At 57.3% G+C, this 97,903-nt stretch carries 80 protein-coding genes, 1 tRNA gene and 1 riboswitch; of the genes, 35 read left to right on the top strand and 46 right to left on the bottom strand.

Annotated features, from left to right (window positions below):
* Nucleotides 1–1,660 (top strand): diguanylate cyclase (locus Q1A00_RS00405; RefSeq protein WP_299754727.1); only part of this gene is annotated, 1,660 nt, incomplete at its 5' end.
* On the opposite strand, the gene Q1A00_RS00400 is transcribed toward Q1A00_RS00405, so the two are convergent.
* The 3 genes from Q1A00_RS00400 to phoU form a co-directional block, all read right to left on the bottom strand.
* Nucleotides 1,634–3,409 carry a choice-of-anchor Q domain-containing protein gene (locus Q1A00_RS00400; protein WP_299754724.1) on the bottom strand — a complete coding sequence of 592 codons (1,776 nt, stop codon included), beginning with the start codon at nucleotides 3,407–3,409 and terminating at the stop codon, nucleotides 1,634–1,636. The two genes, Q1A00_RS00405 and Q1A00_RS00400, sit on opposite strands and share 27 nt — an antisense overlap.
* Nucleotides 3,410–3,643: 234 nt before the next feature.
* Entirely contained in the window at nucleotides 3,644–7,237 is a 3,594-nt protein-coding gene (metH, locus tag Q1A00_RS00395; RefSeq protein ID WP_298403663.1) for a methionine synthase, read from the bottom strand.
* Between the two features lie 271 nt (nucleotides 7,238–7,508).
* Nucleotides 7,509–8,168, bottom strand: a complete 660-nt coding sequence (phoU, locus tag Q1A00_RS00390; protein ID WP_298403666.1) for a phosphate signaling complex protein PhoU — start codon at nucleotides 8,166–8,168, stop codon at nucleotides 7,509–7,511.
* A gap of 418 nt (nucleotides 8,169–8,586) precedes the next feature.
* On the opposite strand from phoU, the gene Q1A00_RS00385 reads away from it, so the two are divergent.
* From Q1A00_RS00385 to Q1A00_RS00340, 10 genes are all read left to right on the top strand, one after another.
* Nucleotides 8,587–9,300, top strand: coding sequence for a cysteine hydrolase family protein (locus Q1A00_RS00385; RefSeq protein WP_298403669.1), 714 nt, complete (start codon nucleotides 8,587–8,589; stop codon nucleotides 9,298–9,300).
* Nucleotides 9,301–9,377: 77 nt separating this feature from the next.
* Nucleotides 9,378–10,877: a GAF domain-containing protein gene (locus tag Q1A00_RS00380; RefSeq protein WP_298403672.1), complete on the top strand. Its 1,500-nt coding sequence runs from the start codon at nucleotides 9,378–9,380 to the stop codon at nucleotides 10,875–10,877.
* Nucleotides 10,878–10,911: 34 nt separating this feature from the next.
* Nucleotides 10,912–12,183: a pitrilysin family protein gene (locus tag Q1A00_RS00375; RefSeq protein ID WP_298403675.1), complete on the top strand. Its 1,272-nt coding sequence runs from the start codon at nucleotides 10,912–10,914 to the stop codon at nucleotides 12,181–12,183.
* A 9-nt stretch (nucleotides 12,184–12,192) separates the two neighbouring features.
* Nucleotides 12,193–13,224: an FAD-dependent oxidoreductase gene (locus tag Q1A00_RS00370; RefSeq protein WP_298403677.1), complete on the top strand. Its 1,032-nt coding sequence runs from the start codon at nucleotides 12,193–12,195 to the stop codon at nucleotides 13,222–13,224.
* A 370-nt stretch (nucleotides 13,225–13,594) separates the two neighbouring features.
* A complete protein-coding gene (locus Q1A00_RS00365) occupies nucleotides 13,595–14,662 on the top strand; it encodes a dipeptidase (RefSeq protein WP_366144849.1) in 1,068 nt (355 codons plus the stop codon).
* Nucleotides 14,663–14,672: 10 nt separating this feature from the next.
* Nucleotides 14,673–15,962 carry an ArgE/DapE family deacylase gene (locus Q1A00_RS00360; protein WP_298403683.1) on the top strand — a complete coding sequence of 430 codons (1,290 nt, stop codon included), beginning with the start codon at nucleotides 14,673–14,675 and terminating at the stop codon, nucleotides 15,960–15,962.
* 4 nt (nucleotides 15,963–15,966) lie between these two features.
* On the top strand, nucleotides 15,967–17,685 hold the full coding sequence (locus Q1A00_RS00355; RefSeq protein WP_298403685.1) for a formate--tetrahydrofolate ligase: 1,719 nt from the start codon (nucleotides 15,967–15,969) through the stop codon (nucleotides 17,683–17,685).
* A gap of 109 nt (nucleotides 17,686–17,794) precedes the next feature.
* On the top strand, nucleotides 17,795–18,304 hold the full coding sequence (locus Q1A00_RS00350; RefSeq protein ID WP_298483224.1) for a hypothetical protein: 510 nt from the start codon (nucleotides 17,795–17,797) through the stop codon (nucleotides 18,302–18,304).
* 743 nt (nucleotides 18,305–19,047) lie between these two features.
* Complete coding sequence (locus Q1A00_RS00345) at nucleotides 19,048–22,095, top strand: S8 family serine peptidase (RefSeq protein ID WP_299754717.1); 3,048 nt, start codon at nucleotides 19,048–19,050, stop codon at nucleotides 22,093–22,095.
* Nucleotides 22,096–22,170: 75 nt separating this feature from the next.
* Entirely contained in the window at nucleotides 22,171–22,878 is a 708-nt protein-coding gene (locus tag Q1A00_RS00340) for a hypothetical protein (protein ID WP_298401374.1), read from the top strand.
* A gap of 111 nt (nucleotides 22,879–22,989) precedes the next feature.
* On the opposite strand, the gene Q1A00_RS00335 is transcribed toward Q1A00_RS00340, so the two are convergent.
* The 3 genes from Q1A00_RS00335 to dnaN all read right to left on the bottom strand — a co-directional run bounded on the left by Q1A00_RS00335 (nucleotide 22,990) and on the right by dnaN (nucleotide 26,957).
* On the bottom strand, nucleotides 22,990–25,026 hold the full coding sequence (locus Q1A00_RS00335; protein ID WP_298401372.1) for a hypothetical protein: 2,037 nt from the start codon (nucleotides 25,024–25,026) through the stop codon (nucleotides 22,990–22,992).
* 69 nt (nucleotides 25,027–25,095) lie between these two features.
* Nucleotides 25,096–25,785, bottom strand: coding sequence for a response regulator transcription factor (locus Q1A00_RS00330; RefSeq protein ID WP_298401370.1), 690 nt, complete (start codon nucleotides 25,783–25,785; stop codon nucleotides 25,096–25,098).
* A 35-nt stretch (nucleotides 25,786–25,820) separates the two neighbouring features.
* Nucleotides 25,821–26,957 carry a DNA polymerase III subunit beta gene (gene dnaN / locus Q1A00_RS00325; protein WP_299754713.1) on the bottom strand — a complete coding sequence of 379 codons (1,137 nt, stop codon included), beginning with the start codon at nucleotides 26,955–26,957 and terminating at the stop codon, nucleotides 25,821–25,823.
* A 257-nt stretch (nucleotides 26,958–27,214) separates the two neighbouring features.
* On the opposite strand from dnaN, the gene Q1A00_RS00320 reads away from it, so the two are divergent.
* The 3 genes from Q1A00_RS00320 to Q1A00_RS00310 all read left to right on the top strand — a co-directional run bounded on the left by Q1A00_RS00320 (nucleotide 27,215) and on the right by Q1A00_RS00310 (nucleotide 29,789).
* Complete coding sequence (locus tag Q1A00_RS00320) at nucleotides 27,215–28,039, top strand: 6-carboxytetrahydropterin synthase (protein WP_298401366.1); 825 nt, start codon at nucleotides 27,215–27,217, stop codon at nucleotides 28,037–28,039.
* Nucleotides 28,040–28,119: 80 nt separating this feature from the next.
* Nucleotides 28,120–28,803 (top strand): GTP cyclohydrolase I FolE, encoded by a 684-nt coding sequence (gene folE / locus Q1A00_RS00315; protein ID WP_298401364.1) that lies wholly within the window; start codon nucleotides 28,120–28,122, stop codon nucleotides 28,801–28,803.
* Nucleotides 28,804–29,093: 290 nt separating this feature from the next.
* On the top strand, nucleotides 29,094–29,789 hold the full coding sequence (locus tag Q1A00_RS00310; RefSeq protein WP_298401362.1) for an SDR family NAD(P)-dependent oxidoreductase: 696 nt from the start codon (nucleotides 29,094–29,096) through the stop codon (nucleotides 29,787–29,789).
* Nucleotides 29,790–29,906: 117 nt separating this feature from the next.
* Here the strand turns inward: Q1A00_RS00310 and Q1A00_RS00305 are convergent, their stop codons facing one another.
* From Q1A00_RS00305 to Q1A00_RS00225, 17 genes are all read right to left on the bottom strand, one after another.
* Nucleotides 29,907–31,568, bottom strand: coding sequence for a CHAT domain-containing protein (locus Q1A00_RS00305; protein WP_298490268.1), 1,662 nt, complete (start codon nucleotides 31,566–31,568; stop codon nucleotides 29,907–29,909).
* Nucleotides 31,569–31,591: 23 nt separating this feature from the next.
* Nucleotides 31,592–31,951 (bottom strand): hypothetical protein, encoded by a 360-nt coding sequence (locus Q1A00_RS00300; RefSeq protein ID WP_298401358.1) that lies wholly within the window; start codon nucleotides 31,949–31,951, stop codon nucleotides 31,592–31,594.
* Nucleotides 31,948–32,259, bottom strand: coding sequence for a helix-turn-helix transcriptional regulator (locus Q1A00_RS00295; protein WP_298401355.1), 312 nt, complete (start codon nucleotides 32,257–32,259; stop codon nucleotides 31,948–31,950). Before Q1A00_RS00295 ends, Q1A00_RS00300 begins: the two co-directional genes overlap by 4 nt.
* Before the next feature lie 279 nt (nucleotides 32,260–32,538).
* Nucleotides 32,539–33,561 carry a Gfo/Idh/MocA family oxidoreductase gene (locus Q1A00_RS00290; RefSeq protein WP_298401353.1) on the bottom strand — a complete coding sequence of 341 codons (1,023 nt, stop codon included), beginning with the start codon at nucleotides 33,559–33,561 and terminating at the stop codon, nucleotides 32,539–32,541.
* 204 nt (nucleotides 33,562–33,765) lie between these two features.
* Entirely contained in the window at nucleotides 33,766–34,920 is a 1,155-nt protein-coding gene (moeB, locus tag Q1A00_RS00285) for a molybdopterin-synthase adenylyltransferase MoeB (RefSeq protein WP_366144848.1), read from the bottom strand.
* A complete protein-coding gene (locus Q1A00_RS00280) occupies nucleotides 34,917–35,201 on the bottom strand; it encodes a MoaD/ThiS family protein (RefSeq protein ID WP_298401351.1) in 285 nt (94 codons plus the stop codon). The genes moeB and Q1A00_RS00280 overlap by 4 nt, the downstream gene beginning before the upstream one ends.
* Nucleotides 35,202–35,248: 47 nt before the next feature.
* Nucleotides 35,249–35,725: a M67 family metallopeptidase gene (locus tag Q1A00_RS00275; protein ID WP_298401349.1), complete on the bottom strand. Its 477-nt coding sequence runs from the start codon at nucleotides 35,723–35,725 to the stop codon at nucleotides 35,249–35,251.
* A 202-nt stretch (nucleotides 35,726–35,927) separates the two neighbouring features.
* Nucleotides 35,928–36,854, bottom strand: a complete 927-nt coding sequence (locus tag Q1A00_RS00270; RefSeq protein WP_298401348.1) for a PLP-dependent cysteine synthase family protein — start codon at nucleotides 36,852–36,854, stop codon at nucleotides 35,928–35,930.
* A 158-nt stretch (nucleotides 36,855–37,012) separates the two neighbouring features.
* The gene (locus Q1A00_RS00265) at nucleotides 37,013–37,399 is read right to left on the bottom strand and encodes an iron-sulfur cluster assembly scaffold protein (RefSeq protein ID WP_298401346.1); all 387 of its coding nucleotides are present in this window, start codon (nucleotides 37,397–37,399) and stop codon (nucleotides 37,013–37,015) included.
* 94 nt (nucleotides 37,400–37,493) lie between these two features.
* Nucleotides 37,494–38,345 (bottom strand): sulfurtransferase, encoded by an 852-nt coding sequence (locus Q1A00_RS00260; protein WP_298401344.1) that lies wholly within the window; start codon nucleotides 38,343–38,345, stop codon nucleotides 37,494–37,496.
* A 74-nt stretch (nucleotides 38,346–38,419) separates the two neighbouring features.
* Nucleotides 38,420–38,734: a non-heme iron oxygenase ferredoxin subunit gene (locus Q1A00_RS00255; protein WP_298401342.1), complete on the bottom strand. Its 315-nt coding sequence runs from the start codon at nucleotides 38,732–38,734 to the stop codon at nucleotides 38,420–38,422.
* Between the two features lie 125 nt (nucleotides 38,735–38,859).
* Nucleotides 38,860–40,275, bottom strand: coding sequence for a Fe-S cluster assembly protein SufB (sufB, locus tag Q1A00_RS00250; protein ID WP_298401341.1), 1,416 nt, complete (start codon nucleotides 40,273–40,275; stop codon nucleotides 38,860–38,862).
* A gap of 32 nt (nucleotides 40,276–40,307) precedes the next feature.
* Entirely contained in the window at nucleotides 40,308–40,700 is a 393-nt protein-coding gene (sufU, locus tag Q1A00_RS00245; RefSeq protein WP_298401339.1) for a Fe-S cluster assembly sulfur transfer protein SufU, read from the bottom strand.
* A gap of 19 nt (nucleotides 40,701–40,719) precedes the next feature.
* Nucleotides 40,720–41,958 carry a cysteine desulfurase gene (locus tag Q1A00_RS00240; RefSeq protein WP_299754703.1) on the bottom strand — a complete coding sequence of 413 codons (1,239 nt, stop codon included), beginning with the start codon at nucleotides 41,956–41,958 and terminating at the stop codon, nucleotides 40,720–40,722.
* Nucleotides 41,959–42,094: 136 nt separating this feature from the next.
* Nucleotides 42,095–43,309 (bottom strand): Fe-S cluster assembly protein SufD, encoded by a 1,215-nt coding sequence (sufD, locus tag Q1A00_RS00235; RefSeq protein ID WP_298401334.1) that lies wholly within the window; start codon nucleotides 43,307–43,309, stop codon nucleotides 42,095–42,097.
* An 11-nt stretch (nucleotides 43,310–43,320) separates the two neighbouring features.
* Nucleotides 43,321–44,100: a Fe-S cluster assembly ATPase SufC gene (gene sufC / locus Q1A00_RS00230; protein ID WP_298401332.1), complete on the bottom strand. Its 780-nt coding sequence runs from the start codon at nucleotides 44,098–44,100 to the stop codon at nucleotides 43,321–43,323.
* A 30-nt stretch (nucleotides 44,101–44,130) separates the two neighbouring features.
* Nucleotides 44,131–44,808 (bottom strand): crosslink repair DNA glycosylase YcaQ family protein, encoded by a 678-nt coding sequence (locus Q1A00_RS00225; protein ID WP_298401330.1) that lies wholly within the window; start codon nucleotides 44,806–44,808, stop codon nucleotides 44,131–44,133.
* Nucleotides 44,809–45,081: 273 nt separating this feature from the next.
* Between Q1A00_RS00225 and Q1A00_RS00220 the strand changes: the two genes are divergently transcribed.
* On the top strand, nucleotides 45,082–45,345 hold the full coding sequence (locus Q1A00_RS00220; RefSeq protein ID WP_298401328.1) for a hypothetical protein: 264 nt from the start codon (nucleotides 45,082–45,084) through the stop codon (nucleotides 45,343–45,345).
* A 336-nt stretch (nucleotides 45,346–45,681) separates the two neighbouring features.
* Here Q1A00_RS00220 and Q1A00_RS00215 read toward each other — a convergent pair whose 3' ends face one another.
* From Q1A00_RS00215 to Q1A00_RS00175, 9 genes are all read right to left on the bottom strand, one after another.
* Nucleotides 45,682–46,893, bottom strand: a complete 1,212-nt coding sequence (locus Q1A00_RS00215) for an AAA family ATPase (protein WP_298401326.1) — start codon at nucleotides 46,891–46,893, stop codon at nucleotides 45,682–45,684.
* Between the two features lie 200 nt (nucleotides 46,894–47,093).
* The gene (locus Q1A00_RS00210) at nucleotides 47,094–47,942 is read right to left on the bottom strand and encodes a hypothetical protein (RefSeq protein WP_298401325.1); all 849 of its coding nucleotides are present in this window, start codon (nucleotides 47,940–47,942) and stop codon (nucleotides 47,094–47,096) included.
* Nucleotides 47,935–48,669, bottom strand: a complete 735-nt coding sequence (locus Q1A00_RS00205) for a class I SAM-dependent methyltransferase (protein ID WP_298401324.1) — start codon at nucleotides 48,667–48,669, stop codon at nucleotides 47,935–47,937. The genes Q1A00_RS00210 and Q1A00_RS00205 overlap by 8 nt, the downstream gene beginning before the upstream one ends.
* A gap of 217 nt (nucleotides 48,670–48,886) precedes the next feature.
* Nucleotides 48,887–50,035 (bottom strand): glycosyltransferase family 4 protein, encoded by a 1,149-nt coding sequence (locus tag Q1A00_RS00200; RefSeq protein WP_298401322.1) that lies wholly within the window; start codon nucleotides 50,033–50,035, stop codon nucleotides 48,887–48,889.
* A 56-nt stretch (nucleotides 50,036–50,091) separates the two neighbouring features.
* Nucleotides 50,092–50,166, bottom strand: a tRNA-Cys gene (locus Q1A00_RS00195).
* Nucleotides 50,167–50,270: 104 nt separating this feature from the next.
* Nucleotides 50,271–50,774, bottom strand: coding sequence for a YbaK/EbsC family protein (locus tag Q1A00_RS00190; RefSeq protein WP_298401320.1), 504 nt, complete (start codon nucleotides 50,772–50,774; stop codon nucleotides 50,271–50,273).
* A gap of 12 nt (nucleotides 50,775–50,786) precedes the next feature.
* A complete protein-coding gene (locus Q1A00_RS00185) occupies nucleotides 50,787–51,815 on the bottom strand; it encodes an ATP-binding protein (RefSeq protein WP_298401318.1) in 1,029 nt (342 codons plus the stop codon).
* A 159-nt stretch (nucleotides 51,816–51,974) separates the two neighbouring features.
* On the bottom strand, nucleotides 51,975–53,111 hold the full coding sequence (locus Q1A00_RS00180) for a homoserine O-acetyltransferase (RefSeq protein WP_298401316.1): 1,137 nt from the start codon (nucleotides 53,109–53,111) through the stop codon (nucleotides 51,975–51,977).
* Between the two features lie 81 nt (nucleotides 53,112–53,192).
* A complete protein-coding gene (locus Q1A00_RS00175; protein ID WP_298401313.1) occupies nucleotides 53,193–54,488 on the bottom strand; it encodes a homocysteine synthase in 1,296 nt (431 codons plus the stop codon).
* 109 nt (nucleotides 54,489–54,597) lie between these two features.
* A riboswitch (SAM riboswitch) is annotated at nucleotides 54,598–54,709 on the bottom strand.
* A gap of 392 nt (nucleotides 54,710–55,101) precedes the next feature.
* On the opposite strand from Q1A00_RS00175, the gene Q1A00_RS00170 reads away from it, so the two are divergent.
* The 4 genes from Q1A00_RS00170 (at nucleotide 55,102) to Q1A00_RS00155 (ending at nucleotide 59,927) form a co-directional block, all read left to right on the top strand.
* Complete coding sequence (locus Q1A00_RS00170) at nucleotides 55,102–55,884, top strand: carbon monoxide dehydrogenase subunit G (protein WP_298401311.1); 783 nt, start codon at nucleotides 55,102–55,104, stop codon at nucleotides 55,882–55,884.
* A 226-nt stretch (nucleotides 55,885–56,110) separates the two neighbouring features.
* On the top strand, nucleotides 56,111–56,593 hold the full coding sequence (locus tag Q1A00_RS00165; protein WP_298401309.1) for a (2Fe-2S)-binding protein: 483 nt from the start codon (nucleotides 56,111–56,113) through the stop codon (nucleotides 56,591–56,593).
* 44 nt (nucleotides 56,594–56,637) lie between these two features.
* Nucleotides 56,638–59,001 (top strand): molybdopterin cofactor-binding domain-containing protein, encoded by a 2,364-nt coding sequence (locus Q1A00_RS00160; RefSeq protein WP_298401307.1) that lies wholly within the window; start codon nucleotides 56,638–56,640, stop codon nucleotides 58,999–59,001.
* A 65-nt stretch (nucleotides 59,002–59,066) separates the two neighbouring features.
* Nucleotides 59,067–59,927, top strand: coding sequence for a xanthine dehydrogenase family protein subunit M (locus tag Q1A00_RS00155; RefSeq protein WP_298401305.1), 861 nt, complete (start codon nucleotides 59,067–59,069; stop codon nucleotides 59,925–59,927).
* 273 nt (nucleotides 59,928–60,200) lie between these two features.
* On the opposite strand, the gene Q1A00_RS00150 is transcribed toward Q1A00_RS00155, so the two are convergent.
* A complete protein-coding gene (locus Q1A00_RS00150) occupies nucleotides 60,201–60,449 on the bottom strand; it encodes a hypothetical protein (RefSeq protein WP_298401303.1) in 249 nt (82 codons plus the stop codon).
* 184 nt (nucleotides 60,450–60,633) lie between these two features.
* Nucleotides 60,634–61,641, bottom strand: a complete 1,008-nt coding sequence (locus Q1A00_RS00145; protein ID WP_298401301.1) for a hypothetical protein — start codon at nucleotides 61,639–61,641, stop codon at nucleotides 60,634–60,636.
* A gap of 400 nt (nucleotides 61,642–62,041) precedes the next feature.
* Here Q1A00_RS00145 and phnD point away from each other — a divergent pair, with 400 nt between their 5' ends.
* From phnD to phnE (Q1A00_RS00125), 4 genes are all read left to right on the top strand, one after another.
* A complete protein-coding gene (gene phnD / locus Q1A00_RS00140) occupies nucleotides 62,042–63,058 on the top strand; it encodes a phosphate/phosphite/phosphonate ABC transporter substrate-binding protein (RefSeq protein ID WP_299754689.1) in 1,017 nt (338 codons plus the stop codon).
* Nucleotides 63,059–63,133: 75 nt separating this feature from the next.
* Nucleotides 63,134–63,931 carry a phosphonate ABC transporter ATP-binding protein gene (gene phnC, locus Q1A00_RS00135; RefSeq protein WP_298401298.1) on the top strand — a complete coding sequence of 266 codons (798 nt, stop codon included), beginning with the start codon at nucleotides 63,134–63,136 and terminating at the stop codon, nucleotides 63,929–63,931.
* Between the two features lie 13 nt (nucleotides 63,932–63,944).
* Nucleotides 63,945–64,757, top strand: a complete 813-nt coding sequence (gene phnE / locus Q1A00_RS00130; RefSeq protein ID WP_299754686.1) for a phosphonate ABC transporter, permease protein PhnE — start codon at nucleotides 63,945–63,947, stop codon at nucleotides 64,755–64,757.
* Entirely contained in the window at nucleotides 64,757–65,569 is an 813-nt protein-coding gene (phnE, locus tag Q1A00_RS00125; RefSeq protein WP_299754683.1) for a phosphonate ABC transporter, permease protein PhnE, read from the top strand. Before phnE (Q1A00_RS00130) ends, phnE (Q1A00_RS00125) begins: the two co-directional genes overlap by 1 nt.
* An 87-nt stretch (nucleotides 65,570–65,656) precedes the next feature.
* Here phnE (Q1A00_RS00125) and metG read toward each other — a convergent pair whose 3' ends face one another.
* On the bottom strand, nucleotides 65,657–67,459 hold the full coding sequence (gene metG / locus Q1A00_RS00120; protein ID WP_298401290.1) for a methionine--tRNA ligase: 1,803 nt from the start codon (nucleotides 67,457–67,459) through the stop codon (nucleotides 65,657–65,659).
* 331 nt (nucleotides 67,460–67,790) lie between these two features.
* Here metG and Q1A00_RS00115 point away from each other — a divergent pair, with 331 nt between their 5' ends.
* The 4 genes from Q1A00_RS00115 (at nucleotide 67,791) to Q1A00_RS00100 (ending at nucleotide 72,338) form a co-directional block, all read left to right on the top strand.
* A complete protein-coding gene (locus Q1A00_RS00115) occupies nucleotides 67,791–69,026 on the top strand; it encodes an SH3 domain-containing protein (protein ID WP_298401288.1) in 1,236 nt (411 codons plus the stop codon).
* Nucleotides 69,023–69,877, top strand: a complete 855-nt coding sequence (locus Q1A00_RS00110) for an exonuclease domain-containing protein (protein ID WP_298401285.1) — start codon at nucleotides 69,023–69,025, stop codon at nucleotides 69,875–69,877. The genes Q1A00_RS00115 and Q1A00_RS00110 overlap by 4 nt, the downstream gene beginning before the upstream one ends.
* A gap of 331 nt (nucleotides 69,878–70,208) precedes the next feature.
* Nucleotides 70,209–71,354, top strand: a complete 1,146-nt coding sequence (gene rpoD, locus Q1A00_RS00105; RefSeq protein WP_298401282.1) for an RNA polymerase sigma factor RpoD — start codon at nucleotides 70,209–70,211, stop codon at nucleotides 71,352–71,354.
* A gap of 81 nt (nucleotides 71,355–71,435) precedes the next feature.
* The gene (locus Q1A00_RS00100; RefSeq protein ID WP_298401278.1) at nucleotides 71,436–72,338 is read left to right on the top strand and encodes an EamA family transporter; all 903 of its coding nucleotides are present in this window, start codon (nucleotides 71,436–71,438) and stop codon (nucleotides 72,336–72,338) included.
* 67 nt (nucleotides 72,339–72,405) lie between these two features.
* On the opposite strand, the gene Q1A00_RS00095 is transcribed toward Q1A00_RS00100, so the two are convergent.
* The 8 genes from Q1A00_RS00095 to Q1A00_RS00060 form a co-directional block, all read right to left on the bottom strand.
* Nucleotides 72,406–73,203, bottom strand: a complete 798-nt coding sequence (locus Q1A00_RS00095; RefSeq protein ID WP_298401275.1) for a slipin family protein — start codon at nucleotides 73,201–73,203, stop codon at nucleotides 72,406–72,408.
* 53 nt (nucleotides 73,204–73,256) lie between these two features.
* Complete coding sequence (locus Q1A00_RS00090) at nucleotides 73,257–74,651, bottom strand: NfeD family protein (RefSeq protein WP_298401274.1); 1,395 nt, start codon at nucleotides 74,649–74,651, stop codon at nucleotides 73,257–73,259.
* An 83-nt stretch (nucleotides 74,652–74,734) separates the two neighbouring features.
* The gene (locus Q1A00_RS00085) at nucleotides 74,735–74,938 is read right to left on the bottom strand and encodes a DUF951 domain-containing protein (RefSeq protein ID WP_298401273.1); all 204 of its coding nucleotides are present in this window, start codon (nucleotides 74,936–74,938) and stop codon (nucleotides 74,735–74,737) included.
* Nucleotide 74,939: 1 nt separating this feature from the next.
* Nucleotides 74,940–76,136: a nucleoside triphosphate pyrophosphohydrolase gene (gene mazG, locus Q1A00_RS00080; RefSeq protein WP_299754675.1), complete on the bottom strand. Its 1,197-nt coding sequence runs from the start codon at nucleotides 76,134–76,136 to the stop codon at nucleotides 74,940–74,942.
* Nucleotides 76,133–77,041, bottom strand: a complete 909-nt coding sequence (locus Q1A00_RS00075) for a peptidylprolyl isomerase (protein WP_298401268.1) — start codon at nucleotides 77,039–77,041, stop codon at nucleotides 76,133–76,135. The genes mazG and Q1A00_RS00075 overlap by 4 nt, the downstream gene beginning before the upstream one ends.
* 116 nt (nucleotides 77,042–77,157) lie before the next feature.
* Entirely contained in the window at nucleotides 77,158–78,981 is a 1,824-nt protein-coding gene (gene lepA / locus Q1A00_RS00070) for a translation elongation factor 4 (protein ID WP_298401266.1), read from the bottom strand.
* Between the two features lie 88 nt (nucleotides 78,982–79,069).
* Nucleotides 79,070–80,008: a diguanylate cyclase gene (locus Q1A00_RS00065; protein ID WP_298482098.1), complete on the bottom strand. Its 939-nt coding sequence runs from the start codon at nucleotides 80,006–80,008 to the stop codon at nucleotides 79,070–79,072.
* A 61-nt stretch (nucleotides 80,009–80,069) separates the two neighbouring features.
* Nucleotides 80,070–82,928: a PAS domain S-box protein gene (locus Q1A00_RS00060; RefSeq protein ID WP_298401262.1), complete on the bottom strand. Its 2,859-nt coding sequence runs from the start codon at nucleotides 82,926–82,928 to the stop codon at nucleotides 80,070–80,072.
* 755 nt (nucleotides 82,929–83,683) lie between these two features.
* Here Q1A00_RS00060 and Q1A00_RS00055 point away from each other — a divergent pair.
* Entirely contained in the window at nucleotides 83,684–87,409 is a 3,726-nt protein-coding gene (locus Q1A00_RS00055; protein ID WP_298490260.1) for a right-handed parallel beta-helix repeat-containing protein, read from the top strand.
* A gap of 303 nt (nucleotides 87,410–87,712) precedes the next feature.
* Here Q1A00_RS00055 and Q1A00_RS00050 read toward each other — a convergent pair whose 3' ends face one another.
* A complete protein-coding gene (locus Q1A00_RS00050; RefSeq protein ID WP_299754669.1) occupies nucleotides 87,713–87,907 on the bottom strand; it encodes a hypothetical protein in 195 nt (64 codons plus the stop codon).
* Between the two features lie 147 nt (nucleotides 87,908–88,054).
* A complete protein-coding gene (locus Q1A00_RS00045; RefSeq protein WP_299754666.1) occupies nucleotides 88,055–89,278 on the bottom strand; it encodes an MFS transporter in 1,224 nt (407 codons plus the stop codon).
* Between the two features lie 205 nt (nucleotides 89,279–89,483).
* Here Q1A00_RS00045 and Q1A00_RS00040 point away from each other — a divergent pair, with 205 nt between their 5' ends.
* From Q1A00_RS00040 to Q1A00_RS00025, 4 genes are all read left to right on the top strand, one after another.
* A complete protein-coding gene (locus tag Q1A00_RS00040) occupies nucleotides 89,484–91,067 on the top strand; it encodes an acyl-CoA carboxylase subunit beta (protein ID WP_298401254.1) in 1,584 nt (527 codons plus the stop codon).
* 24 nt (nucleotides 91,068–91,091) lie between these two features.
* Complete coding sequence (locus Q1A00_RS00035; protein WP_298401251.1) at nucleotides 91,092–91,454, top strand: OadG family protein; 363 nt, start codon at nucleotides 91,092–91,094, stop codon at nucleotides 91,452–91,454.
* An 87-nt stretch (nucleotides 91,455–91,541) separates the two neighbouring features.
* Nucleotides 91,542–91,949 carry a biotin/lipoyl-containing protein gene (locus Q1A00_RS00030; RefSeq protein ID WP_298401249.1) on the top strand — a complete coding sequence of 136 codons (408 nt, stop codon included), beginning with the start codon at nucleotides 91,542–91,544 and terminating at the stop codon, nucleotides 91,947–91,949.
* Nucleotides 91,949–93,118: a sodium ion-translocating decarboxylase subunit beta gene (locus Q1A00_RS00025; protein WP_298401246.1), complete on the top strand. Its 1,170-nt coding sequence runs from the start codon at nucleotides 91,949–91,951 to the stop codon at nucleotides 93,116–93,118. The genes Q1A00_RS00030 and Q1A00_RS00025 overlap by 1 nt, the downstream gene beginning before the upstream one ends.
* Here the strand turns inward: Q1A00_RS00025 and Q1A00_RS00020 are convergent.
* Entirely contained in the window at nucleotides 93,105–94,004 is a 900-nt protein-coding gene (locus tag Q1A00_RS00020) for an NADH:flavin oxidoreductase (protein WP_299754661.1), read from the bottom strand. The genes Q1A00_RS00025 and Q1A00_RS00020 overlap by 14 nt on opposite strands.
* Nucleotides 94,005–94,158: 154 nt before the next feature.
* Here Q1A00_RS00020 and Q1A00_RS00015 point away from each other — a divergent pair, with 154 nt between their 5' ends.
* The 3 genes from Q1A00_RS00015 (at nucleotide 94,159) to Q1A00_RS00005 (ending at nucleotide 97,878) form a co-directional block, all read left to right on the top strand.
* On the top strand, nucleotides 94,159–95,289 hold the full coding sequence (locus Q1A00_RS00015) for a L,D-transpeptidase (protein WP_298401240.1): 1,131 nt from the start codon (nucleotides 94,159–94,161) through the stop codon (nucleotides 95,287–95,289).
* 187 nt (nucleotides 95,290–95,476) lie between these two features.
* Nucleotides 95,477–96,610 (top strand): hypothetical protein, encoded by a 1,134-nt coding sequence (locus Q1A00_RS00010; protein ID WP_298401237.1) that lies wholly within the window; start codon nucleotides 95,477–95,479, stop codon nucleotides 96,608–96,610.
* 104 nt (nucleotides 96,611–96,714) lie between these two features.
* Nucleotides 96,715–97,878, top strand: a complete 1,164-nt coding sequence (locus Q1A00_RS00005; RefSeq protein ID WP_298401232.1) for a response regulator — start codon at nucleotides 96,715–96,717, stop codon at nucleotides 97,876–97,878.
* Nucleotides 97,879–97,903 lie beyond the last annotated feature (25 nt).

Here is a 97,903-nt window from a genome sequence, read left to right as displayed (position 1 = left end):
AACCGGGTACCGCCGCGAGCAATTACTGAACCAACGGTTGCTTGATCTCTTTCCGCATTACCTGAATGATGGCACCTTCGCCGATTTACGCCGGTTGATCGAGACCGGCGTGCCAGTGCGCCGGACAACTACCATCCCCAAGCCGTCTGGTGAACAACGCTATGTCGAGGTGCATGCCGGCAAGCTCAATGACGGTTTTGTGGCTATTTGGCGTGATATTCACCACCATTATCAGCTTAATCATCGCATTCGCCAGCAGGCCGAATTGTTGGATCAGATCGCTGATGCAGTTATTGCCACCGATCTCAACTATGTCGTCGTGAGTTGGAATCGCGGCGCTGAACAGATCTACGGTTGGACAGAGGAAGAGGTGATCGGCAAGCGGCTGGAAACCTTCTTCGAGACTCGTTTCAGCGATACGACAAGCGATGAAGCATCCGCCATCTTACGCGAAACTGGCCACTGGGAGGGCGAAGTTGAGCAACGGCGCCGCGATGGCAAGTACATCCCCATTCACTCGATCGTGGTGTTAATCCGTGATGAGCAAGGCACACCAACCGGTATTGTCGCTGTCAACCGCGACATCAGCGAGCGACGCCATTTTGAGATGCTGTTGATGAAAACCAATCAGCGGCTTGAGGAAGCCATGATTGAAGCGCGCCGGCAAGCCGCTGAGATCCTGATGGTTAACGAATTGCACGACCTCTTGCAAGTCTGCCAAACCACCAATGAGGCTGCCGAAGTCATTGCCTTCAGCTTGCAACGGATCTTCCCACGCCAGAGCGGCTATCTGATGGTGCGGCAACCGGGGACGGCCAATCTGAACCTATTGGCCGCTTGGAGCGCCACTACAACTGCCCCAACTTCGATGAGCATTGACCAATGCTGGGCCTTGCGGCGTGGCTTGATCCACCGTACCTGCGCTGGTGAAGGTATGCGCTGCGCTCATATCCGTGCAGATCCTGACGATTGCACGTGTTGCGTCCCGCTCGTCGTGCAGGGAGAAATCTACGGCCTGCTCCACATTGCCGGCACTGAATTACCGCGCAGCGAGTTGATCGTGATGACCGGCGACACGCTGAAGTTGGCGCTCTCTAATCTGGAGTTACGGGCGACATTGCGCGAACAGGCAATCATTGATTCATTAACTGGCCTATACAACCGGCGCTATCTTGAGTCAAGCCTGCCGCGCGAACTTCACCGCGCGCAGCGCGAGCAAACGCCGCTCGCGGTGGCGATGATTGATATTGACCACTTCAAGCAATTCAACGACCAGTATGGCCACGACGCCGGCGATACCCTCTTGCGCGAATTAGCAATTATCTTTCGCGAGCATTTGCGCCAGAGTGATCTCGCTTGTCGCTATGGCGGCGAAGAGTTTGTTTTGATTCTGCCGGGTGTCAATCGCGCAACTGCCCAAACGCGCTTGCAACTTCTCCGAGAGACGGTGCAGCGGCGGCAGATCTCCTTTGCCGGTCGACTGCTTGGGCCGGTCACCATCTCGATCGGATTCGTGGTGTGTGAGTCAAATGACCAAAATGCGCATCTGATCATTCAACACGCCGACACAGCACTCTACGCAGCCAAACACAGTGGGCGCAATCAGGTGGTTGACTTTGCCGACTTACATCTCTTACCGTCTGACGAAGGGAACGAATAGTTTGACCGGTGCTTGTGTCACCTCCACGCTTAGGCCATTGCCAAACGCGCTGCATACGATTTCGCTACAAGCACGGAGACGAACGGTATAACGGCCCTGATCGAGCAGGATGCGGTTATCGGTAACTGGGAGCACCCATGTTGCGCCATCGTCGCGTCGCGCTTCAACTTCGTACCGCACTGCACCGGCCACCGGAGCGAACGACAACTGCACCAACGGCCCGCCGTTATGGCTGGCCAGTCCGATCAGCGTGGGTGGATCAAGCTGGCCAGCCGGCGCAGAGCCACCATACTCAAACGCACCGAGATCGCACGCGCCCACCCGCGCTGCACCCCGTTGATCGAGCGGCGGGCAATCAGCGCCCGCGTCAATCGCCGGACTACCAGCGAGAAGGGCAAGGGTCGGTAACGAGCCACCATGGTACGCTACGGCGGTTTCAAGCCGTGGATCTGTCTTAGTGATACCGCTTATGCAGGTGCGACCTTCAGGACTTTGCAGGTTACGGCTGCCGCGAAACGTACCGAAACACTGCATTGAGTCGTGGGAGCTACCGAGTTGATTACTGGCGATAATCACATTGCGCAACTCGACGTCAGCGCTATTACTGGACGTATTGTAGATACCGCCGCCGAGCCGGTCGGCGTAGTTGTGCGCAACAGTGACATTAATTAGGGTCGCTTGCCCACCGTTAAAATAGAGACCGCCGCCGTTGCCTTGATCGGCGGTTGGCGCATCAGCGCGATTGCCCACTACGGTGAGATTAGCGAGGATGGAGCGATTCCAGCCGGCATAGAAGGTCGTCTGCGCGATCAGAATCGCACCACCGTTATCTTCAGAACGGTTATTAACAAACGTCGAGTCGCGCAGCGTAAGAGGGCCATTGTGATGCATCAACGCGCCGCCGCTGGCTCGATTGTTACTGCTAAGGTAAACGACATTATCGGCGAAGAAGCTGCGCTCGATTTCAGAACGGTCGGGATGGTACAGGTACGAATAGACCGCACCGCCAAAATTACGCGCCTTGTTGCCGATAAAAATGCTATCACGGATCACAATCTGGCCGCCAACACCTGATTGGCCAGCGCCATCGTTGTAGATCGCACCGCCAAACCCGAAATTGGCCACCACACCGCCACGTGAACTATCGTTGTTACGGAAGGTCGAACGCAATACGGTGATCGGACAGCGCAGATTGTAGATGGCTCCGCCATTGATGCCGCGGTTGTTCTCAAAAAGGCTGTCTTCGATGTGAAGCTTACCAAAATGCATCGAGATAGCCCCGCCGCCTTCTTCATCAGTTCCAGCCGTGCTATCGTTGTTGCGGAAAATACTGTTGTAGATGAAGACCTGCGCGTTGAGGCCGGCGGAACGGATTGCGCCACCTTCGACGCTTCGCCCGTCAACCAACGTAAGATTACGGATAGTCAGAGTCGTGTCGTAGAGCCAAATAATGCGGGTGCGTCCGCCACCGCTCAGCGTCACCCGCCCGCCCTGCTGCGGGCCACCGCCGTCGATCTCAGTATTCTGGCGCACTTCCAATTGACTCGAGAGGGTAATCGTCACGGGTTGAGGACCACAGTTGAAGGTGACCCGTCCGCCATTGGCAACAGCGGCGCGGAGTGCAGCTTCGGTGCAACTCGCCGGCGTGCCGTTGCCAACTACACCGGCAGCACGAACCGGTGTTGCTGTCCAGAAGAGAAGGAGGCCGAGGAGGATCAGCCAGTGCACCGGAGATGATAGATTGTTCATTTTCTACCCTTGTGTAACGGTGCTGAGATGAAATTTCATTCATTTCGCAGGGTAGATGATTGGCTGGAGATGATCTACATGACTTTTGGGCTATATATGTAGATAGGACTAAAATGGGCGAGCAAAGTGAATAGATTGTCACATTGGGGATACCATAGGGGCACAGCCTGCTGGGCCCCTACGGTTGGATTGCTGCGGTGTACGAAATGGTTAAGGGCACAGCATACTAGGCCCCTACGGTGTGGATTGGGTGTCGGTTTCGGCGCGTTCGATGGTGCTGCCGATGCTGAAATACTTTGCTTCGGGATGATGCACCACGATCGCGGCGGTACTTTGTTCAGGCACGAGTTGGAAGGCTTCGGTTAACGTAACCCCAATCTCTTCACCGGGCAAAATCTGCCAGAGCTTGGCATGTTCGGCGAGATCGGGGCAGGCGGGGTAGCCCCACGAATACCGCTTACCCCGCCGTTCATCGAGGCCCAGCCCTTGCCGGATGATACGGTTAGTGTATTCGGCCAGCGCCTCGGCTAAACTGACGCCGAGGCCGTGAATGTAGTAGCTGCGGCTGTAGTCGCCGCGCCGTTGCAATTCATCAACCAGTTCATCAACCGCGCTACCCATCGTAACAATCTGGAACGCGGCGACATCATATTCACCGCTTTCGACGCTGCGGAAGTAGTCACTAATGCAGAGGCGCTCGCGGGCCGGCTGGCGCGGGAAGACAAAGCGAGTGAGTTCGCGCGAGCGGTTAGCCGGATCATAGACGATCAATTCTAGACCATCGCTCTGCACCGGAAAGTAGCCGTAGATCACTTTCGGCTGCAACCAGCCGTCACGCTCAGCCTCAGCCAGCAATTGGCGCACCTTCTGATCAAACTCGGCCCGCAGTTGCTCCCACTCAGCGCCTTTGGCATTCTTGGCCCCCCATTGCAGCCGGTAGAGACTGTTGCGATCAAGACATTCGAGGACATCGCTCAAGCGGATACGGCTAGTAGCCCGCCATCCCCAGAAAGGCGGCACCGGCACCGGCACATCGGTGCGCACCGCCGAACGCACACCGGCAGCAGTGGCCTGCGACGCTACACCGAGTTCATCCAAGGCCACCCGCCCGGTTACGCGCCGATGCAGCACATTCGCCGCTTCGCGGATCGTCTGCTCGATAAACTGCTCGCGGATAGCCGGATCGCTCAGCCGATCCATGGTCTCTAGCCCCTCAAAGGCATCTTTGCAGTAAAAGACGCCGGCGGGGTACGGTTCTTCCTCATCGACAAAGGTGATGCGCTGGCCGTATTGGCGATTGATCGCGGCACCGCCGACCAGCACCGGAATATTGAGTCCGCGCCGATACAACTCTTGCACACAGAGCGGCATCTGCTTGCTTGTACTGACCAGCAGCGCCGAGAGACCGATCGCATCGGCTTGCACTTCCAGCGCCTTCTCAATGATGGTATTAATCGGTACCTGCTTACCGAGATCGTAGACGGTGTAGCCGTTGTTGGAGAGGATGGTATTGACCAGATTCTTACCGATATCATGCACATCGCCGTACACCGTTGCCAGCACCACCTTCGCCTTGCTCGAACCTTCAATGCGGTCAAGGTAGTTTTCGAGCCGGGCGACCGCCTTCTTCATCGCTTCGGCGCTCTGCAAAACAAAGGGCAAGATCAGTTGGCCGGCGCCAAACAGATCGCCAACCTCTTTCATCGCCGGCAACAGCACGTTATTCAGCACCTCAATCGCCGCCCGACCCTGTGGCGACGCACCCTGTTCATCACGCGCCGCCGCCGCCGGATCGCTGAGGTGCAAGCCAAGCGCTTGCAAGCGCTCATCAACTGCTTGATCAATATCGTCCTCGATCCCCTCTTTCTTGCGGTGCAGAATTTTCCAATGCAACCGCTGATCGACCGTCATACCGGCAGTGGGGTCTTCGCGCTCGTTGTCGCTGCTGGCAGCATGCTGTTCAAAATAGGCGATAAAGCGGGCCAGCGCATCTTCGCGACGGGCAAAGATCAGGTCTTCGCACAGCTCGCGTTGTTCAGGATCGATTTCAGCATAAGGAGTCACGTGGGCCGGGTTAATAATCGCGGTATCAAGACCGGCGGCCACAGCGTGGTAGAGGAAGACCGAATTGAGCGCAGCGCGGGCATGCGGGGCCACACCAAAGCTGAGATTGCTCACGCCAAGCGTGGTAAAACAGCCGGGAATTCGTTGTTTGACGAGCCGAATTCCTTCGAGCGTCTCGATCGCCGAGCGGCGCAGCTCTTCTTGACCGGTCGTAATCGGGAAGGTCAACACATCGAAGACGAGCGCTTCGGCGGGCAAACCATACTCATCGCGGGCAATTTGGGCGATCCGCTCGGCGATGGCTACTTTGTGCTCGGCAGTGTGAGCCATGCCCTCCTCGTCGATGGTCATTGCAATCACTGCTGCACCGTAGCGCGCCGCCAACGGCAACACCTTATCAATCTTCGCGCCTCGTCCACCCTCAAGCGAGACCGAATTGATCAGAGCGCGACCGGGATAGATTGACAACGCCGCCTCAAGCACATCAGCTTCAGTTGTATCAATCACTAATGGCAACTCGATATTGAGGGTCAGCTTTTTGATCAGGCGCGTCATCTGCTCTTTTTCGTCAGTGCGCTCGGTCATCGCCACACAGACATCGAGCATATGCGCGCCGCTCTCGACCTGCTCGCGGGCCACTTCAAGCGCGCCATCGTAGTCGTCGCGCAGCAGCAGCCGCTTCACCTTCCGCGAACCGAGCGTATTCAACCGCTCGCCGATCATAGTGAGGGTAGCATCTTGGCGCAGCGCCGCGGCGCGAATGCCTGAACTGACGCTGGGAATATATTCCACCTGCCGCGGTTTGGGTCGAGGCACATCACCCAAGATCTGGCGCAAACGGGCAATATGAGCGGGGCGGGTACCACAACAGCCGCCAACGACCGAGACACCGTAATCGAGCACAAACTCGCTTAGCGTCTCGGCAAACGGCTCCGGCTCCATCGGATAAACTGTGCGTCCCTCCACCTCAAGCGGCAAGCCGGCGTTGGGGATGCACGAAATCGGCTTACGCGAATGGGCAGTCAGATACTCGATCGCCGCCCGCATATGTTCGGGGCCGGTGCCACAATTGAGACCGATCACATCAACCGGCATCGCTTCGAGGGTGGCGATCAGCGCGGGCACATCGGTACCCAGTAGCATACGCCCAGACAGATCGAGAAAGACCTGCGCCTGCACCGCAATATCGGGCCGGTTGAGATCGAGCTTAGCCCGGCGGATGCCGTCGAGCGCAGCCTTGACTTCAAGAATGTCAACACTCGTCTCAACCAACAACAGATCAACGCCACCCTCGATCAAGCCAATCGCTTGCTCGCGAAACATGTCTGACAACTCGGCAAAGGTAATATTGCTCAGCTCAGGATCATCTGACGAGGGCAGCTTGCCGGTCGGCCCCATCGAACCGGCGACGTAGCGCGGGCGGCCATCACGTTCGGCGAAGCGATCAGCGACCCGGCGCGCTAGCGCTGCGGCGGCACGGTTGATCTCAATCGTGCGATCACCCAATCCCCATTCGGCAAGACGGAGGCGAGTGCTTTGAAAGGTATTGGTCTCGATCACATCGCAACCGGCCTCGAGAAATGAGGTATGAATCGCTTCAATCACATCGGGACGGGTGATTACCAGATAATCGCGACAGCCAAAGGTTGCCTCGCCGCCGTAATCCTCGGCGGTCAGATCAAAGGTATCGATCGAGGTACCCATTGCGCCGTCGTAGATCAACACCCGTTCGGCTAGAGCTTGGAGATAGGTTGGTCGCGTCACATCCGCCTCGTCAGATCTTCTAGAAAGGGAACACCGCAGCGCGTTCCTAGCTAAAATATCCCATAAACAAGCGCCGGCAGCCTCTAGCAACAGCGCCGGCGCTGAGTCGTTTCACAACGTATACTATATCATAATAAGTGGTAAGCGCGCATAGAGCCGAGACACTCGCCAGGCGGAGAGATGGCTAGCACGGAACGATGGCGGGAGCAGCACAAGGTTTGTACCGGTAGGACGTATCATGATGTATCCCTGCCAGCCGCAGCGGATAGGCCTAGTTCAGCGTCGTCTGGCTACTTGTCACCAAATAGATCACCCGTTCGCCGATATTGGTGGCGCGATCGGCAGTGCGCTCGAGGGCATGCACCATATCCAGCAGATCGATCGCCGCTTCAAACCGGTCAGGGTCTTGACGGGCATCGGCGATGATCAGGGCGCGCAAGGCATCTTCTAGCTCATCCACTCGCTCATCGTGAGTGGTCAGTGAACGAGCCAATTCGGCATCTTGGCGCAAAAACGCTTCGAGGCTGGTATTAACCATCTGCAACGCCAGTTGGGCCATCTCGTGAATCTGGGGCGGCGGCGCGACAAAAGCTACACGGCGCGACGCGCGCCGCACCCGCTTGGCAATGCTGTTGGCATAATCGCCAATCCGCTCCAACTCGCCGGCAATTGCTGTCACCACGCTGGTCAAACGCAGGTCAGACGCCACTACCGGCTGCTGGGTAGCCAATACGTGGATCACACTCTCTTCCAATGTCCGCCACGCTTCATCGATCTGCTGATCATCGTGAATAATCTGCGCCGCAGCAACGGTATCCCATGTTTCAAGGCAATGAATAGCGCGTAACAATTGCTGCTCGACCATACTGAACATTCGCAGCAGATCTTCACGCAAGGCGCTGATCTGGCGAATATAGCGTTCGCGCACCATGTCTATTCCTCCTCGCCTAAGCTGAATCAGCGTACCATCTCTCGGCTGCCAAACCCATACCGCGGCGCTGTCGATCTGATTTTGCGCACAGTAAGAGCCAATCCCATTATACTTGAAACTTCATTGGAATTGGTGAAGAATCTGCCGCATTGGAGCGTTATCACTTTATTATCAGACAACTCGCCAATACATCATCAGGATAGGTTATTTGACTTGTATCAAGGTAGAAAACAAATAGCATAGCGTTAGAACATCAGCGGCTCGCTCAAGATTGCCAGACGGACGATTGCTGTGATACACCATCCCGTCAGCCCATGATTGCGATGAAGCACAGGCTGCCCAGCCGATCTTCGCTTGACGCACACGCCAGTTCGTGGTAAAATAGTGTCAGTTTTACACCAAAGAAAGGAGGCCAGTGATGCCCGCAATCCACGATTTGGCTACGCGCAGCGCACCATTTCTGACCTATCTCGAGCAGTGGTATAACACCTTGCCGGAAGTTGATCTCGCGACGATCATTGGCGATGCGCCGGAACGGGTTGCACTCTGTTCGATCGACATGATCAACGGCTTCTGCAAAGAGGGGCCGCTGGCCGGGCCACGAGTCGGCGCGCTAGTCGAGCCAGTGGTCATGCTGTTCAACCGCGCCTACGAGCTAGGGGTGCGCGCTTTTGTGTTAACCCAAGACACCCACGATCCGGCGACGCCAGAGTTCGCCGCCTACCCGCCGCACTGTGTAGCCGGCACTGCCGAAAGCCAGACGATTCGCGAGCTGGCTGAGTTGCCATTTGCCAATCAGATTGTGGTGATTGAAAAGAACTCGCTCAGCTCGCACCTTGGCACCCGCTTCGGCGCATGGCTGGCCGAGCATCCACAGCTCGACACCTTTGTGCTGGTTGGCGATTGCACCGATCTATGCGTCTACACCGCCGCAATGCATCTGCGGCTCGAAGCCAACGCTTTCAATCTCAAACGGCGGGTCATTGTAGCCGCCAACGCGGTTGACACCTTCGACACCCCGGTGACAGTGGCACGCGAGCTTGGCATCTATGCCCACGACGGCGATTTGCACCACGTCTTGTTCTTGCACCACATGGCGCAAAACGGGGTTGAAGTGGCGAATATCCGCTAACCATCGTCCGGCGGCATCTCTGGCTAGTATCGTGGTATACTAGATCCTTGATCGCCGCAATACTGCCGGGAATGACTATGCCGGACACCGAAGATCTTGCTGCTCTGACTGTCGCCGAACTGGTGGCGCACGTGCGCGAGTTGCGCAGCGCCAACGCCCAACTGCGCCGCCAGTTGCACCCCGCCGGCCCGCCTTTGGCCGTCCACGCGATAGCTGAGGAACTGATCCGGCAAACATCGTTGTTGGCGCGGCTAGGGATCGAGTTTCGCGACGACCTCGAACCGATGGCGCTAGCGCAGCAGGCGTTACAGTCGGTCACGATCAATCTACCCGCCGATGAAGCGACTGTCGTGCTGCTTGGCCCCGATCAGCAACCGGCCTATGCGCTGACGGCGGCGCTTGGCGCGCCACGGCTGTTGCCGCCTGAACGGGCCGCCGAACTGATCACGCAGGGCAGTGCCGGTTGGGCCTTGCGCCACGGCAGCAGTGTGGTCTTGCTCGATCTCGCCAACGATATTCGTCGCTTCCAGCTCCGCGAATTGCAGGCCGGCGGCAGTCTGATCGCGACGCCGATCCGGCAATCAACGGCAACGATCGGGGTGCTGATCGTCTATCGGCTCGCCACTCACGCCTTTAGTAGCAGTGATCTGATCTTGATCGAGAGCGTGGCCACCCAGCTCGGCGTCGCCATTGGCGCGGCGCGGCTCCATCAGCAAAGCCGCCTCCGCCAACAACATATTTTGACCTTGCTCAACTTCGGCCAGACGTTTACGGCCAGCCATACCTTGGGCGATGTGGCGGCGCAGTGCCATACCATCGCGACCGAAACCTTTGCTGCTCGTTGGGGCTTGCTCTTCGTGCGCCCCTCGCCCCAGAGCCAACCGGCTTGGATCGCACCTACCAACCTCTCGCTTGAAGCGCCGGTCGCCGCTGCTGGCGGCGCAGCCCAATTGACGGCTGATAGCCAGAGCGTGGTGACGATGGCGCTCACCGACGAGCTGACCTGCATTGCCCTGCCTTTGATCCACGACGGCGCATCGATCGGCGGGTTGGCGCTCGGTTATGTCGGCCCGCAAGCCACTTCATCCGGCCTTGATTGGAACCTGTTGGAATTGTTTGCCCGCCAGACCGCGACGGTCTGCGCCACGTTACAACTCGTCGCCCGCTTACGCGAACAGACACAGCTCCTCGAAGAGCTGATTGCCGAACGCACGAATCAACTGCAACGCTCACGTGATTTGTTGCGGGTCGTGTTTGATAGTCTCCCCGAAGGCGTGGCCTTGCTCGACGAGAGCGAACGGCTCGCTGCTGCTAATACCGTCTTCGCCAATCAAATCATTGGCCGCCATCCCCGTGAGTTAGTCGGCAAGACCTACGCCCATCTGCTGCGCATGATCGAACGCGCAGCGCCAACCTCGATTGAACTGCTGCCTGACCCGCGAGCCGGACGGCAACGGCTACGCATCCGACAGATGTTCCCTGACGGCGCGCGCAGTTATGTGATCGAACGGATGGACATTCCAGCATCGCATGGTCAGCCGGCCTCGCGCTTAGAGTTCTGGCGGCGCGAACTGTAGTTGTTTCCGTTGTCTAGCACCTTAGAATCATACGATGCCATACTTACACACAACCCGCAATGGAATTCGCATCTTGATCGAAGAGTTGCCGCACACCCATTCGGTGGCGATCGGTTGTTTCATTGATATTGGCGCTCGCTATGAGCCGGCAGAAGTGGCCGGCGCTGCTCATTTTATCGAGCATATGCTCTTTAAAGGCGCCGGCGCGTACCCGACAGCCCATGCTATTTCGCTGGCGATTGAGGGGGTCGGTGGCTATCTTAACGCCTCAACCGGTTATGAAACGACCGTCTTCTACGCTAAAGTTGCTGCGATCCATTTCGATCGCGCATTGCACGTGTTAAGCGAGATGCTGCAACGCCCGCTGTTTGACGCAACTGAATTGGAAAAAGAGCGGCGGGTGATTATCGAAGAGATTCGCGGGATTCAAGACAACCCCACCGAAGTCGTACATGTGTTGTTGCAGCAGACGATGTGGGGCGATCACCCATTTGGGCGTGACATCGCTGGCAACATTGCCACCGTGAGCGCCATATCGCGCACCGAGCTGTTGCACTTTTTCCGGCGAGGCTACCATGCCGGCAATCTGGTGGTGTCGGTCGCCGGCAAGATCAGCGCCGACCAAGCGATCCCTGCAATCGAGCGCGCCTTTGCTGATCTGCCTACCGGCCAGCGTCCCGTCGCAGTTGCGGCGCCGGCGTTGCCGCGAGAACAACGGCTGAGCCTCTTGCCACGCGATATTGAGCAGGGCAATGTCTGTCTTGGTCTGCCCGGCGTCTCATACCACGACCCCGACCGGCGAGCAGTGCAGGCGCTTGATGCCCTGCTCGGCGGCGGTATGTCGTCGCGCCTGTTCCAGACCATCCGCGAAGAGCACGGTCTCAGTTACAATATCGGCTCGTACCATAACGAGTTTGCCGATACCGGCATGTGGGTGATCTACGCCGGGGTGGAACCGGAGGCCTTACGCGATGCGGTGGCGATGACGCGCCAGATTGTACGCGATTTGGCCGAGTACGGCCCGACGACGCAAGAACTGGCAACGGTGAAAGAGCAACTGAAAGGCAGTTTGCTGCTCTCGTTGGAAGACACATGGTCGGTAGCGTCACGTAACGCCGCCAGCTTGCTTCGCCACCAGACAGTGCAACCAGTTGAGCAGATCGTGGCCGAGATAGATGCGCTCACCCTTGCCGACTTGCAGCGCGCTGCGCACCGCTTGTTGGGAGATCAGCAACAGTGGCTGGCGGTAGTTGGCCCGTATGATGACGATGATCGGGCCGATTTGCAAGCCCTGCTCGAAGAATGAGGCTGGTTGATGAAAACGGTTGCTGTTGTTGGTGCTGGGATGGCCGGGTTGGCCGCCGCTTGCGCACTGCAAGCCGCTGGCATCGCCACGGTGGTGTTTGAAAAGAGTCGCGGTGTGGGCGGGCGCGCCGCCACCCGCCGCATTGGCGATTGTTGTTTCGACCACGGCGCGCAATATGTGAAAGCGCCTTCGGCTGCTCTGCAAGACCTCATTGCCGCCACCGGCGATGCGGTGCAAATCCAGCGCCCGGTATGGACGTTTACCGCCGCCAACCAGATCGGCCCCGGCGATCTTGCGTATGGAAATGAGCAAAAGTGGACGTGGCCCGCCGGTATCACGCGCTTGGCTAAGTATCTCGCCAACGGCCTCGATGTGCGGCTAGAGACCACCGTTGCGAGCATGTATGCCACCGGCGACCGCTACCGTCTCACTGCTGCTGATGGAAGCGATCTGGGCCGCTTTGACGCCGTGCTGCTCACTGGACCCGCCCCGCAGAGTGCTGCGATCCTCGCCGCCGGCGATCTCGCGCCGGCGAGCGCCGCCCTGATCGCAGCGCTCCATTCCGTCCAATACCGCCGCTCGATCAGTATCACTGCCGCCTTCCCCCACCGCCCTAACGTGCCTTGGTATGCGCTGGTCAATATCGATCGCCAACACCCAATCAGTTGGCTGGCTTGCGAACACGATAAGCCGGGCCGGGCTCCAGATGAGGTCGGCTTGTTGATCGCGCAGATGAGCGACGGGTGGGCAACCACCCACTGGGACACGTTGCAGAAAGGGACCTTCGCCCCCGCCGATCCGTTACCGCCGCCAATCAACGAGGCGTTGGCGGCGATCCGGGTTCTCGCCGGCGACTTAGGTGCGCCGCTGTGGATCAATGTACAACGCTGGCGCTACGCTTTGCCAGACACCGCTACCCCGTTGACGACAATGGATCGGATTGTTGTGGCGGGTGATATGGTAGCCGGGCAGGGTCGAGTGCATCTAGCCATCGAAGAGGGCTGGCGCGCTGCTGATCAGATTCGGGGGTGGTTGGAGTAGGTGAAATCTCGTCATTGAAGGGGGCGAAGCTCTCGTAGCAATCTCCCGCGCAGGCGCGAACGAACGCTGGACGCTTGCGTGCAAAAGCGGGGGGCTTCGCTGCCCACCGGCGGCGCACCCTAACCGGTGGGGAACACACGATGCGTAAAAGATGTCCCTCCTGCGGTCGCGGGAGATTGCTCCCACTCCACCGACGGTGCGGCTGTAGCGACCGATCCCTCCCGCGATCGCGGGAGATCGCTGCAGGGGCGGGTCAACTAGCTCCGCTGGCTGACCTCATCCCCCCGCAATGACTTACGAGGCGCATTGACGTCTGTTCCCCAACTCTTTCTCTCTGTAAGCGAGATGAGGAAACATCAAGGAAAACATGATGACAACCTCTGTGTGGCCACCAGTCTTTGACGGGCACAACGATGTGGTGCTCGACCTGTATCGGCCTGAACCGGGTAAAGAGCGTGACTTCTTTACTGCCAGCCCGCACGGCCATCTTGATCTGCCCCGCGCCCGCGCCGGCGGGTTTGGCGGCGGGTTCTTTGCAATCTACGTGCCGCCGCCGCCTGCTCCCAAACCGCAGGCTACACCACTGCCCGAACCACCCTACCACCTGCCGTTGCCGCCGGCGCTCGATCACGGTTATGCCCTGCGCACGACCTTAGCGATGGCGGCGCGCTTGTTTCGCGTCGAAGCCGAATCGCAAGGCCAGTTGCGCGTCTGCCGCACGGCTGGCGAGATTGCCGATTGTCTCGCCAACAATGTCATTGCTGCCATCTTTCACATCGAAGGCGCTGAGGCGATCGGCCCCGATCTCGATGAGCTTGAGGTGCTCTACCAAGCTGGCCTACGCTCGCTTGGCCCGGTCTGGAGCCGGCCTAATATCTTTGGCTACGGCGTACCGTTCGCCTTTCCCGCCTCGCCCGATATTGGCCCCGGCCTAACCGAGGCTGGCAAGGCGTTGGTGAAAGCGTGCAACCGACTGCGCATCATGATCGATCTTTCGCACCTCAACGAAGCCGGCTTTTGGGATGTGGCCCGCCTGAGCGACGCGCCGCTCGTGGCGACCCACTCCAACGCGCATGCGATCTGCCCGAGCAGCCGCAATCTGACCAACCAGCAGCTCGCGGCGATCCGCGAATCGGGTGGGATGGTCGGGCTGAACTTCGCCGTCACCTTCTTACGCCCCGACGGGCAGCGCGATGCCAATATGCCGCTGGCGGTGATGGTGCAGCATATCCAGTATTTGGTCGAACGATTGGGCATTGATCACGTCGGTTTCGGCTCTGACTTTGATGGCGCACTGATGCCGGCAGCCATCGGCGATGTGGGCGGTCTGCCCCGCCTCTTGCAGGCGCTGGCCGAGGCCGGGTTTACGCCAGCCGAACTGCGCAAGCTGGCTTACGAGAATTGGCTGCGCGTTCTGCGTTTGACGTGGGGAGGATAAACAAACTAGTATGCGCGACCTTCATCCAACCGAGCAACGAGTGCTCGCTGCCATCGACGACGCTGGCTTGCTAGAGGCGCTGACCGCGCTGGTCGGCATCCCTAGCCTTGACGGTACTGCCGCCGAAAACGAAGCGCAGGAATACGTCGCTGCGCTGCTGGCCAGACAAGGGATGGCCGTCGATCGCTGGGAGATCGATTTGCCGCAGTTGTACGCGCACCCCGCCTGTAGTTGGGAAGTGCCGCGCGAGCAGGCATTGGGGGTGGTGGGGACGCTTGGCGATGACCGCGGTGGGCGCAGCCTGATCTTTAACGGGCATGTTGATGTGGTGCCAGCCGGCGATCATCGCCGCTGGGGCAGCGACCCGTGGCAAGCGACCATCATCGATGGGCGAGTCTATGGGCGCGGCACGCTAGATATGAAAGGCGGCTTGTGCTGCGCCATCTTTGCCGCGCGCGCGATTGCCGCCGCTGGGGTACGCCTACGCGGACGGTTGTTGATCCAGAGTGTGATCGGCGAAGAAGACGGCGGCTTGGGCACCTTGGCAGCCATTATGCGCGGCCATACCGCCGATGCCGCGATCGTCGCCGAACCAACCGAACTCAAAGTCGCGCCGGCCCAAGCCGGCGCGCACAACTTCCGCCTGACCGTCTATGGCGCGGCGGCCCACGGCTGCGTGCGCGAAGAGGGGGTAAGCGCGATCGAGAAGTTTGCGCCGCTCCACCAAGCCCTCCTCGACCTCGAACGCCGCCGCAACGAACGGCTGCGGGCCGCCGACCCTAGCGGTCTGTTTGCCCGCTACCGTACCCCCAATGCGATCTGCATTGGGATCGTGCGGGCCGGCGAGTGGGCTTCATCCGAAGCCGAACAGCTCGTGGCTGAAGGCCGCTACGGGATTGGGATCGGTGAAGACCCCGCCGCCGCTCGCGCCGAACTTGAGCAGACGATTGCCGCTGCTGCTACTCAAGACCCGTGGCTGCGCGATCATCCGCCAACGCTGGAATGGTGGGGCGGACGGTTTGATCCGGCCAGCACCCCGCTCGACGCGCCGATTGTGCAGACCTTGGCGGGCTGCGATCAGGCCGTGCGCGGCGCGCCGCCCGTCTTCGAAGGTATGACCTACGGCGCCGATATGCGGCTACTGGTGAATGTCGCCGGCATCCCCACCGTCTTGTACGGGCCGGGTGATGTGCGCGACGCGCACCGGCCCAACGAATCGGTCACCATTGCCGATTTGCAAGCTGCAACCCGCGTCTTTGCCCTCACTGCGCTCCGTTTTTGCGGATACGACGAGGAATAACCTTATGAAAACCAGTCTCCAAATCGCTGCCGAAGCCCGGCTCGAACCGATCGGCGTTATTGCCGAACGGCTCGGTTTGCCCACGGAGTATCTCGAACCGTATGGCCGCTACCGCGGCAAGATTGATCTCGCCTTTCTCGATGACTATGCTGATCGCCCGCGCGGCCGTTACATTCTGGTCAGTGCCATTACTCCAACTCCGCTTGGCGAAGGCAAAACCACCACCTCAATCGGGCTAGCGATGGCACTCAACCGGATCGGCAAGCGAGCCGCCGTGACTCTGCGCCAATCGTCGCTAGGGCCCGTATTTGGCATCAAAGGCGGCGGCGCCGGTGGCGGCTACAGCCAGATCGTGCCGCTGGCCGAAAGCATTTTGCACCTCAACGGCGACATTCACGCCGTCTCACAAGCCCACAACCAACTGGCAGCGCTCGTGGATAACAGTTGGTACCACGGCAACCCGCTCGACATCGATTCCGACCGGATCGAGATCAGGCGAGTCGTTGATGTGAATGACCGCTTCTTACGGCAGATCATGATCGGGTTAGGCGGCAAGCAGAACGGCTTTCCGCGCCAAACCGGTTTTGACATTAGCGTTGCCAGTGAGCTGATGGCAATCTTGGCGATGGTCAACGGTGCCGGTGCTAAAGCGGCGCTGCGTGATCTGCGCACTCGGATCGGACGTATGGTAGTTGCCTTTCGCCGCGACGGCACACCTGTCACTGCCGAAGATGTTAAAGGCGCTGGCGCAGCGACCGTGTTGATGCGTGAGGCGCTCAAGCCCAACCTGATGCAAACCATCGAGAACACCCCGGCACTGATCCACGCCGGCCCGTTTGCTAACATCGCGCAGGGTAACTCCTCGATTCTGGCCGATCTGGTTGCGCTGCGCTGCACCGAGTATGTTGTCACTGAAGCCGGGTTTGGCGCTGACATCGGGGCCGAAAAGTTCTTCCATCTCAAATGTCGCGCAAGCGGTCTCTGGCCCGATGCAGCAATCGTAGTAGCGACCATCCGTGCTCTCAAAGCGCACAGCGGCAAATATGAGATTGTGGCGGGCAAGCCACTGCCGGAAGCGTTGCTGCAAGAAAATCCCGACGACGTATTGGCCGGCGGGGCCAACTTGCGCCGCCAGATCACCAACATTGCCCAGTTTGGGGTACCGGTGATTGTGGCCCTCAATGCCTACCCCGAAGACACCCCAGCAGAGATCGAAGCCGTGGCCCAGATTGCCGCTGCCGCCGGCGCTGCCGGCATGGCGGTGAGCAACGTCTACGCCGAAGGTGGAGCCGGCGGCGTCGAACTGGCCCGGCTGGTGGCGCAGGTGGCCGAACGGCCCGGCCCACGCGAACCGAAATTTCTCTATCCGCTGGAGATGCCGTTGGCCGAGAAGATTGCAGTGATCGCCCACCGCGTCTACGGCGCTGCCAGTATCGAGCTGAGCGAGACCGCTGCCGCGCAACTAGACGCTTTTGCGACCGCTGGTTTCGGCGACTTACCAATCTGCATGGCCAAAACCCATCTCAGTCTCAGCCACGACCCAAAATTACGCGGCGCGCCGGCAGGCTTCACCTTCCCCATCCGCGAAGTGCGAATCAGCGCCGGGGCCGGTTTCATCTTACCCATTGCCGGCACGACGGTGACCATGCCGGGCTTGGGCGCGCATCCGGCAGCCCACCAGATTGATATTGATGTAGAAGGGAATATCGTTGGATTGTTTTAGCGTCGCCACCGTGCCCGTCAGATTTGTGGCGGGCACGGTATGTTAACGGTAATGCGTGCGCGATACAATATGAGAAACGTCGTAACAAACCGTCACCACCAACACTTTTATGATTGTCTCCCATCCCCGCCGCACCATCATCTCACGCCACGAACAATTTCACCTCGCCCAACAAGCGTTGCGCCGGCTCGACCGCGGCACAGGTCTGATCGCGCTTGGCGCCAGTCTCATTGTTGGCGCAATCGCGGCGTTGATCTGGCTGCAACCGCACCTCGCTCCTATTCCGGCCAGCATCGCGATCAACCTGATGACGATTGGCATTGGCGCAGCTTGCCTCATTGCCGGCTGGCGCCGGTACAGCTTTCACCGCCAACTACGGGCCGCAACCGCCATCACCGACGCCCCCATGATCGATTGCTGGATCGAAAACGCCTTTGAGGGCGAGCCGGGAGTGATCGCGTGGGAATTGGTCACCAGCCAGCCTGACGGTACAGAAGTACGGTTGCGGCAAGCACAATTGATTGATCCATCATTGGTGACCGTTTTTCAACGTGCCGCTACCGTTCCGGTGCGCTACGTACCGGCGAACCCTACGGTATCGGCCTTGATCATCGAATAACGACGACACGCGGCCCTAAAAATCCCGAATATCCCACGTCACTTAGATCATAGGCGGTATCTGAGCTACCGCGCCCTTTGCCCGAAGATGCTTGGGCTGCCGAATATCCTTCACCACCTAGATCGCAGGCAGTCGCGGAGCTGCCGCGCACCGCAACGGATCACTAGAACCTGTTATGCACTTCGGAGATCAACGTGGGATGCGTTCAGCATGACACACCAACCCTATCCACGCGGCGTGAGCCTTCATCGCTCTCTACCTGACCTTTATAACTGAAGACGCCCCGCAGCGCGACCACTCGCTGCGTGAGGTTGTGAATGGATGGCGTTGGAGCGTCCACACGGGCGTAGCGACGTTGCAATGCAACGTCGCTCCAACGCGCATGCTGCCCACCGATCTGCCGCCGTGGCCCACCGTCTCTATTGAGGGCCGAGGTCGTTACGACGCTTCGACAGGCCCAGCGTACCGCGCTCGTCCATGAATGGCGCGCGTTCGCCGGTTGGCACGCGATGAGGAGCGGTTGCCAAAACCCTTGGCCGGAGTGCATGTGCTGGCCAGTGCGATCCTCATACGGAAGCGGTTTATTCCCGTTACGGTCAAACGTACATAGCAGGCTCTAGTGGTTGTGCGAGCGTAAGCGCCGGTGCAATGACAAAACTGCAACCCTTGCAGGAGGACGAGTATGCTATGATGTATTAGCAACTGTTGCTTAATATGTCACATCATAATCATCATCACCGCCTATGAAGCGCCGATTGCTGCTGATCCTGCTGATCATTACGAGCCTTGCCAACTTGCTGGCGCTTACCCCTCCTGCACCGGTGCGTGCCGACCCGGTCACCCTTAGCGCCACACCTACCAGCCTTGCCGCTACCGTCGAACTCGGTAGTACTCTCACCCTTGATCTGACGATTACAAACAACGGCACTAATCCGATTACGCCGCTACTCTACGCTGGCTTTCCACCACCGATTGCCCCAGCTCGGATGGCTGCACTGCCATCGCTCCCTGTGCCCTTACCGCAACAGAAAGAACGGGTCGATCCCGACTTACAAGCAGAACTTAACCGCGGCCCCACCCGCTTTCTCGTCTTCTTTGCCGACCGGCCTGATCTTGGCCCGGCCTTGTTGATGCACGACTGGACAGCACGCGGCGAGTATGTCTATCGCACACTTACTGAACATGCCGAACGTAGCCAGCGCGCAGTGCGGGCGATGCTTGATGCGGCTGGCGTGCGTTACACACCGCTCTGGATCGTAAATGCCTTATTGGTTGAAGGAGATGCCGCACTCGCTGATGCGCTCGCCGCTCATGCGGACGTTGCGATGCTCACTGCCGATCACACGTTGCAGATGACGCCACCGGCAGAAACAACAACGACCGTTTCGTGCTACGCAACCACAAACAACGTGTGCTGGAATATCGCCCAAATCGGCGCCGATCGAGTCTGGCGTGAATTCGGTGTCACCGGGGCCGGAATTACAGTAGCGAACATTGATAGCGGTGTGGCGTACACGCATACGGCGCTGATTGACCAATACCGCGGCAACCTTGGCGGTAGTGGATTTGACCACAACTACAACTGGTTTGATTCGGTTGGTAATCAACTAGCACCGGTTGCCTCAGGCAGTCACGGTACCCACGTGATGGGAACAATGGTCGCCAATCCATCCGACCAACCGGCAATGGGGGTTGCACCGGGAGCAAGGTGGATTGCAGCACGGGCGTGCAGCATGAGTTCGTGCAATAGTAGTGACATCATCGCTGCTGCCCAATGGATGCTGGCGCCGACCGACCTGAACGGCAACAATCCGCGGCCGAGTATGCGACCCCACATCTTGAATAACTCGTGGTCATTCGGCAGCGGCGGCAATACGGTATACATCGGCTATACAGCCGCGTGGCGCGCAGCCGGGATATTTGTAGTTTTTGCCGCAGGTAATATAGATAGTAATTACTACGGTTGCAGTTCTATTGCTTCGCCCGGTGATTACGCCGATGTCGTTGCGGTGGGAGCAACCGATCGCAACGACCGTGTGACAGTCTTTAGCCGGATTGGGCCGACAACTGATGGCCGGGTGAAGCCTGATCTGGTTGCACCGGGTGCTCAAATCACATCGACCGTAGCAACCAGTGGTTATTCTAGCATGTCAGGTACCTCAATGGCTGCGCCGCACGTTGCCGGGGCAGTGGCCTTGCTCTGGTCGGCAAACCCGCAGTTGATTGGCAATTACGATGCGACCTACACCCTCCTCACTGCAAATGCTTTGCCAATAACGAATGACCCCAATTACATGGGAACGACACACGCCGCTTGCCGCCCCGACACTGTCCCGAACAATATCTACGGTCATGGACGACTTGACGCTTTTGCTGCTGTCGCCGCAGCGCGGGTGAACATACCTTGGCTCGTGCTGTCTGATACGACACCGGCTAGTCTTGCCAGTAGTGGTGATGTAACCATCCCTATTACGCTCGATGCGCGCAAGGTGGCTGGGCCGGGTATCTATACAGCACGGATATTGATCTACGCCAACAATCTTACCGATCCGCCATTAGCAATTCCGGTGACGATGATTGTACCGGCACGACCAAGCCATGCTACCATCAGCGGCACAATTACTGATAGCGAAACCGGTCAGCCGTTGTCCGGCACCGTGACCACTGCCTTCGGCGCCATGGTCAGAGCAAATGCAACCGGCGCCTATAGCCTCGTCGTGCCCGGCGGCGTGGCTCAGACTCTCACCGCTGCTACTAGCGGCTTCACCACCCAAAGCCAAAGTGTTACCCCGCCTACCGGTGGTTCAGTCACGCTCAACTTTAGCCTTAATCCGCTCCGGCCAAAACTGACGGTGCTGAACGATCTGGTGACAGCAACGGTTGATTTCAATCAAACCGTGACCGTTGACCTACCGTTGCGCAACGATGGCAATGTTCCACTCAGTTATACGTTACGCATCGATAACGAACCGTATGGCGTGTGGCGGAGTGATGAACCTGATGGACCGACTGGCGGATGGATCGATCCGCCAGCGAGTAGGCAGATACTGAGTCTCTTTGATGACAACAATAGCAACGCGATTGATATCGGCTTTGATTTCTCCTTCGACGGTCAGTTCCATCGTTTTATGTACGTGGGAGCCAACGGCATTCTCGCCTTTGCTCCATTTAGCAGTGTTAGCACTCCGTTTAACCCATCGTGTCTACCGCTCGCTGAAACCAACGCACCGGCAATTACCCCGCTCCACGTTGATTTTGACAGCAGTGCCGGCGGCGAGATTAGCGTTGCTCGGGTGAGTGCCGGTACATTGGTGACATGGGATAATGTACCACTATACGGCACGACACGCAGATTGAGCGTACAAGCGTTGCTCCAGCCAAACGGTGTCATTCGCTTCCATTACCGCGATGTTGCTGACGTGATTACCGATGACATGGGAGTTATTGGCCTCCAATTCACTGATAGCTTCCAAACCATCGCCTGCGATTTTGATGCTAATAGCTACCCTCCGCTTGATCTGAGCAATGACCTCGTGATTGAGTTACGTCCGCAGCTTAATCCACAAGCGTGGCTGAGTATCGCAAGCGAGGGCAGTGCGCAGATTGCTGCCGGTGCTTCAGCTACCGCTCACCTTGATGCACGGTGGATCGGGCCTCTCAACGCAACACAACAAGCGCGGGTAAAAATCATGAGCAATGATCCGCGTCAACCGATCACAACCACCCGTATCCAGCTCACCGAAGGCATGCCGGCGCCGTATCAAGTGATCATCGTGATGATCTATCGCTAACGATGCAACGTTTTGGCGGTGGCGTTCGTCTGTTCTGTTGTCAATGCAATTTGGTAAAGAGGACAGAACATCTGTATGGAACGCCACCGCAACGATATATTCGCACCAATCGACGTTGATCACGTGCTTGAACGCATCGCTGGCGGCAACGAGACGGATGTCTACCGCAGTGACGATCATCGATTCGTAGTTAAACTCAAAGGTGAACTAGGCAGCCGCAATGTAGCATCTATGTTGGCCGACGCTCGCCGTATGCAACGCACGGCGGGGCGGTTTGCCGCCTGCCTTGGCCCACGCCACGCTATCCCAACCTCTTTCGTGCTTAGCCGGGATAGCGCGGGGTTTGTACATGCGTTAGCGATCCAACCGTATCTCGCCGATGCGCGCGTCTTGGCTAGTATTGACTGGAGATCAATGGACGCGGTTCAGCGCCGACGAATCGGGCGCGACCTCCGCCACATCATTGCCCAAGCGGTGAGCTGCCTCTTCCGTACCGGCCACCTGCCCGATCTGTACGGCCGAGTCAGCGCCAGCGCCGCCGAACGCCAGCGCCGCAAGCAGTTGCGCTATCTACCTGAACGGATCTGGAGTTTTCTAGTCAAACGCACTATCCTGCATTCGCAGAATCTGATGCTTACCGCTGAGCAGCCGCCACGCCTCGTCCTGATCGATTACGACGAGGTGAGGCAGAGTCCGCTCTACCGGGCGATCTATTTTTTGACGAGGCTGATGTTGTTTGGGCGCGACCTAATCGTGATCTGGTGGCGATTGGAACGAAGATAAGGCAGAGCAGCCCCGGCTGCTTTACCAGCGCTGCTCTGCTAATGGTCAAAACAAATCGCAAGCCAAGATTTTGTCACTTTTGCGACGTTTCGCAGCCATTTCCAACCATCATTAACGCACCTCGCGCACACCCCGCGCCAGATCGAGCAGCGCCGCCCGCCCGCCATCGCCCAGATCCCAGACCCACAGCGTCGTAGGTGAGCGCTGATTATGGGCCTGCGGGCCGCGCGGCCCAGCGCCAGCTTGCGCAAGCGCAGCATAGATAAGCTGCTGTTGGCGCACCGTTACCGGACCAATCCCACCTAAACTCTGGCCAGTTGCCAACAACTCGCTGCGCTGCAAGCCGCGCCAGCGGTAGAGCTGGTAATCTTGCAGCAGATCACTTGCGCACAAGGTCGTGAGGTAGAGCAAACGCCCCTCGCTATCCCAACCAAGCGGGCGCGTCCAGAACGGCCCTTCGCGCACCGGCTGCGGCGGCAATGCTTCAAGCGTGGCGGTAGGAATGGCTATAGCCGTTGACGTTGCCGTAGGCGGTTGCGGCGTCACCGTGCCGGTGGGCGTAACCGTCGGGGTAGCAGTAGGAGTCGCGGTTGGAGTTCGCGTTGGCGTAGCCGTCGCCGGCGGCAACGTCACCCGCTGCTCGCCGATCCGTTCGACCAACTGGCCAGCGCTATCGAGAACAAGCAGGTCAGCGCCGAAATCATCGGCGCGCAGCGCCTCGACAGCGACATACTCGCCAGAAGGGCTGGCAATCAGCGCGCCAAACCCGCGGTAGCGCACGACCAGCCGGGCATCAGTCAACAAATCAGCACCCACATCGCGCACTTCACCACTCGGTAAGCGCAAGAAGAGTGAGCTACGACCATCAGGCGCCTCGGCGCGGTAGATCAAGCGGTTGCCACTCAACCACTGCGGCGCAAACCGGCTCCACTCATCGAGCGCCGTCTCAACTCGCACCGGCTCGCCGCCGGCAACAGGAACCGTATAGATGGCCCACTGGGTCGGAATCGCACCTGTTTCATCAACTGCAAATGCCACCGCTAAACCATCGGGACTAAAGACCGGCTCGGCGCAACTGACGCCAACCTGAGCCAGCAGACGAGCCTCACCGCCAGCCAGCGGCAACAGCCATAGGGTGGAGGGAACCGCTAACGCTGCATCTGCCGGATCAAGGCCCGGCTCAGCGCGACAGAAGGCAAGATAATCACCCCGCGGGCTCACCGCCAGATACGTCTCCGTCTCAGTGGAATCGGTCAAGTTGATAGCGCCGGCCAGCCGGCGTTGCATCCCTTCGCCGGCGGATGCTACGCCCGTATCAAGCGACCAAATATCGCCATCAAAGAGGAAATAGATCGGCTCTAGTTCGCGAGGTGGAGATCCATCCGGCACCCGTAGCGGATCGCTTGCGATCCCAAATGTGGCCGAACGAGCCACTGCCACCGATAAACGATTCGGTGCCAGCGTCACCCGAAACGGAACCGGCTCAGCCAGCGGCAACAGGATCGTTGCACCGGTATTGGCCTGTGGATCAACCAGCACCAGCGCCTGCGAAAGGGTCCGAGTGCCGGTGAAGGCGATCGTCTGGGCCGTAACTGAGGCAGCAAACCGGTCATCGCGAATCCAGCCGGACAGATCGATCTGCAAGGCATACGGCGCGTTGAGAGCCGCGGTCGCCGGCACAATCCGGGCATCAGCCAAGGAAAGACAACGCACCGCAGCCCCGATTGGCGGCGAATCGGGACTCAACTCAAAGAGGAGATCAAGCTGTTCAAAGGCAGGATTCCCACTCACCCGCACCTCTTGCAATACTGCCGAGAACTGGCTGGCTGGCAAACCGGCTACTTGCGTACAGTAGCTAAACCCAGCCAGCGCCGGATTGGGTGTCGGTGTCGGGGGCAAGGGGGTTGCCGTCGGTGTCGCCGTGGCGGTTGGCGTCGGCGACGGGCCACTGGTTGGAGTAACGGTTGGAGTGGCGGTCGCCGTCGCGGTAGCGGTCGCCGTTGCAGTAGGCGACGGCGTACCGGCTACAATCGTCTCAATGTTCGAAATCCGCTCCTCTTCGCCAACAGGAATCAGATCGCATCCGGCCAATAGAACGCCCAGCAACACTAGCAACAGGCAGGGGCGAGCAAAACGGAAACGCCTCACAAACGTCTCCTGTGTTGCACCCGGCCAATAACCGGATACAACGCTGACAAAGAAACCCAGCATCGGGTCTTACGAGCCATTGGGCAGCACGACTTTGATCCAGCCGCGCCGCATGGCATAGACAACCGCTTGCGTGCGATCATTGACAGCCAGTTTACGCAGGATCGATGAAATATGGTTTTTGACCGTCTGATTGCTAATATCGAGTTGGGTGGCAATTTCGCGATTCGTGCGGCCAGCGGCGACCAGCTCGAGCACCTCAAGCTCGCGCGCCGACAGCGGCGAGAAGACGGTCTGCGTATCATCATCGCCAACCATCTGGCGAAACACCGCTAGCACCGTCGCCGCTACCTCAGGCGACGACAACACCAGATCGTTAATCGGATACTCGCCGCGCCGCACTTGTCGGAGTGTCGCTAGCAAATCAGGGAATTCGATACTCGGCGGTACAAATGCCGACACACCAGCCCGGATTGCCTTCACCACGGCTGAACCATCATTGACCGGCCCAAATAAAATCACGGCAACGTGAGGATGACTCCGCTTGATCGCCCGCGCCACTTCCAGCCCATGGACACCGGGCAGATCGATGTCCATCAACACGAGATCAGGATCGACTTGATCGACCATTTGGATCGCCTGTTGGCCATTGCCGGCTTCACCTACCACCTTAAAATCAGGTGTTGCCGATAACGCAAGGCGCAAACCGTCGCGAAACAGCGACACAGTATGCACAATGATCAGCGTCGTCACACTCACAGCCAACTCCTCGACCACTGAAGCAGATTGTAACGCTACCGCATACTCATCGGCATCACGATATGAATATAGCCATCTTGCCCCACCGGCTTAAACACCGCCGGGCTTTGCGAACTCTGCATCTCGAAGGCGATCTGGTTCGAGCCAACCGCCGCAATCGCATCGGCCAAAAACTTCACATTGAGCGCGATCACGCCGCCTTCACCAGTCACGCTGCCGTCAAGCTCACTGGTATTATCGCCCAATTCGGCGGAATTGGCGCTCAGGATAACCTTGCCCGGCCCAAACTCGCCAGCCGGTTCGATCTTTAGCTTCACCACGTTCTGGCTAGCGCCGGCAAAGAATGACGCCAACTTCACCGCTTTGGCCAATTCGTTACTATCAAGCACGGTGCGCGTCAAGTATTGCTGCGGGATGATTCGCTCGAAATCGGGGAACCTCCCTTCAATTAAACGTGACACCACCTCAATATTTTCAGTATGGAACAGGACATGGCTACCACCCGGTGTATAGACCATCGCCACCTCAGCTTCAATATCGCTGATAATGCGGGCCAGTTCGGCGAGGGTGCGCGCCGGGATGAGACAATCAACAGCGTGAGCCATCGGCTCGGCCACGTGAATCGCGCGCATCGCCAAGCGGAAGCCATCGGCAGCGACTAGCGTGATCTGTTGGTCGCGGGTGCGCACCAGCACGCCGGTCAAAATCGGACGTGACTCATCAGAAGCAGCGGCAAACGCCACCTGCTCAATCGCCGCGCGCCATACTTCCGCCGGTAAGCTCACCAACGACGCGCGCACGCTCACCGTCGGCAGCGATGGAAACTCGTCAGCATCAACCCCTTTGATATTGCTGACAAAGCGCCCGCACTCGACGCGCAGCGTTTGTGTCTTCACATCAAGCATCAACGTCACTTTATCGTTTGGTAGGCCTCCCACAACGTCTGCCAACAACTTCGCCGGCACTGCTACCGCACCGTCTTGCAACACATGCGCGCCAATCCAGCGGTTAATGCCAACCTCAAGGTTAGTGGCAGTCAATTTCAAACGGCTTTCATCGGTCGAAAGCAATACATTCGCCAGCACCGGCAACGTCGAGCTTTTACCTGCGACGGCATGGCTCACCGCGGCCAGACCGCGCTTGAGATCATCCTGCATGCATGTGAGCTTCATTATCGCTCCTTAGAAGAGACCAGCACAACTGCGACGCTTATGCGCCGCCCACAATCCGGGTGTGGCGCATTATAGCATATCGCGTTCGCTTGTGGCAGCGCAAGCCGCGATCGGCCACCGGTACTGTGCAAAGGTTGTGCGTTTTTACCACGAACATCTTGACTTTTTTCAGAGCCATGGTACCGTTCTATAGGGAAGAGATTTTAGACCGCGATGGTTGACACAGCGATGGTCAACATTCGGAAGGGATTACTGTTATGGTTATTGCCACTCGTCGCTTTGAATTTTCAGCCGCTCACCGCTACTGGCGCGACGACTGGAGCGCTGCCGAGAACGAGCGCGTCTTTGGCCCGTACACCAGCCCGTATGGTCACGGCCACAATTATACCCTCGATGTTAGCATCACCGGCCAGCTCGACGAACGAACTGGCATGGTTATGAATATGACCGAACTTAAGGCAATCGTTAACGAGGTGCTGGAAGAGTTCGATCACAAGCATCTCAATTTCGATACGCCGTATTTTCGCGATCAGGTGCCGACGACCGAAAACTTCATCCGGGTGCTTTGGCGACTGATTGCCGCTCGCTTGCCGACCCATGCCCGGCTGGCACATCTGCGCCTCTACGAACAGCCCGATTTGTGGGCTGATTATGATGGGGTGGGCGAAACGCAATTCTCGCGCTTGTACACGTTTGCTTCCGCTCACCGGCTGCATGCGCCGGCTCTCAATGATGAAGAGAACCGTGAAATTTACGGCAAGTGCAACAATCCCAATGGGCACGGCCATAACTACACGCTCGAAGTGACCGTGCAAGGTGAGATTGACCCAGCCACCGGCATGCTGGTTGATATGGCATGGCTCGATCAAACGGTACATTCGGTGATCGACCCGCTGCACCTGCACCACCTCGACAACGAGATTGCCGCCTTCGCCAACCGGCCATCAACCGCTGAGAACATCATCATCTATCTCTGGAACGAACTCGCGCCGAGACTAGAAGGTCGCCTCGCCCTCTTGCGGCTGTGGGAGACGCGCAAGAATATCTTTAGCTACGCTGGTCCGACACTGGTTCAGGCCTGATGGTCTGTCTGCCTCATACAAGATTTCGCTCGGAAGCGCAACGGGTGGGCTTCTTATCACTGCAACGGAGAAACTTTCTTATGTCAAGTAATAGTAATGGCTATCATCCAGTCCACGATCACGATATTGACGAAGAGCATTACGGCAGCTTAATTATTCCGGGTCGCGGCAAACTTGAGGGCATGTCGTTCACCTCTGACCCACGGATCGAAGAAGCGGTACGTACTATCCTCAGCGCGATCGGTGAAATCCCTGACCGCGAGGGCTTGCAAAAGACGCCGTCGCGCGTAGCCAAGATGTACGCCGAACTGACCGCCGGTTATCATATTGATCCCAAGGCGTTAATTAACGACGCTATTTTCAGCGTTGCGTATGACGAGATGGTGATTGTGACGAATATCGATTATTACAGCCTGTGTGAACATCATATGCTGCCGTTCTTCGGCCAAGTACACGTTGCTTACATTCCAAATGGCAAAGTGGTGGGACTGAGCAAGATCCCGCGCATTGTCGAGATGTTTGCCCGTCGCTTGCAAGTGCAAGAGCGAATGACGGTGCAGATTGCCGATCTGATTAATGAGGCGCTCGAACCGGCGGGAGTGGCGGTGGTTGCTGAAGGGGTGCATATGTGCGGGGTGATGCGCGGCGTTAAAAAGGCGAATGCGCGCATGGTCACTTCGGCGATGCGCGGCGCCTTCCGCGAAGACCCGAAGACGCGGGCCGAGTTTATGGCCCACATTGACCGCAACCGGCAAGAGCGATAGGACAGGCACTGTCGAGTCGGACGGCTGTCCGGCTCCGTAAAGGGCGCAGAGGTTCAAACGCAAAGGCGCGAAGGGCGCAAAGAGCGCAACGGGAATTAATAATTTGTCGATTTTTGCCTGACTCGTCCTTGGATCTGGGCGCGTGGAGCGTTCCAGCACCTCCCCCCAGTGGGGGTGTGGGGGGAGGTTGGGAGGGGCCAAACGAGCAGAATCCTTCGCTGACAGGCTGCCGTGATCGAAGTGTTACGCCTTTGCGTTTGAACATTGCGTCTATTTAGAAGAAGAGAACTATGCGATCAATCCTGATTACCGGTGCATCACGCGGGATTGGCGCCGCCACTGCGCTGGCGTTGGCCCAACCCAACACCCGATTAACCCTCGCCGCGCGTAACCGGGAGGCACTTGAGGCAGTAGCGGCGCAAGCCATTGCCGCCGGCGCGGAATGCGTTGTTGCGCCATGCGATGTCACCGACCCAGAACAGGTTGCCGCGACGGTCGCGCTCGCTGCCGGCAATGGCCGGCTCGATGTGGCGGTGCATAGCGTCGGCGGGGCGCTGGTGGCGCCGCTTGAGGCAATCAGCTTCGCCGAGTGGGAAGAACACTTGCGGGTGCAGTTGACGAGCCTTTTTCTGGTGGCGCAGCAGGTCACTGCGCACATGGATCGCGGCGGCTTGCTGATCAATATTGCCTCAGTCGCCGCCCGCCAAGCCTTTCCGGGCTGGTCGGCGTATGTCGCCGCTAAGCACGGCGCGCTCGGCTTTGCCGCCGCTATCCGTGAAGAGCTGCGCCCGCGCGGGATCAGGGTCTGTTCGGTGTTGCCCGCCGCTACCGATACCGCGATCTGGGACGCTATCCCCGGCGAGTGGTCGCGGGCGAATATGTTGCAACCGGCTGATGTAGCTGCGACGATTGCAGCCATCGTTGCCTTGCCACCCTACGTGACAGTCGAGGATGTGACGATTGGGCATGTAGCCGGGCGGTTGTAAGAGCAGTTGGTATAACCGCGAAGCGATGCAAACAGCGCAACCTTAGGAACAATGTGGCCTCTTTGCGTCTCTTTGCGGCTATTCAATCAGCGCCATCGCCCCAAGCACCGATCACGCTTACGCCGCACTCACGTGGGTCACATCGCGGCTTAGCGAGCGCAGTCGTTCACGGATCTCGGCAAGGCCGTCGCTGAAGTGGGCCGTCACTTCGTGTTTACGGCGGACTGCCGCGATGACATCACCTTCCGCCACCAAGGCATTCATTGCGTCAAAGGCATCATTCAGTTGATTGAAGACAATGCGCAGCGTATCGATCAACCCGGCGCGCGTCGCAATGTGTTGTTGGAGCAGCGCATTGAGCTGCGCTTGCTCAGATGGCGCGAGCGCTCCCGCTAGTTGGTTCAACGCATTGCTCGCCACCTTGATGGTACGGCGCAACAACGCCTCTTCGTCGGCCCACGTTTCGCGGTCGTAAAGGTCTTTGAAATCGTTGTAGACGGTAGCGAATTCATCGCTGAAGCGGGCTGGATCGTTGGGCAACCGGCGCAAGCGGCTGCCATACTCGGCCAGCACGCTATAGCGCGTCTCCCATTCGCGTAACAGAGCTTCCAATTCGTCGATCAAGGACGTGCCCGCCGCTTGCCGCCGCGCGATGGTCAGCATCTGGCCAGCCGCCTCTGGCAGCGCCATTCCGGCTTGTAACGTCTGGTCGATTGGGAAGACAATAGCGGTGCAATCGACGGTGCGGCTCAACAGCGTTGCCGCGCCCCAGTCCCACCGTTCACTGACCATCGCCCGCGCCTCATTGAGGGCGAGATCAGCTTGGCCGTGGGCAAATAACCGCGCGAAGAAGTGCGCCATCAGTATGCGCGCAGTGGTCGCTTGCAGCCGTTCGCGCATCGCTAGCACCAGCGGCACGCCGGCTACAACCAACGCTTGCGCCAATGGGCCAAAGGAATCGAAGGCTGCGCGAGCGGCGCTCTCACAAGCAGCCAGCACAATCAATGGCGGCGGCGAAGCGAGCGTTGATACGGCTTTGACCAGTCGCGCCGTCGTCACTGGATCAACCTTGCCATCATCGCCTTCAAGGTAGAGCACCGCACCCGCCGGTGTCACCCGTCCATGGCAGAGCAGATACACCACATCAGCTTCCGCCCATGCCGCAGCAAGCGCGGCGAGCGTTGGCGATTGCGCGCCACTGATGAATGCGGTTACAGCGCATTCGGCGCGATCGAACAGTGATTGAGCGGCAGCTATATCAGCCTGATCCATCGGATCAAGCCCAAACGCCGGCAGGTTCGACGGCGAGGCGGCGCCAAACACGACCCGCAGCGGACGGCGGGCGGAGGGTTGCGGCCCGCCCCAGCGTTGCACAGGAATGAGGCGCGCAAACGGCGTATCGCCCAGCAACGCCAGCGGTTGCCACTGAGCGCCGACCGGTGCATAGAGCCGTTCCCATGCTATCTCGGACAATGCCGCTGGCGCCGGATCAAGATCGAGCCGCACACGTAGCAATTGCCCGCCAGCGCGCACAACCGCCAATGCTTCACCCACAAATTGGGCCAACGTTGGATCGGCCAAGAGACTCTGGCCTAATGCCAACCCATACGCATCAGGATCGGGGAGTGCCAGCAACGCGGTTTGATCGATCTGAGCTAACCCACCGACCCGCGGGCCATCAATGATCTCTAATTCAACGGCATACGCAGCCGGCGCTGCGCCGCCGCGCACCCGGATCAGCAATGTCTCTTGCGCGCCGCGCACACCAGTTAATAGCACGATGTTGCTCCGCTGCTTGGGGATTAGTGTGCCATACTGCCGGCTGCTGCCTCTTGCAGAGCCGTTAACGCATCAACCCCGCCTTGCCGGTAGGCCAGCCAAGGCATTGCCGGTTTCGGTTGCGCTTGCACTTCCGCCAGCGCCTGCTGCCACTGAGCCAGCTCCTCGGCCAGCGCTTGCGCCCACGTCGCCGGATCGGCGCTACGCAAACGGCGGCGCGCAGCCATTAACGCCGCCAACCGCCCTTCGTCATATTTAACACCGCCAGTCACGCGGCCATCGCGTTGCAACTGGCACCATGCCGCGCCGCCGGTGCTCGCCATGACTGCCTGTTCAGCAGCAGCTACCTGTCGTTCAAGGATTGCCATCAGCGATACAGTCATGACAATTGCTCCAGATATGCACGCAACCACGCGAGATTTTCAGGATTCACATAGTGACAGACCGCCGCGCCGTCATCGTAGGCATCGATCAGACCAGCCTCACGCAGCACACGCAAATGTTGGGAAATTGTTGACTGGGCGTGGGGACCATCATCGGGCATATGCAGGAGGATTTGATTGCCGATGCAGCCGGGATGACGCATCACGTAACGGAGAATTTGCACACGCGCAGGATGGCTGAGCGCCTTGCATAGCAGCGCCAAGCGCCGGTCGTCTTGCTCGAGGGCATGTTGGTACGCCGTGGCCATCGTTGGCCTCCTTTCCGCGTGTGCTTTACTGTACGACAGCGCAGGGGTATCTGTCAAGAGGATACATAGCCTCGCGTATGAATCGTTGCTGCAATTCGACCCATAAGTTGGCGTTCCAATAGTTGTTTTTTTCTTACCCCGCCGCCCGTTCAGCCGAGCAGTCTCCATATATTGAAAGACAAATTCTTTCCTCAATTCAGAAGCCAAAAAACGAAGGAGCGACTGACAAGCCGCTCCCTTCTCAGCTACAAGATCAACCGCATGAATTCCCCTCGTAGTTTACACCAACGCCCCCCGGATCGTATCGAGTACCTGCTGGATCGCCAACCCATCGGCAAACGTTGCCGCCGAAGCAATCGCTTCGCGCTGGCCAGCGAGCGCCGTCCGCAATGCGTGGCCGAGGTAGACCGTACCCTGCGGAAACTCACCATTCAATGTTGCCGGCAGCTCGACAGTATGCGGCGGGGTTACGTCGTGGAACGTGTCATCGCTACTGATGAACAACCTTCCACCACTGAAACGTAGGGTACCGGCACTGCCATAGACCGTCACCGAGAGCGGCTCATTCGTGCGCGCCACGACCATCGCCGTCAACGTTGCTACTGCACCACGGGCAAAACGCAGCGTCGCTGTAGTGTAGTCATCGCTCGTCACCGAGCGCAGAACGCCGGCAGCATCAGGCCGCTGCGTGATAAAGGTCTGCACCAATCCCTGCGCTTGCGTCACTTCATCAGCTAGGATGAAGCGCAACAGATCGATCTGATGTGAGCCAATCGCCCCCAACACGCCACCACCGGCAGCGCGATCGCTCCACCAATCCCACTGTCGTTGCGGATCAGCGCGCCCGCTTGCGATGAAGCGCACTTCAGCGGCACGCGCCTCACCAATATCGCCAGCCGCTAACCGCGCTCGCGCCGCCTGCACGGCTGGCAAGAAGCGCAGTTCGTGATCGATCAGGGCCAATTGGGCAGGGTGAGCCTGCGCCGCAGCCAGCATCGCCTCCGCCTCGGCGGCATTCAACGCGGTTGGCTTCTCACAGAGCACGTGCTTGCCGGCAGCCAATGCCGCTTCCGCCATTTCACGGTGCAAATATGGCGGCGTGACAATGCTCACCACCTGTACATCAGATCGCTCTAACACCTCGTGCCAATTGGCAGTTGCAAACGGAACTTCCAACTCGTGCGCGATCCGCGCGGTCTTGGCCGGATTACTACCGGCCAGCGCAGTCACCACCAACCCGGCAGCGCGAAACGCCGGCACTTGTACCCGCGCCCCCCAACCAGTGCCAATAATTCCGATCATAGTCTACTCCAATACCCTAAGGCGCAGAGCAAGCAAAGACGCAGAGGATAATCAAACGCAAAGGTGCAAAGCACGCAGAGGATAATCAAACGCAAAGGCGCAAAGCACGCAGAGGACGCAAAGCTATTGGATAGGGTCTGATAGGCGCACTTTTGCCCACCCCAAAACATCTTCGCGCCCTTGGCGCCTTTGCGACCTTGGCGTCTAATACTTCGGCAATGACGGATCGACCTCATCGGCCCAGCGCAGAATACCGCCAACGAGATTCTTGACTTTCCGAAAACCGACGCTCTTCAACAATTCGACTGCGCGGCCACTGCGCGCGCCACTGCGGCAGTAGACAACCATCTCGCGTGCCGAGTCAAGCTCGTTGATCCGTTCGGGCAACTGATCGATCGGGATCAACTTGTCGGTACCGGGAATTGAGGCAATCGCAACCTCATACGGGTTACGAACATCGAGCAAAAAGGGACGATCAGGCTGCTCTAGCCACTCGGCCAGTTCACGGGGTGTAATCTCAAATTGGTTCGACAACGTTGGCTCCTCTGGCACAAGACCACAAAACTGCTCATAGTCAATCAGCTCAGTGATTGTTGGCTGATCACCGCAGACCGGGCATGACGGGTTGCGGCGCAGCTTAAGCTCGCGGAAGCGCATCGCTAGCGCATCGTAGAGCAGCAACCGGCCAATCAACGGCTCGCCAATGCCTGTGAGCAATTTTATCACTTCTGTGGCCTGTATCGTACCAATGACGCCGGGCAATACTCCCAACACACCTCCCTCAGCGCAGCTTGGCACTAACCCCGGCGGCGGCGGCTCGGGGTAGAGACAGCGGTAACATGGCCCGCCATCGCGCGGCGAGAAGACCGTCGCTTGCCCTTCAAAGCGAAAGATACTACCGTAGACATTTGGCTTACCCAGCAGCACACAAGCGTCGTTGGTCAGATAACGAGTAGGGAAGTTATCAGTCCCATCAACGATTACGTCGTAGGGACGCATCAATTCCAGCGCATTTTGCGAGGTGATCCGGGTCTCATAGGTTGTAATTTCAATATATGGATTGAGATCGTGCAACCGGCGCTTGGCCGACTCGGTCTTGGCGATGCCAACGGTACTGGTGCCATGGACGATCTGGCGCTGAAGGTTCGAGGCGTCAACTACGTCAAAATCTACCAGCCCGATATGGCCGACCCCCGCCGCCGCTAAATAGAGCGCCAGCGGCGAACCCAGCCCGCCGGTGCCAATCAGCAGCACGCTGCCCTGTTTGAGCCGGCGCTGCCCGGCCATACCCACTTCGGGCATAATCAAGTGGCGCGAATACCGGGCAATCTCTTCGTTCGAGAGAGTCACCTCGCTCATGACCGTCCTCCCCCTGCGATGGCCGGAATAATACTCACCGTATCACCATCACGTAGCGGCGTGGCTTCCCCATCGAGGTAGCGAATGTCCTCATCACCAACATAAAGATTGACAAAGCTGCGCAGCCGGCCCTGATCATCGAGCAGATGGCGGCCCAGCGCCGGATACAGCTCAACAAGTCCGCGGATCAAGTTGCCGACGTCGCTGGCCTCAAGGCTGACGCTAGCATTGCCTGCCGCATACTGGCGCAGTGCCGTTGGGATCGTTACCGTTACTGCCATAGATGACGCTCCTTTATGTTCAAATCTATCGCCTGTTATGACATAGCTCATGCAGCCGGCGCGATCTGCACTTCTTCCGCAATAAAGCGTACCCCTTCATTCACCAACAGCCACGATGTCAGTTCAGCAGCCACGCCATTGCGAATCGCCTGAATCACAAATGAAAAGCCTGAACCACCAATTGCCTGCGCACCAATCCGGTCACGTTCCGACGGTATTGGATCGGCGTCAGGATGTGAGTGATAACAGCCGATAATCTCGTATCCGGCGGCGCGAGCAGCGCGTTCGGCGCGCAGATAATCGCGGGGGTCGAGATAGAACCGATCGCGCCGCGAGGTAGGATCATCGGTTGGTGCTAGTTGCACTTGCCCACTCCAGCGATTTTCGAGCGTCACCACCTGTAAAACCGTCTTCTGCTCGCCGTTGAGCGTTCCTACCAGCAAACCAACGCATTCGTCAGGATAGGTCGCTTCGGCATGGGCGACTATCGCCGCCACTGCCTTCGCCGGCAGTATCAGGGTCATAACCACCTTGCTCGTACTAGTTCAGAAAAAGAAGCCTAACGAAAGACCACATCGCGAGAGCGAAGACGCAGGAAACGCCAAGGGGAAACCGCAAAGTCACCAAGCGCACTGGGAATGCGAAGGGCAAGAAAAAGGGTGATAAGCATGCTCGTACCATCCAAATAACAGCTCTGCGTCCTTCACATACCTTGCGCCTTTGCGTTTAGATCCCAGCCCCTTCTGCAAACCCCGGCTCTTCCCAAAACCGTTCGCTAAGATAACGATTGGCGCTATCACACAGGATGGTCACCACCACCCCCTGCCCAGCTTCACGAGCCACTCGCGTTGCCGCGACCACATTGGCCGCCGCCGAGATACCGACTAACAAACCGGCCCGCCGCGCTAGCCAGCGCGCCATCGCAAACGCATCTTCGCTGCGCACTTCAAGGATAGCGTCAGCCTGTTCAGGCCGGTAGATCGCCGGCACAAACTTGGTAGAAGCCATGTGCTTCACGCCTTCGAGAGCATGGTACGGGCTATCAGGCTGCACGGCTATCAAGCGAATAGCCGGATTGTATTCGCGCAAACGCCGGCTGGTGCCCATAAAGGTGCCGCTGGTGCCCAATGCCGCCACAAAATGGGTGATGCGGCCATCAGTCTGTTGCCAGATCTCAGGCCCAGTCGTCTCGTAATGGGCTTGCGGGTTAGCCGGATTGCTGTACTGGTCGGGGTAGAAGTAACGATCAGGATGCTCGGCAACGAGCGCCCGAATCGTGGCAATCGCCGCATCCATACCCTCACCTGCATCGGTAAGGATGAGTTCAGCGCCGAGTGCGCGCAAAATCCGCCGCCGCTCTAGGCTAGCATTGGCCGGCATCGCGAGCGTCACTCCGTACCCCAACGCCGCGCCAATCGTAGCATACGCAATGCCGGTATTGCCACTCGTTGCATCGGCAATCCGCATCCCCGGACGCAACAGACCACGCCGCTCACCATCCCGAATCATCCAGAGCGCAGGCCGATCTTTTACCGAACCGCCGAGGTTGTACCATTCTGCCTTGCCGTACAGCTCTACTCCAGCAGGTAATTCAACCGCGCGGTGGAGCGGCAGCAGCGGCGTATGGCCGATCAGATCAAGGAGTTCTGTCATAAGGTTGGCTTGCTCTCACGTTCGCTGTTCGTGCATGGTGATGTGGACGTAATCCATCCGGCATTGTCTAGCGACGCCCTCGTTGTGAAGTGCGGCAGTTTCACTGCCGCATGCTATATATGATAGCCTTGCTTGCCGAATACCTCTGCGTGTAACCGTTACGTATCCGCCGGACGGTTAATCAGCCGGGCTACCGCCTTGAGCGCACTGAAGACCAGCGTTGCGCAGCGGGGCCGTGCTTGCATAATCTCAGCACCGACAATGTTCACCGCTGCCGCTTCCTCGAGCGCCAACAGATCGGCGAGCGTCGCCCCTTGCAATTGTTCCATCACAATCGAGGCCGTACCCATGCTGACACTACACCCTTGGCCGGTAAATTGCAGCGCCTCGAGGCGACCGTCCGGCGCAGCGCGTACATAGACGGTGAGCGTATCGCTGCACTCGGGCACACCAATGGTGTATGTCACCGCATCGGCCAGCTCGCCATAGTGGCGTGGCCGCCGGTAGTGGTCGAGTAGGCGATCAATGATGTCTACGTGAGTCATAGGCGTCAACGAATGCACGCATAAGGGAACGGATAAACGAGTGGTAACATGATAATTGCAACGAATTTATTCGTTCCCTTGCTCGTTGGCACCCCTACACGTTCTTCTCAATCGGCAGCCCGACGCTGTTCCCCCACTCCGTCCAGCTTCCATCGTAATTGCGCACGTTCGGGTAGCCGAGCAGGTAGGTCAATACAAACCACGTATGGCTGCTGCGCTCGCCGATCCGGCAGTAGGCGATCACCTCCTTGTCGGGGGTAATCCCTTGTGAGGCGTACAGCTCGCGCAGCTCATCAGGACTCTTGAAAGTGCTATCTTCGTTCACCGCCTTCGCCCACGGAATATTGACCGCAGTCGGGATGTGGCCGCCGCGCAGTGTGCCCTCTTGTGGATAGTCAGGCATGTGGGTGCGCTCACCGGTATACTCCTGCGGACTGCGCACATCAACCAGCGCTCCCTTGCGCTGGCGGACAAACTCCAGCACCTGATCGCGGAAAGCGCGGATGCGGGAGTCATCACGCGGCGGGGCAACGTAGTTGCCAAGCGGGTACGACGGCACCTCACGGGTGAGCGGGCGGCCTTCGGCAATCCATTTCGCCCGCCCGCCGTTCATGATCCGCACATCGTGGTGGCCGAACAGCTTGAAGACCCAGAACGCATACGTCGCCCACCAGTTGTGCTTGTCACCATAAAGTACGACGGTGGTGTCGTTACTGATGCCCTTAGCGCGCATGAGAGACGCAAACCGATCCGAGTCGAGATAATCGCGGATAACCGGATCATTCAAGTCCTGCACCCAGTCGATTTTGACAGCACCGGGAATGTGCCCGGTCTCGTACAATAGTAAATCCTCATCGCTCTCAACAATGCGAACATTAGGATCGTTTAGGTGATCGGCGACCCACTGGGTCTCGACCAGCGCTTCAGGATGGGCATAACCACTCATATCAACCTCCGCTTAGCCAGCAGCAGCTTCTTGATATTGCCATTGTAGTGCGTTTCGACATATTAGTCAAGTTCTTACTCTGAAAACTCAACAAATATCCGGCCATTGCGCACTTCACTACGATAGGTCGCCACCGGCATAAACGCTGGCAGCGTGCGCGGCTTGCCGGTACGCAGATCGAACAGCGAACCATGCATTGGACACTCAACACACAACTCATCAAGATCAACATCGCCTTCGCTCAACGAAGCTTCGTCGTGCGAACAGCGGTCATCGATCGCGTAGACTTCACCTTCCGCCACCCGAAAAACCGCAATCCGGCGGCCAGCAATCGTAAAAGCGCGCCCGCCCCCCACCGGTACCTCGTTGACATCGCACACATCAATCATGACTTGCTCCTCTATATACGGGCAGCGCGGCGTACTGACCCCCTCATCCTGCACCTACGCCGCCCAATAACAGAGCGCCCCCAACGCATGGGAGCGCTCGTATCCCTCGCATTCCACACCACGATTTAGCCGACCGAGCCTTCCATCTCAAGCTGGATCAGGCGGTTCAACTCGACCGCATACTCCATCGGCAGCTCGCGGGTGAACGGCTCCATGAAGCCAAGCACAATCATCGAGAGCGCGTCCGATTCGGAAATACCGCGACTCATCAGGTAGAAGAGCTGCTCGGCGCCGATGCGGCCAACGGTCGCCTCGTGGGCCAGCGTGCAGCGATCCTCTTCAATCTCGATGTACGGGATCGTATCCGAGGCCGACTTCTCGTCGAGGATCAGCGCGTCGCAGTTGACGTTGATCTTGGCGCCATACGCCCCCGGCGCGACTTTGGCCAGACCGCGGTAGGTGGTCTTGCCGCCGTCTTTGCTCACCGACTTGTTGGTGATGCGCGAGGTCGTTTCTGGCGCGAGATGCACCATCTTGGCGCCGGCATCTTGGTGCTGGCCGCGACCGGCATACGCTACCGAGAGCACCTCGCCGCGCGCTTTGCGGCCCATCAGGTAGACCGACGGGTACTTCATGGTCAGCTTCGAGCCAATATTGCCGTCCACCCACTCCATGCTGGCCTCTTCGTAAGCCACCGCCCGCTTGGTGACCAGATTGAAGATGTTGTTGGCCCAGTTCTGGATAGTGGTGTAGCGGAACTTGCCGCCTTTCTTGACAATCACCTCGACCACCGCCGAGTGAAGCGAGTTGGTGCTATAGATCGGCGCAGTGCAACCCTCGATGTAGTGGGCCTCGGCCCCTTCGTCAATGATGATCAGCGTGCGCTCGAACTGGCCCATGCGCTCGGCGTTGATGCGGAAGTAGGCTTGCAGCGGAATATCGACCTTGACCCCCTTCGGCACGTAAACGAACGAGCCACCCGACCAGACTGCGGTGTTGAGCGCGGCATACTTATTATCAGCCGCCGGCACGATAGTGCCGAAATACTCCTTGAAGAACTCAGGGTACTCCTTCAGCGCGGTGTCGGTATCGAGAAAGATCACGCCTTGCTTAGCCCACTCTTCGCGCAGCGAGTGGTAAACGACTTCCGACTCATATTGCGCGCCGACGCCGGCGAGGAACTTACGCTCGGCTTCGGGAATGCCCAGCCGCTCGAAGGTGTTCTTGATCTCCGGCGGCACCGCATCCCAGTCAGTCTGCGGGCGCTCGTTAGCGCGCACGAAGTAGTGAATGTCATCGTAATTCAGCTCGGCCAGTTCCGGATTGGCCCACGTGCCCACCAGCGGCGTCGGCTTCTTGTTGAAAATCTCGAGCGCGCGCAGCCGCCGCTTCAACATCCACTCCGGCTCGCCCTTCATGCCGGAAAGTTCGCGCACAATGCGCTCGTTCAAACCTTTGGGCGCTTTATAAACATAGCGCTCTTCCTGTCGGAAGCCATAGCGCGAGTAGTCAAATTGCAAGTTAACCGCTTCAGCGACCACTGTGCTTCTCCTTTACTAGATAATCGACGCCACTATATGTCTTCATCCTCCTGACCCACTCCATACAGACCAGCCTTAAGTGCTTTCAGCGAGAGAAGTGCGCACTTGAGCCGACTTGGATTGTGGGCCAGTGGTATACCGATAAGGTCAAGCAGATCATCCTTACTAAAGTGCTTCGCTTCCTCGACCGATTTGCCCTTAATTACCTCGGTAAGGAGCGAGGCGCTGGCTTGGCTAATTGCGCAGCCACGTCCGGTAAAACGGACATCGGTAATCACGTCGTCGGCGATAGCCAGTTCGAGCCGGATCTGATCACCGCAGAGCGGATTGCGCTCTTCGCGGACAACGGTTGGCACCGGCAGATGACCAAAGTTGCGCGGATGACGGGCATGTTCGAGGATTTGTTCACGGTAAATGTCTTCCATAACCGTATCTCGCTAAACCCTAGGCGAAAATCTGACGTGCTTTATGTAAACCAACAACCAAACGGTCAATCTCTTCGGGCAAATTGTAGAGATAGAAGCTAGCCCGCGTCGTCGCGAGTACCCCTAGCTCTCGATGCAGCGGCTGTGTACAGTGATGACCAGCCCGTACCGCCACTCCTTCTTGGTCAAGAATAGCCGCCACGTCGTGCGGATGTACCCCTTCAAGCGAGAAACTCACCGCACCACCGCGATCCGGCCCGGCTGGTGGGCCATAGACGGTCAGACCCGGCACCTCAGCCAATCGCTCCAGCGCATACGCCGTTAACTCCTGCTCGTGGTGATGGATGGCCGCCAACCCCACCTCTTGTAAATAATCAGCTGCTTCGCCGAGCGCAATCGCCTCGCCAATTGCTGGCGTTCCTGCCTCGAAGCGGGCCGGCACCGCAGCAAAGGTGCTGTGATCCAGCTCCACCAGATCGATCATTGAACCACCGCCGAGAAAGGGAGGCATTGCGTTAAGCAGCTCACGCCGCCCCCACAGCACACCAATGCCGGTCGGACCACACATCTTATGGCCACTGAACGCCAGAAAATCGACTCCAAGCGCCTGCACATCAATCGGCATATGGGGCACGCTTTGCGCCCCATCGAGCAACACCCGCGCACCGACTGCACGCGCTCGCGCTACGATCGGCTCGACCGGGTTGATCGTACCGAAGACGTTCGATTGATGGGTGAAGGCAACCATTTTCACTCGCTCATCGAGCAGGCGGTCGAGATCGTCAAGCACAAGCCGACCTTGACCGTCAAACGGCAGATAGATCAGTTCGGCACCGGTGCGCTGAGCCAACAACTGCCACGGCACAATGTTGGAATGGTGTTCCATCATCGTCAGCAGAATGCGATCGCCGGCCCGAACGTTAGCGCTGCCCCACGAATAGGCAACCAGATTGATCGCCTCGGTGGTGTTGCGCACAAAGATCACTTCACGCTGGCTCGGCGCATTGATCAAGCGGGCTAACTTGCCGCGTGCGCGCTCGTAGGCAAAGGTCGCTTCCTCGCTCAGGCGATAGACACCACGGTGAACGTTGGCATTGTAGCGTCGATAGTAATGCTCTAACGCCTCGATCACACGTTGCGGCTTCTGCGACGACGCTGCACTATCAAGAAAGGCGAGCGGTTTACCATGAACTTCTTGATGAAGAATGGGAAACTCACGCCGCAGCGCAATTACATCAAACTGTGATAATGTCGCCATAGCTATACCCTAATCTGATCGCCAATGAGTTTTTGGCGTCAGCTTTCAATGGCGAAGCGTGCTCTCACGCACTGCACAGCGAACTACGTGGTGCTTGCCTCAGAGCAGCGAACCACTCAAAGGCAAGCGCCACCGCTTAAATCTTGGCAGCGATCTCAGCCGTCAACTCTGCCCGTAGCTCCTCAAGTGGCACTGTTTCAAGCGCTGGCTCGAAGAAGCCCATCACAATCATCCGCTGCGCTTCTGCGCGTGGAATGCCGCGGGTCTGCATATAGAAGAGCTGCTCTTGATCGATGTCGCCGCTGGTCGAGGCATGCCCGCCCTTTAGCACATCATTCGTGCTAATCATGAGGCCGGGGATACTATCGTTACGCGCCTTCGGGCTAAGGTGAAGGGCGTGCTCTTCCAACCGTGTGCTCGTCGCCGCCGACTCGTGCTCGATTTTGATCATGCCATCGAACACGCTATACGCCGTATCGTTCACCACCGTCTTAAACTGCATGAAGCTCTCGCAATGGTGGCCAACGTGGCGCATCCACGGTGCAATCACTAGATGCTGGGTGTCAGCGGCAAAGGTCGCACCAAGCCAATTGAGACGTGAACCATTTCCTACTAAGGTCGTTTCAGCCTCAATATGCTGTACTTGCCCGCCAAGCTGGATCGAGGTCCATTCGAGATGAGCATCGCGGGCAAGGATCGCGCGCTGGCCGCCAATATGGTATACGCCGTTGCCCCAATGCTGAATACTTACGAACCGCACACTCGCACCATCACCGACAAAGATCTCGGTAATCGGGCCGGCAAACGATCCGGAGCGCACGTCAGGCGAGGTAAACTCCTCAATCAAGGTCACGCTGGCTTGCGGCTCAACGATCACCAGTGTACGCGGAAAGATCGCCACACCATCGGCAGCGAGGGTGTAGATCAAGCGCAGCGGCACCTCAATCGCCACACCTTTGGGCACATAGAGCAATGCCCCATCTTGCCAGAGCGCCGCCCGCAGCGCGCTAAATTTATGCTTCAACGGCTCAACCGCCGTATCAATGTATTTCTGGATCAGCACCTCGTGGGTGTGCAGCGCCGCCGCCAGCGTTGTAAAGACGACACCTTGCGCCGCCAGCGCCGGATCCCACTGGATCGCAGTCGCATGCACACCATCGGATGGCGCGATGGTGGTCGGATCGAGTTTACTGAGGTCGGTGCGACGCCATTCGGGCGGAGTCATCTGGGCAAACGCCGTCCAAGCTTCGCGCCGCCGTTCGGTCAGCCATATCGGCTCGCCGGCTGCTTGCGAGCGAGCCACGACCATCTCGGCGCTGATCTCGTTCAGGGTTGGCAATGTCGTTGTCATGCGCATCTCCCTTAAGCCGCACCGGTCAGCTCCTCGCGGAGCCAGTCGTAACCCCTCTCCTCCAGCTCAAGCGCCAATTCGGGGCCGCCCTCACGGACGATACGGCCCTCCATCATCACCGACACCACATCGGGCTTGATGTAGTTAAGCAGGCGCTGGTAGTGGGTAATCACCAACACACCCATATCGGGGCCGGCCAAGCGGTTGACGCCATTGGCCACAATTCGTAGCGCGTCAATGTCAAGGCCCGAATCGGTCTCATCGAGCACCGCCATCGATGGCTTGAGTAATAGCATCTGCAAAATTTCGAGCCGCTTCTTCTCGCCGCCGCTGAAACCGTCGTTCAAGTAACGACGGGCAAAGCTCTCGTCCATATCGAGGATATTGAGACCTTCGCGCAGCAATTTGCGGAACTCAGATGCCGGAATCGCCGTCTCCTTCGGGTCTTTGCCCTCTTCGGCGCGGTGCGCATTAATAGCCGAACGCAAAAAATTCGCCACCGTCACCCCCGGCACTGACACCGGGTACTGGAAGGCAAGGAAAACACCTAGCCGGCTGCGCTCATCTGGCTCCAGCTCCAGCAGATTGTGGCCCTTGTACCAAATCTCACCACCGGTCACTTCATACGAAGGATGGCCGGCAATGATATACGACAACGTGCTCTTACCGCTGCCGTTCGGGCCCATAATCGCGTGAATGGTGCCTTGCCGCACCGTCAAATTGACACCGCGCAGAATCTCTTTGTCACCGATCCGCGCATACAGATCTTTGATGATCAGATCGTTGCTCATGTGCTCCTCATTAAACAAAGCAGAATAAACCTAAACCTTAGCATCAGAGTCAGCAACCGATGGCGCTACCGTGAGCGGAATATCGTTTGGACGCAAGACAAAGCGGCAATTGTGCGCCCCCGCCCGAATGGTATCTTCGAGCACGAGCTTTTCACCAAGCACGTACTCGATCATACGCCGCTCCATCGAGCAGACTTCAGGATGATCGGCTGCCACATCGTAGAACGGACAGGCGAATAGGCGCAACACATCGCCCTCGGGATTAATCTCAGCCGGCACACCACGCTGTTCTAGCAGTACACGCAACTCGTTAAGGCGAGCTGCGACATCGGCACCAGCCATTCGGTCGGCATACTCGCTCGCCAACCGCTGACTGACCCGATCGAGCAATTGCTCAACCTTGCCCTCACCCTCTAACTCGATCAACTCGCGTAGGAGGCTGCTGATCAAGCGATCGTACTGCTTGGGGAACGACTTTTGCGCCTTCTCAGACAGAGAATACACTAATCGCGGACGGCCCGGCCCATTGCGCTCGCTCGTCACCTCAACCATATCTTCGGCTTGCAGATGCACAAGATGGTCGCGTACCGCCGTTGTGCTGACACCGAGCAAGTCGGCCAGCTCTTTGACAGTCGCCCGCGCATGACGCTGTAAGTAGCGCAAGATAATACCGGCTGGACTATCGGACGGATAACGTGAGATTTCCATAGTCGCACTACTCCGAACTACTATGGTATAGTCTACCAGCATTTCAAGCTATTGTCAATAAAAAAGCCAAAAACTTTTTTAATTCCGGCAAGGGTGGGAAAGTACGCCATCACCTCCGGGTTGTCATCCTCGTTGCAAGATGTGTAATTTTGTAATTGACATTACGTGAAATTGGTACTACACTGCTCATGTGCCCGGCAGACCGGGGCACAGCGGCAGCGACGGAGGCCGGCGCCACGGCCACCCGCCGCGTAACATCAAAAGGAGCATCGTATGCGTTGGGAGTACAAAGTCGTGTTTGTCGAGGCGTGGCAGCGCGTCTCAGTCGAAGGCCAAGAGAGCTATCCCGAAGCGGGTGAACGCAACACCGGCTTTGCTCGTCGCTTCCTCAATAAGTTAGGCGCTGACGGTTGGGAAGTGTGCGGTGTGCAAGCAGTGATGCCGGGCCGCAGTTATCTCATACTCAAGCGCCCTTTGGCTGATGGATCCGAACCCGATCTCTCGGTTGCGCGCCGGCCCAACCCGAACGCGCCGTAAACAGACGCAAACAAGGTAAAGACGCCGAGGAATGTTCGCGCAAAGGCGCTAAGACGCGAAGGTTTTTGGGGATGCGCTCTAGCTAACACGGTGGTTTTCTTTCTGCCCCCTTTGCGCTGACAAGGGGGTTAACCCAAAGAGTACGATAGGATGTTCAGATACAGTCGCCAGTACGCTCAACAACCCTCCCCTACAAAACCCGTTGTGACCTTCGCGTCCTCGGCGTTTCAGGTTGCCGGCTTGGTAAAAGGCCGGTAACCTTCCCTACAAAACCCGTTGCGTCCTTCGCGTCCTCGGCGTCTTTGCGTTAACCAGCCTTAGCGTTTTGTGCGTCTATTACCTTCCATCACGCAGGTCGCGGCGCGGCGTAGCACGCGGGCCACGGGTAGTAAAGAGACCGCCTTCTGCCGCGTTACTCCGCTCGTGGGTAAGGCTAATACTCGGCGGCTGCGGCCCATCGCTCTGGCCGACCGCCAACCGCTGCAACTCATGCTGGCGCAACTCCTCAGCCCGCTCGATCAATTCCGGCGCTTCATCGTAGTAGAATTGCAACGCTTGGCCGTGCTGATCAACCCCGGTGTAGCGCAATTCAATCATGCTGCCGGGAGGAATGCCGCCCGAAGCCAGCAAATCGGCCAGCGGCGCTTCGATGTCTTTTAGAATACGTTGGCGCAATGGCCGCGCACCGAACCGCGAGTCAAACCCCTTGTTCAGCAGGTACTCTTTGGCGGCTGGCGTGACGCGCAACTGCACCGCGTACCGTAAATACTGCTGATTGCACTCGGCAATCATGCGATCAAACACTTGGCTGAGCGTTTCTGCCGAAAGCGGGCGAAAGGCGATGATTTCATCAAGCCGGTTGATCCACTCTGGCTGAAACACCTTCTGCAAGGCTTCAAACCCGATCTGATAGATCTCGCGACCGGTGGCTTCAACATCTTTATGCGGCGTGCGAAACCCAATCGTGCGCCGGTCAAGAAAGTCAACCATCTCTTTCGCGCCGACATTGGTGGTGAAAATCACGATACTATTCTGAAAGCTCACCCGTCGCCCACCGTTGAGCAGCAGGATTTCGCCATCTTCCATCACTTGCAAGAGCAGATTCCAGAGTTCAGGCTGCCCCTTCTCAATTTCATCAAATAACACTACACTGTTTTCTTGCTCGATAATGTCAGGGTTGAGCAATGGTTTCTGGTCACGCCCGACATAGCTCGGCGGCGCACCAACCAAGGCGCTCACCTCGTGCCCTTGGCTAAAGAGCGAACAGTCAATTTTGAGAAAGGCACTGCCATCAGGACGGAGCAATTCGGCCAAGGCACGCGCGGTGGCCGTCTTGCCAACACCGGTAGGGCCGAGAAAGAGGAGAGTAGCGCGTGGACGGCGGGTATTACCGGCTGAAAAGCCGAATCGTGAGCGATTAAGCACTCGAATCACACTCTCGATCGCTCGCTCTTGACCAAAGATCTGTTCGCGCAACCGGTGCTCGACCATATCGAGCGGGTTTTTGTCACCGCGCACCGCTAACTTCATTTGGCCTTCGTTCGCCATAACGCCTCCCCTGCCAGCCACCGGCAACTATTCTGCCATTGCCTCAGCGCCGGGTGAAGCGCCACTATGCTGCATCATGATGTGGAGATGTGCGCCTTGCCACCCGCCCTTCATTCATTGGACACCCACAAGCTTAGGATGCCTTAACCTTTATTGTACCACTGCCAGATAGCCTGTCCATACGGTTAAGAAAACTGTCATCAGCGTAACCACGCTAAGGCGGTTGTCACGACGATAATCGAGTAAAACAGCAGCGCTAACGGGAATCCGCCGAGCAAAATGATAAAGCCGATGTACGGCAACGATCCACAAGCATACGCCACACTAACGACGATCATCAGCATGCGACCACGCTTTCGCCCGGTCGCCCAATCGATGACGCGCGAAAGGGCATTACCGGTCATGGGACCGAGCAAAAATGCGACGATGAAACCGAAGAAACCGGCCCAGCCAATCACTACCCCCGCAGCTAGCGTTACTACTAGTGCGTAAATGAGCGCAACGACCCCAGCCGCTAACAACTGCGGCGGCTCAACTTGATAATTGACTGGCGTGCGCTCGCGGGCACATTCGGGGCAAATTTGCCCGACCGGCGTTGCCCGCGCACATTCCGGACAGATCGGACGCCCGCAACTGATACAGCGCAACCCCGTCTCGCGCTGCGGATGGCGGTAGCAAAATAATGTCTCGGTTGCTGGCTCAACGTGGGGCGCCGGAGCTTCTTCAACAGTGATCGGTTCCTCGCGTTCGCGCACTTGCACTCCCGTCGGCGCAAGTAATTCGCCAGCGGCCAACCGTGCCTCGACGTGTTCGAGTGTGGCTCGCGCTTCACTGTTCTCTGGATCAACCGCCAAGGCGCGCAGCAGATATTCGCGCTTGTCGCGGTACGGTCGCACTGCGGCGGCCATCCCGAGCAAGGCTTCAACGTGATTTGGGTCTATCTCAAGTGCTTCACGAAACCGCAAGCGCGCCGTCACCGTATCGCCGGCAATGAACGCTGCTCTGCCAGCAGCAGTCAACTCGGCCGCGGTTATGGTTGACTCAGTCATAACGCCTCCGCAAAATGAAAAAGTAGTAGGGAGCATCGTCTGGCGCCGGCGCTTCATAAATCCGACGCAATATCGGCTCCCAGAGAAGGTTCGGTGTAAAAGGCGGCGCAAGCAACCACCGTCCGGTTAACCTGCGGGTGAGCAGACTCGGCGCACCGTAGTAATGGCTGAAATCAAACAGCTTGAGCGCCGTATCACTCAAATATGGTCGGCAAACCTCAACCACAAATCCGGCTCGCTCAAATCGTTCAGCCCACTCTGCTCGGCTCAAGGTGTTGTAGTGGTAAGAAATACGGTTAAACCACTGCCCATACCGACTACCATCAAGGCCGAGCCGGTTAAGGAACCACGTTCCCAGCAGCTCGCGAGGAAACTGATCGCCTACTACCGACGCCACAAACAGCCCACCCGGACGCACCACGCGCGCTACTTCGCGCAAGGCCTGATCGAGGGGTTTGACATGTTCAAGCACACAGTTCGATATCGCCGTCGCAAATGATCCATCGGGAAAAGGCAGTGCTGCGCCGTCAGCAACGCAGAGACCGGTATAGACGCCGCGCCGGGCCGCTTCATGCGTATCACTTACCCGCGGATCAATCCCAACAATCTGCTTACCCGGCAAGGCAATCTGCACGAACGTGCCATCACCAGACCCGATGTCGATGATCGGCTCGGGCAGATCAGGGGCCAACTCAGCAAAAAGGCGTGCTTCAATCGAGCGAATCATGGCTCGATGAATCGGTAATGTCAGCAGATGTGGTCGTAAGTAGTCAGGCATAGGTGGACGTTGACCTCGGTGCGCCCCCCGAATCGGGGAATTATACTTACTCATTTGTTATTAGACACGATGACAGCCTATAGGGCGAACACCCCTAGGCGCATCATCATCGCACATCGCGCTGATCGCTTTTTTGACTTACCGCTCTCATTGTACCGCGTTCACGCTATTCAGTGACGCCTAAGCTACGAAACAAACGCTCATACTCATCAACCGTGCGTTCGGTGCTGAACAGCGCCGCGACGGCTTCCCGTGGCCGAACATATTGCTCGCGATGAGCGATAATCTCAAGAATAGCCTCAGCCAATGCCACGGCGTCACCAATCGGAACCACCTTCCCCATCCCGGTAAGCAACGGCGGCTGACGTACACCCGGCAAATTGCTGGCAACCGTCGGTGTACCGCATAACATTGCCTCAACCTGTACTAGTCCGAACGTCTCGGTCGAATTGAGCGATGGCACTACTAAGACATCGAGATTGGGGAAGAAGGCGGCCATCTCAGTCGGGTTCAGCGTGCCGAGGAATGTCCAATGGTCGCGAAACCGCTCAAACAAAGGTGCCAAACGAAGGGCATACGCTTCCTCACCTAGCACCTGCTGATATTGACCGGCGAAGAGAACACGTGCTGTCGGGTAGACGGCGAGAATGCGCGGCAAGGCTTCTAATAACACCTCCACCCCCTTCTCGGCTGCCAACCGCGCAGCCATGCCGATCACCGGCCCGTGTAGATTCCAGCGCCGCCGAAACGCAGCAATCTCGGCTTCGGATACATCAACTACCTCAACCGGTGGTGGGATAATCGTTACCTTGTGACGCCACCGCCGTAGGTAGGGCGAATGATCGGCAAAATCTTGGGTATAGGCAACGATCCGCGTCGCCAACGCCGCCGCCGCCTGATTAGCTGTATCTACAACCCGATTCGCCACCCGATTGAGCATACCCGGCGGCAGTTTAAGATCGCTATGGTAAGTCAGCACCACCGGCTGCTTGAGCAATTTGCCGCGCAGTGCCAACCCCGGCGCATCAAACTGTGGCAAATGCAGACTCATAGCATCATGTTCGAGTGAAAGGCGCGTGGCTAACCAACCAAACGTGGGCATCAGCACGCCTTTACTTATTCGGGCCAGCACCGGCGCACGCACCACGCGCACACCATCGCGCAGTTCAACCTTTGGCAAACTCGGATCGTACTGCGAGGTAAGTACAGTCACCCGATGCCCACGCCGCGCTAAGCCACGGGCTAATCGTTCAACATAGATGGTCAAACCACTTGTGTACGGACGATAGTAGGTCAGTGCGCAGAGAATTCGCATACGATCTCGTGAAATAAAGAACGAGAGGCAATCAACCTCTCGTTCGTAGACGCCTCTGGAGGCGACGGCGGGAATCGAACCCGCGAATGGCGGTTTTGCAGACCGCTGCATTACCACTTTGCTACGTCGCCATCGCTCCTTATTGTAGCATAGGCAGGCTTACCTCGCAACTTGTACGAAATCGTGGTGAACTCCCGTGCAACCCCTCGAAACTTGCTTCTAACAACCTTCACCCCTACTTCGTGGTTGAGCTTGCCGCCTCTACAGATCGCACTGCAATTGCCCCTACCACTGCCCCTACCACCCGCACCAAATCGGTCGGTGCTAATCCAATCATCACCCCGCGTTGGCCAGCATTGACATAGATGATCGGATGCGCCAGCGCCGACTCATCAAGGTATGACGGCCACCGTTTCGCCGTCAACGCCAGCGCACCAATGCCACCGACCCGCAGGCCAGTCAGACGTTCAGCTTCAGCGTGTGGCGCCATCTCGCATCGTTTGACTCCGGCTAATGTTGCAAGCCGTTTGAGATCAAGCTGACAATCAGCCGGCACCATCGCCAAGGCTGGTCGCACGCCGGCGCCGAGCACTACTAACGTCTTGCAGACTTGCGCCGCTGGGACGCCAATTGCCGCCGCTACCGCCACTGCGTCCGGCGCTGCTGGATCGTACTCGTGAATGGTATACGTGATGCGCTGGCGATCGAGCAGGCGCATCGAATTGAGTTTATCTGCCATAGAGATGTTTGATCACCGTTCATTGACAGCTATCGCTAACGGTACGCGAGCGGGAACGAGCGGGATGGTCACCAAAAACGTTGACCCTTTACCGGGCTGGCTCGTTGCTGCAATCGAACCACCCATTACCATGCACAACCGCTGGGCTATCGCTAAACCTATCCCAGCGCCGCTGTGGCGTTGGGTTAACGCTTCGTCAAAGCGGACGAACGGCTCAAACAGTACCTCGAGCTGTTCGCGACTCATGCCAATGCCGGTATCGCTCACACTGAGTCGCAGCACTGCCGGCCCCTCCCCATCATCACAGATTGCTACAGCCAATTTGATCTCACCTTGGCGAGTAAACTTCACCGCATTTTGCAAGAGGTGCAACAAAATCTGGCGCACCTTAGCGCGATCAACCTCGATGATCGTCGCCGGATCAACTGCCAGATCGATCGACAGCCGGTTGCTATGCGCATTCGCCCACGGCGCAATCGCAGTTTGCACTTCGTCGATGAGCAACCCCAGCGGCCAGCGTTCTCGACTCACCACCACATCGCCGGCCTCGAGCCGGGCAAGATCAAGCACATCATTAATCAGGCTCAGCAACTGTCCGGCTGATTCTCTGATGCGTCGGAGGCGAGTGATCGCAAGCTCCGGGCTTAGTGCGCCTTCCTGTGCGTCTTCGTGCAATAATTCGCTGTAGCCGATGATGGTATTGAGCGGTGTGCGCAACTCGTGGCTCATATTAGCCAAGAATGCGCTTTTGGCTCGCATCGCCACTGTCGCCGCAACGCGAGCTTCAGCCAATTCACGCTCAAGGGCGACAAGATGGCGTTGCAGTTCGGCCCGCTGCGTGCGCTCACGCCAGCTATACCACCCTAACGCTACGCTCATCCCGCCAAGCCCAGCCAAGGCCGCGAAACACCAGCCGCTGCCAAATGCCAAGGCGAGCACTGCTGAGGCAACCCACACGCCCAATAACAACAGAGCCACCCGCTGCCAGCTTGCCGATGGCAACCATAACCATTGCTTAAGCCACAATCCAGCGTGCTTCAATGAATCCTCACCCACTGGCACGGAAAGGCATCTATCTCTAGAGATCACTGTTATCTTACCGCAAACCAGTGTGGAGGTAAACAGCTTCGTGCAACTGGCGCATACACTGTGCTGCGCTTACTGAAGGCTGCAAAACTGACTTCTTATGCATTCCTCCTGCTATTCAGCCGCCAACCGATCAAGGAAATCACGGATCAATACACTCTGCACGTCAAGGTCAGTCAGAAAAGCGTCGTGACCGGCATCAGTAGCAATCAAGTGCGTGGTAAACGAACGGCCCACCGCTTGGGCTGCCGCCTCCATCTGATAGGTCTCGCTCGGCGGGTAAAGCCAGTCACTGCTGTAGGCCAAGCCAAGGAACCGCGCCCGCGCTTGATCAAAGGCCGCCGCCAGCGAACCGTAACGCGCCGCTAGATCCCAACTGTCCATGGCGCGGGTGATGATAAGGTAGGAATTGGCATCAAACCGATCGTTGAAGCGGGCCGCTTGATGTTCGAGATAGTGTTCAATCGCAAAGTGCGGCCCAAGATCGAGCGTACCGGGATCACCACGCCGACCAAAGCGTTGCTCCAGCTTCTCTTCGCACAGATAGGTGATATGGCCAAGCATACGCGCCACTGCCAGACCGTCGCGCGGCGGTTCGCCATCGTAATAGTCGCCGCCTTGCCAGCGTGGATCAGCCATAATCGCGCGCCGGCCAATGTAATTCCACGCCACTGTTTGCGCACTTGAGCGAGCGCTAGTTGCTAGCAGGATCGCTCCGCGCACCCGTTGCGGATATTCCACTGCCCATGCTAACGCTTGAAACCCGCCCATTGAACCACCGGCCACCGCCAGCAATGTCTCGATGCCCAACGCATCGATGAGACGCCGCTGAGCATGCACCATATCTTCAATCGTGATGATGGGAAAGCGCGATCCGTAAGGCTTACCATCAGCCGGGTGTGGGCTTGAGGGACCGGTTGAACCACGACAACCGCCGATCACGTTTGAGCAGATGACAAAATAGCGGTTGGTGTCGAATGCGCGTCCCGGCCCGATCATTCCGTCCCACCAGCCCGGTTTACGGTCAGCGGGGCTATGGTAGCCGGCAGCGTGCGCATCACCTGACAAGGCGTGGAGGATCAAGATCGCATTCGAGCGATCAGGGGCTAGCTCACCGTATGTCTCGTAAGCCAGCGTCAACGGTGCCAGCGTTGCACCACTCACCAACGTCAGCGGTGTTGTCCAATGCATGCGCTGGGTGCGCACATAGCCAACCCCCTCTGGGGTTGGCGCATGAACGAAAGCTTCCATCAACATCTTCTCCTGACTGCAAGGAAGCCGGGCAGCCGGCAACAGCGGCGACACCGTTGTCGCCGCGATGCCCGCTGTGTATTATGACGGCGTCCCGGCCAGCGCTTGATCGAGATCGGCCAAAATGTCGTCGATCGTCTCAAGACCAATCGAGAGCCGCACATAATCGTCGGTCACGCCAGTCAGCCGCTGCTCTTCCGGCGTCAACTGGCTGTGGGTCGTCGTGGCCGGATGGATAGCAAGGCTCTTAGCGTCACCGATGTTTGCCAGATGCGAGAAGAGGCGTAGCCGCTCGATGAAGGTACGGCCAGCCACTCGTCCGCCTTTCAAGCCAAAGCCGACGATCCCGCTCTGGCCGCGGGGCAAATACTTCTGCGCCAGCGCATAGCTCGGATGGCTCGGCAGACCGGGGTAGTTCACCCATGCCACCTTCGGATGTTCGCTAAGGTACTGAGCGACAGCCAACGCATTCTTGCTATGCCGCTCCATCCGTAACGGCAGCGTCTCTAACCCTTGCAAAAAGAGGAAGCTATTAAATGGACTGAGCGCCGCGCCGATGTCACGCAAGCCCTGCACCCGCGCTTTGATAATATACGCTAATTGACCAAACGTCTGTGTGTAAACCAACCCGTGGTAGCTCGGATCAGGGCTGGTAAATTCAGGGAACCGGCCACTGGCTGCCCAGTCGAACTTGCCACTATCAACGATAATCCCGCCAATGGCGGTGCCGTGCCCACCGATATACTTCGTCGCCGAGTGGATGACAATATCGGCGCCGTGCTGGATCGGCTGCCACAGATATGGCGTCACCGTTGTCGCATCAACTATCACCGGCACGCCGCGCTCGTGGGCGATGGCCGCGATCCGTTCCAGATCGAGCACGTCGAGCCGCGGATTTCCAACCAATTCGAGGAAAAAGGCTTTAGTGCGATCGTCAATAGCAGCCGCAAAACCGTCGTAATCGCGCGCATCGACAAAACGGGTGGTAATGCCGAGCTTTGGTAAGGTGTGGCGGAAGAGGTTATACGTGCCGCCGTACAAATCTGACGAAGCAACGATATTGTCCCCACTGCCGGCTAGATTGAGAATAGCTAGCGTCTCGGCGGCTTGCCCTGACGCCAATGCCAACGCGCCAACTCCACCTTCGAGCGCCGCCATGCGCTGCTCGAACACGTCGGTGGTCGGGTTCATGATGCGCGTGTAGATATTACCAAATTCCTGCAAGTTGAACAGACGCGCCGCATGATCGGTGTCCTTGAACTGATACGATGTGGTGGCATAGATCGGCACCGCCCGTGATCCGGTAACCGGATCAGGGGTCTGACCGGCATGCAAGGCGAGCGTCTCGAAACCGGTGAAGCGCGGAGCATCGGACATGAACAACCTCCTCAAACATTTATCAAAGTGAGCCAAATTGCAGGCAACAAAAACGCCCTCAACGTGCGATGAGGGCGTGAAATCATTGCGGCAAGCCGCGCTGCCACGTCGCTCATCTTCCAGAACACTTCTGCCGGAATTAGCACCGTTCGCACGCGGCGACGCATGCGAGGGTTGCTGCGGTTTCAACGGGCCGGTCCCTCCACCGCTCTGGATGAGTGCGTGTATGTTGTTGAGGTGCGTGTCGGTGTCGCCTACACCAATGCGTTGCGGATAATATAAATTATGCAACTCGCCTTTGTCAAGTATCTGGGCAAGGAATTTTGCCCCGTTTTCGTTCCTCGTCCCTACGGAATCGGTGATAGCTGCCCAATGCGCACTGCAACCAACTCGACCTGCACATTGCCTTGACAAAGCTTGTGCTGCTGAGTAAGATAGATATGGAACCCATAACTAGACGCGCATAAAATTATCTCGAGTATACTACCAGTGTAAAGCAAGCTCTCCTAGTTCGGCAGGACAGAGCATGGCGTGTATTAAGGTATAGGTATACTCGTCTTTTTACAGAGGTTGCCCGGCTCAATATCTGTGAACCGGGCAGCAAGGAGTTAGTGTGAAGATCGCCGGCAATTACATCTTTGCAGCTAGTCGTGAGGAAGTGTGGTCTGCGCTGAATGATCCAGAAGTGTTAGCCCGCACCATTCCCGGTTGTCAGCGACTTGAGCAAGTTGGCGAAAACGAATATGAGAGCACATTGAAGATCGGCCTGCAAGCAGTGCGCGGCGTGTACAGCGGTCGCGTAAAGATTGATAACATTCACGCGCCTGAGTCGTATGACATTCACGTCGACGGGAAAGGTAGTAATGGCTTTCTGAAAGGATCGGGCAGCATTCAGCTCCGTGAAGAAAACGGACAGACGATTCTCGACTACGGTGGTGAGGCACACGTTGGTGGAACTATCGCTAGTGTTGGCCAACGTCTCCTTGATGGTGCAGCCAAGACGCTGATTTCCCAGAGCCTTAAGGCGCTTGCCGCGCAGATTGAGGCACGGCGCAGTGGTATTTCTTCACCCACGGCTGAATCCGAGTCGGCCACACCTGCAACATCTGCTACCTCAGTATCACCACCCGCTACCCCTGAGCCGGCTGCCGCGCCACCATCTGCTCCCGTTACCCCTGAGCCGGCTGCCGCGCCCAATCCCAAACCTGCTGCGCATGCACCTGAGCCGGAAGAGTCAACCGTTGCCCGGCGCACAATTCACGTTCCTGCCGGTGAAGGTCTCACTGAAGTAGATGTTGCCCTCGGCGTTATCGAGGATTTTTTGAAAGAGCGTCCGTGGGTGCCATGGGTCATTATCGCATTCTTACTCGGTTACTTACTTGGTCGGCGCCGTTAGCCCGGCCAACAGTTCCTCGCTTCTCATTAGGCAACCTGCCCGAGCATAGGGGAGGAGGCAAGCGAGAAGGCGCGCGCATACCGATAGTCGCCTTCTCACCAAAGAAATACGCTTCATTAGATCGTTTATCGTCATCGTGCGCGACGTTTCCCTTAGTCCACACTTCATTACCCGTCGCTGTTTCATAGTATGTCGTTTACTTCACAGTCAACAAGGAGGTTGGAGCGTGACAACGATTACGGTCACCATCAACGGTGTTCGCTACACTAGTGAGGTTGAGCCGCGCCTACTGCTCGTTCACTACTTGCGTGAGCATCTCAATCTGACCGGCACTCATATCGGGTGCGATACCAGCCAATGCGGCGCGTGCGTCGTACATATCAACGGCGTGAGCGTTAAGTCGTGTACTACGCTGGCCGTTCAGTGCGATGGCGCCGAGATTACCACCATTGAGGGTTTAGCGCACGACGGCCAGCTCCACCCGCTGCAAGAAGGTTTCTGGGAGAAGCACGGTCTTCAGTGCGGGTTCTGTACCCCCGGTATGATTATGGCCGCCGCCGATCTACTCAAGCGCAACCCCAATCCCACCGATGAAGAGATTCGCCACGGCCTCGAAGGCAATCTCTGCCGTTGCACCGGCTACGAAAACATTGTCCGAGCTGTGCGCTATGCCGCCGAGAAGATGGCCGCTGCACAAGCCGCTGATTAGTCCGTTCGGCACTTGTTCACAACGAACCTAGTGAGGAGTCAAGGATGACCGCTACCGAGATGAAGGAGCGACTGGTTGGACGGGCGTTGAAGCGCCGCGAAGACCCCAAGCTGATTACCGGTCACGGCAATTATCTTGATGACATCAAGCTGCCCGGTATGCTGCACATTGCGCTGGTGCGTAGCCCTTATGCTCATGCCAAAATTGTGTCAATCGACGCAAGTAAAGCACTGGCAATGCCCGGTGTAGTTGCGGTATTCACCGGTAAGGACATGCTCGATATCAACCCGATGCCGGCAGCATGGCTGGCTTCAGGGGTGAAGAACAATCCGGTACCTCCGCGCGCGCTGGCCGTTGATAAGGTGGCAATGGTTGGCGATCCAGTGGCGATGGTGGTGGCTGAAAACCGTTATATCGCTCGCGATGCTGCTGATGCGGTTGAGGTTGAGTACGAACCGCTACCAGCAGTTGTCGATGCCCGCAAAGCGGTTGAACCCGGCGCGCCCCAGATCCACGAGGCTGCACCCAACAATATTGTGTTTGAGTGGGAATGCGGGAATAAGGCAGCGGCGGACGCGGCAGTCGCGAGCGCCGAGGTGGTGGTTAAGGAAGAGATTATCAATCAACGCCTTATTCCCACCCCAATGGAGACGCGCGGTTCAATTGCGCGCTACGATGCCACGACTGGCGAATGGACGGTCTGGATGACCTCGCAGGCGCCGCACGTGCATCGTTTGCTCTTAACTGCCTTCGTCTTCGGAGTGCCTGAAACAAAACTGCGCTGCATTGCGCCGAACGTCGGTGGTGGTTTTGGGCAGAAGATCTTCTGCTACAACGATATGGCCTTCACGATGTGGGCCGCGCGCAAGCTGGGCCGACCGGTGAAGTTTGTTGAGGATCGCTCTGAGAATTACAAGTATTCAACCCACGGACGCGACCATATTACCGAGGCCGAGCTGGCCGGTACCCGCGATGGCAAGATTACCGGCCTGCGCGTGAAGACATGGGCGAATATTGGTGCTTACTTCTCGACCGTCGCTGCCGGTATTCCAACAACGCTCTACGGTCGGATCGTCACCGGGGCTTACAAGATTCCGGCAGCGCACGTTCACGTAACCGGCGTGTATACCAATACGGCAATGGTTGATGCGTATCGCGGTGCCGGTCGCCCTGAAGCTAGCTACCTGATCGAACGCATGGTTGATCGCTTTGCCGCTGAGATCGGGATGGATCCGGCTGAGGTGCGGCGCAAGAATTTCATCCAACCAGAAGACTTCCCCTACGATAATGGGTTGGGTCTGCTGCCCTACGATAGCGGCAATTACGAGCCGGCGTTGAACAAGGCGCTAGAAATTGCTGGCTATGCCGAGTTCCGCAAGCAGCAAGCGGAATTGCGCAAACAGGGCCGCTACCTCGGCATCGGTATCTCGTCGTATGTTGAAATCTGCGGCATTGCGCCAAGCGCGTGGATGGGCAGTCAAGGTTGGGGGGCCGGCCTTTGGGAAAGCGCTAATGTTCGTGTCCATCTCACCGGCAAGGTGGTGGTCACGACCGGCTCGCTGCCGCACGGCCAAGGCCTTGAGACGACCTTTGCCCAGATTGTGGCTGACGAGTTGGGTGTGCCTTACGAGGATGTCGAGGTGCAGTGGGGCGACACTCAAGGTACACCGTTCGGCTATGGCACCTACGGCTCACGCTCGCTGGCCGTCGGCGGGGTGGCGATTAAGCGTAGCGTCGATAAGATCAAAGAGAAGGCGCGCAAGTTGGCCGCTCACCTGCTGGAAGCCAACGAGGCTGACATCGTGTTTGAGAATGGCCGCGCGTATGTCAAAGGTTCACCCGACAAGGGCAAGACAATTGGCGAGTTAGCCGCCGCTGCCGCCGTTGCTTATAACCTGCCACCCGGTATGGAACCCTTCCTCGACGAGACCAGCTACTACGATCCGCCGAACTGTACCTTCCCCTTCGGTACGCATGTAAGCATTGTTGAGGTTGATCCTGAAACCGGCCATGTCAAGCTGTTGCGCTATATCGCGGTTGATGACTGCGGTAATCAGATCAATCCGCTGATCGTGGAAGGTCAAATTCACGGTGGTATCGCCCAAGGGTTGGCACAGGCACTCTACGAGGGGGCTGTCTATAGCGAAGACGGCCAATTGCTCACCGGTACGCTGATGGACTACGCTGTGCCGACGGCCGCAATGGTGCCGCATATCGAGACAGACCATACCGTTACACCGTCGCCGGTGAATCCGCTCGGCGTGAAGGGGGCTGGCGAGGCGGGCACGATTGCATCGGCGCAGTGCGTGATGAACGCGATTATTGATGCGCTGGCACCGTTCGGCGTGAAGCATTTGCAAATGCCGGCCACTCCCGAACGGATTTGGCACGCGATTCACGGTAAGTAGCGAGAAGCAACGCAGGCGCGGGCTACTTTGAGCCTGTGCCTGCTATGACGCATAAGGGAGTAGCTATGATTCCAGCTCCTTTCGATTACTACGCGCCGACGAGCCTTGCCGAGGCGCTGACGTTGTTGCAGCAGCACGGCGATGATGCCAAGATCCTAGCCGGTGGTCACTCGCTCTTGCCGGCGATGAAACTGCGCCTTGCATCGCCAAGTGTGTTGATCGATATCAATAAAGTGGCCGAACTGCGCGGGATTAAGGTCAATGGTACGGTCGAGATCGGTGCAATGACCACATGGAGTGCTATCGAGCATCATACGGCATTGGCCAAGGCTTGCCCGGCGATGACCGACGCGGTTGGCCTTATCGGCGACATTCAGGTGCGCAATCGCGGCACTATCGGTGGCTCGCTGGCCCATGCTGACCCTGCTGCTGATATGCCGGCCGTAGTGTTGGCGCTCGATGCCCAGATCCATGTTGAAGGCCCCAACGGCCCACGCGCCATCGCCGCGGCTGATTTCTTCACCGATATGCTCAGTACGGCCCTCGAACCGGGCGAGATTATCACTACCATTACATTTGATAGCCATGGCGCTGGTGAAGGCTCAGCTTACGCCAAGTTCCCCCATCCGGCAAGCCGATACGCGATTGTTGGCGCAGCCGCGTATGTCAAAATGGAAAATGGTCAGGTGACGGCATGCCGCGTGGCAATTACCGGCGCCGGCCCTAAGGCTGAACGTCAGCCTGCCGTCGAGCAGGCGCTGATCGGCACTGACGGCAGCGCCGATGCCGTGGCCGCCGCCGCTGCCCATGCTGGCGAAGGCATGGATATGCTCGGCGACATCCACGCCAGCGCAGAGTACCGACGGGCAATGTGCAAGGTCTACACCAAGCGCGCCTTGCTTAGGGCAATCGAGCGCGCACGATAGAGCAATGGAAGGGCGGGTTTATAACTCGCCCTTCCGGTTCATATCCCCCTAACCGCTACACCCTTCCCCCAACCGTACTGACTTACTCTGCGCTGACGAACAAACAGAGAACAATCATATTAGGATACGCGCATTCTTCAGCGCAAGAAGGAAAAGAGGGAAGACGCTTTCTCCGTCGTATGGAGCCATCACGGGCGTGCTCTCCGATACGCCATTCAAGAACTACCTATCGCATCGGCGTATCCCACACTTCAGTTTATGTACCTATTCGGATCATAAGGAACCGGTTTCAACTGGCCCGATGAGCAATACGGATCTGGCAGTACCGTCAGACCACGCTACGCCCCTTCCTGAACGATGAATAGCACTACCCACCGCTTTGTCGAAGCAATAGACTGTCACAAGCTCGCTGATGAAGCCAATCTCCTTAGCAAATTCTGTAATTAGCTCGCCATCGTCCATGCGCAATACGGTGATGGAGACAATGGAATAGGCGATGAACGGCGCATTGAAGCTGAGCACGATTGAGACCACTTAGAGCAACCACGTGACGATTTTGAGAGTGATCCAGACCTTCGGCACATTATCAAACGTAACCTTGCAGTGGCTACACTCTGTTGCCTTGAAATCTGCCAAAGGCGCGTGCACCCCCGTACCGGTCAACGATGCGGGGGACATCATTCCTAGCGTGAACACCTCGACATGACTACGCAATCTTGAAGTAGACGATGGTCTTGTGCCGAGACTGCACTCCTTCCATCGTTACAGCGTATAACCCTTTCGGTAGTTGCCCAAAGAGGACAATACTGTAACTACCATCGTCTTCAGCGGTATTGCCACCAACAATATCTACCCCTATGACGATACCGGTTGCGACTTGGGTAACATAGACCCCAACCTGCTCACCGGGAGTAAAGCCATAACCAATGATGTTTACTTCAAAATTCTGACTGCCTCTTATACATATCGGTTTAACCGAACCATTGATCGGCGCCGGAATATCCGCACAAGGGTCAGCCGGCGCTGGCGGTGGCGTAGGTTGTGGCCTAGGCTGCGACCCGAATGCCTCACGACCCAATAGCCCCAACAACACCACATTCGGGCCGAGGTTTGTATGCAACTCGAACCGCGCCCGCTCGAACCACTGCGTCAGCACCGTATCGCCTGACGAGTTGGTCTCGACCCGCGCTTCGGTCAACGGCAAGCCGAACAGGGCTAAACTCTCAGCCTCGCTAAAGCCGCGCTGACCATCAAAATCCAACCCATGCGACTGCCAGTAACGCAAGAAGGCGTCACACACCAGATGTTGGGTCTGAGCAAAGTAACGGCAGCCAGACTGCTGCGTGGTTGGTGCCTTTGGCTCATTCTGCCAAGGGGTACCGCGTCGCTGCAACAGATCATCACCCAATCGACCGAGTAACACATCGTAAGGGCGTGCGTTTTCTGGATGCAGCTCAAAACGGTTACGCTCGAAGATTTGCACCAGCCGCACCCTACCTTCTACCTCTTGCTGGAACGCAGGCATTATCGGGAACCCAAACACGGGGAGACCACCGTTCTGCTGCCAGTACTCGGCAAATCGACCTTCAATACAATTCGGCACTTCGTTGAAACAGATTCGGTTCTGCGCGTTGATGAGTGGCGTTGGCATCAATACGGCCAGCAACATTATCGCCACTACTGTTGCGAACAGATGCAGCCAGCGCAATCTCATACAAACCCCCCGCATGTTTTGAGAAGGTAATAACAGATGTTAGCATCATACAGCAAAATCATCGTCGTGTCAATAAAATTATTAAAGAAAAGTTCTTAATAAAATAACAATATTTACTTTATTATTCATATGTTTTTGTATTATCATTGATTTAAATGAATTTTTCAGCAGACATCCAAAGCGAGGGCGACAAACTAGTAGGATCGCCGCGCTTGCTTCGCCGATTGGTCTCGCGCCTACGAATACCCAGCCCCAAGGTCGAAGCGTCCAACATACGCAGTTTATTCAATACTTAATCCAATCTTTATTTTTATTTAACATTTTTCTCGTTGGCAGATAATCTGCTTTAGTCACAATAAGTAGCGCATACATCATCATACTTAGGAGGTCAATAACTGGTATGGCTCGCATGATGCGCTTGGCGTTCCTGTATTTCATGGTTGTAGCATTCGTTACCGCCTGCGGCTCTACCCCTCAGACAACCACCGCACCAACCTCAGCTCCGGCCGCAGCCGATGCTTGCCCTCGCCCCCCTGAAATGGATGCACGCTTTTGTGATGAAGATGGCGATCTTGTTGCCGATCCACCCAAAGATCCAGCCCAATGGGTCAATCCTGATACCCTCATCTTCGCCTACACACCAGTCGAAGACCCTTCGGTCTACCGCGTCGCATGGGCAGATTTTCTGGCTCACCTCGAAAAAGTGACCGGCAAGAGAGTCGAATACTTCGCTGTCGACTCCAATGCAGCCCAGCTTGAAGCAATGCGCGCCGGCCGCCTCCACGTTGCCGGTTTCAATAGCGGCAGCGTTCCGTTTGCCGTCAACTTTGCCGGCTTTGTCCCTTTCACGATGATGGCAAAGGCAGATGGCTCGTTTGGCTACGAGATGGAGATCATTGTTCCAGCAAATAGCGATATTCAGTCGATTGAAGACTTAAGGGGTCGGCGCGTCGCCTTTACCGAGCCAACATCGAACTCAGGGTTCAAAGCCCCTTCGGCCCTACTGGCATCGCAGTTCAACCTATCGAGCGAGCGCGGCGACTTTGAAGCCGTCTTCTCTGGCGGTCACGATAATTCGATCCTTGGCGTAGCGAACGGTGATTATGATGCAGCCGCTATCGCCAACTCGGTGATGAAGCGGATGATCAAGCGTGGAGTCATAAAGGCCGACCAAATTCGATCGATTTACCGCTCGCAGACGTTCCCTACTACCGCTTACGGCTACGTCTACAACCTCACGCCAGAATTGGCCGCAAAGGTACGTGAGGCCTTTGCTACCTTCAATTGGGAAGGCTCCTCGTTGCAGCAAGAGTTTAGCAAGTCGGGCGAAGCCCAGTTCATCCCCATTACCTACAAAGAGCACTGGGAAGTTATTCGCCAGATCGACAAAGCATTAGGTGTAAAATACGTCCAGTAAACCGGTCTTCGCTATAAGAATGCACAAGACGAGAAGATACTATCTCGTCTTGTGCTCATCTTTAAGGATGCTGGCATGCTCCGTATTGAACAACTTGTGAAACGATACCCAACTGGTGATACTGCTCTGCGTGGCGTGAGTTTATCAGTAGCAGAAGGACAGGTTGTCGCCCTGATTGGGCCATCGGGTGCCGGTAAAAGTACGCTCATCCGCTGTGTCAATCGGCTGGTCGAACCGACGTCTGGCAAGATTTGGCTGCGCGATACTGAAATTACTGCGCTTCATCCAAGGCAACTTCGCCGCATTCGACGGCGAATCGGGATGATTTTTCAAGAGTATGCGCTCGTCGAGCGTTTATCAGTGATGGAAAATGTCCTTTCCGGTCGGCTAGGCTACGTCAATTTTTGGCAAAGCTGGTTTCGGCGCTTTCCTCAAACCGATATTGATCAGGCATTTACCTTGCTCGACCGCGTCGGGCTAAGCGATTTTATTGACAAACGAGCCGATGAATTGTCGGGTGGGCAACGCCAACGGGTAGGGATTGCGCGCGCACTCATTCAATCGCCCGATCTCTTGCTGGTCGATGAACCAACCGCTAGTCTCGATCCGAAAACCTCACGCCAAATTATGCGTTTGATCACCGAGCTTGCGCGTGAACGCGGCCTTGCGGTCATTATTAACATTCACGACGTGCCACTGGCGCAGATGTTCGTGCAACGGATTGTTGGGTTGCGCGCCGGCGAGATTGTGTACGACGGCCCGCCAGATGGTTTGACGCCTGATCGGTTGAGCGAGATCTACGGGGCAGAAGATTGGGGCGCGAGCCAAGCAACAACTGCCGAGCAAGAACCATCGCTGACAGCACAAGAGTAAGGACACCATCTGTATGGCAGAAATCACCTCTCCCTCACCGTATCGCCGCTGGCGTAAGCCACCGTTGATCAAAAACCCGTGGCTACGCTGGGGAGTAGTGATCGGGGCATTGGTCTACCTCGCGCTGGCGATCAGTTCCGTTTCGGTCGATAGCGCGCGTATTGCGCGCGGTCTCGAACGGGGCGGTCGTATGATTGCAGCGTTCCTCCAGCCCGATTTCGTCTCACGTTGGGACGACATCCAAATCGGGGTGTTGGAGAGTTTGACCATGACCGTCGTCTCGACCATTGCCGGCGTCTTGCTGTCGGTTCCTATCGGATTAGGCGCAGCCCGTAATATCGTGCCAACGCCAATCTACCTGATTTGTCGCGGTATTATCACCCTGTCACGCACCTTTCAAGAGGTCGTTATTGCGATTGTCTTCGTCGTCATGTTTGGTTTTGGCCCACTGGCCGGCGTTTGCACCTTAGCTTTTGCCACTATCGGTTTCCTTGCTAAGTTGCTTGCCGAAGATATTGAAGAGATCGATCCGGCGCCACTCGAAGCGATCCGTGCGACTGGCGCTGGCTGGCTCAAGACGATTACCTATGCGGTAATGCCCCAAGTAAGCGCACGACTAGTTGGCTTGAGCGTGTATCGATTCGATATCAATCTGCGCGAGTCGGCCATCGTCGGGATCGTTGGCGCCGGGGGTATTGGTTCTACCCTACAGACTACGTTTAATCGCTATGATTATGACGTGGCCGGAGCTATTTTGATCGTTATCATCACGTTGGTGATGATGACCGAACTTGTTTCAGCGCAAATTCGCAAGAGGTTGCAATAATGCCGGTACGCATTGCAAACAATGGCAAAATCTGGCAGCGGTATGATACCACTACCCGCCTGCGTCTATGGGGCGGTTGGCTTGGAGGGACGGTCATCACTCTGATCTGCTGGCAGCTTATCGCGAACCGGACTCGTTGGGAGTTCGCCGCTGATGCTCCCCGGCAATTGGCAATCTTTCTGCAACGCGTGTTTCCACCCGATTGGTCGTATATCAATCAATTATGGCAACCACTGTGGGATACGCTAACCATTGCGACGCTTGGCACCCTGTTAGCCGTGATCGTTGCGCTCCCGTTGAGTTTTCTTGCCGCGCGCAACACTACACCCCACCCGGTCATTCGTTATCTCACCCTGCTCATCATCGTAGTGTCGCGCTCAGTTAATTCGCTCATTTGGGCATTGATCATCGTTGCTATTACCGGCCCCGGTGTCTTAGCCGGTATTATCGCTATCGCCCTACGTTCAATCGGCTTCATCGGCAAGCTGGCCTTCGAGTCGGTCGAAGAAACCAGTCGAGAACCGGTCGAAGCAATCACCGCAACAGGTGCGAGTCGGTTGCAGGTGCTCAGCTACAGCATCCTCCCACAGGTTATGCCAAGTTTCGCCGGTATCAGCATCTTCCGCTGGGATATTAACATTCGCGAAGCGACGGTGATAGGCTTGGTAGGCGCCGGTGGCATTGGGCTGAATCTTAACGCTACCGTGAACCTACTGCGCTGGGATCAGGCCGGCATGATCTTTGTCGTCATTTTCGGCCTCGTATTGATCAGTGAAGCGATTTCAGCGCGGGTGCGACAAGCGATTATCTGAGCTATCACTTCCAGCGAACGTGATACCAACGCGAGGAGATACGGCACTTGCCGTACCTCCTCGGTAGCGTTCAACCACTCCCCCTGCTTACAATGCTCGACTCTGCATACGCGCCAACTCCTCTTCAACCACCTTTTCATCGAGCTTCTTGAAGAGCGGCTGCGGTTGGCGCAGTGTCTGCCCAACCGGTAAGGCCGATGGCTCCCACCGCCCTGACCACTGGTCGTAGTCGCCGGTGAGCACGCGGTGGGTACGACCATCGGCTTCAGTGACATCTTGGAAGCGGAGCGGCCCAGCGATATAGCCGTCATAGCCCAAGTACTCATGCAGGCGCTGGCTCGAAAAGGGCAAGAAAGGGGTAAAGATGATCTTGAGCGTATCAACGCAACGCAACGCGACGTACCAGATCGTCGCCGCGCGCTCGCGATCGCTCTTGATCACCTTCCACGGCTCTTGCTCGCTCAAGTAGATATTGACTTGGGCCGCCAGCCGCATTGCTTCGCTCAACGCAGCTTTAAACCGCGCCGCTGCCAGCAATTCGCCCACCGTCTCGATCCCACCAGTCACTTCAGCCAACACCTGCTCATCAGCCGCAGTGAGCGGGCCGGGCTGCGGCACACTGCCAAAGTTCTTGTAGACATTGCTGAGCGTTCGGTTGACCAGATTGCCCCACGTTGCCACCAATTCGTCGTTGTTGCGCCGCACAAACTCGGCCCACGTGAAGTCAGTATCTTGATTTTCAGGGCCGGCGATGGTGAGAAAGTAGCGCAGCGCATCAGCATCATAACGGCTAAGAAAATCGTTAACGTAAATAACAATCCCCCGTGAGCTAGAGAACTTCTTGCCCTCCATGGTTAGAAATTCGCTTGAGACAACGTTGTAAGGCAGTTGTAGCGGAATGCCATCGTATTTCCCTCCCGGATTGGCGCCGAACTGGCCACCCGCGCCATAACCGAGCAGCATCGCCGGCCAGATCACGGTATGAAAGACGATGTTGTCTTTGCCCATAAAGTAGAAATGGCGCGCATCCGGGTTTTGCCACCATTCCCGCCATGCATCCGGCTCGCCCCGATTGCGCGCCCACTCGATACTGGCCGAGAGATAGCCGATCACAGCGTCAAACCAAACGTAAATCTTTTTGTCGTCGCGGTTGCTGTATTCGGGTAAGGGAATTGGCACCCCCCATTCGAGATCGCGGGTGATCGCGCGCGGCTTCAGCTCTTTGAGAAAGTTGAGCGAGAAGTTGCGCACGTTGGGCCGCCAGTGGCCTTGTTGATCGATCCACGCACGCAACTGCTCGGCAAAGGCCGGCAAGTCGAGGAAAAAGTGTTCAGTCGGTTTGAACACTGGCGGTTGACCATCAACCTTCGAGCGCGGATTGATCAAGTCGGTCGGATCAAGCTGGCTGCCACAGTTATCACACTGATCTCCACGCGCCTCGTCGTACCCGCAGATCGGGCAGGTACCCTCAATGTAGCGATCGGGCAGGGTTCGCCCGGTCGTAGCCGAGAATGCACCCAACGTCTCTTGGCGAATAATGTAGCCGCGTTCGTAGAGGGTACGGAAGATATCTTGCGTCACCGCATAATGGTTCGCGGTGGTGGTGCGGGTAAAGGTGTCGTAGCTTAGCCCTAGATTGTACAAATCATCGCCGATAATCTTGTTGTAGCGGTCAGCAATCGCTTGCGGCGTTGTTCCTTCTTTATCGGCCACCAGCGTGATCGGCGTGCCATGCTCATCGGTACCCGAAATCATAAGCACGCGGTTACCTCGCAACCGGTGATAACGGGCAAAAATATCGGCGGGCACGCCAAAACCGGCCACGTGACCGATATGGCGCGGCCCATTGGCATACGGCCACGCCACCGCAACTAAAATATGCTCAGGCATCATTGCACCTCAAAATAAGCCTCAAACTGAACAGTTCTTTGGCACAACAACCTGCGATCGAGCAGAACCACCCACACACAAGTAACACAACTGAGATACTAAGAGGAGAAATGGCGGTTAGCCCGCCATAAAACCACGGGCAGTGAGGCGTAGACCGGGCCAGTGGATCGGTCGAAAAGCGTATCGAACCGTATTGCTTGCCAAACTGCGATTCATGCGAACTCCGCGCTCATCAAGCGTAGCAAGATGTAGTATAGCACAGCCGATAGTTGCAGATAGCGCCAGATTCGCATATCATAGTCATCTGAAGCCGTTGTGACTGAGGTTGCTCATGCAAACAACACTCAATCAGATATCGCCACCCTTAGCGATTGGCCTAATCGTTCTTGGTCTCATCATTATCCTGCTGGTAGTAGTGCTCATTCGCCGGCGGCGCGCTGCTAATCAAATACCACCAATTCCAGAGACTCCGCCTGCAACAACCATTGACTATACAGCAGTTCCACTGGAAGAACCGCAAAGTTGGCAAGATCGGCTGCGCAATCTTTCGTTGGCGGCAAAGATTCTCTTCGTGCTCATTCCAATCTTACTTTGTTTAGGAGTGGGCGTACTCGTACTGAGCCTCAACAATGACAGCACTGCCGGGCCGCCACCGACAATCACCCCTTCGCCAGTGCCGATCACGCTCACGATCGAAGATGCCACCGTCGTGCGGGCCGAGCCGCTAACGATCAATATGCGGGTGCGTAGCACCGGCCTTGCCGATGATACCGAGCTACAGGTGGAATTGCGCGCCGACGGTCAACCACTGCGCTGGATTGATCCGGCTCAGCCGATTCGCATCCGGAGTAACCGTGGCGATCTGCGCGCAACGAAGTTGGCCGATGGCGACGCCACGCCAGCCGGCCGTCGTTACACTGTGGCCGTCAGCACCACTGACGGCAGCGTCAGCGCCGAGGCCGAGCTGAACATTCCCGAACGCTTTGCAGCAGCATTTTACGGTGAAGTCGCCGCAGCGCCTACCCTTACTCCTACCGCCACGCCAACCCCGGTTGGTCAACCTACCCCTACCCCACCGCCAACCCCCACAGCCACCCCAACGCCGGCATTGCCCACCGGCCAGCCGGTGGCGGTCACGAACGGCGGCAATGTGCGCAAACTGCCCTTCCCCGGCATCAATAACGTCATCGGCGGGATCAACGCCGGCGAACAAGTGCAAATTCTTGCCCGTACCCCCAACGCGCGCTGGTATTATGTACGTACCGTCCGCGACGAAATTGGCTGGGTGAGCGCCACCTTGATCGCAGTCACCGATCTGATCGCTGCCGAAACACCGGTGGCCAATGTGGTGACCGTCTTTGTCAGCGGCCCGGTCTATCTTGCTGCTGATCCGGCCAGCGCCCAGATCGATCGGGTCGAAAGGGATGAAGTAGTTGAGCTGCTCGCGCGCACTGCCGACGGCTCGTGGTACCAAGTCTTGAACATTCGCGATCGAGCAGGTTGGGTCCAAGCTAACCTGCTCGGCATTCCTGATGACGTCGCCAAACAAGTGCCAGTCGCACCATGAGCACGCTAGATCTCCAACAACCGCTGGCTGAGCTGCCGCTCCTCTTTTTCGATGTTGAAACGACTGGACTCGACATCCGTGACGGTCATCGCGTTTGCGAATTAGCAATGCTGCGCCGTGAGGGTGGTGCCGAAACCGGGAGGATCGCGACCTTGCTCAACCCAGAGCGCGATCTCGATCCACAAGCGGCGCAGGTTAATGGCATTCGCGTCGAAGATGTGCGCGATGCACCACGATTTACCGACATCGCCGACCGCGTCGTTCAACTAAGTCAATATGCTGTGCGCGTGGCCCACAATCTGCCCTTCGATGAGGCTTTTCTCAATATGGAACTGGCGCGGGCCGGCTATCCGCCACTCGCCGGCCCGGCGCTCGATACGCTTGAGTTAGCTCGCCGGCTCGGCATTCGGCGCGGTGCGCTCAGCCTTGGCGCACTAGCTCATGCCTTTGGCCTGCCCACGCCGACCCACCGGGCAATGGACGATGTGTTGACGCTTAACGCCCTCTTCGATCAGCTCGTCGCCAAGCTGGCCACTTATGGCGTCACCACCCTTGGCGATGCGCTGCGCTTTGCCCGCGGCCTCCTTCCCGGCCAGCCCGAACCGGAAGCGCCGCCGCCACTGGCTGCGGCACTGGCCAGCGGCAGCACCTTGCGCATTATCTACACCTCAAACAGCAGCCCCCAACCGACCGAACGGCGCATTCGACCGATCGAATTGGTGGTCGAGCCAAGTGGCCTTAGCATCCGCGCCTTCTGCTACTTGCGCAACGACATTCGCAATTTTTTGCTTGCCAAAATTAGCGCCTATTTGCCCGACTCTTCCGCCGAATCAGACCAAAGAAGGGGTTGACTCCGGCGCGCAAAAAGTGCTATAGTACCTCTAGTTACGTCTAATGGGGTGCCACGTCTGCGTCCCTCCATCGCAATGACAGTTTGGGGTTTGAGGGCATTCTCTCAACCCCATCTCTTTGCCAAAGCATAACGGAGAGCGCGACGTGTAAGGCCCGGCGTTTCAGACAGGTCGCTGAGGCCTTTCAGTTTTCCTGTGGCTAGTTGAGCCAGACAGTTACAGCAGCCCGCCGTCGCCACGACGGCCTAGTGATGGTGTCATACCGGCCTGACGCCATCAACCGAGCACTGGTTGAACGATGTTGAGCAAAGCTACACCGGAGTCAGAGGCGATGATCGAGCAACTGCTCGCCGCAGCACGGGTGCGCGGGTATATTACCCACGCCGACATTCTTGCCACCTTTCCCCACCCGGAGCACGACATTGCCGAGATTGATCAGCTCTATGCAATGCTGCAAGCCGAGGGGATCAAAGTCATCGAGTCAACTGATGAGCTTGAAGGGCCGACTGATTTTGAACCAGATGCAGAGCATGAATTAATTGCCGAATTGCCCGATCTCGGTGATATTGCCTTTGATGACCCAGTACGAATGTATTTGCAAGAGATTGGGCAAGTACCGCTCCTGACCGCCGAGCAAGAGGTTGAATTAGCAAAAGCGATGGAGGCCGGCGCTGCGGCTCGCCAACGGCTCGATCGCGAAGAGTATGTATCTGCCCGCGAACGTTTTGAATTGGAGCGCGCCGTCCAGCAAGGGCAAGATGCCCGCCATCACTTGATTCAGGCCAATTTGCGGCTAGTAGTGAGTATTGCCAAGAAATATACCTCGTATGGCTTGACAATGATGGATCTGGTGCAAGAGGGCAATATTGGCTTGATGCGGGCAGTTGAGAAGTTTGATTACAAAAAGGGCCACAAGTTCAGTACCTACGCTACGTGGTGGATCCGGCAGGCGATTACCCGCGCTATCGCCGATCAGAGCCGCACCATTCGCTTGCCGGTTCATATGGGTGAAGCGATTAGCCAAGTTAAGCGCACCTCGCATCGCCTCCAGCAGACGATGCAGCGCGAGCCGACCCCGGAAGAGATTGCCGATGCTATGGGTATTTCGGCGGGTAAGGTGCGTCGCACACTTGAAGCCAGTATGCACCCGCTCTCGCTGGAGATGCCGGTCGGCCAAGAGGGCGAAGGCCGAATGGGTGATTTTATCGAAGACGATCGCATCTCGACTCCGGCTGAAGCGGCGGCTGCCTCCTTGCTGCGCGAACAGCTTGAAGAGGTGCTGATGAAGCTGCCCGAGCGCGAGCGCAAGATTATCCAATTGCGCTACGGTCTCAAAGATGGTCGCTACCGCACCCTCGAAGAGGTTGGCATCGAGTTTGGCATCACCCGCGAGCGCATCCGCCAAATTGAGGCGGTCGCGTTGCGCAAGCTGCGTCACCCTCACCTCGGCAAGAAATTGCGCGGCTATCTTGATTAAGCAGGTCTGCGTGTGATAGAGCCGCCCCCGTGAGCTTCACGGGGGCGATTGGTTTATGTTTCACTGTGCTGACGAGAGAACATGACCGCTATGCATCGCTTTGATGAAGCGCAACGGCCTTTTGATGTGGCGATGGTAGTCATCGCTGCGCTGACGTGGGGAACGATTGGGGTTGCTGTAGGCTGGCTCTACCGCGTCGCTGACACAAACTCGCTCTCGATTGGCTTCTTGCGGCTGCTGCTCTCGGCGCCGGTATTGCTCATCACTGCCCGCCTGCTCGCCGGCCCGCAAGCATTTCGCATCCAACCGCGCCATCGTTGGACGCTAGCCCTGATCGGGGGCGCGTTTGCCGGTTATCAGGTTGCCTACTTTGCCGCGATACCCTCTCTCGGCGTGGCGGCGGCGGTCTTGATCAACATCTGTAGCGCGCCGATCTTTACTGCCTTATTAGCGCGCATCTTTCTCGGCGAGCGGCTGCGACCGAGCACGTGGCTGGCGGTTGGCGGCGCCGTGTTCGGCGCGGGGTTGCTGGTCGGCGGCGCGCCACAGGTACAGTCAACTGCTGATTTGCTGATCGGTGGGGCGTTAGCACTAACTGCCGGATTCTCGTACAGTCTAGTCGTACTTGGTGCACGCCTGATTGCCGCCAATTACCATCCGGTGGTGCCGGTGGCGTTATCGTTTGCACTGGGCGCGCTTTTGCTTTTGCCTGCCGCCCTCACCACCGGCTTGGTAATCGATTACCCACCATTGGGCTGGTTGGTGTTGATCTATCTCAGCATTGTACCGACGGCCTTGGCCTACGCGCTCTATGTGCGCGGGATGCGCAGCGTGCGCGCCACGACAGCCGCGACGATCACGCTGCTTGAACCGCTTGGTTCAGCACTGTTAGCCATGCTGTTGCTCGGCGAACGATTTACCGCCACCGGCATAGTTGGCGCTGCTCTACTGATTGCCAGCATTACTATCATTGCTCGCCGGTAGGGACGATGCGCATATCGTCCCTCAACTATGCGTTGTATCGCAGGAAAACGGCGCGCGCCACCTTTGCTTAATCCGCCGAATGGCGCACATCACTATTCACCTGACTCATCGTGTTGAAGAAGGGCTTTAGCGTATCAACCGGCAGCGGGAAGATGATCGTGCTGTTTTTCTCAACCGCAATTTCAGTCAGCGTCTGCAAGTAGCGGAGTTGCAACGTCACCGGCTCGCTAGCGATCACCCGCGCCGCTTCAGCCAATGTGCGCGACGCCTGCAACTCCCCATCGGCATGGATGAGCTTGGCCCGCTTTTCACGCTCGGCTTCGGCTTGGCGGGCCATGGCCCGTTGCATGTTCTGCGGCAGTTCCACATCTTTTACTTCGACAATTGTGACCTTAATCCCCCACGGCTCAGTCTGTTCATCGATAATCTGTTGCAGCTTCTGATTAATTTTCTCGCGCTTCGCTAACAGCTCATCGAGTTCGACTTGGCCAACCACGCTCCGCAGCGTCGTCTGCGCGATCTGCATCGTGGCCCGGATGTAGTCCATGACCTTGGTCACGGCCCAGTTGGGATTGATCACTTGGAAATAGAGCACCGCATTGACCTTGATAGTCACGTTATCAAGCGTGATCACCTCTTGCACCGGCACATCCATTGTGATGACACGCATATCAACCCGCACCATGCGCTCGAAGACCGGGATTACGAAAAAAATGCCCGGCCCACGCGGCCCCATTAGCCGACCTAACCGGAAGATCACCCCCCGCTCGTATTCAGGCACGATTTTGATAGCCGAGAGCAAGATCATCAACGCGATAAACGCCAACACTGCCAAACATGCCAAGAGGAAAAATGTGACATTCATGAAATACCCCTTTCCGTCACGAAATGACTATGGCGGCGCGCAGTCCCGCACCGCTACGACGACGGCAACGACGATTCAGACGGTTCAATCCGCCGAACGGTCAACCGTAACGCATAGATCCCGGTCACCCGCACAAATTCACCCTCTTCAGCAGTGCCGTTTTCGCACACTGCCCGCCAGAGCGCCCCTTCCACGAATACCATACCTTCTGGATCAAGGCGCTTACGCACCTCGGCCAACCGCCCAATCAATCCTTCCTCCCCGGTTGTCACCGGCCGGTTACGCGAGCGTAACGCCAGCCATACCCCAGTTATCGCGAAGATCGCAATCAGCACTGCCACCAACATGATCACCCACAACGCCACTGCGACTCCGGGCGCCTGCGTTGCATCGAACAGCGTTAATGCGCTGGCGATCATAACTCCCACCCCAATCACGGTCAGGGTTCCATGCGACGGAACGAAGAGATCGGCTGCGACCAGACCAAAGGCTATCAGAATCCCGATCACGCTCAGCCATTGTACCGGCAGTGCGATCATCCCAACAATGGCACCAATTAGCAACAACACGCCCAAGCCAGCCAAAATACCGACCGTCGGGCTAAGAAACTCGGCATAAAAAGCCAAGCCGGCCATGATGAGCAGAATAAAGACGATCGTAGGGTTTGCCAACACTAACAGCACAGCTTCTATCAGATTGACCTCAACCACAAACGGGCGCGCGCCAAGGGTTGAAAGAACAATTTGCGAGCCATCGGCCAATGTCACAACCCGCCCCTCTAAACGTTGCAACAATTCAGTTCGATCACGCACAACAACATCAATCAGCGGCGGATTCGGTTCAATCGCCTGCGCTGCGGTCGCGATAAAGCCGCTGCGCAGCGCCGTTTCTGCCCAATCGACATTACGGTTGCGAGCCGCGCCCCATGCTTCAAATTGTTGCAATTGTTCACCAAGAAGGAGATCCTGTGTCGCCTCACCCAAGCCCATTGTTGGCACAAGTAATGGCGCAGCAATCCCAAACCGGCTATTGGGAGCCATCGCCGCTACATGCGCGGCCGGCAACAACCACGAGCCAGCCGCCCCAGCATCATGGCCAGCAGGACTGATGTAGACGACCACCGGCACTCTCGCTGCGGCAATATCGTTCGCTAACGCGCGCGCCTCTTGCAACACCGCGCCGCGCGGGGTTAATTGAACGATCAACACCTGTGCCTGAGCCGCTTCCGCCTCACGCAGCGCACGGCGAATATAGTTGGCAGCATAACTGCTTAAGACGCCATCGTACTCAACGAGATAGACTGGCCGCACTGACTGGGCCGTGACCCCGGAAACTAGCCACAGCCACAGCATGCCAAACAGCAACGTCCGGCTTACCAGCGTTGTAATGTTCACAAGGAACGGTGGCTTACGATAACCCGCTTGGAAGAGCAGATTGAAGATTCGCATAGTGTGTATAGACGCAATATAATGGCGACACTGCCATCATACCGCGATTAGCGAGGTTGTCAACGAACGAACCAATCACTCGTTTATTCGTTGTTCCCTCGCACAATAAACCGTTTGATCCGGCGTTCGAGATCGGCCCGCGGCAACATCACCCGTCGGCCACATGTTTCGCAGCGTAGACCAATATCGGCGCCAAGACGCACAATGCGCCATGTATCGCCGCCACAGACATGCGGCTTGCGTAACTGCACCACATCGTTCAGATAGAGTGGGATCGGCGGCGGCATACTACTGTCCATCACTGCGAGCTTTGGCTGCCGCCCACCATGCGATCATCTCGTCGAGCGTGCAATCGCGCAGCGCCCGTCCATGTTCAACAGCCATCTGCTCGACCACTTGGAAGCGGCGTTTGTAGCGGAGATTGGCTTCCCGCAACGCGGTCTCAGCGTCAATATGCAACCAATGGGCCAGCGTGGCAATGGCAAACAACAAATCGCCAATTTCGGCCATCTGCGCGGTGGAATTGCTCGCAGCGCGCACTTCGGCCAACTCCTCTTCGACCTTGGCCCATACCTGTTCGATGGTGGCCCACGTAAAACCGGCTCGAATCGATTTCCGTGCCAATGCTTGGGCGGCAGCCAAGGCCGGCAAAGCTGCCGGCACACCATCGAGCGCGCTAGACCGCGTTTTGCCTTTGGCTGCCAGCTCTTGGGCCTTGAGCGCTTCCCAATTTCGCAACACCTGCCCGGGATCGGCGACAGCGGTTGTACCGAAAACGTGGGGATGGCGGAAGACGAGCTTATCAGCCACGTGCTGTACCACATCTTCAAGCGAAAAATGACCAGCTTGGCGCGCCATCTCACTATGCACAGCGACTTGCAACAAGACATCGCCTAACTCTTCGCGTAGCAAGGCCATATCGCCGGCATCGAGCGCCTCCAGCGCCTCGTAAACCTCTTCGAGCAAGGCGCTGCGCAAGGTCTGATGGGTTTGGCGCACATCCCACGGGCAACCGTCGGGGCCAAGCAAGCGTGTGATCACCCAACGCAGGCGATCAATCCCGCGCCGGTCATCCTCTAGCGCGAGAGCCGGCACAATCAGGGCTAGGGCTGAAGCTGCCGGCAAGACTGTTGTCGCTAACTCAGCCAATGCCAATGGTACTACGCGCTCATCTGGCACTAGCATTAGCGTGAGCGAATGGTGCGGCGGATAGCGTTCAGCCAATAGGGTCGCTAACGCCGGCAAATCGAACGCGGCCACCTTTCCCCAAATGAGCGCCGAGACGTGAGTGGCTAACGGGTAAGGTAACCGCGGTGGCTGATAGACACCTATCCCCTGTTGTTCTACCCACGGTACTACTGTGGTCGCCATTGGCGCTGCTATTGGTTGCAACAACTGCTCAACGGCCCACACCTGCATTGCCGCTGGGTCGATCAAGCCACGCGCCAGCGCCGCGTTCAGCAAGGCGGTCAACGTAGCACTCATGGCGTCTCAGGGAACGGGATCGGCAGCGCATTGGGGTCAAAACCAGCGGCAATCTGCAACTCGCCGCTCTGCTCGGCTTGCCGGCGCAACTCTTCGTACCATGGCACAAAGGTCTCTTGATAGAACTGGCCGGCATTCTGGCGCGTGCGCAGGTGTTCAAACGACTCGAACGGACGTTGTAGCTCGCGTTCGAGCACCTCGACGACATGAAAACCGAAGTCGGTTTGGACAATCTGCGGGGTATTGAGCGGGATGGTAAAGATCGCTTCTTCAAACTGCGGCACAAAATCACCGCGGGTTGCCCACCCCAAATTGCCGCCATTGGCCGCCGAACCGGTATCGCGCGAACGGGTCGCCGCGAGCGTGGCAAAATCAGCGCCAGCCTGCAACTCGGCCAAAATCGCCTGCGCCATCGCTTCATCATTCACTAAAATATGGCGCACACGAGCCATATCAGCGCGGGTATTGCGTGCAATCACTTCAAATACGATCTGCTCACGTGCCAGCGTGCTGCGCAACTCGCTCACTTCAGCCGGCGCAGCATCGGCTGGTAAGCGTCTGAAAATGGTCTCGTCGAGCGCCGCCGGATCAACGCCGATGCCTTGCCGGCGAGCATAATTCAGCAGCAACTCGTTCTGGATCATCTGGTCAAAAATTTGCCGGCGGAGATCGTTTTCAACGACAATCTGCTCAATCTGCTCACGGGTCTGGCCAGCCGCTAGGGCATTCGCCACCCCATCGCCAATCGCGCGCTTGATTTCAGTATTCACATCAGCCACGGTATAAACCTGCGAACCCAGCCGAAACGCTACTGGCGAACCGGCATCTTCCCACTGGCGGCCATTCACTACGCTCTGGCAACCTGCCAGCAGCAAGAGAGCAAACAACCATATCAGACGACGCATTATCTTATTCTCCGCATATCAAACCGGTACGGGCACAGCAATGCTGTGCCCATCCTTCCCATCTCGGTACGGGCACAGCAGTACTGTGGCCCTTCATTCCGCCCCTTTATTCCACCCTACCGTTCCCGCTCATTCCCCGATTCATTCAGCGACAAGATCGCCATAAACGCCTCTTGCGGGATCTCGACGCTGCCGACCATCTTCATGCGCTTTTTGCCCTCTTTTTGCTTTTCGAGCAGTTTGCGCTTGCGTGTCACGTCACCGCCGTAACATTTAGCCAAGACATCTTTCCGCATCGCGCGGATGGTCTCGCGGGCAATGATTTTCGAACCGATCGCCGCCTGAATCGGCACTTCAAACATCTGACGCGGGATCAACTGGCGCAGCCGTTCAACCAGATCGCGCCCGCGCTGATAGGCAAAATCGCGATGCACGATCAGCGACAGCGCATCGACTGGCTGGCCATTGACCAAGATATCGAGCTTGACCAGATCGGCCTCTTGGTAGCCGGCTAGATGGTAATCAAGCGAAGCATACCCTTGCGTGCGGCTCTTGAGTTGATCGTAGAAATCGATCACAATCTCGGCCAACGGCATGCGATATTTCAAAAGCACCCGCGTCGGGTCGAGATAATCCATGCTGAGGAAGACGCCGCGGCGGGTCGTCACCAGATCCATAATCGTGCCGATGTAGCGCACCGGTGCGATCACGCTAATCTCAACCACCGGCTCTTCAATCGCCTCGATCCGCGACAGATCGGGCATCTCAGATGGGTTGGCGACCGTGACAATCTCGCCATCAGAAAGCAAGACCTGATACTCCACTGAGGGCGCGGTAATCAGCAGATCGAGCTTATACTCGCGTTCCAGCCGCTCGCGGACAATCTCCATGTGGAGCAGGCCAAGGAAACCGCAACGAAAACCAAAGCCGAGTGCCGCCGAGCTTTCGGGTTGGAACGAGAGCGCGGCATCGTTGAGTTTGAGCCGTTCGAGCGCCTCGCGCAACTCAGGGTAGGCGTTCGAGTCAATCGGGTACAAACCAGCGAAGACCATCGGCTTCGCCGGACGATAGCCGGGAAGCGGTTCGCTGGCCGGATTCTCAGCCAGCGTAATCGTATCGCCGACTTGACAATCGGCTACGCTCTTGAGGCCGGTCGCGATATAGCCGACTTCGCCAGCGACCAGCTCGTTCAGCGGCGTCATCGCCGGGCGGAAGATACCCAGTTCGAGCGTCTCGGCTTGGGCGCCAGTCCCCATAAACCGTACCCGATCACGGCTAGTAAAAACACCATCAACCACGCGGACATAAGCAATAACGCCTTTGTACGGATCGTAATGCGAGTCGAAAATGAGCGCGCGGGCTGGCAATTGACGCTGACCACGCGGCGGAGGGATACGCTTGACGATCGCTTCGAGAATCTCAGGTACCCCAATACCCTCTTTGGCCGAAGCGAGGATCGCCTCTTCGGCAGGGATACCAATCACCGACTCGATCTCTTGCGCTACCTCTTCGGGGTGGGCACCGGGGAGATCAATTTTGTTGACGACCGGAATGATCACCAAATCGTTCTCCAGCGCCAGATAGGTATTGGCAAGGGTTTGTGCTTCGATACCCTGCGAAGCATCAACGACGAGCAATGCACCTTCACAAGCGGCCAGCGAACGATTTACCTCGTAACTAAAATCAACATGACCGGGTGTATCGATCAGGTTCAGTTGGTAAAGCTGACCATCGGCGGCACGGTATTCCATGCGCACCGGCTTCAACTTGATCGTAATGCCCTTTTCACGCTCAAGATCAAGCGAGTCGAGCAATTGCTCGCGCTGCTCGCGTTCGGTAATCGTGCGCGTCAGCTCAAGCAGGCGGTCGCTCAACGTCGTCTTGCCATGATCAACGTGGGCAATAATACTGAAGTTACGGATGTGGAGTTGATCTGACATGTATGCTTCAACCGGCGGCGAAACCGCATAGATTCCAATACATCTGCTAGGAAGTATACCATAGCCGCCGATCTGCCGCAGCGTGAGGTTACACTCCTACTACACAATTACGTCCTTGCCGCTTCGCGGCATACAGCGCTTGATCGGCCCGGTCAATCAAGCGTTCGATCAAGGTATCGGCTGGTTGGCGCTCAGTAACACCGCCGCTGATCGTTACCCTAATCTCGCCCTTTTCGGTGTTTATGTTCAGACCGGCAATCGCCATACGCAGACGTTCGGCTAACAGCAAGGCCGATGTCATATTCGTGTTTGGCAAGAGCAGGATAAACTCTTCACCGCCGAAGCGACCGATGCAATCAGCAGCACGGATCTGCCGCGCTGCCGTTTGCGCCACCGCCCGCAAGACCTGATCGCCGATCAGATGGCCGTAGCGATCGTTAACCTGCTTGAAGTGGTCAATATCGAACATGCAGATTGCGAGGGGTTGATCGTACCGAATCGCAATCGCCAATTCGTGCGTCGCCAGTTCGTAGAAGTGGCTACGATTGTACACCCCGGTGAGCCAATCGATGCGCGCCAGAGCGGCTTCACGGGCTAGCGCTTGCTGCAACTCGTGATTAGCCATCTCGAGTGCAGCCCGAGCTTGCGCGAGCGCCAGATGGGTACGTACCCGCGCCAGCACCTCTGCCGGCTGGAACGGCTTAGTGACGTAATCAACCCCGCCACATTCAAATGCACGCACTTTGTCATCGGTATCGTCAAGTGCGCTGACAAAAATAACCGGTATGTGACTGGTTTCCGGATCGGCTTTCAACTCTTGACAAACAGCATAGCCATCAATATCCGGCATACGAATGTCGAGCAAGATCAGATCGGGGCGAATAGTCCGAGCAGCAGCTAACGCGACCGTGCCTTGGGTCACCGGACGAACGTCATAGCCCTGACCGGCGAGTAATTGGGTCAGTAAGAGGAGGTTAGCCGGAGTATCATCAACGATGAGGATGACTGGTGAATGATGATTTGACATGTGCTTGACCGGTGTTATCTATAGGCAGCATATACAGCCCTACCATCTATCTGTCTTACAACTATACCGTATGGCTTGTAGACTGAGAAGTAGTTATTGTTTCAAGCCAATGAATCACTGCTTGATAGTCAAATGTTTCAATCCATTGACGTAACTGATGTGCATCCTCAGGTCGATCAGTTTCGATTTGGGCAACCAATGCCTGCAAGCGACGAATGTTAGCTTCACCAGCTGCCTGCGACAGTGCCTGACACCACTCAGGATGGTAGCCTTGTTCAGTGATGGCCGGGATGGCAGGGGTGGCTGTTTCTGCATATTCAAACTGGACGTGCAAGTACCGCTCGATTAATTGAACGACATCGTGCTCACGAAAGGGCTTCGCAATAAAATCGTCGCAACCGGCCTCACGAATCTGCGATAGCGTATCCCCAAATACATGGGCTGATAGCGCAATCACAACTGGACGGTGCAACCCCGGATCCTGAGCACATATGTCGCGGATCTGACGCGCTACCGTCAGTCCATCGATCCGTGGCATCCGCATATCAAGCCAAACCATATGTGGTTGCCAACTGCGCCATACATCTAATGCTGCTTGACCATCGGCAACCGATTGCACCACGAAACCCAGCCGGTGCAGCAGTGTAATCAGAAGCAAGGCGCTGGCCGGTTGATCATCGGCTACCAACATACGGTAGAGCGGCTGATCAACTTTCAGCCGTACTACCCGAGGAGCTGACGATTTTTCAGGCAGTGTCAATGGTGAGGTAGTTGGTGTTCGAAGGGGTAGTGCTAAGGTAAAACGCGCTCCATGCCCTATCCCCTCACTATGTACGGTCAGATCACCGCCAATTAAACGGGCCAATTCATAACTAATGCTCAATCCAAGCCCTACCCCAGTGGCAGTAGCATTCTGTACCGTATGTTGACCTTGAAAGAATGGTCGGAAGAGCTGCGACTGCTCTAACGGAGAGATACCAACCCCTGTATCTTCCACAATAAACAACACCCGTTTGGCCGATTCTAACTCAACGCGCAACTGCACCATTCCGTGTTCAGTAAACTTTATTGCATTCCCTAATAAATTGATCAAAATCTGGCGCACTTTAGCTTCATCACTCACAATCACCGACGGAATCTCAGCCGCGCAGGTAGCGGTAAATTGCAATTGTTTCGCTTCAGTCTGGGGACGAAATAACACTTGGAGATCGACAACGAGTTGCCGGACATCAAGCGGCGCTGCGTTATACACGTAACGACCGGCTTCGATTTTAGCTAGATCAAGCACTTCATTAATAAGTTTGAGTAGATGCTCGCCACTACGATTAATGATTTCAAGATACTCTCGTTGGGTTGTGGTTAATGTATCATCACGGCTCAATAATTGGGCAAAGCCTAACACTGCGTGGAGTGGGGTACGCAATTCATGGCTCATATTGGCAAGAAAGGCGCTCTTGGCCCGATTTGCCGCCTCGGCTTGCTGGCGAGCCAGTCGTAGCTCAATTTCGGCTTGCTTGCGTGCAGTAATGTCACGCGCTACCCCAAGCACTACCAGACGATCTTGTTCGTCACGTACAAACGAGGTAATAATCTCAGCATGGACTACGTGACCATCGCGATGCACCACATCAATCTCAGCAATCCACGGCGGCGCAGTAACAAGATCGCCGTCCCAATTGCGCAACATGTAGTGCAGCGCTGATTCTGCCTGCTGCGCCGATTCAGGGGTGAGAACATCGGACAACGACAACTGCAACGCTTCTGCTGCCGAGTAGCCGATCAGTTTCTCAACCGAAGGACTGAAAAACGTAAACCGAACCGTTTGTGTATCAAGCAAACAGATGACATCAGTCGTATTTTCTGCTATTAGACGATAGCGAGCATCACTACGCCGCAACGCTTCTTCGATTTGCTTTCGTTCAGTAATGTCATGGACAATGCTAATTGCATGCGGCACGCCACGGATCATCACCATTTGCGAAGAGAGCAGACAGGTGCGTAATTCACCATTACGTCGGCGAAATTGAAATTCTACGCCGGCGCAATACCCGTCACGCCATATTAACTCAGCCCACTTGCGCCGATCCTCCGGCGAATGCCAGATATGAAGTGTTACCCCGTCTTTCCCCAACGCCTCTTCTGCCGTATAACCGCTGATCCGTGTGAAGCCGTGATTGACCTTCACAAACGCGCCATCGGTTAGCCGCGACAGCAATACCGCATCTGGTTGCGCGGCAAAGACCTGTTCCAATTGTTGCAACGCCTCGCGTTGCTCAATGACCAGCTCACGATTGACCAACAAGATCAGGCCAAACGTCCAGAGGGTAGTTGTCGCTATTGAGAAGAGATAGGTAGCGGTTTGCCATGACGGCGAGACAACCAACCAATTAACGTCGGTAGCCGAGGCGATGCCACGCAGCGCAAAAAATACCCCGTTGGCAAAGAACACGATCGCAAGAAATAACCCTATCGAATCCATATCAGGGCGCGATGCGCGCAAAAAGCGCAATCCGCTCAAGACAGAGCAGAGTGCAATCACCACGGAAAAGAGGATCCGCCGTAACGGCGGCGTATCACCGGTGAACGCCAGCAGAAGGTTAGCGATTAGGATGAGCAGCCAGATCAGTAGCAAGCGGCGCAAATGGCCGCGATCGCCGAAAAATCGCTCGACACCGTGGTAGAGCAAGAGCATGCCGCCACCAACCAGCGTATTGCTCACCGCGTGCCACACGAGCGGCACTTCGGCAACATCGCGCAAGGTGGTGATGAGCAAGCCAAACGCTAACACACCCATACCCGCTGCCCACCACACTAGCCCGGCCCGTCCGCGATTGGCCAGCGCCAAGCCGATCAAGGCGGCGCATTGCAAGACGCTGGCAAGGCTGAGGGCGATGGATAGAGTTAATAGATCAACGGTCATAATGCTCCTATACCAACCGCTATTGTCAATCATAGACATTGTAGCGTGAATAGTCCGAGTTTACCCGTATTGAGATGAATTGCAGAACTATCGAGGACATTTATTGAGGAGTTGCTACCCGCTCGCACACCTTTCACGCCGTGATCAGAGCACAAAAACCTCTCTTGTGTGCTATCTTCCTCCCCTCTGCCTCTTTCCCCGATTATGAGAAAAGGTGCGTTCATGTTCCTTACATGCATGCGCTTACGCCCTTGTTGTTCCAATCCGTTAGCGGCACCCCAATCGGGACAATACCAATGTGCGATCGTGCAATTACCAACTAGAAAGCGCAAAAATTTTTGTATCGATTCAATGCATCATTTATAAGCAATGGGTTAAGATTATGTATGTGATTTGTATAAGTTAAACTTCTTATTTGAGTTCTAATTTTCACATTTTACAATTCATTAACCATTAAAAACATTGTTGTCAAACTTTCAATATGATTTGACAATTTTTTATTATCAATACAAATTTTTATGACAAAATAAGGCTAATATTTAACTTGTCCATTAACACCATCTATGATGCCCTCTCTTCACGAGACCGCGCCTCGCCGGCTTGCCGGTTGCTAACGCGCTTCCAGCATCTCCCCTCGCTGGCCAATCCTTATAGCGCATAGAGTACCGTATCGCTACCAAACCGCATTGCCTCACTCTTTCCCAAGGCGTCAAGCAGGATCCCCTTTTCGCCCCATTATCACAAGGAGCACTGCCATGTTTAGCCCCTCTCTACAACGGCTTTGGCGCGGGATCATCTGTTTGTGGCTCGTGATCGGCCTGTCAGCCGGGATTGCAACGGCGCAACCGGTGCCGGACTATCAAGCAGGCAGCGCACCGCGAGTATTAATCGATATACCGCCGGCAACTCTCGCTAATAGCTACAACATTACTACTGACACCACATGGACGTTGGCCAACAGTCCGTATTATGTCGCCTCACTGAGCATTGATAACGGCGCTACTTTAACCATAGAACCGGGGGTGCGGGTAGTGTTCTACCCAAATGGCAGTGTCAGTGTTTGGCAAGGTACCTTGCGCGCGATCGGTACCGCTGCCCAACCCATCACCTTTACCGGCAGCACCGCTGAAGCCGGCTGGTGGCGCGAGTTGTACGTGAACGGCACTGGCACGGCCGTGATCGAGCAGGCTGTGATTGAATACGGCGGTGTTTACGGCAGCGTCTATGCCGATGGCGCCGCTAATCTGACTCTACGCAATGTGACAATTCGCCAATCATCCGGCGAAGGACTACGCCTCTTCAACCGGATCGGTACAACTGTGCTTGAACAAGTAACCTTCGCGAATAATCGCCGGGGTCTTGCAGTTTACAATGTGGGCAACACAAGCCCAATCGGTGCCATCACGCTGACCGGTTGTGCGTTTCAGAACAACACAGAATATGGCATCTACCAAGATACCATCAATATTCCGCTTACTTACACGAGCCATACTTTCACCGGCAATGGGTTGGCCGATATTGGCATCAACGGCGGTGATTTGAGCCGTACCCTCACGCTGGGGCCAACCGGCGCCAAGGTGCGTGTCTTGAATTCTTTTACAGTGCTAGCTGGCGCAACCTTGACCATTTCGCCGGGAACACGCTTGGAGTTTGCCGACTACAAGAAGATGTTTGTTGAAGGTGCGCTCAACGCTGCCGGCACTGCGACGCAGCCGATTGTGTTCACCGGCGTCAATAGGGAGGCTGGGGCTTGGCAGGGCATTCAGGTGCAACAAGCTGGTTCGGCAATCCTTGAGTACGCTACCATCGAATATGCAGGTGATTTTTACAATGCTGGTCTGAGCAAATTAGGTAGCGGTAATCTTACCTTGCGCAATTCGACCATCAGCGCCTACCGTTTTGGCCTGTACATCACGAACAGCACTGGCCGGCACGAGATTAGCCGTAATCTCTTTACTGGCAATCGGGTCGGCGTAATGGTGCAAAACCAACCGAGTACGATTGTTTTGACTAACAATTTGATCGAAAACAGTAGCGAATATGGTGTGCTGAATCAAGACTCCGCAACGGTGTTGGCCCGCTATAACTGGTGGGGGCACGCCAGCGGCCCACGCCATACCACCATCAATCCTAGCGGTCAAGGCAATCTGGTCAGCGATGGCGTCCTTTTTTACCCGTGGAATGATACCCGCACGGTCGAGCAAACAATTCCTACTCCCACCTACGTGATACTCAACACCAGTGGCCCCACCACTGTCAGCTCTGGCGAGCAGGTTGACTACCGGGTGACGCACGAAAATGGCACAAACTTGACCGTGCAAAACGCAGTGTTGCTAGTGCGCCTGCCGTACCTCGCCACATATGTCGAGAGCAGCGCCGGCGGCATCTATTGGCCGGAACGCCAGCAAGTCTTTTGGAAACTCGGCGATCTTGCCCCCGGCACGCAAGGCGAGCACTGGGTGCGCGTGCAGTACGATTGGGGCATCCCCAATATGCAAGCTGATAATACGGCAACATTTCTGATCGGCACGAATTACCTCAACGATAAGCTTGATCCGGCCCCTTATCTCTCATACGTCCCGAGGATCGTCACTGCGCAGCAATCGCTCACCCGCAGCCAATGGGACAGTGTCGTCGCCAGCGTTAGCCAGCTCAATAACCTATTCACCGCCGCCACTGCTGACAGCTTCCGCTGGATACGAGCTGATCGCGTTACACTCAACAATGGCAAAACCTATACCCAAGCCATCTTGCTCGACGGTTCCAGCCGGCGCATCCAATTACTCTCCTACGACGGTAGCAAGGCAGTCGCCAGTACCTTCGCCCCCGGTCGCTTTACAGTCACCGATGGTGCCGGCGGGTACGAATGGTATCGCGCTACCGATGAACAATGGATGTGGGGAAGTTGGGATAGCGCAAACCACGCCCCCCAACCGGGAACCTTGATAAGTCCGTGCGGCCTTGGTTGTTGCGCGAATAATTGCCTTACCCAAGCGGTTGTCAAGAATCTGATCGGGAAGGTGTCAACGATCATCGAGGCAGGTTTCACGGCGGTTAGTTGCTACAAAGCTTTCGAAACGGGCGCCGTCGATGATACAGCAAACTGTGCCGCAAATATTCTCAGCGAAATAAAAAAGGTAGAGAAGATCTACCCCATCCTTAGTGAAATGATGGACGTCGTCGAGTGCGCCAGCAAATGCGCCGGCGGTTCAACCGAATACGATTGCGAGCAGGATCAGATCACCTGTGACGCTGCATGGTACAACATCTATGCTTGGCTCGACGTGCCAAGCTATACCGTATGGCGCTGCTACAATGGCTGTTACAGCAACGTGCCGCAATTCGTTACCTGCGCGTTCGACCAGTGCTGCATTCCCGGCGTCGGTTGCGGCAATGTCGCCAACGGCGGGCACTGCCGGCCAGAATTGATCGGCCAAGCCCACGACCCGAACGAAATTCGCGGTCTTGCCGGCGATGTTGTGCCCGGCCAGTGGATGAGCTACACGATTGACTATGAGAATATGGGTAGCGGGCGCGCGTATGGCGTCTTTGTCAGCGCGCAGCTCGCACCGGTCTTCGATCCGGCAACGCTGCAACTTGGCAGCAATGCAACCTTTTACCCCGACCAACGGCTGATGGTGTGGGACATCGGCGAACTAGCACCAAACGGCCAAATCGGTTCGACCGGTTCGGTAACGATGACGGTGCGGCTGCGCAGCGATCTGACCACCGGAACAGTGGTTGTCCAGCAGGCAACGGTCTATTTCCCCAGTGCACGCGAAGAGACACCCACCAACACGTGGATCAATATCGTGAATCCCTTGGTCGCCGTGCCACAAGCCGTGACCACCAACTACCAAACGGCACGGACGATCACGCTCAGCGGCTTCGGCGCGAGCGGGTTGATCTACGAGATCGTCGATCAGCCAAGCCACGGCACCCTCACCGGCGCCCCGCCGAACCTCACCTACACGCCGGGAGCAAACGTAGCTGGCGCCGATGCCTTTACCTTCCGGGTACGCAGCGGCAGCGTGGCTAGCCGCGTCGCGCAAGTCACGATCACCATCAACGCTAGCGGCGACACTACCCGGCCCACCATCCTCTGGAGCAGTCCAGCCAACAATGCGAGCGGATTGGTTGCCGGCACGACGCCGGTCTATACCGATACCGTTGGCCCCGTCTTCGCGCCGGCCATTATGCTCGGCGCATCAGAGGCGCTCGATGGCACGACGGTGACGACCGGCACAGTGAAGCTCTTGCGCGCCAATGGCACCGAAGTACCGATCAGGGTTTCGTATACGCCATCCAGCAACCAGATCACTATTATGCCGCGCGAAACCTTGAGCAATGGCACTTATCGCGTGACAGTCACCACCGGGGTGAAGGATATAGCCAACAATACGCTGGCAGCGCCGTACACCACCAGCCTTACCATTGGCGTTCCGCCACGACAGGTCTTTGTACCGATGATCCAACGGTAATCTTGGTGGAGCGGGGGGCACGCCTTCGGTTTGCCCCCCGTTACCGGTTGACAAGAGAGTAGCTTCACCGCAAGATTGTCAACGGCAGCGGCACCGGTTGCGCGGTTACAACCTCACCGTTGCACACCTGAAATTGAGCAATTGGAATACCATCAGTGTCAGGACTGAGCATCACGTAAGCGATCTACCGGCCATCCACCGCAGCCCGTGATTGGCTCAGCCACGCCGCCTACGGCTGGCGCGTGGCGATCGTTACGTCCACCGCTCCCGCCGCAGATACCGGTAATGTCCCGCGCGCCAGCATCACCGGCCGCTCGGTGCCCGCTTCTGCGCCGAGAATTTCAAAGAGATCGGTGCATCCCAGATGCGCGCCGGATGGTGCAACAGTGCGTGGCCATCCCACGCCAGAATCCACGTCTGCAACAATGGATCAGCCCGGCTGCCGAGCAAGACGGTTGTCATCCGCATCGCCAACGGCCACGTCCAGAGAATGGTCAAAGCCAAAAACCAGCAGAAGGGCCAACTAATATGCCACCAGTACCGCCATCGCAGCCTCTTCTTTGTTGTCATCAGTCCTGCCGTCTCACTGCAACACCTATTCGGACACACTTACCCCATCGTAGCACACGTACCGCTACTTCCTACTCACCCTCTCCCGCCGGCCAAGCGCGCCGCTGCCGGCGAGCGCCTGAGGGTCGCCATCGCCCAGATCCCAATCGCCGGACCAATTGCCAACCCGGCAAACGCCCACCGCCAACCTACCAGCACCACCATTGGCGGCACCAGCCAGATCGGGATCAGGGTCAGCAGAAAACCCAAACTGGTTTGCAAGGTCAAAGCAGTACCGGTGCGTCCGGCGGGTGAGAGTTCGCTCACCGCCGCCGAGAATTGGGCCGAATCAGCAACGACGGTCAAGCCCCAGAGCAGGGCAATGGCAGTAACTAGCCACGGATTGCCACCAAACGCCAAGCCAATCATCAGCGCGCATCCGCCACTGATGACCATCGCCGCAATCGTTATCGTGGTGCGCCCCAGCCGGTCGGCGAGCGCGCCGGCCAGCACACTACCGAGACCGCCCATAGCAATTGCGGCAAAGGCTGCAAAGCCAGCCCAATGCGCCGCCACGCCACTTACCTCGAAGCTGGCCAACAGGAAGAGCGGCAACCATGCCCACACCGCATACAATTCCCACATGTGGCCGAGATAACCGAGATTCGCTAACAACACGGGCCGCTCGCGCACCACGTCAACCACCTGAGACCAGCTAAAGCGCGGCGCAGCCACCCGCAATGGCCCTTCCCGCACCACCGCCGCCACCATCACACCGCCCAATGCTGCTAATCCGGCGGCCAACAGCAGCGTGCGCCGCCAATCGCCAACTCCGCCTAACACATTGAGCAAGTGCGGCGAAGCCGAACCGATCGTTAGCGCGCCGACTAACACCCCAATCGCTAACCCCCGCCCGCGCTGTGTCCACGTTGCCATGATCTTCATGCCGACCGGATACACCCCCGCTAGCGCTACGCCGGTCAGAAACCGCAACGGCAACGCCAGCGCCGGCCCCTCGGCAAACAACGCAATCAACGCTGTGCAGAGGGCCGCGAGTGCCGTCGCCCCGGCAAAAAACCAATGGGTGGGCCAGCGATCGGCTAACCCCAGCATCGCTGAAGCACATGCGCCCACTGCAAAGCCCAATTGAACCGACATCGTCAACCACGCCCGCCCCGTATCGTCTAACCTCCATTCGGCGGTTAATACCGGCATTACTGCTGAAGCGGAAAACCATGTGCCTTTTGCCAACAACACTGCTAGCGCCAGCCAAAGGATGACCGGCCACGGACGAGCCGGTTGAGTGGGGATGGTTGTCATGCGTTTACTCCGTAAACCAAACGACAATGTACGGTTGCAAAAGAATGACCCTATTTTACTGCACGCAACTATTGCACGTGCTATACTAACATCTGTCAATACCCGAAACGATCTATCAATCGATCCACCCACTACCCACAACGCCGCTCTGCGTGTGATGATACCGCGAGCGAGCACGACCGTTCATTCACAGGGAGGGACGACTATGGCTCAGCGCGATACGGAATCATCCGCTACCGCCCCGTTAACCATACGCGCCCGGATCGAGGCTCTCCGCCAGCAGCGCCACCGGCTCGAACAGGGCGGCGGCCCCGACCGGATCGCTCGCCAGCATCAGGCAGGCAAACTGACTGCCCGCGAACGAGTTCACCTGCTGATTGACCCCGATACATTTCAGGAACTTTACCTCTTTGCCCGTCATCGCTGCACTGCCTTCGGCATGGCCGACAAAGAGATGCCCGGTGAAGGTGTCGTTACCGGCTGTGGCACTGTTGATGGCCGGCAAGTGTTTGTGGCGGCACAGGATTTTACCGTTGCCGGTGGATCGGTTGGCGAGATGCATGCCGATAAGATTTGCCAAACGATGGATCTCGCGCTGAAGTGTGGTTCGCCGTTCATTACCATCAATGACAGTGGCGGCGCCCGCATTCAAGAGGGTATTGACGCACTGAGCGGCTATGGGCGCATCTTTTATCGCAACGTTTTGCTGTCAGGCGTGGTGCCACAAATCGCGATTATCGCCGGCCCCTGCGCTGGCGGCGCTGCTTATTCACCAGCCCTGATGGATTTCATCATTATGGTGCGCGGCAGCGAGATGTTCATCACCGGCCCTGAGGTGCTCAAACAAGTGACCGGCGAGCACGTGACCGGTGAAGAGCTGGGCGGGCCGGAAGCGCAAGTGCGCAGCGGCGTTGCGCATTTTATCGCCGAGAATGATCAAGAAGCGATCGCTATCTGCAAGCGGTTGCTCAGCTTCTTGCCGTCGAATAATCTCGAAGATCCGCCGGAACGCGGTGATGGTGAATTGCGCTTTTTTTCCGATCCGGTGCTCGATACCATCATTCCCGATGACCCGCGTGAACCATACGATGTTATTCCGATCATTAAGCGGCTGGTCGATGACGGTGATTTTCTTGAAATTCAGCACGGCTTCGCTGATAACGCCGTGATCGGCTTTGCCCGCATTGACGGCAACACCGTAGGGATTGTCGCCAACCAACCGATGGTGATGGCCGGCGTCCTCGATATTGACGCTTCTGACAAGATTGCGCGCTTTGTACGGTTTTGCAATGCCTTCAATATTCCCTTGATCACGTTCGTTGATGTCCCCGGCTTCTTGCCCGGCGTCGCCCAAGAACGCGGCGGCATTATCCGTCACGGCGCGAAGATGCTGTTTGCCTATTCGGCGACTACTTCACCAAAGATCACGATCATCTTGCGTAAAGCCTACGGCGGCGCGTATCTGGCGATGTGCGGCAAAGACCTCGGCGCTGATCGCGTGGCAGCGTGGCCGAGCAGCGAGATCGCGGTGATGGGGCCGGAAGGCGCGGTCAATATTATCTTCCGTGAGCAGATTAAGCAAGCGGAAGACCCGGCTGCCGCCCGCGCCGAATTTTTGCGTCTCTATCGGGCTGAATTCGCGTCACCCTACGTTGGCGCGTCCCGCAACCTGATCGATAGCATCATTGCGCCGAGCGAAACTCGGCGCTACCTCAGCCTCGCACTTGCATCCCTTCGTACCAAGCGCGAGTTCCGCCCACAGAAGAAGCATGGATTGGTGCCAATGTAAGGAGTAGCGATGTAGGGAGGCTGCATGATTGATCCGACTGCCGATCCATTCATTGTCGGTCTGCAAATTACAATCACAGGGGTGAGTATTGTCTTTATCGTACTGGCGATCGTCGCTATGGCGCTTGGCGCGCTGAGCGCCAGCCAACGTCTGTTCCAGTCTAAGACGGTTGCGCCGCCAACATCGGTGCCGGCCACCTCAACTTCACAACCGGCGACCGCCGATCACCTTGACCCCCAACTGGTTGCTGTGTTGACGGCAGCCGCTGTCGCAACGTTGCACAAACCGGTGCGGGTGCTGCGCGTGCGCTACTATCGCCAACCTTCAACAATGTGGACGCGACTAGGCCGGGTGAGCATTATGGCTTCCCACCAACTGCGCCGCTAACCCGTCACCACGCAACGGCCCGTCGTCTCCGTAACCGATAGGGGCGCTGCGGCACAGCGTCCCCAGCATCAACAAACCGGAGTCGCTATGAAACGCCTGCGTATTACTGTCAATGGTGTCAGTTACGAAGTCGAAGTCGAGGTCTTAGCCGACGATGACGATCCCATGCTCAACGCGCCAACCAGTATCAATGCCTTACCGCCGCCGAGAGCATCGACGCCGCCGAGTTCAGCACCGGCCCCCACTCCAGCCGCCTCGTCCCCGAACGCTCACCCAACCGGGCCGGGCGTACTGGTGTCGCCTATCGCCGGAATTGTGGCTGAAATCAAGGTCAACGTTGGCGATCACGTTAAAGAGAACGATCCGCTGGTCGTGATCGAAGCGATGAAGATGAACTCGAATGTCAGTTCGCCGGTAGCCGGCACGATTCGCGCGATCAACGTTAAGGTCGGCGATTCGGTGCGGCAAGGCCAACCATTACTGGAGTTTGCCTGATGGAATGGCTGATCGGCTTCTTTGAAGCGAGCGGGTTGGCCCATCTGGCATGGGGCAACGTGCTCATGATCATCGTCGGATGTGTGTTCGTTTATCTTGCAATCGCTCGCGGCTTCGAGCCATTGCTGCTCGTCCCGATTGGATTTGGCATCATCCTCGGGAATATGCCGTTCGAGCCGGGCATGGGGCAAGGCGTTTACGATCAGGGGAGCGTGCTTAATTATATCTACTTTGGCGTGGTAGCCGGTATTTTTCCACCGCTGATCTTCCTCGGTATCGGTGCAATGACCGACTTTTCGGCATTAATCGCGCAGCCGCGTCTGATCTTGCTCGGTGCAGCGGCTCAAGTCGGTATCTTTTTCACGCTGCTTGCAGCGATCTTTTTTGGTGCAAGATTACCGTTTCTTGATCTGGCTAGCGCCGATGACCCACTCCGTTTGTTGCGTGCAGCAGCCTCAATTGGTATCATCGGCGGCGCCGACGGCCCAACCGCCATCTTTATCACGTCACGGTTAGCACCCGATCTACTCGGTGCCGTGGCTGTGTCAGCTTACTCGTACATGGCATTGGTGCCGGTGATTCAACCGCCAATCATGCGCTTACTCACCACCCGCGAAGAGCGCCTCATTCGGATGCCACCACCCGCCGAGATCAACCGCACGCAGCGCATTCTCTTCCCGATTATCGGTCTGATTGTCTGTGTTCTGATCGTACCCGATACCTTGCCGCTGCTTGGCATGCTCTTCTTCGGCAACCTGCTTAAAGAGAGCGGCGTTACCGAGCGATTGGCGAAAACTGCCCGCAGCGCCTTGATCGATAGCGTGACGATTATGCTTGGCCTGACGGTTGGTGCGAGCACACAAGCCAGCAACTTCCTCACCCCACGCTCGATTGCTATTTTCGCGCTTGGTGCATTAGCCTTTGCAATCTCAACAGCCGGTGGCGTCTTGTTTGCCAAGTTCTATAATCTTTTTACCAAAAACAAGATCAATCCGCTGATCGGCGCGGCTGGCGTATCGGCCGTGCCAATGGCAGCCCGCGTTGCCCATTCGATCGCCCAAGAGGAAGATAATCAGAACTTTTTGATCTGGCAAGCGATGTGCCCGAATGTGGCCGGCGTGATCGGCTCCGCCGTCGCTGCTGGCGTCCTGTTGGTCATTCTACGCTAACCGGAAAGAGAATCCGGCGCGCCATCTGTGGCCATTCCGGCATCACCCGTAACGCGGTGCAGAGCATCACCAGATCGATGCTCCCATCTTGAATGACTGCATCGGCTAGCAGCGGATCGCTGAGTTGGCCGGAACCGATCACCACCGCCTCGCTGGCGATCCGGCGAATGCCCGCAATCAATGGGATTGTCCACCCCGGAAACCGGGCCACATCAGGTGTGTAACGAGTGACCGTCAAATCGAGGATCTGCGATCCGGCGGCGACGGCCCGCCGCGCAATCAGGCGCGCGTCTTGATGGCTCAACCCGCCGGGGATCAATTCAGCCGCCGGCATGCGCAGACCAACCCACAGCCGCCGGCCAAAGCGCTGGCGTATGTGCTCAATAATGGCGAGTACCGGTTGGATCCGATCGCTGGCAGCGCCGCCATTGCTCAACGTATGGAGCGGCGAGACGAGTTGCGCCAGCCCGCCATCGTCGGCAATCGAGAGGAAGACCCCATCAGCGCCGGCAGCTAATGCGCGCCATGTCGCTTGAAGGTACAGCTCAACCAAACTTGCTGCCGGCACGCCAACCGCCGGCACTTCCAGTAAAAAGACGATCCGGCTGCCAAAGGCATGCGCCGCCGCCGAGAGTCGGCGTAAACCGGGTAAAAAGCCATCGTGCCAAATGCCGAGGTGCGCTGCCGCTTCACCCGGTTCACAGATAAATAGCGGCTCAGTGACGATGAGACCAACCCCGGCCCGCGCCCGTCGCTCGTAATAGCTCACGAGCGCAGCATGACAGAATCCATCGCGCCCGGCTAGCCCACTCGGTGCCGGCGCCATCACAATCCGATTTGCCAGTCGCCGGCCGGCCACTTGTAGCGGTGTAAAGAGATCTGCCATACCACGCTCGCATTGCAACCTTACTTACCGTAGTATAGCCAGAGAGTTCACTCTTCTGCAAGGCGCTGCGCAAAGCGGAATCTTGACGGCGTTTGCTATAATGACGGTATCATGCGCCTATGCATTATGTCGCTGCCTAGTTCTTGAGACCTGTATGTCACCCATCGATGATTTGCCATCCGCTCGTCTGCGCTATGTGCTCTTGATGCTGGGCAGCGGACTCTTATTGTTCGGTACGTGGCTCTACTGGAATACCACGGCGGCGGCTCGCCCTATTGCCCAGTTCAACCGGTTGCCGATCGTGCGCACCGTCTACTTCCCGGCCACCGGCCATCACCTCTCCAATCGGGTTGGTTTTCTCGATTTCTGGCGCGCCAACGGCCAACTGCACACCTTTGGCATGCCAATCAGCGAAGAATTAGTGATCGATGGCCGGATCGTGCAATATTTCGAGCGCGCTCGCTTTGAGTATCATCCCGAATATGCCGGCACACCGCTGCAAGTCCAACTCGGTCTGATCGGGCAAGAATGGCTTGAACGCCAACCAATCGCACTGCCACCGGAACCCGCTGGCGTAGCCGGCGCTTTCTTCCCTGAAACCGGTTATACCCTGAGCGGCGAGTTTCTTGAGTTTTGGGAACGGTGGGGCGGGTTGCCGATCTTTGGCTTCCCGATCAGTGCCGAACACACTAGCGATGGCAGCGTTATCCAATATTTCGAGCGCGCTCGCTTGCGTTACCGGCCCGATGCCCTCTCGTCCTTTCTCCGCCAGCAACAGGCTATTTATGGTTTCGATCTCGATGCGCTGCACGAAGTGGCGATCGACGACGTAGGCCGCCAATTGGCCAACCTGCTCGGCATCAATACCGCGCCCGTTGCGCGCCTGCCCGGAGCAGTTGATTGGAGTCCGGCGCTATGGGAGCGCCGGATCGAAGTCGATCTGGCCCGCCAGCAACTCTTGGCCTACGAAGACCGGTTACTCGTTTTCACGGCACCGGTCGCAACCGGACGTGATGGCTTTAACACGCCGCGCGGCGCTTTCGCAATCTACTACCGCTTACCCGAACAGACGATGACCGGTTGCCTCGGCAGCGAGTGCTGGTATGTTCCGAACGTTCCATGGGTGCAATACGTGGTCGGCGGTGTCGCTTTACACGGCACCTATTGGCACAATGCCCACGGCAGCGGAGCGCGTATGTCGCATGGGTGCATTAATTTGCGGATTGATGACGCCCAATGGTTGTATGAATGGGCCGATCTCGGCGTACCGGTACAGATTTATTGAGCAGTGGAAGTCACTCCACGACATCCCCGTTTCGACAGCGCAGCGCAACTCTTCTCGCTGCGCCCGCCGCGCTCTCGCTGGCGCATCCGCATCGCAATGAGGCAAAGCTCACCGGCGAGACAACAGTCTCGAATTATTCCGTGCTATAATGGTGCAATGAATACCGTCACGCACAGGCACATCCACTATGCTGTACGTACCCGATGGCGTTCCTCCACTCATCAAAAGCGCGCTGGCCCGCGTCGAACGCACCCTACCGCAACCCGGCGAGATACAAGTCAGGCAAGGCGGGCGCGTCGAGCCAGATGATGTTATTGCGCGCGGAGTAGTGGTCAGTGCGCCGCACATCATCAATCTCGCCCGCGCGCTCAACCTGCCGCCAGCGCAGGCGACGCGAGCGGTTGTAGCGCCGATCGGCCAACCGATCAATGCCGGCGCCGTGCTGGCCCGGCGCGGCGGCCTGTTTGGCCGCCGCGTGCTAAGCCCGGTCAATGGCACATTACGCGCAGTTGATCCGGCCACTGGCTATGCGTTTATTGTACCTGAACCGCGCCAGATAACACTTACCGCCGGCATCCGCGGCATTGTGATGGAGATTATTGACAATCGGCGGATTGTGATTGAAACGCCTGCTGCGCAACTGTACGGCGCCGGCGGATTTGGCAGCGATTGCAACGGCGTCACCCGCTTGCTCACGCTCGATCCGAGCGAACCGATCACTGAGCAGATGATTGACGCCCAGAGCATGTTCGCCATCATTATCGGCGGCAGCGGGATCAGCGCGGCTGCACTCAGAAAAGCGGTTGAGCATCAGGTGCGCGGGATTGTCATCGGCAGCATTGCCGAACGCGAACTGCGTGCGTTCTTTCAGTGGGCCAAACGTGTACCATGGCCTATCGGCGTGCGCAATTGGCAATGGTTAGGCAACATTGCCGCACCGCTGACCATCGTGCTGACGGAAGGCATCGGCAATGCGCCTATGGCAGCGCCGCTGTTTGAATTGCTCGCCAACAACGACCGCCGTGAAGTCTTTATCGAGAGCAACACCAGCCTGCGCCAACCCCATCGCCGCCCGCGAGTGATCATCCCGCTATCACGCAGTAGTGCAGCATCGCTTGAACCGCCACGACCGCCGCTACGCATCGGCGCGCTTGTGCGCCTGCTCGATCATGACCATCTCGGCCAAACCGGCGTTGTGCGCAGTTTGCCGGCCTTGCCCCAACGCTTGCCTTCGGGAGTGCGTACTGCAGCAGCCGAAGTACTGCTGAACAGCGGCGAAGCGATTTGGCTGCCGCGCAGTTGTGTTGAAGTGATAGCCTGACTACGTTCCTACCTAAAATTTTTACTTCAAGTCGTAGCTATTTCGGGTATACTTATGGGCAGTAGTAGACGGTTACCCGATAAGCGATACCGCGAGAGAATTCAATGACCTATCGTATTGTTGTGGTCGCCCGCGCTAATCCTATCTTGCGAAGCTTACCAGCAGCCATGGCCGGCGATGCAACGGTGCAAATCTTCGACTCAGCCAATGACGCGCTCTGGGCCATTAGCACCGAGCCGCCCGATCTGGTGTTGAGCGAACTCGAACTCGACGAGATGAGCGGCCTCGATCTCGCCGAGATTGTGCCGAATTTTGACCCGCATACCCGGGTAGTATTGTGGGGCGCTGGCCTAAGCAATGCTGACCGCGAGCGGGCTAAGGCAGCCGGCGTGAGCACGGTGCTAAGCGGCGAGGTGAGTCTGGATGCGGTGCGTGCAGCCGTTAGCAGCGCGCTCGACATGCCGCGCGCTGCGCCGGCACCGCCCCCACCACCGCCGGCACCGGCAACAACGCGCACCACCACTGAGACGCCACGTAGCGAACCGCCCGCCCCGGTCGCGAAGGAAGAGCCGCCAGCACCGCCGGCTACCTCCCTGCCGCAGCGCCCCTTTACCCCGGCACGAGTGGTGCTGCCATCGCGGGCTGAACGCGAAGCGGCCGAACGCGCTGCACGCGAGGCGGCTGAGCGAGAAGCAGTTGAGCGTGCCGCACGCGAGGCGGCTGCCCGTGAAACGCCGCCGTATAAAGGCGGCTTGGCTGCCCGTTCGCGTGCAGCTGCCGAGCGACGAGCCAGTACACCAGCTTCCCCGGCAGCCACCCCTGCTGCGGCTGAGCCGCCGCTAACTTGGCGCAGCGATGGTCGGAACCTGATTGTCACCGAGCAAAATATTGCGGCGATCCGCAGCATCATGAGCCAATTAGGCCAAGATCTCGGCACGCAGAGCATTATGCTCACCGACCGGGCCGGGATGATACTCGTCGAGACCGGCGACAAAAGCAACTTACCGCTGATGATTGTCTTGCCGCTGCTCTCAACCGGGTTCTCGACGACTGGCGAAGTGGCACGCCAATTGCGTGAGGAAGATGCAACCAGCGTCTATATCCACGAAGGCGTCAACATTGACCTCTACTGCTTCGATGTGGCACAGCGGTTTTTGCTGGTCTTGATCTTCAACAAGCGGGTTGCAAGCTCGAAGATCGGCGCGGTGTGGGTGAATGCCAAACGCGCCATTCGCGAATTGCGTGATGTATTGGCGCGGTCGTCATAGGGTCGGTAGGGGCATAGCGACGCTA

The sequence above is a fragment of the uncultured Chloroflexus sp. genome (genome assembly GCF_938091255.1).
Taxonomy (GTDB): domain Bacteria; phylum Chloroflexota; class Chloroflexia; order Chloroflexales; family Chloroflexaceae; genus Chloroflexus.
This window is presented reverse-complemented; position numbering and strand designations above follow the sequence as displayed.

What these genes read in the sequence shown, in the direction of transcription:
- Q1A00_RS00400 (WP_299754724.1), bottom strand. Translation starts at nt 3,409, where the DNA reads ATGAACAATCTATCATCTCCGGTGCACTGGCTGATCCTCCTCGGCCTC.
- phoU (WP_298403666.1), bottom strand. Translation starts at nt 8,168, where the DNA reads ATGGTGCGCGAACGCTATATTCGCCAGATCAGCGCCTTGCGTGAAGAT.
- Q1A00_RS00385 (WP_298403669.1), top strand. Translation starts at nt 8,587, where the DNA reads ATGCCCGCAATCCACGATTTGGCTACGCGCAGCGCACCATTTCTGACC.
- Q1A00_RS00380 (WP_298403672.1), top strand. Translation starts at nt 9,378, where the DNA reads ATGCCGGACACCGAAGATCTTGCTGCTCTGACTGTCGCCGAACTGGTG.
- Q1A00_RS00375 (WP_298403675.1), top strand. Translation starts at nt 10,912, where the DNA reads ATGCCATACTTACACACAACCCGCAATGGAATTCGCATCTTGATCGAA.
- Q1A00_RS00370 (WP_298403677.1), top strand. Translation starts at nt 12,193, where the DNA reads ATGAAAACGGTTGCTGTTGTTGGTGCTGGGATGGCCGGGTTGGCCGCC.
- Q1A00_RS00365 (WP_366144849.1), top strand. Translation starts at nt 13,595, where the DNA reads ATGACAACCTCTGTGTGGCCACCAGTCTTTGACGGGCACAACGATGTG.
- Q1A00_RS00360 (WP_298403683.1), top strand. Translation starts at nt 14,673, where the DNA reads ATGCGCGACCTTCATCCAACCGAGCAACGAGTGCTCGCTGCCATCGAC.
- Q1A00_RS00355 (WP_298403685.1), top strand. Translation starts at nt 15,967, where the DNA reads ATGAAAACCAGTCTCCAAATCGCTGCCGAAGCCCGGCTCGAACCGATC.
- Q1A00_RS00350 (WP_298483224.1), top strand. Translation starts at nt 17,795, where the DNA reads ATGATTGTCTCCCATCCCCGCCGCACCATCATCTCACGCCACGAACAA.
- Q1A00_RS00345 (WP_299754717.1), top strand. Translation starts at nt 19,048, where the DNA reads ATGAAGCGCCGATTGCTGCTGATCCTGCTGATCATTACGAGCCTTGCC.
- Q1A00_RS00340 (WP_298401374.1), top strand. Translation starts at nt 22,171, where the DNA reads ATGGAACGCCACCGCAACGATATATTCGCACCAATCGACGTTGATCAC.
- dnaN (WP_299754713.1), bottom strand. Translation starts at nt 26,957, where the DNA reads ATGAAGCTCACATGCATGCAGGATGATCTCAAGCGCGGTCTGGCCGCG.
- Q1A00_RS00320 (WP_298401366.1), top strand. Translation starts at nt 27,215, where the DNA reads ATGGTTATTGCCACTCGTCGCTTTGAATTTTCAGCCGCTCACCGCTAC.
- folE (WP_298401364.1), top strand. Translation starts at nt 28,120, where the DNA reads ATGTCAAGTAATAGTAATGGCTATCATCCAGTCCACGATCACGATATT.
- Q1A00_RS00310 (WP_298401362.1), top strand. Translation starts at nt 29,094, where the DNA reads ATGCGATCAATCCTGATTACCGGTGCATCACGCGGGATTGGCGCCGCC.
- Q1A00_RS00300 (WP_298401358.1), bottom strand. Translation starts at nt 31,951, where the DNA reads ATGACTGTATCGCTGATGGCAATCCTTGAACGACAGGTAGCTGCTGCT.
- Q1A00_RS00295 (WP_298401355.1), bottom strand. Translation starts at nt 32,259, where the DNA reads ATGGCCACGGCGTACCAACATGCCCTCGAGCAAGACGACCGGCGCTTG.
- Q1A00_RS00290 (WP_298401353.1), bottom strand. Translation starts at nt 33,561, where the DNA reads ATGATCGGAATTATTGGCACTGGTTGGGGGGCGCGGGTACAAGTGCCG.
- moeB (WP_366144848.1), bottom strand. Translation starts at nt 34,920, where the DNA reads ATGAGCGAGGTGACTCTCTCGAACGAAGAGATTGCCCGGTATTCGCGC.
- Q1A00_RS00280 (WP_298401351.1), bottom strand. Translation starts at nt 35,201, where the DNA reads ATGGCAGTAACGGTAACGATCCCAACGGCACTGCGCCAGTATGCGGCA.
- Q1A00_RS00275 (WP_298401349.1), bottom strand. Translation starts at nt 35,725, where the DNA reads ATGACCCTGATACTGCCGGCGAAGGCAGTGGCGGCGATAGTCGCCCAT.
- Q1A00_RS00270 (WP_298401348.1), bottom strand. Translation starts at nt 36,854, where the DNA reads ATGACAGAACTCCTTGATCTGATCGGCCATACGCCGCTGCTGCCGCTC.
- Q1A00_RS00265 (WP_298401346.1), bottom strand. Translation starts at nt 37,399, where the DNA reads ATGACTCACGTAGACATCATTGATCGCCTACTCGACCACTACCGGCGG.
- Q1A00_RS00260 (WP_298401344.1), bottom strand. Translation starts at nt 38,345, where the DNA reads ATGAGTGGTTATGCCCATCCTGAAGCGCTGGTCGAGACCCAGTGGGTC.
- Q1A00_RS00255 (WP_298401342.1), bottom strand. Translation starts at nt 38,734, where the DNA reads ATGATTGATGTGTGCGATGTCAACGAGGTACCGGTGGGGGGCGGGCGC.
- sufU (WP_298401339.1), bottom strand. Translation starts at nt 40,700, where the DNA reads ATGGAAGACATTTACCGTGAACAAATCCTCGAACATGCCCGTCATCCG.
- Q1A00_RS00240 (WP_299754703.1), bottom strand. Translation starts at nt 41,958, where the DNA reads ATGGCGACATTATCACAGTTTGATGTAATTGCGCTGCGGCGTGAGTTT.
- sufD (WP_298401334.1), bottom strand. Translation starts at nt 43,309, where the DNA reads ATGACAACGACATTGCCAACCCTGAACGAGATCAGCGCCGAGATGGTC.
- sufC (WP_298401332.1), bottom strand. Translation starts at nt 44,100, where the DNA reads ATGAGCAACGATCTGATCATCAAAGATCTGTATGCGCGGATCGGTGAC.
- Q1A00_RS00225 (WP_298401330.1), bottom strand. Translation starts at nt 44,808, where the DNA reads ATGGAAATCTCACGTTATCCGTCCGATAGTCCAGCCGGTATTATCTTG.
- Q1A00_RS00220 (WP_298401328.1), top strand. Translation starts at nt 45,082, where the DNA reads ATGCGTTGGGAGTACAAAGTCGTGTTTGTCGAGGCGTGGCAGCGCGTC.
- Q1A00_RS00215 (WP_298401326.1), bottom strand. Translation starts at nt 46,893, where the DNA reads ATGGCGAACGAAGGCCAAATGAAGTTAGCGGTGCGCGGTGACAAAAAC.
- Q1A00_RS00210 (WP_298401325.1), bottom strand. Translation starts at nt 47,942, where the DNA reads ATGACTGAGTCAACCATAACCGCGGCCGAGTTGACTGCTGCTGGCAGA.
- Q1A00_RS00205 (WP_298401324.1), bottom strand. Translation starts at nt 48,669, where the DNA reads ATGATTCGCTCGATTGAAGCACGCCTTTTTGCTGAGTTGGCCCCTGAT.
- Q1A00_RS00200 (WP_298401322.1), bottom strand. Translation starts at nt 50,035, where the DNA reads ATGCGAATTCTCTGCGCACTGACCTACTATCGTCCGTACACAAGTGGT.
- Q1A00_RS00190 (WP_298401320.1), bottom strand. Translation starts at nt 50,774, where the DNA reads ATGGCAGATAAACTCAATTCGATGCGCCTGCTCGATCGCCAGCGCATC.
- Q1A00_RS00180 (WP_298401316.1), bottom strand. Translation starts at nt 53,111, where the DNA reads ATGGAAGCTTTCGTTCATGCGCCAACCCCAGAGGGGGTTGGCTATGTG.
- Q1A00_RS00175 (WP_298401313.1), bottom strand. Translation starts at nt 54,488, where the DNA reads ATGTCCGATGCTCCGCGCTTCACCGGTTTCGAGACGCTCGCCTTGCAT.
- Q1A00_RS00160 (WP_298401307.1), top strand. Translation starts at nt 56,638, where the DNA reads ATGACCGCTACCGAGATGAAGGAGCGACTGGTTGGACGGGCGTTGAAG.
- Q1A00_RS00155 (WP_298401305.1), top strand. Translation starts at nt 59,067, where the DNA reads ATGATTCCAGCTCCTTTCGATTACTACGCGCCGACGAGCCTTGCCGAG.
- Q1A00_RS00145 (WP_298401301.1), bottom strand. Translation starts at nt 61,641, where the DNA reads ATGAGATTGCGCTGGCTGCATCTGTTCGCAACAGTAGTGGCGATAATG.
- phnD (WP_299754689.1), top strand. Translation starts at nt 62,042, where the DNA reads ATGGCTCGCATGATGCGCTTGGCGTTCCTGTATTTCATGGTTGTAGCA.
- phnC (WP_298401298.1), top strand. Translation starts at nt 63,134, where the DNA reads ATGCTCCGTATTGAACAACTTGTGAAACGATACCCAACTGGTGATACT.
- phnE (WP_299754686.1), top strand. Translation starts at nt 63,945, where the DNA reads ATGGCAGAAATCACCTCTCCCTCACCGTATCGCCGCTGGCGTAAGCCA.
- phnE (WP_299754683.1), top strand. Translation starts at nt 64,757, where the DNA reads ATGCCGGTACGCATTGCAAACAATGGCAAAATCTGGCAGCGGTATGAT.
- metG (WP_298401290.1), bottom strand. Translation starts at nt 67,459, where the DNA reads ATGCCTGAGCATATTTTAGTTGCGGTGGCGTGGCCGTATGCCAATGGG.
- Q1A00_RS00115 (WP_298401288.1), top strand. Translation starts at nt 67,791, where the DNA reads ATGCAAACAACACTCAATCAGATATCGCCACCCTTAGCGATTGGCCTA.
- Q1A00_RS00110 (WP_298401285.1), top strand. Translation starts at nt 69,023, where the DNA reads ATGAGCACGCTAGATCTCCAACAACCGCTGGCTGAGCTGCCGCTCCTC.
- rpoD (WP_298401282.1), top strand. Translation starts at nt 70,209, where the DNA reads ATGATCGAGCAACTGCTCGCCGCAGCACGGGTGCGCGGGTATATTACC.
- Q1A00_RS00100 (WP_298401278.1), top strand. Translation starts at nt 71,436, where the DNA reads ATGACCGCTATGCATCGCTTTGATGAAGCGCAACGGCCTTTTGATGTG.
- Q1A00_RS00095 (WP_298401275.1), bottom strand. Translation starts at nt 73,203, where the DNA reads ATGAATGTCACATTTTTCCTCTTGGCATGTTTGGCAGTGTTGGCGTTT.
- Q1A00_RS00090 (WP_298401274.1), bottom strand. Translation starts at nt 74,651, where the DNA reads ATGCGAATCTTCAATCTGCTCTTCCAAGCGGGTTATCGTAAGCCACCG.
- Q1A00_RS00085 (WP_298401273.1), bottom strand. Translation starts at nt 74,938, where the DNA reads ATGCCGCCGCCGATCCCACTCTATCTGAACGATGTGGTGCAGTTACGC.
- mazG (WP_299754675.1), bottom strand. Translation starts at nt 76,136, where the DNA reads ATGAGTGCTACGTTGACCGCCTTGCTGAACGCGGCGCTGGCGCGTGGC.
- Q1A00_RS00075 (WP_298401268.1), bottom strand. Translation starts at nt 77,041, where the DNA reads ATGCGTCGTCTGATATGGTTGTTTGCTCTCTTGCTGCTGGCAGGTTGC.
- lepA (WP_298401266.1), bottom strand. Translation starts at nt 78,981, where the DNA reads ATGTCAGATCAACTCCACATCCGTAACTTCAGTATTATTGCCCACGTT.
- Q1A00_RS00065 (WP_298482098.1), bottom strand. Translation starts at nt 80,008, where the DNA reads ATGTCAAATCATCATTCACCAGTCATCCTCATCGTTGATGATACTCCG.
- Q1A00_RS00060 (WP_298401262.1), bottom strand. Translation starts at nt 82,928, where the DNA reads ATGACCGTTGATCTATTAACTCTATCCATCGCCCTCAGCCTTGCCAGC.
- Q1A00_RS00055 (WP_298490260.1), top strand. Translation starts at nt 83,684, where the DNA reads ATGTTTAGCCCCTCTCTACAACGGCTTTGGCGCGGGATCATCTGTTTG.
- Q1A00_RS00045 (WP_299754666.1), bottom strand. Translation starts at nt 89,278, where the DNA reads ATGACAACCATCCCCACTCAACCGGCTCGTCCGTGGCCGGTCATCCTT.
- Q1A00_RS00040 (WP_298401254.1), top strand. Translation starts at nt 89,484, where the DNA reads ATGGCTCAGCGCGATACGGAATCATCCGCTACCGCCCCGTTAACCATA.
- Q1A00_RS00035 (WP_298401251.1), top strand. Translation starts at nt 91,092, where the DNA reads ATGATTGATCCGACTGCCGATCCATTCATTGTCGGTCTGCAAATTACA.
- Q1A00_RS00030 (WP_298401249.1), top strand. Translation starts at nt 91,542, where the DNA reads ATGAAACGCCTGCGTATTACTGTCAATGGTGTCAGTTACGAAGTCGAA.
- Q1A00_RS00025 (WP_298401246.1), top strand. Translation starts at nt 91,949, where the DNA reads ATGGAATGGCTGATCGGCTTCTTTGAAGCGAGCGGGTTGGCCCATCTG.
- Q1A00_RS00020 (WP_299754661.1), bottom strand. Translation starts at nt 94,004, where the DNA reads ATGGCAGATCTCTTTACACCGCTACAAGTGGCCGGCCGGCGACTGGCA.
- Q1A00_RS00015 (WP_298401240.1), top strand. Translation starts at nt 94,159, where the DNA reads ATGTCACCCATCGATGATTTGCCATCCGCTCGTCTGCGCTATGTGCTC.
- Q1A00_RS00010 (WP_298401237.1), top strand. Translation starts at nt 95,477, where the DNA reads ATGCTGTACGTACCCGATGGCGTTCCTCCACTCATCAAAAGCGCGCTG.
- Q1A00_RS00005 (WP_298401232.1), top strand. Translation starts at nt 96,715, where the DNA reads ATGACCTATCGTATTGTTGTGGTCGCCCGCGCTAATCCTATCTTGCGA.